This window comes from Rosenbergiella metrosideri (assembly GCF_022602565.1).
In the GTDB taxonomy this organism is placed as follows: domain Bacteria; phylum Pseudomonadota; class Gammaproteobacteria; order Enterobacterales; family Enterobacteriaceae; genus Rosenbergiella; species Rosenbergiella metrosideri.
Genome location: NZ_JALBCV010000008.1, coordinates 1 through 115,343 on the forward strand (window position 1 = coordinate 1; position 115,343 = coordinate 115,343).

99 protein-coding genes, 4 tRNA genes, 3 pseudogenes, 1 riboswitch and 1 other annotated feature are annotated in these 115,343 nt (G+C 48.3%); of the genes and pseudogenes, 50 read left to right on the top strand and 56 right to left on the bottom strand.

The features are described from left to right. Positions 1-71: 71 nt before the first annotated feature. From MKR94_RS09305 to MKR94_RS09325, 5 genes and pseudogenes are all read right to left on the bottom strand, one after another. Positions 72-680, bottom strand: coding sequence for a hypothetical protein (locus MKR94_RS09305; protein ID WP_241646660.1), 609 nt, complete (start codon positions 678-680; stop codon positions 72-74). 343 nt (positions 681-1,023) lie between these two features. After that, a pseudogene (locus MKR94_RS09310) lies at positions 1,024-2,273 on the bottom strand (integrase domain-containing protein). A 163-nt stretch (positions 2,274-2,436) separates the two neighbouring features. After that, a tRNA-Pro gene (locus MKR94_RS09315) sits at positions 2,437-2,513 on the bottom strand. Positions 2,514-2,584: 71 nt separating this feature from the next. Beyond that, positions 2,585-4,339 (bottom strand): LPS biosynthesis-modulating metalloenzyme YejM, encoded by a 1,755-nt coding sequence (yejM, locus tag MKR94_RS09320; RefSeq protein WP_241646661.1) that lies wholly within the window; start codon positions 4,337-4,339, stop codon positions 2,585-2,587. A gap of 17 nt (positions 4,340-4,356) precedes the next feature. Further along, positions 4,357-4,584, bottom strand: coding sequence for a YejL family protein (locus tag MKR94_RS09325; RefSeq protein ID WP_048912285.1), 228 nt, complete (start codon positions 4,582-4,584; stop codon positions 4,357-4,359). Positions 4,585-4,808: 224 nt separating this feature from the next. Here MKR94_RS09325 and yejK point away from each other — a divergent pair, with 224 nt between their 5' ends. Next, on the top strand, positions 4,809-5,813 hold the full coding sequence (yejK, locus tag MKR94_RS09330) for a nucleoid-associated protein YejK (protein ID WP_241646662.1): 1,005 nt from the start codon (positions 4,809-4,811) through the stop codon (positions 5,811-5,813). Between the two features lie 44 nt (positions 5,814-5,857). Here the strand turns inward: yejK and rplY are convergent, their stop codons facing one another. Then, positions 5,858-6,142 carry a 50S ribosomal protein L25 gene (gene rplY, locus MKR94_RS09335; protein ID WP_048912283.1) on the bottom strand — a complete coding sequence of 95 codons (285 nt, stop codon included), beginning with the start codon at positions 6,140-6,142 and terminating at the stop codon, positions 5,858-5,860. Between the two features lie 121 nt (positions 6,143-6,263). Then, positions 6,264-8,015, bottom strand: coding sequence for a DNA repair helicase RadD (radD, locus tag MKR94_RS09340; protein WP_241646663.1), 1,752 nt, complete (start codon positions 8,013-8,015; stop codon positions 6,264-6,266). 107 nt (positions 8,016-8,122) lie between these two features. Between radD and rsuA the strand changes: the two genes are divergently transcribed. Continuing rightward, a complete protein-coding gene (rsuA, locus tag MKR94_RS09345) occupies positions 8,123-8,848 on the top strand; it encodes a 16S rRNA pseudouridine(516) synthase RsuA (RefSeq protein ID WP_241646664.1) in 726 nt (241 codons plus the stop codon). 72 nt (positions 8,849-8,920) lie between these two features. Here rsuA and mepS read toward each other — a convergent pair whose 3' ends face one another. From mepS to yeiP, 3 genes are all read right to left on the bottom strand, one after another. Next, positions 8,921-9,493, bottom strand: a complete 573-nt coding sequence (gene mepS, locus MKR94_RS09350; protein ID WP_241646665.1) for a bifunctional murein DD-endopeptidase/murein LD-carboxypeptidase — start codon at positions 9,491-9,493, stop codon at positions 8,921-8,923. Positions 9,494-9,816: 323 nt separating this feature from the next. Further along, a complete protein-coding gene (locus MKR94_RS09355; protein ID WP_241646666.1) occupies positions 9,817-10,512 on the bottom strand; it encodes a phosphatase PAP2 family protein in 696 nt (231 codons plus the stop codon). A 19-nt stretch (positions 10,513-10,531) separates the two neighbouring features. Continuing rightward, positions 10,532-11,104: an elongation factor P-like protein YeiP gene (yeiP, locus tag MKR94_RS09360; RefSeq protein WP_241646667.1), complete on the bottom strand. Its 573-nt coding sequence runs from the start codon at positions 11,102-11,104 to the stop codon at positions 10,532-10,534. 197 nt (positions 11,105-11,301) lie between these two features. On the opposite strand from yeiP, the gene MKR94_RS09365 reads away from it, so the two are divergent. From MKR94_RS09365 to fruA, 4 genes are all read left to right on the top strand, one after another. Next, positions 11,302-11,559, top strand: a complete 258-nt coding sequence (locus MKR94_RS09365; RefSeq protein WP_214217270.1) for a YkgJ family cysteine cluster protein — start codon at positions 11,302-11,304, stop codon at positions 11,557-11,559. 135 nt (positions 11,560-11,694) lie between these two features. Then, positions 11,695-12,828, top strand: a complete 1,134-nt coding sequence (gene fruB / locus MKR94_RS09370) for a fused PTS fructose transporter subunit IIA/HPr protein (RefSeq protein WP_241646668.1) — start codon at positions 11,695-11,697, stop codon at positions 12,826-12,828. Beyond that, positions 12,825-13,772, top strand: a complete 948-nt coding sequence (fruK, locus tag MKR94_RS09375) for a 1-phosphofructokinase (RefSeq protein ID WP_241646669.1) — start codon at positions 12,825-12,827, stop codon at positions 13,770-13,772. The genes fruB and fruK overlap by 4 nt, the downstream gene beginning before the upstream one ends. Positions 13,773-13,784: 12 nt before the next feature. Further along, positions 13,785-15,479 carry a PTS fructose transporter subunit IIBC gene (gene fruA, locus MKR94_RS09380; RefSeq protein WP_241646670.1) on the top strand — a complete coding sequence of 565 codons (1,695 nt, stop codon included), beginning with the start codon at positions 13,785-13,787 and terminating at the stop codon, positions 15,477-15,479. 64 nt (positions 15,480-15,543) lie between these two features. Here the strand turns inward: fruA and nfo are convergent, their stop codons facing one another. Further along, complete coding sequence (gene nfo / locus MKR94_RS09385) at positions 15,544-16,383, bottom strand: deoxyribonuclease IV (RefSeq protein WP_241646671.1); 840 nt, start codon at positions 16,381-16,383, stop codon at positions 15,544-15,546. Between the two features lie 151 nt (positions 16,384-16,534). On the opposite strand from nfo, the gene yieE reads away from it, so the two are divergent. Both yieE and MKR94_RS09395 read left to right on the top strand, forming a co-directional pair. Next, complete coding sequence (gene yieE, locus MKR94_RS09390) at positions 16,535-17,410, top strand: DNA-binding transcriptional regulator YeiE (RefSeq protein ID WP_241646672.1); 876 nt, start codon at positions 16,535-16,537, stop codon at positions 17,408-17,410. A gap of 120 nt (positions 17,411-17,530) precedes the next feature. Further along, complete coding sequence (locus MKR94_RS09395; protein ID WP_241646673.1) at positions 17,531-19,015, top strand: amino acid permease; 1,485 nt, start codon at positions 17,531-17,533, stop codon at positions 19,013-19,015. Between the two features lie 33 nt (positions 19,016-19,048). Here MKR94_RS09395 and ptrR read toward each other — a convergent pair whose 3' ends face one another. Continuing rightward, a complete protein-coding gene (ptrR, locus tag MKR94_RS09400) occupies positions 19,049-19,915 on the bottom strand; it encodes a putrescine utilization regulator PtrR (protein ID WP_241646674.1) in 867 nt (288 codons plus the stop codon). A gap of 182 nt (positions 19,916-20,097) precedes the next feature. Here ptrR and folE point away from each other — a divergent pair, with 182 nt between their 5' ends. After that, the gene (gene folE / locus MKR94_RS09405) at positions 20,098-20,763 is read left to right on the top strand and encodes a GTP cyclohydrolase I FolE (protein ID WP_048912270.1); all 666 of its coding nucleotides are present in this window, start codon (positions 20,098-20,100) and stop codon (positions 20,761-20,763) included. A gap of 49 nt (positions 20,764-20,812) precedes the next feature. After that, positions 20,813-21,874 (top strand): annotated as a pseudogene (gene yeiB / locus MKR94_RS09410) (DUF418 domain-containing protein YeiB); the annotation flags it as partial. Here the strand turns inward: yeiB and sanA are convergent. The 4 genes from sanA to metG all read right to left on the bottom strand — a co-directional run bounded on the left by sanA (position 21,798) and on the right by metG (position 27,597). Next, entirely contained in the window at positions 21,798-22,661 is an 864-nt protein-coding gene (gene sanA, locus MKR94_RS09415; protein ID WP_338328019.1) for an outer membrane permeability protein SanA, read from the bottom strand. The pseudogene yeiB and the gene sanA overlap by 77 nt on opposite strands. A 105-nt stretch (positions 22,662-22,766) precedes the next feature. Next, on the bottom strand, positions 22,767-24,464 hold the full coding sequence (locus tag MKR94_RS09420) for an NAD-dependent malic enzyme (RefSeq protein ID WP_241646676.1): 1,698 nt from the start codon (positions 24,462-24,464) through the stop codon (positions 22,767-22,769). Positions 24,465-24,577: 113 nt separating this feature from the next. Continuing rightward, positions 24,578-25,468 (bottom strand): cytidine deaminase, encoded by an 891-nt coding sequence (cdd, locus tag MKR94_RS09425; protein WP_241646677.1) that lies wholly within the window; start codon positions 25,466-25,468, stop codon positions 24,578-24,580. Between the two features lie 65 nt (positions 25,469-25,533). Continuing rightward, the gene (gene metG, locus MKR94_RS09430; RefSeq protein ID WP_241646678.1) at positions 25,534-27,597 is read right to left on the bottom strand and encodes a methionine--tRNA ligase; all 2,064 of its coding nucleotides are present in this window, start codon (positions 27,595-27,597) and stop codon (positions 25,534-25,536) included. 150 nt (positions 27,598-27,747) lie between these two features. Between metG and apbC the strand changes: the two genes are divergently transcribed. The 4 genes from apbC (at position 27,748) to MKR94_RS09450 (ending at position 32,429) form a co-directional block, all read left to right on the top strand. Continuing rightward, positions 27,748-28,878 carry an iron-sulfur cluster carrier protein ApbC gene (apbC, locus tag MKR94_RS09435; protein ID WP_241646679.1) on the top strand — a complete coding sequence of 377 codons (1,131 nt, stop codon included), beginning with the start codon at positions 27,748-27,750 and terminating at the stop codon, positions 28,876-28,878. A 93-nt stretch (positions 28,879-28,971) separates the two neighbouring features. Continuing rightward, positions 28,972-29,535 (top strand): alkyl hydroperoxide reductase subunit C, encoded by a 564-nt coding sequence (ahpC, locus tag MKR94_RS09440; RefSeq protein WP_048912263.1) that lies wholly within the window; start codon positions 28,972-28,974, stop codon positions 29,533-29,535. Between the two features lie 65 nt (positions 29,536-29,600). Then, positions 29,601-31,166 (top strand): alkyl hydroperoxide reductase subunit F, encoded by a 1,566-nt coding sequence (ahpF, locus tag MKR94_RS09445; protein WP_241646680.1) that lies wholly within the window; start codon positions 29,601-29,603, stop codon positions 31,164-31,166. A 117-nt stretch (positions 31,167-31,283) separates the two neighbouring features. After that, positions 31,284-32,429 carry a DUF4056 domain-containing protein gene (locus MKR94_RS09450; protein ID WP_241646681.1) on the top strand — a complete coding sequence of 382 codons (1,146 nt, stop codon included), beginning with the start codon at positions 31,284-31,286 and terminating at the stop codon, positions 32,427-32,429. A gap of 4 nt (positions 32,430-32,433) precedes the next feature. Here the strand turns inward: MKR94_RS09450 and idnO are convergent, their stop codons facing one another. Together idnO and MKR94_RS09460 are read right to left on the bottom strand one after the other, a co-directional pair. After that, entirely contained in the window at positions 32,434-33,198 is a 765-nt protein-coding gene (gene idnO / locus MKR94_RS09455) for a gluconate 5-dehydrogenase (protein WP_241646682.1), read from the bottom strand. Positions 33,199-33,367: 169 nt separating this feature from the next. Next, entirely contained in the window at positions 33,368-34,660 is a 1,293-nt protein-coding gene (locus MKR94_RS09460; RefSeq protein WP_241646683.1) for a D-serine ammonia-lyase, read from the bottom strand. Positions 34,661-34,931: 271 nt separating this feature from the next. Here MKR94_RS09460 and MKR94_RS09465 point away from each other — a divergent pair, with 271 nt between their 5' ends. From MKR94_RS09465 to thiD, 4 genes are all read left to right on the top strand, one after another. After that, complete coding sequence (locus tag MKR94_RS09465) at positions 34,932-35,264, top strand: LysR family transcriptional regulator (RefSeq protein WP_338328022.1); 333 nt, start codon at positions 34,932-34,934, stop codon at positions 35,262-35,264. A gap of 675 nt (positions 35,265-35,939) precedes the next feature. Further along, complete coding sequence (locus MKR94_RS09470; protein WP_241646685.1) at positions 35,940-36,704, top strand: hypothetical protein; 765 nt, start codon at positions 35,940-35,942, stop codon at positions 36,702-36,704. 366 nt (positions 36,705-37,070) lie between these two features. Then, positions 37,071-37,165, top strand: a riboswitch (TPP riboswitch). Between the two features lie 72 nt (positions 37,166-37,237). Beyond that, positions 37,238-37,993: a hydroxyethylthiazole kinase gene (gene thiM, locus MKR94_RS09475; protein ID WP_241646777.1), complete on the top strand. Its 756-nt coding sequence runs from the start codon at positions 37,238-37,240 to the stop codon at positions 37,991-37,993. After that, complete coding sequence (thiD, locus tag MKR94_RS09480; RefSeq protein ID WP_241646686.1) at positions 37,990-38,808, top strand: bifunctional hydroxymethylpyrimidine kinase/phosphomethylpyrimidine kinase; 819 nt, start codon at positions 37,990-37,992, stop codon at positions 38,806-38,808. The genes thiM and thiD overlap by 4 nt, the downstream gene beginning before the upstream one ends. Here the strand turns inward: thiD and yegS are convergent. From yegS to MKR94_RS09500, 4 genes are all read right to left on the bottom strand, one after another. Then, positions 38,797-39,687: a lipid kinase YegS gene (gene yegS, locus MKR94_RS09485; protein WP_241646687.1), complete on the bottom strand. Its 891-nt coding sequence runs from the start codon at positions 39,685-39,687 to the stop codon at positions 38,797-38,799. The genes thiD and yegS overlap by 12 nt on opposite strands. A 33-nt stretch (positions 39,688-39,720) precedes the next feature. Further along, positions 39,721-41,085 carry a prephenate-dependent tRNA uridine(34) hydroxylase TrhP gene (gene trhP, locus MKR94_RS09490; protein WP_241646688.1) on the bottom strand — a complete coding sequence of 455 codons (1,365 nt, stop codon included), beginning with the start codon at positions 41,083-41,085 and terminating at the stop codon, positions 39,721-39,723. A gap of 108 nt (positions 41,086-41,193) precedes the next feature. Beyond that, a complete protein-coding gene (gene yegD, locus MKR94_RS09495; protein ID WP_241646689.1) occupies positions 41,194-42,546 on the bottom strand; it encodes a molecular chaperone in 1,353 nt (450 codons plus the stop codon). Positions 42,547-42,611: 65 nt separating this feature from the next. After that, on the bottom strand, positions 42,612-43,232 hold the full coding sequence (locus MKR94_RS09500) for a phosphatase PAP2 family protein (protein ID WP_241646690.1): 621 nt from the start codon (positions 43,230-43,232) through the stop codon (positions 42,612-42,614). 224 nt (positions 43,233-43,456) lie between these two features. On the opposite strand from MKR94_RS09500, the gene udk reads away from it, so the two are divergent. The 6 genes from udk (at position 43,457) to gndA (ending at position 50,149) form a co-directional block, all read left to right on the top strand. Further along, entirely contained in the window at positions 43,457-44,098 is a 642-nt protein-coding gene (gene udk, locus MKR94_RS09505; RefSeq protein WP_241646691.1) for a uridine kinase, read from the top strand. Positions 44,099-44,130: 32 nt separating this feature from the next. After that, positions 44,131-44,712 (top strand): dCTP deaminase, encoded by a 582-nt coding sequence (gene dcd / locus MKR94_RS09510; protein WP_048912249.1) that lies wholly within the window; start codon positions 44,131-44,133, stop codon positions 44,710-44,712. 21 nt (positions 44,713-44,733) lie between these two features. Further along, positions 44,734-46,554: an outer membrane assembly protein AsmA gene (asmA, locus tag MKR94_RS09515; RefSeq protein ID WP_241646692.1), complete on the top strand. Its 1,821-nt coding sequence runs from the start codon at positions 44,734-44,736 to the stop codon at positions 46,552-46,554. A gap of 91 nt (positions 46,555-46,645) precedes the next feature. Further along, on the top strand, positions 46,646-47,548 hold the full coding sequence (gene galF / locus MKR94_RS09520; RefSeq protein WP_241646693.1) for a UTP--glucose-1-phosphate uridylyltransferase GalF: 903 nt from the start codon (positions 46,646-46,648) through the stop codon (positions 47,546-47,548). 16 nt (positions 47,549-47,564) lie between these two features. Beyond that, positions 47,565-48,581 carry a UDP-glucose 4-epimerase GalE gene (galE, locus tag MKR94_RS09525; protein ID WP_241646694.1) on the top strand — a complete coding sequence of 339 codons (1,017 nt, stop codon included), beginning with the start codon at positions 47,565-47,567 and terminating at the stop codon, positions 48,579-48,581. 161 nt (positions 48,582-48,742) lie between these two features. Continuing rightward, a complete protein-coding gene (gene gndA, locus MKR94_RS09530; protein WP_099824322.1) occupies positions 48,743-50,149 on the top strand; it encodes an NADP-dependent phosphogluconate dehydrogenase in 1,407 nt (468 codons plus the stop codon). A gap of 51 nt (positions 50,150-50,200) precedes the next feature. Here gndA and MKR94_RS09535 read toward each other — a convergent pair whose 3' ends face one another. The 10 genes from MKR94_RS09535 to hisG all read right to left on the bottom strand — a co-directional run bounded on the left by MKR94_RS09535 (position 50,201) and on the right by hisG (position 58,865). Next, positions 50,201-50,893, bottom strand: coding sequence for an ABC transporter ATP-binding protein (locus MKR94_RS09535; RefSeq protein WP_241646695.1), 693 nt, complete (start codon positions 50,891-50,893; stop codon positions 50,201-50,203). A gap of 3 nt (positions 50,894-50,896) precedes the next feature. Continuing rightward, positions 50,897-51,679: an ABC transporter permease gene (locus MKR94_RS09540; protein WP_241646696.1), complete on the bottom strand. Its 783-nt coding sequence runs from the start codon at positions 51,677-51,679 to the stop codon at positions 50,897-50,899. 139 nt (positions 51,680-51,818) lie between these two features. Next, on the bottom strand, positions 51,819-52,433 hold the full coding sequence (hisIE, locus tag MKR94_RS09545) for a bifunctional phosphoribosyl-AMP cyclohydrolase/phosphoribosyl-ATP diphosphatase HisIE (protein ID WP_241646697.1): 615 nt from the start codon (positions 52,431-52,433) through the stop codon (positions 51,819-51,821). Then, positions 52,427-53,203: an imidazole glycerol phosphate synthase subunit HisF gene (gene hisF, locus MKR94_RS09550; RefSeq protein ID WP_241646698.1), complete on the bottom strand. Its 777-nt coding sequence runs from the start codon at positions 53,201-53,203 to the stop codon at positions 52,427-52,429. Before hisF ends, hisIE begins: the two co-directional genes overlap by 7 nt. Then, the gene (hisA, locus tag MKR94_RS09555) at positions 53,185-53,922 is read right to left on the bottom strand and encodes a 1-(5-phosphoribosyl)-5-[(5-phosphoribosylamino)methylideneamino]imidazole-4-carboxamide isomerase (RefSeq protein WP_241646699.1); all 738 of its coding nucleotides are present in this window, start codon (positions 53,920-53,922) and stop codon (positions 53,185-53,187) included. The genes hisF and hisA overlap by 19 nt, the downstream gene beginning before the upstream one ends. Next, a complete protein-coding gene (gene hisH, locus MKR94_RS09560) occupies positions 53,919-54,512 on the bottom strand; it encodes an imidazole glycerol phosphate synthase subunit HisH (protein ID WP_241646700.1) in 594 nt (197 codons plus the stop codon). Before hisH ends, hisA begins: the two co-directional genes overlap by 4 nt. Beyond that, a complete protein-coding gene (hisB, locus tag MKR94_RS09565) occupies positions 54,512-55,579 on the bottom strand; it encodes a bifunctional histidinol-phosphatase/imidazoleglycerol-phosphate dehydratase HisB (protein ID WP_241583134.1) in 1,068 nt (355 codons plus the stop codon). Before hisB ends, hisH begins: the two co-directional genes overlap by 1 nt. After that, on the bottom strand, positions 55,576-56,658 hold the full coding sequence (gene hisC / locus MKR94_RS09570) for a histidinol-phosphate transaminase (RefSeq protein ID WP_241646701.1): 1,083 nt from the start codon (positions 56,656-56,658) through the stop codon (positions 55,576-55,578). Before hisC ends, hisB begins: the two co-directional genes overlap by 4 nt. Then, a complete protein-coding gene (gene hisD, locus MKR94_RS09575) occupies positions 56,655-57,962 on the bottom strand; it encodes a histidinol dehydrogenase (RefSeq protein ID WP_241646702.1) in 1,308 nt (435 codons plus the stop codon). Before hisD ends, hisC begins: the two co-directional genes overlap by 4 nt. A gap of 3 nt (positions 57,963-57,965) precedes the next feature. Beyond that, positions 57,966-58,865: an ATP phosphoribosyltransferase gene (gene hisG / locus MKR94_RS09580; RefSeq protein ID WP_241646703.1), complete on the bottom strand. Its 900-nt coding sequence runs from the start codon at positions 58,863-58,865 to the stop codon at positions 57,966-57,968. A gap of 59 nt (positions 58,866-58,924) precedes the next feature. After that, positions 58,925-59,044: a sequence feature (His leader region), on the bottom strand. A gap of 205 nt (positions 59,045-59,249) precedes the next feature. Here hisG and MKR94_RS09585 point away from each other — a divergent pair. From MKR94_RS09585 to MKR94_RS09600, 4 genes are all read left to right on the top strand, one after another. Beyond that, entirely contained in the window at positions 59,250-60,080 is an 831-nt protein-coding gene (locus MKR94_RS09585; protein WP_241646704.1) for an SDR family oxidoreductase, read from the top strand. Positions 60,081-60,316: 236 nt separating this feature from the next. Continuing rightward, on the top strand, positions 60,317-60,490 hold the full coding sequence (locus tag MKR94_RS09590) for a hypothetical protein (RefSeq protein WP_241646705.1): 174 nt from the start codon (positions 60,317-60,319) through the stop codon (positions 60,488-60,490). Continuing rightward, positions 60,480-61,838, top strand: coding sequence for an APC family permease (locus tag MKR94_RS09595; RefSeq protein ID WP_241646706.1), 1,359 nt, complete (start codon positions 60,480-60,482; stop codon positions 61,836-61,838). Before MKR94_RS09590 ends, MKR94_RS09595 begins: the two co-directional genes overlap by 11 nt. A 120-nt stretch (positions 61,839-61,958) precedes the next feature. Then, a complete protein-coding gene (locus MKR94_RS09600; RefSeq protein ID WP_048912232.1) occupies positions 61,959-62,186 on the top strand; it encodes a YgdI/YgdR family lipoprotein in 228 nt (75 codons plus the stop codon). 45 nt (positions 62,187-62,231) lie between these two features. On the opposite strand, the gene sbcB is transcribed toward MKR94_RS09600, so the two are convergent. Next, positions 62,232-63,662 (bottom strand): exodeoxyribonuclease I, encoded by a 1,431-nt coding sequence (sbcB, locus tag MKR94_RS09605; protein ID WP_241646707.1) that lies wholly within the window; start codon positions 63,660-63,662, stop codon positions 62,232-62,234. A 3,612-nt stretch (positions 63,663-67,274) separates the two neighbouring features. Then, the gene (locus MKR94_RS09615) at positions 67,275-67,931 is read right to left on the bottom strand and encodes a hypothetical protein (protein ID WP_241646708.1); all 657 of its coding nucleotides are present in this window, start codon (positions 67,929-67,931) and stop codon (positions 67,275-67,277) included. Positions 67,932-68,792: 861 nt separating this feature from the next. Between MKR94_RS09615 and dacD the strand changes: the two genes are divergently transcribed. The 8 genes from dacD (at position 68,793) to argE (ending at position 76,150) form a co-directional block, all read left to right on the top strand. Beyond that, entirely contained in the window at positions 68,793-69,962 is a 1,170-nt protein-coding gene (gene dacD, locus MKR94_RS09620; RefSeq protein ID WP_241646709.1) for a serine-type D-Ala-D-Ala carboxypeptidase DacD, read from the top strand. Between the two features lie 103 nt (positions 69,963-70,065). Next, on the top strand, positions 70,066-71,130 hold the full coding sequence (locus MKR94_RS09625; protein WP_241646710.1) for an FUSC family protein: 1,065 nt from the start codon (positions 70,066-70,068) through the stop codon (positions 71,128-71,130). A gap of 59 nt (positions 71,131-71,189) precedes the next feature. Continuing rightward, entirely contained in the window at positions 71,190-71,519 is a 330-nt protein-coding gene (locus MKR94_RS09630; protein WP_048912228.1) for a DUF496 family protein, read from the top strand. 74 nt (positions 71,520-71,593) lie between these two features. Continuing rightward, positions 71,594-72,502 carry a 2-dehydropantoate 2-reductase gene (locus MKR94_RS09635; protein WP_241646711.1) on the top strand — a complete coding sequence of 303 codons (909 nt, stop codon included), beginning with the start codon at positions 71,594-71,596 and terminating at the stop codon, positions 72,500-72,502. A 117-nt stretch (positions 72,503-72,619) separates the two neighbouring features. Beyond that, complete coding sequence (locus MKR94_RS09640; protein ID WP_241646712.1) at positions 72,620-73,876, top strand: flavin-containing monooxygenase; 1,257 nt, start codon at positions 72,620-72,622, stop codon at positions 73,874-73,876. 18 nt (positions 73,877-73,894) lie between these two features. Then, positions 73,895-74,326, top strand: a complete 432-nt coding sequence (locus MKR94_RS09645; RefSeq protein ID WP_241617280.1) for a RidA family protein — start codon at positions 73,895-73,897, stop codon at positions 74,324-74,326. Beyond that, positions 74,323-74,997, top strand: coding sequence for a DUF1028 domain-containing protein (locus tag MKR94_RS09650; RefSeq protein WP_241646713.1), 675 nt, complete (start codon positions 74,323-74,325; stop codon positions 74,995-74,997). Before MKR94_RS09645 ends, MKR94_RS09650 begins: the two co-directional genes overlap by 4 nt. After that, positions 74,990-76,150: an acetylornithine deacetylase gene (gene argE / locus MKR94_RS09655; RefSeq protein ID WP_241646714.1), complete on the top strand. Its 1,161-nt coding sequence runs from the start codon at positions 74,990-74,992 to the stop codon at positions 76,148-76,150. Before MKR94_RS09650 ends, argE begins: the two co-directional genes overlap by 8 nt. On the opposite strand, the gene MKR94_RS09660 is transcribed toward argE, so the two are convergent. Continuing rightward, the gene (locus MKR94_RS09660; protein WP_241646715.1) at positions 76,125-77,054 is read right to left on the bottom strand and encodes a LysR family transcriptional regulator; all 930 of its coding nucleotides are present in this window, start codon (positions 77,052-77,054) and stop codon (positions 76,125-76,127) included. The genes argE and MKR94_RS09660 overlap by 26 nt on opposite strands. Positions 77,055-77,232: 178 nt before the next feature. On the opposite strand from MKR94_RS09660, the gene MKR94_RS09665 reads away from it, so the two are divergent. The 5 genes from MKR94_RS09665 to MKR94_RS09685 all read left to right on the top strand — a co-directional run bounded on the left by MKR94_RS09665 (position 77,233) and on the right by MKR94_RS09685 (position 82,925). Beyond that, positions 77,233-78,750 carry an amino acid ABC transporter permease/ATP-binding protein gene (locus tag MKR94_RS09665; protein ID WP_241646716.1) on the top strand — a complete coding sequence of 506 codons (1,518 nt, stop codon included), beginning with the start codon at positions 77,233-77,235 and terminating at the stop codon, positions 78,748-78,750. A 12-nt stretch (positions 78,751-78,762) separates the two neighbouring features. Beyond that, positions 78,763-79,581 carry an ABC transporter substrate-binding protein gene (locus MKR94_RS09670; RefSeq protein WP_241646717.1) on the top strand — a complete coding sequence of 273 codons (819 nt, stop codon included), beginning with the start codon at positions 78,763-78,765 and terminating at the stop codon, positions 79,579-79,581. Positions 79,582-79,590: 9 nt separating this feature from the next. Next, positions 79,591-80,361 carry a class II aldolase and adducin N-terminal domain-containing protein gene (locus tag MKR94_RS09675; protein ID WP_241646718.1) on the top strand — a complete coding sequence of 257 codons (771 nt, stop codon included), beginning with the start codon at positions 79,591-79,593 and terminating at the stop codon, positions 80,359-80,361. Further along, positions 80,333-81,295, top strand: coding sequence for an NAD(P)-dependent oxidoreductase (locus tag MKR94_RS09680; protein WP_241646719.1), 963 nt, complete (start codon positions 80,333-80,335; stop codon positions 81,293-81,295). The genes MKR94_RS09675 and MKR94_RS09680 overlap by 29 nt, the downstream gene beginning before the upstream one ends. Before the next feature lie 82 nt (positions 81,296-81,377). Continuing rightward, positions 81,378-82,925 (top strand): APC family permease, encoded by a 1,548-nt coding sequence (locus MKR94_RS09685; protein WP_241646720.1) that lies wholly within the window; start codon positions 81,378-81,380, stop codon positions 82,923-82,925. 737 nt (positions 82,926-83,662) lie between these two features. Here the strand turns inward: MKR94_RS09685 and MKR94_RS09690 are convergent. The 5 genes from MKR94_RS09690 to MKR94_RS09710 are packed head-to-tail and all read right to left on the bottom strand — an operon-like array spanning position 83,663 to position 90,215. Then, positions 83,663-85,165 carry an efflux transporter outer membrane subunit gene (locus tag MKR94_RS09690; RefSeq protein ID WP_241646721.1) on the bottom strand — a complete coding sequence of 501 codons (1,503 nt, stop codon included), beginning with the start codon at positions 85,163-85,165 and terminating at the stop codon, positions 83,663-83,665. Between the two features lie 14 nt (positions 85,166-85,179). Next, positions 85,180-86,295 carry an ABC transporter permease gene (locus tag MKR94_RS09695; RefSeq protein WP_241583225.1) on the bottom strand — a complete coding sequence of 372 codons (1,116 nt, stop codon included), beginning with the start codon at positions 86,293-86,295 and terminating at the stop codon, positions 85,180-85,182. A gap of 5 nt (positions 86,296-86,300) precedes the next feature. Then, positions 86,301-87,431, bottom strand: a complete 1,131-nt coding sequence (locus MKR94_RS09700) for an ABC transporter permease (protein ID WP_241646722.1) — start codon at positions 87,429-87,431, stop codon at positions 86,301-86,303. Further along, positions 87,428-89,206, bottom strand: a complete 1,779-nt coding sequence (locus tag MKR94_RS09705; RefSeq protein WP_241607727.1) for an ATP-binding cassette domain-containing protein — start codon at positions 89,204-89,206, stop codon at positions 87,428-87,430. Before MKR94_RS09705 ends, MKR94_RS09700 begins: the two co-directional genes overlap by 4 nt. After that, the gene (locus tag MKR94_RS09710) at positions 89,199-90,215 is read right to left on the bottom strand and encodes an HlyD family secretion protein (RefSeq protein ID WP_241646723.1); all 1,017 of its coding nucleotides are present in this window, start codon (positions 90,213-90,215) and stop codon (positions 89,199-89,201) included. The genes MKR94_RS09705 and MKR94_RS09710 overlap by 8 nt, the downstream gene beginning before the upstream one ends. A 121-nt stretch (positions 90,216-90,336) precedes the next feature. Here MKR94_RS09710 and MKR94_RS09715 point away from each other — a divergent pair, with 121 nt between their 5' ends. Further along, on the top strand, positions 90,337-90,972 hold the full coding sequence (locus MKR94_RS09715; protein WP_241617260.1) for a TetR/AcrR family transcriptional regulator: 636 nt from the start codon (positions 90,337-90,339) through the stop codon (positions 90,970-90,972). A 368-nt stretch (positions 90,973-91,340) separates the two neighbouring features. On the opposite strand, the gene MKR94_RS09720 is transcribed toward MKR94_RS09715, so the two are convergent. From MKR94_RS09720 to MKR94_RS09730, 3 genes are all read right to left on the bottom strand, one after another. Next, a tRNA-Asn gene (locus MKR94_RS09720) sits at positions 91,341-91,416 on the bottom strand. A gap of 127 nt (positions 91,417-91,543) precedes the next feature. Next, the gene (gene fghA, locus MKR94_RS09725; RefSeq protein ID WP_241646778.1) at positions 91,544-92,374 is read right to left on the bottom strand and encodes an S-formylglutathione hydrolase; all 831 of its coding nucleotides are present in this window, start codon (positions 92,372-92,374) and stop codon (positions 91,544-91,546) included. A 24-nt stretch (positions 92,375-92,398) separates the two neighbouring features. Beyond that, positions 92,399-93,508, bottom strand: coding sequence for an S-(hydroxymethyl)glutathione dehydrogenase/class III alcohol dehydrogenase (locus MKR94_RS09730; RefSeq protein WP_241646724.1), 1,110 nt, complete (start codon positions 93,506-93,508; stop codon positions 92,399-92,401). A 307-nt stretch (positions 93,509-93,815) separates the two neighbouring features. Between MKR94_RS09730 and MKR94_RS09735 the strand changes: the two genes are divergently transcribed. Beyond that, complete coding sequence (locus MKR94_RS09735) at positions 93,816-94,106, top strand: MFS transporter (protein ID WP_241646725.1); 291 nt, start codon at positions 93,816-93,818, stop codon at positions 94,104-94,106. A gap of 595 nt (positions 94,107-94,701) precedes the next feature. Here the strand turns inward: MKR94_RS09735 and MKR94_RS09740 are convergent. After that, positions 94,702-94,777 (bottom strand) — tRNA-Asn (locus MKR94_RS09740). A 294-nt stretch (positions 94,778-95,071) separates the two neighbouring features. Between MKR94_RS09740 and MKR94_RS09745 the strand changes: the two are divergent. After that, positions 95,072-95,317, top strand: a pseudogene (locus MKR94_RS09745) (LysR family transcriptional regulator); the annotation flags it as partial. 236 nt (positions 95,318-95,553) lie between these two features. Then, the gene (locus tag MKR94_RS09750; protein ID WP_241646726.1) at positions 95,554-96,849 is read left to right on the top strand and encodes an NCS2 family permease; all 1,296 of its coding nucleotides are present in this window, start codon (positions 95,554-95,556) and stop codon (positions 96,847-96,849) included. A gap of 38 nt (positions 96,850-96,887) precedes the next feature. Here MKR94_RS09750 and MKR94_RS09755 read toward each other — a convergent pair whose 3' ends face one another. Further along, the gene (locus MKR94_RS09755) at positions 96,888-98,333 is read right to left on the bottom strand and encodes an AMP nucleosidase (RefSeq protein ID WP_241646727.1); all 1,446 of its coding nucleotides are present in this window, start codon (positions 98,331-98,333) and stop codon (positions 96,888-96,890) included. A gap of 251 nt (positions 98,334-98,584) precedes the next feature. On the opposite strand from MKR94_RS09755, the gene MKR94_RS09760 reads away from it, so the two are divergent. Together MKR94_RS09760 and MKR94_RS09765 are read left to right on the top strand one after the other, a co-directional pair. Continuing rightward, positions 98,585-99,997: an EmmdR/YeeO family multidrug/toxin efflux MATE transporter gene (locus tag MKR94_RS09760; protein ID WP_241646779.1), complete on the top strand. Its 1,413-nt coding sequence runs from the start codon at positions 98,585-98,587 to the stop codon at positions 99,995-99,997. Between the two features lie 132 nt (positions 99,998-100,129). Next, positions 100,130-101,878 (top strand): sensor domain-containing protein, encoded by a 1,749-nt coding sequence (locus tag MKR94_RS09765; RefSeq protein ID WP_241646728.1) that lies wholly within the window; start codon positions 100,130-100,132, stop codon positions 101,876-101,878. Positions 101,879-101,921: 43 nt separating this feature from the next. Here the strand turns inward: MKR94_RS09765 and MKR94_RS09770 are convergent, their stop codons facing one another. From MKR94_RS09770 to speB, 7 genes are all read right to left on the bottom strand, one after another. Then, positions 101,922-102,755, bottom strand: a complete 834-nt coding sequence (locus MKR94_RS09770; RefSeq protein ID WP_241646729.1) for a glycosyltransferase family 8 protein — start codon at positions 102,753-102,755, stop codon at positions 101,922-101,924. After that, positions 102,752-104,152 carry a D-arabinono-1,4-lactone oxidase gene (locus MKR94_RS09775; RefSeq protein ID WP_241646730.1) on the bottom strand — a complete coding sequence of 467 codons (1,401 nt, stop codon included), beginning with the start codon at positions 104,150-104,152 and terminating at the stop codon, positions 102,752-102,754. Before MKR94_RS09775 ends, MKR94_RS09770 begins: the two co-directional genes overlap by 4 nt. 223 nt (positions 104,153-104,375) lie before the next feature. Next, complete coding sequence (locus MKR94_RS09780) at positions 104,376-105,308, bottom strand: 2-hydroxyacid dehydrogenase (protein ID WP_241646731.1); 933 nt, start codon at positions 105,306-105,308, stop codon at positions 104,376-104,378. A gap of 5 nt (positions 105,309-105,313) precedes the next feature. Further along, entirely contained in the window at positions 105,314-106,042 is a 729-nt protein-coding gene (locus tag MKR94_RS09785) for a class II aldolase/adducin family protein (RefSeq protein WP_241646732.1), read from the bottom strand. Next, positions 106,042-107,565, bottom strand: coding sequence for an amino acid ABC transporter permease/ATP-binding protein (locus MKR94_RS09790; protein WP_241646733.1), 1,524 nt, complete (start codon positions 107,563-107,565; stop codon positions 106,042-106,044). The genes MKR94_RS09785 and MKR94_RS09790 overlap by 1 nt, the downstream gene beginning before the upstream one ends. Before the next feature lie 18 nt (positions 107,566-107,583). Then, positions 107,584-108,384, bottom strand: a complete 801-nt coding sequence (locus MKR94_RS09795) for a transporter substrate-binding domain-containing protein (protein ID WP_241646734.1) — start codon at positions 108,382-108,384, stop codon at positions 107,584-107,586. Positions 108,385-108,579: 195 nt separating this feature from the next. Next, on the bottom strand, positions 108,580-109,539 hold the full coding sequence (speB, locus tag MKR94_RS09800) for an agmatinase (protein WP_241646735.1): 960 nt from the start codon (positions 109,537-109,539) through the stop codon (positions 108,580-108,582). A gap of 112 nt (positions 109,540-109,651) precedes the next feature. Here speB and MKR94_RS09805 point away from each other — a divergent pair, with 112 nt between their 5' ends. Continuing rightward, positions 109,652-110,563, top strand: coding sequence for a LysR family transcriptional regulator (locus MKR94_RS09805; protein ID WP_241646736.1), 912 nt, complete (start codon positions 109,652-109,654; stop codon positions 110,561-110,563). A gap of 75 nt (positions 110,564-110,638) precedes the next feature. Here MKR94_RS09805 and MKR94_RS09810 read toward each other — a convergent pair. The 4 genes from MKR94_RS09810 to shiA all read right to left on the bottom strand — a co-directional run bounded on the left by MKR94_RS09810 (position 110,639) and on the right by shiA (position 113,899). Beyond that, a tRNA-Asn gene (locus MKR94_RS09810) sits at positions 110,639-110,714 on the bottom strand. Positions 110,715-110,879: 165 nt separating this feature from the next. Continuing rightward, positions 110,880-111,749, bottom strand: a complete 870-nt coding sequence (locus tag MKR94_RS09815; protein ID WP_338328020.1) for an EamA family transporter — start codon at positions 111,747-111,749, stop codon at positions 110,880-110,882. 63 nt (positions 111,750-111,812) lie between these two features. Next, positions 111,813-112,469 (bottom strand): RipA family octameric membrane protein, encoded by a 657-nt coding sequence (locus MKR94_RS09820; RefSeq protein ID WP_241646738.1) that lies wholly within the window; start codon positions 112,467-112,469, stop codon positions 111,813-111,815. A 125-nt stretch (positions 112,470-112,594) separates the two neighbouring features. Next, positions 112,595-113,899: a shikimate transporter gene (gene shiA, locus MKR94_RS09825; RefSeq protein WP_241646739.1), complete on the bottom strand. Its 1,305-nt coding sequence runs from the start codon at positions 113,897-113,899 to the stop codon at positions 112,595-112,597. Between the two features lie 180 nt (positions 113,900-114,079). Between shiA and MKR94_RS09830 the strand changes: the two genes are divergently transcribed. Continuing rightward, complete coding sequence (locus MKR94_RS09830) at positions 114,080-114,355, top strand: hypothetical protein (RefSeq protein ID WP_048913252.1); 276 nt, start codon at positions 114,080-114,082, stop codon at positions 114,353-114,355. Positions 114,356-114,378: 23 nt separating this feature from the next. Beyond that, the gene (locus tag MKR94_RS09835; RefSeq protein WP_241646740.1) at positions 114,379-115,332 is read left to right on the top strand and encodes a DUF808 family protein; all 954 of its coding nucleotides are present in this window, start codon (positions 114,379-114,381) and stop codon (positions 115,330-115,332) included. Positions 115,333-115,343 lie beyond the last annotated feature (11 nt).

The following is a 115,343-nucleotide window of genomic DNA, read 5'->3' on the forward strand; positions in this document are numbered from 1 at the left end:
GTCGGTGGAGTTGCATGATAATGTCATTGGGCACTACCTCACGATACAGCACTATCAATAAGTTGGAGTCATTACCAATTATTAGTATCGAAAGCTATGGCAATCTTACTCTTAGGGTTATCGATAAACTTCCTTGGATTATCGAGCATCTCTTCATTTGAGTACATTGTATAGAGCAATGCTTTTATGGATGATGCTTGGCTATTTGTGGTTTTCCTTCCAATTTTCTTATTAGAAGTCGAGTTAGAGCCAGCTTCTGGCTGTCTACTATCAATATCGTTATACATATTAAGCAGCTGTGTTTTGTTTTCTTTGTGATCTTTCAGTTTTGTCATCATTGATAGAGACAGAAATAAGTCTGATTTACTGATTTTAGGGTAGGGTTGTTCGCTCGATCTACTATCCGCTCCTATATAATCCAGCTTTTCATCACTATCTTCTATAATTCTATAAAAGCGCTTTTGCGATCTTAAGTGGAACACTAGCCCTTCATTTTCCTTAACGCTTTTCCAATCGCTCGATATCATATCTAATACTGTACATGCGCCATCTGATTCTATTTCTTCTAGCTCATTAATTGTTAAAGCCCATAATTCGTAAGCTCTCCCATGCAGTACATGACAGTTTGCGTAAGTCCTGAATGATGAGGCCCCATTACTCGGCACAAAGTATGAAGCCATGTTATTTAGGCTTGGTGATATTGAACCTAAAAGCCGATGCTCTTTCGCTTATGATATCTGTAATCTCTTTTTCAATTGCCCCGGATATCCATAAAGACGAGGGAAACCCATTCAACTTGATGCAAATTTCTATAGCTCCAATCACTCCGAGATGGATTATATCATCAGTATCGCAATCCAACTCCTTAGCAGCCCTATCAAGCGAGTAATACTCGCGTTCAAAAAAATGCACAACGTCACCTCTAACGTTAAACCTAAAAAGGAATTGAGTCAGGCGGTAGGTTTGCCGCTTTTCGCCCCGTCAGGCTAGACTCAATCTGTTCCATTACGCCGTCACATATCACTACACGGCTAATTTACTTCTGATACTACTCACGCCATTGGCTAAAGTTGAACCTGTTGCCGCTGCTTCCAGCGTATCAGTCCACCAGCTCATTAGAACCTTTCTTCTTTCAAGGTAGTTACTCCGGTTATAGGCGCGGCGTACTTCGTTCTTTTCCGTGTGGGAAAGTGCTGACTCGATTATATCAGAGTCGAATCCTGCGCTATTGGCTGCGGTACTGAATATCGATCTGAAACCGTGAGCCACCAATACACCACGGAAGCCCATACGTTTTAGGGCAGCGTTTGCCGTCTGACTATTCATCGGCTGCTTAGGGTCTTTCATGCTTGGGAAAACATAGTCACGATGTTTACTAGTCGGCTTCATTTCCTCAAGGATTGCGAGTGCTTGGGGTGGAAGTGGTATTACATGGTCACGGCGCATCTTCATTCGTCCTTCGGGTATCGTCCATGTTTGATCTAGTAGGTCGATTTCATCCCACCTTGCAGAAGATGCCTCAGCGGGGCGGGTCACTGTGAGAAGCTGCCACTCGATTAATAAGCGCGTCTGTCGCTCTATGCTGGCTATTGAAATAGCTCGCATTAGTTCCGGTGGTTTGTCAGGTGTGATAGCTGGCATTGGCTTCTTGGTCGGAACGGGGAAAGCCTTACGAACATTTGCAGCGGTATTTACCTCAATGAGTCCACTGTTTGCTGCATAGTCCATTACTTCGTTCACGCTCTGCAAAACACGTTTCAAAGTTTCCAGATTACCCCTCGCTCTAATCGGCTCCAGCACATTAACGAAAGTTCGGGCGGTGAGTTCTGTTACTGGACGGTCGCCAATATCAGGGAAAAAATATTTTTCCAGTGACCGCCATATATCTTTAATCGTGTTGGGTGCGAGGTTCTGTGCCTTCTTCAATTCGTACCAATCAGCGGCAACGTTTTTAAATGTGTTGCCTGTCCTGAGTTTCTCGGCTTCTTCCTAATGTGTTCGATAGTCCTGCGGGTCGATACCTTTATCTAGCATTGCTCGCGCTTCATCTCTGGCGGCTCTTGCATCCAATAGAGAAAAGGAAGGGTAATTACCAATCGTCATTGTGGTGCGTTTGTTATTGGCTGGCCTGTAATAGCGTAGCTGCCACATTTCACGCCGGACGGTTTAACCAGTAGGACTAGGCCACCTCCATCAAGTAGAGATAGCTCCTTGTCTGTGGTTTTGGTATTTTTCACCTGTGTAGCGGTGAGTGGTACGGTCTTTCTTGGCATCGTAGGACTAGCTCTTTTAGGACTATGCGAAATCTAGTCCTAAAAATTCCGTCTGTAAATGGTGATAACCAATACTACAGACAACAAAAAACCCGCAAACTCAGTGAGAATGCGGGTTCTTGTAGGGTTTCCATCAGTAAACGATACTAACAGAATGTTGATTTGGTCGGCACGAGAGGATTTGAACCTCCGACCCCTGACACCCCATGACAGTGCGCTACCAGGCTGCGCTACGTGCCGACGACTTGAATAATAGTACCGCAGTTTTAGAGAAAATCAACATGTCACTGATCTGACTGGCTTATTAGTAATCAATTTGCAATAAAACGCTTCTCTTCGGTCAGTACTTGCAGGAGTAATCCTAGCTCGGGCGTCTCATCATGTAATCGGCGACCTTTCACATCATAGCTGCTGTACTGACCATTTGTATTCAACACAATAGAGCGTGTCGGCGTGGTAATAATCAGATGATTATTTTCACTGCTGGTGACCCAATTATTGCGCCCTTGCGCGGTGAAGAGATCGCGTCCTTGGGTATAGTCATAACTAGGCGTCGTCACATTTAATAGACGTTGCATAATGGTCGCCATAATGTCCTGATGGTCGGTGAGATAATCAATCGACTGCGCAGGGGTATTCGGCCAATGGATCACCAGTGGCACATGCAATACGCTACGGCGACTTTCTGAAGTGTCGCCAGGTGTTAGCGACAGCCCATGGGTACCGGTAATGACTACAACGGTATTGTTTAACGCTTGAGACTGTTCAAGTTCATTAAAGATGGCAGCAAGCTGTAGATCAGTCGTTGCAGAGTTTTGCTGATAGGTTTGGCTACGTTGACCCTCAGTCGCATTGCTTGTCGTGGCCCCTTGCAGTGACACCCACGAGAACCAAGGTTGTGGCGAGTTTTGTTGTTGGCTATACCAGTTATGCCATTGCTCAACCGTTTGGCTATCGGACTGACGATGCTGTAACGGAATGGTGTAGTCGGTTAACAGGGCTTGGCGATAAAAAGGCTGCTTGAATCCATCGGTTGAGAATAAACCAAATTGATAGTGGCGATTAGCCAGCGTTGTCAGCAAGCTTGAAGGTGTTCTCGAGGCGAGGACTCCTTCTAAATAGGTAGAGGAAATTCCATAAAAAAGTCCGAATAGTCCATTCTCGCTACTCGGCCCGGAACTGTAATGCTGAGTGAAGTTAATATTCTGCTGCGCAAAATTACCCAGTGCAGGGTAGGCCTTGCTGACGGCTTGACTGCTTAAATTATCGATGGTGATAACCAGTAAATTATAACCTGAGGCTTTAGGCGCAAAGGTAATCTCACTTAACGGGTATGCCAGTGACAGCGCATCCGGTTCGCCTTGTTGAATCAGACGACGTTGGTAATCTTCTGAGTCGAGTAGACCATGCTTCTCTAAGAAACGTCGTGCAGTCATAGGGTAAGAGAGCGGTAAATTACTTTTCTGCATGGTAATCGGGCGATAAAAATTCGCATCTGCCCAGATATACATAATGTGACTGGCGAAAAACGTTGCGATAAATAGTACGACAAAAGGTCGAGCATAATGGTGACGATTAAGGCTACGGAGCTTCTGCCAGCTCCATGTTGCGAACAGTAGTTCGGCTAAAAAAATAATCGGGGCGGCAATAAACATCAATTGCCAATCACGTGTCAGTTCACTCTGTTCCGGGTTAACCACCAATTGCCAAACAATAGGGTTCAAATGGAGATGGAAACGTTGGAAGACCGCGCCATCAATCAATAGCAAGGTTAACCCGCAGGTAGCAATAATCGAGGCAATGACACGTAAGAGTCGCTGCGACCGAATAAAAAAGGTGATAGGGAAGAGTATCAGTAGGTAGAGGGCGAAGACGATAAAACTGAAATGACCCAACCAACTGCAATAGGCATAAATACGACCAGCGAGCGACGCTGGCCAATCGTTGATCAATAGGTAACGACTGCCAAGCACCAAGGCCAACAAAATATTAAATAGGGCAAACCAATGCCCCCAGCTAATCATGCTGGAAACTTTTTCGCGATACTGTGGTTGGTGATTGGCCATAAACGTCGTTTTAATGATTAGTGAGCCGAATCTTCGCTGACTGAGGCTTCGAGAGCCGCAGCGAAGGAGCGAGCCAACGCATGGCGCTGAGCAGGTGAAACACTGGAATTAATTAAATTCGTCACCATATTACCGAGCACCATCAACGAGAGATCAGTAGGGGCCTTATCCATTTCAAGGACTTTAGAAAGCTCATCGAGAAGCTTCTCGACGCGGGAATCACTATAACGAGATAACTGTGGCATAGTATTAACTAATATCATTGTAAAAAGTAGCTATTCTACTGTAAAACAGGGTTTATATCTGCAATTTTTCATCAAGATTTACTCAGTAAATGCTGAAAACTGTGTCAATTTATCTGCTCGCCAAGCGTTAATGATCGAAATTCCCACCTTAAGCTTAGCAAATCTCATTGTCAGGTCGAGACCTGCGTGATTCAATAGTGCATCATTCGTTTAGGGAGTTATCTATGAGTCTGGATATTGACCAGATTGTGGTTCATCAGCTAATTAAGCGTGATGAGGACGAGTTATCGCTTATTTTACGTGATTCATTATTGTCGCCAACCCATGAAGTTGAAGTGATGTTGGAAGAGTTACACCGTGTTTATAGCGCAAAGAATAAAGCTTATGGCTTGTTTAATGAAGAGAGTGAATTGCGCGATACGTTACGCGAATGCCGCGGTGGCCAACAAGATTTCCTCGCTTGCACTCGCGCGGCTACCGGTCGCTTACGGGATGAGCTAGCTAAATATCCTTTTGCTGAAGGCGGCATTGTCCTCTTTGCCCAGTACCGATATTTGGCGGTTGAATACCTATTGATTTCCGTTCTAAACAGTCAATCAAGCATGCGTGTTAATGAGGCATTAGAAATTAGCACGACCCACTATCTCGATATTAATCACGCCGATATCGTGGCACGAATCGATTTAACTGAATGGGAAACTCAACCTGATTCAACGCGTTACCTGACTTTCCTACGGGGTCGAGTAGGGCGTAAAGTCTCCGATTTCTTTATGGATTTCTTAGGTGCGAGCCAAGGATTGGATGCTAAGGCGCAAAATAGAACATTATTGCAGGCGGTGGATGACTACTGTGAAGAGGTGAGCCTTGATAAACAATCTCGTCAGGAGTATCGCCAACAGGTTCATCAATATTGCAGTGACCAATTAAAATCAGGTGACGAGATCACCATAACTGAACTGTCACATCAGTTACCAGAAGTAAATGAGCAAAGCTTTGTCGGTTTTACCGAGCAGCAAGGCTACGAATTTGAAGAGAGTTTTCCTGCGGATCGCTCGACATTACGTCAGTTGACCAAATTTTCAGGGAGTGGGGGGGGATTAACGATGAATTTCGATGCGTTATTGCTTAACGAACGTATTTTCTGGGATCCCACGACCGATACGCTCACGATTAAAGGGACGCCCCCTAATCTACGCGACCAATTACAGCGTCGGTTAAAAGAAGAGTAAAAAAAACGCCGCGAAAGCGGCGTTTTTTATTTCGGCTTCGGCAATTACGCGCGAACGAAGTCGATGTGGTGCAGTTTTGGCTTGAACGGGTGACGTTGAACAGCCTGAACTTTGACTTTAGTTTCTTTACCGTCGATAACCAGAGTCAGAACGTCAGTGTAGAATTCTGGCTTGGTTTGCAGGTTGTTAACGAAATCGTGATCTAAAACTACAGATGTAGCAGCTTCATTTCCGCCATAAACGATGGCTGGGAATTTGTTAGCTAAACGCAGACGGCGGCTCGCACCCTTACCCTGCTCTGTACGGACTTGTGCTTCGATAGTGAACATAATTTTTCTCTTAGAGTAATTCCGCTACAGGCGACCCAGCAACGGAAGGATTATTCAATGACGCTTTATTGAGATAAAGCGCGCGGCATTATAGCGGGTAACGGGGGGCAGGGCAAATAATCTAACTCGCGGACGCTGCACGCCGAAATCTGCCTTGGTAATCGAAGACTTTGTGGCGAATTTTCCAAAAGTTTTTTTGGCGATGTGCCACGACAAAATCGGGGTGCCGTAAAAGGGCCTGTTGCGCAATAATATCGCTGGCCGACTGCCATATAAGAGGAACCCCTGGTGCACGACTGTGCAAACGAAGGAACTGTTGTTCAAAGACATGGCGCTGGGCAGGGGAGTGCAGTCGGAAGGTTTCAGGTACCTCCGCACCATCCTCATCCATATAGGTAATACGTAACCACTCACCTTTTGCATCTTGCCCGGTATGAAGTTGCATGCCTGTGCAGCGTAGGACCGTTGCGTCGCGCAGTTTAAGCGCTGCTTTTAACATATCATCAGGATCGACCAGTACGGCGTCACATTGTTGGCAGACTTTGGCTGCAATATCGTTTTCGGCATTACAGTGAGGGCAGGATTTAAAGCGAAAGCGAAAATCACACTGTTGAGGGCTACCAACGACCTCAACTATTCCCTGGCAACGACGGCCAAAGTGTTCGATAACCGTACCATCATCGAGGGCTTTCCCCCAAAAAATATTCGCAAACTGACACTGTGGGCAAAAAACTTGTACAGGCTGATTTTCGCTATCTCCCTGCGGGCTACCAATTTCGGGGAGATAGAGGTCGTAATCATTTCCGGCATAATCAAGGATGGCACAGGCGGTTTTACCGGGATACAGACGCAGTCCACGACCAATGATTTGTTGATAAAGACTGACCGATTCAGTTGGCCTAAGGATAGCGATTAAATCGACATGCGGTGCATCGAATCCAGTAGTTAATACCGCTACATTCACCAAGTAGGTAATCTGTTGTGAAGTAAAGCGCTGTAAAATATCGTCACGCTCAGCGCTGGGGGTCATCCCAGAGACTAACGCGCTTTCAGCAGGTAAGTAACTGAGGATCTCTTGCGCATGGCGCACCGTCGCGGCAAAAATCATGACGCCACGACAGCCGGCAGCATGCTGAATGATTTCGGCAACAATAGAGGGCGTCACACGTTTTTGTTGCGATAAACTTAAATTTAACGCTTTTTCTGGGAAAAGCCCTTGTTGATTAGCGACCAGTGCCGAAAAATCATAACGCAAGATGGGCATATCTAAGCGTTTTGGCTCGACAAGATAGCCATGCTTAATCATATAACGCAGCGGCAGTTCGTAAATACACTTATAAAACAAGGCATCCTCGGTGCCACGTACCATGCCATGATAATGAAAGTGGTATATCCATCCCTTGCCTAACCGAAAGGGCGTGGCGGTCAACCCCAATAGGCGGAGTTGTGGATTACGCTGGGTCAGATAATCGAGGATTTGTTGGTATTGACTTTGGTCGTTGTCACCAATGCGGTGGCATTCATCAACGATTATCAAGGAGAAGGCTGCATCGAATTGGTCGAGATGGCGAGCAACCGACTGAACGCTACCGAACACCACCTTACTCTGACTCTGTTTTTGCGCCAATCCTGCAGAAAAGATATCGGCGTTTAAGCCTAACGCCTGATATTTGGCATGATTCTGCCTCACCAACTCTTTTACATGCGCTAATACGAGAACGCGACCCCGTGCGATACGCGCTAATTCGGCGATCACCAAACTTTTTCCAGCACCAGTGGGTAAAACAATCACCGCGGGGCGTCGTTCTTGGCGGAAATAGTGTACGGCAGCCTCAACGGCTTCTTGTTGATAGGGGCGTAGGGTAAAACTCATCGGTTATGAACTCGATTACAAGCAGGGTTACACACTGACAGTTGGTGTCGCTTCGGGGTATACTAGCATAAATCACTCTATAAACTTCCTAATAGGCTTACAGATCCATGCGACTCGATAAATTTATCTCCCAACAACTCGAAATTAGCCGTGCCATTGCAGGCCGTGAAATTCGAGCACGTAACGTCACAGTCGATGGAGAGGTGGTACGTGAAGCGGCGTTCAAAGTATTGCCAGAACATGAAGTGGCTTATGATGGTAACGTACTGCATCAACAGCATGGCCCCCGCTATTTTATGTTGAACAAGCCTGTTGGCTATGTGTGCGCGACGGAAGATGAGCAGCATCCCACTATTCTCTATTTTATCGAAGAGCCTATGGCATGGAAGTTACATGCAGCAGGGCGACTTGATATCGATACGACCGGTCTGGTGCTATTAACCGATGATGGGCAATGGTCACACCGTATCACTTCGCCACGCCACCACTGCGAAAAAACCTATCATGTCACCTTAGCCGAAGCGGCAGATCCTGCATTAATAACGCGTTTTGCACAGGGGATAATGTTACAAGGTGAATCTGCACCGACCAAACCGGCTACGCTGGAAATTCTGGATAGTAACCAGGCGAGAGTCACGTTGAGTGAAGGGCGTTATCATCAAGTCAAAAGAATGTTTGCCGCATGTGGTAACCACGTGAAAGCGTTACATCGTGAACGTATCGGTGAGATTGCGCTTGATGAAGACTTGGCACCAGGAGAGTATCGCGAGTTAACGCAACAAGAAATTCTGAGTATTAACTTGCCACCAGAGTTACAACAACCACTGGTCTAGATTGCGGAAATAAAAAAAACGCTGCGAAGGACAGCGTTTTTTTTGGCGAACATTTGTCAGACCTTATGAAAATTAACTGTGCGAGTTGCTCAGAACTCGGCGTGCTTCGCGGTAGCGAGCTTTCCAATAATTGTCATTAAGGTTTGAAATCATGACTCCACTGCTTGTTGAAGCATGAACAAAATCGTTGTTACCTAAATAAATACCGACGTGGCGTCCCGTAGAACCCGAGCGGAACAACACTAAATCACCGGGACGAAGCTTACTTTTATTAATGAAACGTCCGGTATCTTGCTGGTCTGCGGTTGAACGAGGCAGCGATAAGCCAAACTGTTCACGGAAAGTGCGTTGCACGAAAGCAGAACAATCGATGCCGCGACGGGACTCACCGCCCATGCGATAACGAACACCTTTCCAACTCGCATATTGATTCATAATTTTCGATTTAATATCAACATTATGAACCAGTTCTTCAAATTGATCTTGAGAAGCTTGAAGTAAAAAACCATTCCGGTTGTTAACGTCATGTTTCTCTAAATTCGCTGTGGTAGTTGGGTGGCTACTACATGCACTTAACAGCGTTGCTAAGGCAATTGCTGGAACAGCCCGCCACAAGTATCTCACAAGTGGTTGAGATTTGACCATATTAAGCAGTTTCCTTCGATGTCCTTACGACAAATACGTCGTTCGCCAATGAACAGATTAAGAGATTATCAGAGATTATCAAGAAGACAATTTATGAATTATATCTAGATGTAAATATCTTTGACACTCATTTAAGCTGAAGCCCCTTATAACAAGGGCTAAGCGTTATTTGAGACTAGCGTAGAAAATGTAAACTGGCGAGAGTTTTTAAGATTTTTTTTGATCTTATTAGGAAAAATATCTGGTAAGCCTATTTTTAATGGAATTCATAGGGAATATCCGGGGGGGATTCCCCCCGGGGAAGGGTAAAATAAGCCGCGTAATTAGTGAACACCGGGTAATTTACGATAGATTTTATCAATCAGAATATCGGTGAGCGGCGTTAATAAACACCAGCTCATCCCCACTAATACAACAGAAAGCGATCCGACTGAAATATCGGTAAACCAGTGAGCCCCCACCATTACGCGCGGTAATGCGAAAACACCCAGAATAATTAGCCCGACAACGAAGGCCTTACGGCCAAAGTAGCGTCCCATAAAGCAGGCATAAATCATAAGCATCATCCCGTGATCCCCGGGAAAGCTGTCAGCTGAACCATCTTTGGTATGGATTCCCGTGAGCAGCCCTGCACGTTGTGCATCAGCAAAGAACAGCGAAGGGCTACTGTGGCTGACGGGAATAAGGTGGCCGAGTTGATTGAGCACCACTGCGGTAATCAGCATAGTGATGCCCAAGGCTAACATCCACATCCGACCTTTATGATCTTTTCGCCGCCAGAAAGAATAAAAATAAGCTGCCATCGCTAGAAACGAAACAATATCGAAGCCACGATAATTGGTGATAGCCACAAATACGGCAAAGGCATGTGATTTCACCATTTCATGGTTAAAACTGTAGAAAATCGATTTATCTAACGAAAACCAGAAACCATGATTCACCGGTAGATACCACGAAAAGAAGAGGCAAAGACCGAGCAAGTTCAATAGGATTATCGCTGAAAAATTAGACTGGCGCATAATCTGCTCCCTGTAAGGATTAATCGGCACGACTCATATAACGACGTTCAGGGATGTGAATCCGGATCTTATCGCCATTACTTAAGTACTCAGGGACTTGAACGGTTAACCCAGTGGAGAGTGCTGCGGCTTTGGTTCGGGCGCTGGCTGACGCGCCTTTGATGCCAGGGACAGTCTCCACAATCACCAAATCCACGGTTTGAGGCAGTTCTAAAGCTAATACTTGATCATCCATCAGTAAGACTTGCATACCCGGCAGACCCGCTTCAGGAATGAAGAGTAGCTCTTCTTCTATTTGCTCACGGTTGAAGCTATAAGGGGTATAGTCTTCATCGTCCATGAATACATATTCATTTCCATCGGTATAGGAAAAACTCACTGCACGGCGATTCAGCTGGATGCTGTCGATAATATCGTCGCCTTTAAAGCGCTCTTCCACTTTTAATCCACTGCGAATATCGGTAAAGCGCATCTTGTATAATGTAGCGGCGCCACGGGCACTAGGACTCTGCACATCGATATCTTTGACTAAAAGTAATTTACCGTTCCAACTTACCGCCATACCGCGTTTTATTTCATTTGCTTTAGGCATTGAAGAGACCTCAAATAGGATGATTACAATAATGCGGGGAAAATACTCGCCCCCGTGGTTGCATACAAGCAAAATAGTGGTGCACTAGGCATCTTTAGCTAAATTTTTCACATTCATTTAGCTGAAATTTATGTTGCATAATAATGATGGCATCCAGATACTCTCTACCATTAACCTTATTTAATAAAAGAGCGTCTATGGAATGCCGTAGCCACTGTGGTGCCTGCTGTATCGCGCCCTCAATCTCTTCACCGATTCCGGGTATGCCTGAGGGCAAGCCAGCCGGAGTTCGCTGTGTGCAATTGGACGATAATAATCTCTGTAAAATCTTTACATCGCCGCTACGTCCAGCCGTGTGTGGAGGGTTACAACCTCATCCTGATATGTGTGCAACGTCACGCGACGAAGCAATGACCTATCTGCTCGAGCTTGACGCGGCGACTGCGCCACACTAGTCCTACTAAGCAAATTCGGCTAACACTGATTTAAATTTTAAAATTGTGCGTTGACTCAAAATTATTAATTTCAATTTTTGATATAAAAAGCGCTAATTTAGTTGCTGAAACGATTCAACCTATGTGAGGAAAATTATGTTCCAGCTCGAAGTTCAGGCGATTCATACTGGCGCCTCAGCCACCAATAAAGAAGATGCAATCCGTCAAGTTGCGGCGGCACTCGCCAATGCGGGCAATGTGGGTGAGGGCTATGTGAGTGGAATGTTAGCGCGTGAGCAGCAGACCTCCACTTATCTGGGTAACGGCATTGCCATCCCTCACGGCACTACGGATACGCGTGATTTAGTGCTTAACACGGGCGTACAGGTTTTCCAATTTCCGCAGGGAATCGAATGGGGTGCTGATCAAACGGCTTATGTTGTTATTGGTATTGCGGCAAAATCCGATGAGCACCTCGCCTTACTCCGTCAGCTAACTCACGTATTAAGCGATGACAGCATTGCTGAGACGATTAAAACAGCCTCCGCCGAAGAGTTGCGTGCTATTTTAATGGGTGAAAAGCAGCCAGCGGAATTTCGATTTGATACCTCATTAATCTCATTAGGGGTCAATACGACTGATCTCATCACTTTGCAAGCATTAAATGCTGGGCGGCTACAAGCTATTCATGCAGTTACCCCGCAATTTGTGGCCAATACATTGGCACAGAAACCATTGCACCTTGGACAAGGTATCTGGTTACAAGATTGTGCAGAAGGTAACCTGTTCAGCGCTGTCGCAGTGAGTCGACCGTCCTCAACGGTAACGCTCGAGTCTGGGGAAGCGCTTTCATTATTAATCACCAGTTCCACGGCCGATGAACAGCCACTGACGGTTATCCGTTACCTCACACAATTGATCAATAATAATCAAACCTCTGCATTGTCCAGTGCTGATGCCGCGGGTGTCCTGGCGCTGTTAACCAGCGAAGTGAGCCTGGGCGACGATACCGTCACCGAAGAGTTTGTGATTAAGAATGAACATGGCTTGCATGCCCGTCCAGGCACTGCGCTGGTCACGGTGATTAAACAGTACGACTGTGATGTTAGCGTAATTAACCTTGATGGTAGCGGTAAGCCAGCTAATGGCCGTAGTTTAATGAAAGTTGTCGCCTTAGGCGTGAAGAAAGGCCATCGGTTACGCTTCACCACCAGTGGTCCACAAGCTGCTGAAGCAATGAAAGCTATCGGCGAGGCGATCGCCAGTGGATTGGGGGAGGGCGCAGAATGAGCCGCCGTGTTGCCACTATCTCCTTAAATCCCGCCTACGATCTGGTTGGTTTTACGCCTGAGATCGAGCGTGGTGAGGTCAATTTGGTTGAGACTACCGGCCTGCATGCTGCGGGCAAAGGGATCAACGTTGCTAAAGTCTTAAAAAATCTTGGGGTAGACGTCACGGTAGGTGGATTGCTAGGGCGTGAGAACCAAGAGGGCTTCGACCAGTTATTCGCTGAGTTAGGCCTACATAATCGTTTTCAGGTCATTGATGGCCGTACGCGTATCAATATCAAAGTGACTGAAGCAGGTGGCGATGTCACCGACCTCAACTTTTCCGGCTTCAACGTCAGCGAAGAAAATTGGCAGCATTTCAAGCAAGATTCGCTCAATTGGCTTGGCGACTTCGATATGGTCTGCGTGAGCGGAAGCTTACCTCAAGGGATTGCTCTTGATGAGTTTACCGACTGGATGAAAGCGCTTCGTCAACAATGTCCATGTTTGGTCTTCGACAGTAGCCGTGCAGCGCTGGATGCAGGATTACTGGCAGGCCCTTGGTTAGTTAAGCCTAATCGTCGGGAATTAGAAATGTGGGCGGGTCGCTCACTGCCTGAACTCAGCGATATTATTGCGGCCGCCCATCAACTGCGTGAGCAAGGGATTAGTCACGTTGTGGTTTCCCTCGGAGCAGAAGGGGCGTTATGGGTTAACGCCTCCGGAGCATGGCTGGCAAAACCCCCGGCGTGTGAAATCGTCAGCACGGTAGGCGCAGGTGACTCCATGGTGGGCGGACTGATTTACGGCTTACTGATGGGTGAAACCAGCGAACATACGTTAAGGTTAGCGACAGCGGTTGCGGCACTGGCAGTGAGCCAAAGCAACGTTGGCATTACGGACCGCTCAGCCCTCGCGGCGATGATGGCTCGTGTCGAATTACACTCCGTTACCGAACAGCAGTAGAGGAAAGTAGAGATGAAAATAGCATTAATCCCCGATGCATCGTTGGGCTTAGCGTCGGCACAGCTGGTTAAACAAGCCTTCGAAAAGGCGATCAGTGAGCAGTACGAGTATTCATTAGCTACGGTAGCTGAAGCAGAAACCGTGATTGTTGCAGGGGATCCTGCAGCGGCCGCTTCTCACTTAGCCGGTAAACAGGTCGCGGCCACAGAGAGTCAATCACTGTTGACCGACGCGAAAACCGCCATTGGACAAGCATTAGCCAATGCGACGACTTGGCAAGCCCCCGCGGTTGCCTCAACACCCTCAGCGGCCTCGACGTCTGCGGTGAAAAAAATCGTTGCCGTCACTGCCTGCCCAACGGGTGTGGCGCATACCTTTATGGCGGCTGAAGCGATAGAAGCGGAAGCGAAAAAGCGCGGGTGGCCTGTTCGCGTCGAAACCCGTGGTTCTGTCGGTGCCGGTAATCCGATTACTCCAGAAGAAGTGGCTGATGCCGATATTGTCTTCATCGCTGCCGATATTGATGTCGATTTGGCGAAGTTTGCCGGAAAACCGATGTATCGGACATCCACCGGTCTTGCCCTGAAAAAGACTGCGCAAGAGTTCGATAAAGCGCTGAATGAGGCAAAGCCTTATCATTCAGCCAATGGCTCGGCGCAGGCTGCATCCGGTACTGCGGGGGATAAAAAAAAGAAATCCGGCGCTTATCGTCACTTGCTTACCGGTGTCTCATTCATGTTGCCTATGGTGGTCGCGGGTGGACTGTGTATCGCATTGTCTTTCGCTTTCGGTATTAACGCCTTTAAAGAACAGGGCACTCTTGCAGCCGCCTTGATGCAAATTGGTGGAACCACGGCGTTTGCCTTGATGGTTCCCGTGTTGGCCGGCTACATTGCCTTCTCTATCGCTGACCGCCCAGGCTTAACCCCAGGTCTGATTGGCGGTATGTTAGCCTCGACGTTAAGCGCAGGTTTCCTCGGCGGTATCATTGCTGGATTTATCGCCGGCTACACTGCAAAACTGATTAGCGGGAAGTTGAAGCTGCCGCAAAGCATGGAAGCGCTAAAACCCATCTTGATTATTCCGTTGGTGGCAAGTTTAGTGACTGGTCTGCTGATGATCTACGTAGTGGGTAAGCCTGTTGCCTTTATCATGGAATCATTAACCCATTGGTTAGGGACCATGGGCACAGCAAACGCAGTCTTACTGGGTGCGGTGCTTGGGGCGATGCAATGTAGTGATATGGGTGGCCCGATAAATAAGGTCGCTTATGCCTTTGGTGTCGGCTTATTAAGTTCTTCTACCTACGGTCCGATGGCAGCCATTATGGCGGCAGGTATGGTCCCGCCTCTAGCAATGGGCTTAGCGACCTTGGTTGCCCGTCGTAAATTTGCCAAAGCGCAACAAGAGGGGGGTAAAGCCGCTATCGTCCTCGGATTGTGTTATATCACCGAGGGAGTTATTCCGTTTGCAGCGCGAGATCCCCTACGGGTATTACCCTGCTGTATCGTGGGCGGTGCGCTGACCGGCGCTATTGCCATGGCAATTGGTTCTAAACTGATGGCACCTCATGGCGGGATCTTCGTGTTCTTAATTCCTGGTGCGATTACTCCGGTACTAGGCTATATCGGTGCCATTTTAGCGGGTGTGATTGTCGCGGGTATTGCTTACGCTATTATCAAGCGTCCTGAGCCAATCACCGCCTAAGACGACGGTATCAACGAAAAAGGCCGTTCCCTTTAGGGTGCGGCCTTTTTTATTGCACTCACGATTATTGCTGGGCTTTGAGCCAGGCGATCTCTTCTGCCCAAATATCCTGATTGATCGTTTCTAAGATAAGCGGAATATGATCAAAACGTGGGTCTTGCATTAACCATTTAAAGGGAGTGTAACCAATATTGCCTTCGCCAAGGCTGTCGTGGCGGTCGACGCGGCTATTAAATTGGCTTTTCGCATCATTTAAATGCATTCCTCGTAGGTACTGAAAACCGACGATGCGTTCAAAAGCGTTAAACGTCTTTTCGCACTCGTCTACAGTGCGTAGGTCGTAGCCTGCCGCAAAGGCGTGACAGGTATCGATACAGACCCCCACCCGCGATTTATCCTCGACATGATGGATAATCTCCGCCAGATGCTCGAATTCGAAGCCAAGATTACTGCCTTGCCCTGCGGTATTTTCGATAACCGCCGTCACGCCAGAGGTTTTATCTAGAGCAATGTTAATCGATTCGGCAATACGTTTTAGGCATTCATCGGTCGAGATTTGCTGAAGATGGCTACCCGGATGGAAATTAAGCAAGGCGATTCCCAAAGATGCTGCACGTTCTAACTCATCAATAAAGGCGGCGCGCGATTTCTCCAAGGCTTCAGCCACGGGATGGCCGAGGTTAATTAAGTAGCTATCGTGTGGCAGAATCTGTTGTGGCCCATAGCCATAGTCACTGCAAGCCTGACGGAAGAGATCGATAGTCGATTGCGACAGTGGCGGGGCCTTCCACTGACGCTGATTTTTGGTGAATAGCGCAAAAGCTGTTGCGCCAATATCATGTGCTCGCGTTACCGCATTAAAGACACCGCCTGCGGCACTGACATGCGCTCCAATATATTTCATTATTTATCCCTGACATGAAAAGTCGAGTGGTGTGTGCATAAATCATAAATTCGTTCATGATTCTATTATTAATCAGTAAAACTGGTAAACTGTTTACTTTAACCGGTTATGTTAAAGCTTATCACAATAGCAAAAGTCAGGGATTTACCCTATGCATATTACGCTACGCCAACTCGCTGTTTTTACAGAAGTTATCAAAAGTGGCTCGACCACTCATGCTGCGCAAGTTCTTGCGCTGTCTCAATCAGCAGTGAGTGCCTCGTTAACCGATTTAGAGGGTCAACTGGGTGTACAATTATTCGATCGTGCCGGTAAGCGTTTGATCATTAATGAGCATGGTCGACTACTCTATCCTCGGGCCATGGCGTTGTTAGATCATGCCAATGATATTGAACTGTTATTTAAACAAGGACAGGGTGCATTATCGCTTGCCGCGAGCAGTACCATTGGTAATTACCTGTTACCCGCAGTGATTGCGGATTATCGTCGCGATTTACCCGATGCCCGATTAGAGCTTACGGTGGGAAACAGCCAAGAAGTAATTGACGCTGTTGCGCACTTCAATGCCGATATTGGGTTAATTGAAGGACCTTGTCACCAGCACGATATCGTCAGCCAGCCGTGGTTACAAGATGAACTGGTTATTTTTGCTGCACCGGGTGCGGCAATCTTTAAACAGCCCATTACGCTTGAGGCGTTAGCCAATTCGCCTTGGATTCTGCGTGAGCAAGGTTCAGGAACACGCGCACTGGTCGACCACCTGCTACTCAGCAAGCTTAGCCACTATCATGTGACGATGGAATTAGGCAATTCTGAGGCGATCAAACATGCTGTACGTTACGGTATGGGGTTAAGCTGCCTTTCACGGCGTGTCATTGCCGACCTATTAGACAGTGGTTTACTGCGTGAAGTGCATGCACCACTCCCTACGATGACCCGTACCCTTTATTTGATTCAACACCAACAAAAGCAGCGCTCCCGGGCGATAGAACGTTTCTTAACCTACTGCCATCAAGTGGTTGAATAGGGTGAGGCTAATGATCGTCGCGTGATTATGAAGGTAACTTATAACAGTAAAGATAGTGCAACGCGACTGCACTGCTCTTGTTACAATCGCGCACAATTTTAGCCAGGTGAGTTTTATCCTATGAATTCGAGTTCTTCTCAAACGGGCGCGTCGGGCTTAAAACGCTCGCTCAAAGCCCGTCACCTGACAATGATTGCGATTGGCGGTTCGATTGGAACCGGGTTATTCGTCGCGTCAGGTGCCAGTATTTCTCAAGCCGGACCCGGTGGCGCGTTATTGTCGTATGCAGTAATTGGTTTGATGGTGTACTTTTTAATGACCAGCTTAGGTGAGCTCGCGGCGTACATGCCGGTATCGGGATCGTTCTCCACCTATGGTTCGCAGTATGTTGATGAAGGCTTTGGTTTTGCCCTTGGCTGGAACTATTGGTACAACTGGGCCGTAACCATCGCCGTCGATTTGGTGGCCGCACAGTTAGTGATGGGTTATTGGTTTCCCGATGTGCCGGGCTGGATCTGGAGTGCGTCTTTCCTCGCGGTTATCTTCCTATTAAACGTCATCTCAGTGAAAGGCTTTGGTGAAGCAGAATATTGGTTCTCCTTAATCAAGGTGATCACTGTCGTGATTTTTATCGCGGTAGGGGTCTTGATGATTGTGGGGATCTTACACGGCGCAGAACACGCAGGGATTAAAAACTGGCAGTTAGGCGAAGCGCCTTTTGTCGGCGGATTCCCGGCGATGATTGGTGTGGCGATGATTGTCGGCTTCTCATTCCAAGGCACTGAGCTGATTGGTATCGCAGCGGGCGAGTCAGAAAATCCAGAGAAAAATATTCCCCGTGCGGTACGTCAAGTATTCTGGCGTATCTTACTGTTTTATGTCTTCGCCATTTTAGTAATTAGCTTGATTTTACCTTATACCGACCCGCGTTTATTACGTAATGATGTGGGCGATATTAGTGTCAGTCCTTTCACCCTAGTGTTTCAAAATGCAGGGCTATTATCCGCTGCGGCGGTGATGAATGCTGTGATCTTAACGGCCGTCCTATCGGCGGGTAATTCCGGTATGTATGCCTCGACACGTATGCTCTATACCTTGGCAACCGAAGGTAAAGCCCCGAAGATTTTTGCGGTATTGACCAAAAATGGTGTACCCCGCAATGCCTTGATTGTGACCACTGTGATCGCGGGTCTGTGTTTCCTCTCCTCACGGTTCGGTAACCAAACGGTTTATCTATGGTTATTGAATACTTCAGGGATGACCGGATTTATCGCATGGCTGGGGATTGCTATCAGCCATTATCGTTTTCGTAAAGGTTATATCGCTCAAGGTTATGATCTGAATGATTTACCTTATCGCTCCGGCTTTTTCCCGTTAGGGCCGATGTTTGCCTTTGGTCTCTGTCTGATTATTACCTTAGGCCAAAACTATCAGGCATTCCTCGCGGATAAGATCGATTGGTATGGCGTGGCGGCGACCTATATCGGTATCCCGCTGTTCTTATTGATCTGGCTGGGCTATCGCATCGTTCGTGGCGGACACATCATCCGCTATCAAGAGATGCACTTTCCACGCTTTAAAGCAGGGAAACGCCTCGACAGCTAATCCCAAGGGCCAGGGCGCGCAATGCCCCTGGCCTTAGTCAGGATAGATTTCCGCCATCAATGCGCTTAATGCCCTGACATTAGGTGACTCCCCCTCATGACGCCATATCAATCCAGTATGTAAATGACTAATATTGTCAGGGAGCTGATGAACGGCGACCCGCGTATGGTCGGTCAGCTTATTCAATAATGAATGCGGGATCACCGCAAGCCCAGCCCCTCCGGCAACGCAGGCTAACATGGCATGATAAGACTGAATTTCCATAATAGGCCCTGGCGTGACGCCCGCTTGTGCGAACCAATGTTCTAGACGATGACGGTAAGAACAGCTACTGCGAAAGGCGAAAAAAGTCTCTCCTATCACATCTTGTGCCACGGTGACCGGTGGATGAGCTGGGTTAGTGATTAAGACTAGGCGATCGCGATAATGGTGACCACATATGAGATCGGGACGCGGTGAGGGCTGATCGGTTAAGGCTACGGCTAACTTTCCCTTAACGACCCGATCGAGGATTTCGCCAGAGGTTCCGGTTACCAAGGAAAGCTGCACGGCCGGATAGCGTTGATGGTAAGCAGAGAGCAATGCCGGTAAGCGAGTGGCTGCAACACTCTCTAAACTGCCGAGCGTTAAAGTCCCTGAAGGCTCAGCGGAGCGCGAAAGCTGCAAAGCCTCTTCACTCAATTGCAGGATTTTACGGGCATAGTGTAAAAATTCATGGCCGATTGGCGAGAGCCTTAACCGCTGTTTTTCACGAATAAACAGCGCGTTACCGACGTCCTCTTCAAGCTGTTTAAGACGAGTGGTGAGGTTAGAGGGCACACGGTGTAACTGTTCTGCTGCCTTAACTATCGAACCGCATTCCGCCACCGCACAAAACATTTTTAACTGAACAAGATCCATTATGTCGCCTTGAGTGTCGATCAAGTCTCTAGTGTAGGAGCAGTTGCCGTGGGACTCAAGCCGTAGGTAAATGCGAACAAATGCTGTAAGGGCTGGATTAACCGCGCAGACTGCTTCACAATATGCAAAAGATTACCCGTACCGATATTAACGGGTGTAACACCTGCTGGAGAATTAAGACGATGTCCGAATTAAGTCAGGAAGCGATGCTGGTCCATGATGCATTGCTGGCTCGCGGGCTTGAAACCCCCCTCAATGCGCCGGTAAATAGTCAAGACAGCCAACAACGTAAGCAAAAAATAGCGGAACATATGCGTGAAGTGATGTTGCTGCTTAATCTTGACCTCACCGATGACAGTTTAATGGAAACCCCTAATCGCTTGGCGAAAATGTACGTCGATGAGATTTTCTCTGGCTTGGATTATGCCAACTTCCCGAAGATTACCGTTATCGAAAACAAGATGAATGTTGATGAGATGGTTACCGTGCGTGATATTACGCTGACCAGTACCTGTGAACATCACTTTGTGACCATAGACGGTAAAGCGACAGTGGCCTATATCCCGAAAGATAAAGTGATTGGGCTATCGAAAATCAACCGTATTGTGCAATTCTTCGCCGAGCGCCCGCAAGTACAAGAACGCTTAACACAGCAGGTTCTGGTGGCGCTCCAAACTTTATTGGGTACCAACAATGTGGCAGTCTGCATTGATGCGGTCCATTACTGTGTGAAGGCGCGGGGGGTAAAAGATGCCACCAGCGCCACGACCACGACGTCGTTAGGTGGGTTATTTAAATCCAGCCAAAATACGCGTCAAGAGTTCTTGCGCACCATTCGTAATAACTAATCCTGCCGCGGCCAGGCACCTTCCTGGCCGAATTGAGACGCTCACACTTATGCCTCGTTACCCTCAACTCGATTGTCTGCGAGGTATCGCAATACTGGGTATTCTACTTCTGAATATCGTTAGCTTTGCACTGCCTTCTGCAGCCTATTTAAATCCCGCATGGCAAGGGCCCCCCTCCGACACCGATACCGTAGTATGGGGGATATTAGAACTGTTTGCGGAGATGAAGTTTCTCTCACTGCTCGGTCTATTATTTGGTGCTGGGATTATCTTTCAACTGCCGCGTGGTCTGCCGTGGATCACTCACCGATTGCTCTGGTTAGTCGTCTTTGGCGTGTTACACGGTATCCTGCTGTGGCAGGGAGATATTCTGTTGTCATGGGGCCTCACCGGCTTAGTAGTCTATCGCGTGATTGCTTACAGCGATCGGGGTGAAAACTTACTGCGCACAGGGGTGGTCTTCTATCTGTTTGGCGTCGGCTTATTGGCGGGATATGCACTGGTTTCCGGTCACCAGCCAGGCAGTGATTGGCTACCACAACCCGCTGATATTGCGGCTGAACGTACTGTTGCACTAAAGGGTGGCTGGTTAGCCATCCATGATCGCCTCGAACAATTTGATGGACGCTTGTTAGCCTTAGTCACCCAGTATGGTTGGGAATTGGCAGGCCTAATGATGATTGGCGCAGCATTAACACGTCAGGGCTGGCTGCAGGGGCAGCGCCCGGTCAGTCATTACCGCCGCTGTTATCGTTATTTATTGCCAATCGGCTTTATGCTGACGGCGATGAGTGTCTCGTTACAGTATGCGACAGGCTGGGACTTCCGCTGGAGTGGCTTTTGGTTACAGATCCCTCTTGAGCTGGGTACGCCGTTCATTGCAGTGGGCTATATTGCACTGCTCCATGCCCACTGGCAGCGCCTTTCGGGATGGCGACTGACCTCGCTGCTGATACAGGTAGGCCGAATGGCGTTGAGTAATTACCTGCTACAGACGCTAGTGTGTACGACAATATTTTCGGTATTAGGCTACTTTATGGCATTGACTCGGAGTCAGTTGTTGGCGGTGGTGCCTCTGGTTTGGTTGCTGAATCTGGCGTTTTCTTACTGCTGGCTGCGTTACTTCCGTCAGGGGCCTCTAGAGTGGTGTTGGCGTCGACTGACACGCTGGACGGCAGGTGTTTAGCTTGCTGATTCTCTAGCTCGACCAGCTGCTCTGGTGTCACGGCTGGGTAGGTCGGGCCGTGTTTTGGTAACTCCGCACGACTCGGAATGGGCACCATTGGGCCGAGAAAATGCGGTTCGCTATTAAATAGATACAGATCGGCCAAGGCGGCGAGACGCGCGCCGACTTCTCGAATACGAATGCTCAAAATATTTTTAGGAGAAGGCACGGCAAAACATTGGGCTTGGATGCCTTGCTGTAAGGCAATAAATAGCGCACGTTCACAGTGAAAGCGCTGGGTGATGATAATAAAATCATTGGTATCGAAGACCTTGCGGGTTCTAACGATAGAGTCCAAGGTACGAAAGCCCGCATAATCGAGGACAATATCGCTTGGTCGTACGCCATTTTTAATTAGATCACGGCGCATGGTGCGCGGCTCGTTATAGCTTTGCAGCGCATTATCACCGCTCAGTAAGAGATAGGAGACCTTGCCGCTGTTGTATGCATTAAGCGCACCTTGGATACGGTAGAGGTAATATTGATTAGGTTCACCGCCGCGATAATATTTGGAAGTGCCTAATACGACGCCAACTTGACGTTTAGGCAGTTGGGAGACGGTATCGTAAATGTAAGGCGCTGTTTTCCAGCTGATCCATTGGTCCAGCCCAATCGCTGTTAAGCCCAGCAGCATTACTAGCGCGAATAGACCGATAAGCAGTCGCTTTATCATACCGTGCAAAATCCTTTGAATATCTCTGTTCGTAGGGTACTTGAGCGGGCGGGATCAGGCAAGGAGATCAAGGTAAGCCAATATAATGACTTACCTTTAGTACTATTAAATGGAGGCTCGGCGATATTGCCGATAATGCGGTTTCCAGAAATTGGCCTCGATGGCTTCCTTAATCTGCTCCTCGCTACAGTGTGTTGCCACACCGTCTTGCTGTGCGGCTAAGGCGACTTTCACGGCAATATGCTTGGACACCGACTGAATCTCGGTAATCGGTGGCAGGATGGGGCCTTCACCCTGTTGAGCTTTCGGTGAACAATCGGCCAGCGCTCGACAGGCACTGAGTAACATATTTTCCGTCACGCGTTTGGCGCCGCTGGCAATCACGCCTAATCCAATACCGGGAAAAATATAGGCGTTATTACATTGTGCGATAGCAACCTTCTCACCTTGCCAAGTAACTGTACCAAAAGGACTACCAGTCGCGACTAAGGCCTTGCCCTCGGTCCAGGTAAAGATGTCAGTAGGGGTCGCTTCGGCCCGAGAGGTCGGGTTAGACAGCGGCATCACAATTGGCGTGTCGCAGTGTTTGACCATCTCACGAATGATCTCTTCAGTGAATAATCCCGGTTGTCCTGACACCCCAATAAGAATTGAAGGGTGGGCATTATGTACTACATCGAACAAAGAGTAGTCGTCATTATCACTTTGCCAATCGCTCAGTGCGGAGGAAGATTGGCTTAAACGTTGTTGGAAGTCGAGCAGGTTGGTCAGCTTATCGGTCAGTAAGCCATAGCGATCGACCATAAAGACACGCGCTCGTGCCTCTTTTTCAGAAAGTCCTTCGTGTTGCATCTCTTTGATGATTTGTTCAGCGATCCCACATCCGGCCGAACCAGCCCCCAAGAACGCAACACGTTGGTCTGACAGCTTGGTGCCTGCGGCGCGGCTAGCAGCGACGAGGGTGCCAACGGCGACGGCTGCGGTACCTTGAATATCATCATTGAAGCAGCATAGCTCATCTTGATAACGTTCTAATAGTGGCATGGCATTCTTCTGCGCAAAGTCCTCGAATTGCAACAGAACGTTGGGCCAGCGGCGCTTCACTGCCGAAATAAAATCTGCAACGAAACTCTCATATTCTTCGCCGGTGATCCGCTGATGACGCCATCCCATATACAACGGGTCGTTTAACAGTTGCTGATTATTGGTGCCGACATCGAGAACGATTGGCAGGGTATACGCGGGGCTGATCCCCCCACAGGCCGTATAGAGCGACAGTTTGCCGATCGGTATTCCCATCCCGCCGATACCTAAGTCACCCAGCCCTAAGATGCGTTCACCGTCGGTGACAACAATGACTTTAACATTCTGTTTGGTGGCGTTTTGCAACATATCTTCAATATGATCGCGTTGTGGATAGGAGATAAAGACGCCACGCGCGCGACGATAAATCTCAGAGAAGTGTTCACAGGCGCTGCCCACGGTTGGGGTGTAGATAATCGGCATCATCTCTTCAAGATGATCGTCGATTAAGCGGTAAAACAGCGTCTCGTTGGTATCTTGGATATTGCGCAGGAAAACGTGCTTATCGTTATCGTTACGAAATGCATTGAACTGCTGCCAAGCCCGCTCGGCTTGTTCATCGATGGTTTCGACGTTATCCGGTAATAAGCCATTAAGGTTAAAAGCAGTGCGTTCGTCTTGGCTAAAGGCACTGCCTTTATTCAGTAACGGAAATTCTAATAAAATAGGACCCGCGTAAGGGATATAGAGGGGACGTTCGCTTTCATACTCCAATTCCATGCTTTGCTCCGTAATGGGGTGAGTGTGCGGCGTAATATCCTCTAACTATAGTCCCCTCGGCCGAGCTTTTCCGCGCATTGAGTCACTTTCTTACCAAATTTAACCGAACGTTATCACTTCATTGCTACCGTCACCGTTTCTAACGAATAGCCTCCCAAGGACGTCAGAATAGCAGCGCTGGCCGACTGTTGAGAGAGTGAGGCATCGCTGACTTCAACCAGCACGGCACGGGTAATGGCGTTAACTGAGTCGCCCTGTAACTGCATCATAATCAGTGCGCTTTGAAGTGGAGGCAGGCTCGGATTGAAGGCGGCATTTTCGGCGTAGCGGCCCGTCACCCAGTGACCGTCATCGATTTGTAACGCGATGCCGCTGTAAGCGTGCGTATAGGGGGCATAGCTCTGGCTCGCCGCGTCGACTGCAGCCTGAATCAGTGGGTCAGACTGTGCAGCGAACGAATGCCGCTGCGGGTCGAACAGGGTATCCGTAATGCCTAAGTCTTTTGGTCCGAAAGCGTTTGGAAGATAATCGTGCAAGGTTTGCGGGGCGTGACCGGGTAAATAGATCGTCAGCTGTTGCGCGCTATTCAGCTCATTCATAAATTGGCGGCAATGACCACAAGGAGTGTAGTTGACCGTGACGGCGGTTAACTGGGGTTCATTACACATCCAAGCATGGTTAATGGCACTTTGTTCGGCATGGATGGTTTGCTGTATGGGCGCAGAGGCGAACTCCATATTAGCGCCAAGATACCAGCGTCCACTGATCCCCTGCGCAATCGCACCGACCTTAAAATGAGAGAGCGGGGTGATGGCATAACTTGCGGCAAGTGGCAGCAAGGCGAGTGCTAAGTCCGCAGCGGATAGACCGCTAGCCTGTTGCAATGCGCTTACCTCTTCGGCGCTGAAACTGGCTTTGAAGGTATCGGCCATAACATAGGGGCGTAAAGCGTGAGCGAGGTCAGGTGTGCAGTCTTGGAGGGCATTAAGTAAGCTATCGTTCATGATAGTTTTCTCGTTTTATAAAGGAAAAAAAACCGGGCATTGCCCGGCTTAAGTATCGTCAACGCTTAGCGTACTGGCATACCTGGCGTTGCACCACTGTCGGCAGACAGAATAAACAGATCAGCTCCTCCTTGGCCTGCAGACAGTACCATCCCTTCCGAGACGCCAAAGCGCATTTTACGCGGTGCGAGGTTAGCGACGATAATGGTCAAGCGTCCGACGAGCACTGACGGGTCAGGATACGCGGCACGAATCCCCGAGAAGATCTGACGTTTTTCCCCACCGACATCCAGCATCAGGCGCAGTAATTTATCGGAGCCTTCGACCAGTTCAGCCACTTCGATTAGCGCCACGCGCATATCAACCTTGGCAAAATCATCGATAGTGATTGGGCCAGAAGCGGCTTCCTCGGTAGCCACTGGCACCGCGGCTTTTTTCTCCGCTTTTTTCGCTGCCTTCGGTGCTGGAGCGGCGGCCTCGGCATCCTGTTTCGAGGCTTCGATCAAGGCGTCAACTTTTGCCATCTCAATCCGTTGATACAGTGCTTTAAACGGCGCAACACGATGACCAAGTAGCGGTTGAGCGACGGAATCCCAAGTTAACGTACTTTGTAAAAAGGCTTCAGCACGTTCGCTTAATGCAGGCAGTACCGGTTTTAACCATGTCATTAATACTCGGAACAGGTGGATACCCATCGAGCAGATCGCTTGCAGTTTCGCATCGCTATCTTCTTGTTTTGCCACAACCCAAGGCGCTTGCTCATCAACATAGCGGTTCGCTTCGTCGGCCAAGGCCATGATTTCGCGAATAGCACGGCTGAACTCGCGGCTTTCCCACGCTTCGCCAATTGAGGTTGAGGCCTCAACGAAACGTTGATATAGCGCAGGGTCGTCAAGCGCTGCGGCTAACTGACCGTCGAAACGCTTCGTGATAAATCCGGCGTTGCGTGATGCAAGGTTCACCACTTTATTGACCACATCGGCATTTACCCGCTGGACGTAATCTTCTAAATTTAGATCGATATCGTCGATACGAGAAGAGAGCTTGGCGGCATAGTAATAACGTAAGCTGTCCGCATCCAGATGTTCCAACCAAGTACTCGCCTTAATGAAGGTACCACGTGATTTAGACATCTTCGCGCCGTTCACCGTCACGTAACCGTGAACGAACAGGTTGGTCGGTTTACGATGATCGCTGCCTTCGAGCATGGCTGGCCAGAATAAGCTGTGGAAGTAGACAATATCTTTACCGATAAAGTGGTAAAGCTCAGTCGTCGAGTCTTTGTTCCAATACTCATCAAAATCGATATCGGAACGCTTATTACAGAGATTACGGAACGACCCCATATAGCCGATAGGCGCATCAAGCCAGACGTAGAAATATTTTCCTGGTGCATCCGGAATTTCGAAACCGAAGTAGGGCGCGTCGCGGGAAATATCCCACTGCTGTAAGCCCGTTTCGAACCATTCTTGCATTTTATTCGCCACTTGCTCTTGCAGGGCACCCGACCGTGTCCAGGCTTTCAGCATTTCAGAGAACGAAGGCAGGTCGAAGAAAAAATGCTCAGAATCGCGCATCACTGGGGTTGCGCCAGACACCACAGATTTCGGTTCGATCAGCTCCGTCGGGCTATAAGTCGCACTGCAGACTTCGCAGTTGTCGCCATACTGATCGACGGCTTTACATTTTGGACAGGTCCCTTTTACAAAACGGTCGGGTAAAAACATCCCTTTTTCTGGATCGTAAAGCTGAGAGATGGTGCGATTCTTAATTAAACCATTATTTTTCAGTCGACCATAGATCAGCTCAGACAGCTGGCGATTCTCTTCGCAATGCGTCGAGTGATAGTTATCGTAGCTAATGTTGAAACCTGCGAAATCGCGCTGATGCTCGGCACTCATTTCTGCGATCATCGCTTCAGGTGTTATGCCCAGTTGTTGGGCTTTCAACATGATTGGGGTGCCATGCGCATCATCGGCACAGATAAACCAGGCAGTGTTGCCACGCATTCGCTGATACCTTACCCATATATCCGCTTGGATATGCTCTAGCATATGCCCAAGGTGGATTGAACCGTTGGCGTAAGGCAGGGCACAGGTGACCAGTAATTTTTTTGTGGCTTGAGTCATAATTTGCGTAGCTTTCTGTAGATGATCAAAAGGAATAATGAATGGTAACTGAAGGCCCCGACAAGGTAAACGGTTAACGTCAACTAACAGCAAGGACGATAAGAATCTGATAAGATTAGCCGATGCGTTACCATCTTATTTGCTTAACTGATGTCTTCTAGGAGCGATGCCATGTCTTTTGCCCCCTCATCCCCGCAGTCCTCTGATTTGCGCGACACCGTTAACCCGCTTCTTGCTCAGTTTTCGCATCCCACCTTACGCCAAACGCTGGTCGACCTTCAGGCGCTACAGCATGCCGTGCGACTGGATCACACCCTGCATATTGAATTACAGCTACCGTTCGCGTGGCCGCAGGGATTTAAGGCACTGCAAGCTTGGGCGACCCCGTTACTACAAGACGCGACGGGCGCTAGCGAAGTGGATTGGCACCTTGGCTACAGTATTGCCACGCTGCAGCGGGTTAAGCAATTGCCTGGCGCGAAGGGCGTGAAGAATATTATTGCCGTCAGTTCGGGCAAAGGCGGGGTCGGCAAGTCGAGTACCGCACTGAATGTCGCGCTAGCACTTGCCGATCATGGTATTCGCGTCGGGGTGCTCGATGCCGATATCTACGGCCCTTCACTCCCGCAAATGTTGGGGACCGCAGACCAACGTCCGTCCTCGCCCGATGGTAAGCATATGGCGCCTATCATGAGTTACGGCCTGGCGACTAACTCTATTGGTTATCTGGTCACAGACGATAATGCGATGATCTGGCGTGGCCCCATGGCCAGTAAGGCGTTACTACAGCTACTCAACGAGACGCTCTGGCCCGATCTCGATTATTTGGTGGTGGATATGCCGCCGGGAACCGGCGATATTCAGCTCACGTTAGCGCAAAATATTCCGGTGACCGGTGCGGTGGTAGTGACCACTCCGCAAGATGTCGCCTTGCTCGATGCGCGAAAAGGGGTGGTGATGTTCAATAAAGTCGATGTACCGGTATTGGGGATTGTCGAAAATATGAGCGTACATATCTGTCAAGCTTGCGGCCATCACGAGGCGATATTCGGTCACGAAGGCGCAAAAGCGCTCAGTGACGACTATAACGTGCCGGTGCTCGGAAAAGTGCCTTTGCATATTCAATTGCGGGAAGATTTGGATGCAGGCATACCAACCGTGGCGAAGGACCCGGCGGGAACCTTTAGCGAATTATATCGCGAGATTGCTGAGAACATTGCGACGCAGCTTTACTGGCAAGGCAATGTTATTCCTGAAGATATTTCGATTAGAGTCCTTTGATAGGTATCACTGATTAAACCAATACGCAGGAGTGATTGGCCTTAGCGAGTGGGCTGCCTTAAGGTAGCCCTAACATTCTAGCGGAGGCCAATCATGTCCATTATCAATACCAAAATCAAACCCTTTAGCAATACGGCTTTTAAAGCAGGCCAATTTATTGAACTGACCGAGAAAGACGTTGAAGGTAAATGGAGTGTATTCTTCTTCTATCCTGCCGACTTTACTTTCGTTTGTCCTACCGAGCTGGGTGACGTTGCGGACCATTACGATGAATTCCAAAAACTTGGTGTGGATATCTACTCAGTCTCCACCGATACCCACTTCACCCACAAAGCGTGGCACGGTAGTTCCGAGACCATCGGTAAAATCAACTATGCAATGATTGGTGACCCGACCGGTACGCTGACACGTAACTTCGATATTATGCGTGAAGCGCAAGGCCTTGCCGACCGCGGCACCTTTATCGTTGATCCAGAAGGGATTATCCAAGCTGTGGAAATCACCGCAGAAGGGATTGGCCGTGACGCGTCAGATCTGCTGCGTAAAGTGAAAGCGGCACAGTATGTGGCGACTCACCCTGGTGAAGTCTGCCCAGCGAAATGGAAAGAGGGTGAGGCGACCTTAGCGCCTTCTCTTGACTTAGTCGGTAAAATCTAAGCAACGCTGAGCAGTACTCTGTTACGGGCGCAATTGCGCCCGTTTTGATATCCGGGGAGAGCATAATGTTAGAAACTCAATTACAAACACAATTAAAAAGCTATTTAGAAAAACTGACTCAACCTGTCGACTTAGTGGCCTCCCTAGACCACTCTGCCGCCTCGACGGACATTCGCCAGTTGCTGACGCAGATCGCGGGATTATCAGATAAGGTAAGCTTTATCGAGGAAAACCGACCCGATGTGCGTCAGCCCTCTTTTTTAATTACGCCGCAAGGTCAGCGACATGGCCCGCGTTTTGCCGGTTCACCCTTAGGGCATGAATTTACCTCCCTTGTGCTGGCACTGTTACAGACCGGTGGGCACCCGTCGAAAGAGAGTCAGGCGCTGCTGGAACAAATTAAAGCCTTACCCGACGAATTACATTTCGAGACCTACTATTCGCTGTCCTGTCACAACTGTCCAGACGTCGTCCAAGCGCTAAATTTACTGTCGATTCTGAATCCACGTATTCACCATACCGCTATCGACGGCGGGCAATTTCAACAAGAGATTGCTGACCGCAACATCATGGGCGTGCCCGCCGTTTTACTGAACGGCGAAAGCTTCGGTCATGGTCGTATGACATTAGCCGAAATCGTCAATAAAGTGGACAGTGGTGCCGCTGCGCGTCAAGCCGCCACGTTATCTGAACAGGCCCCTTACGAGGTATTAATCGTCGGGAGTGGTCCTGCAGGGGCTGCTGCCGCAATCTATACCGCCCGAAAAGGGGTTCGGACCGGACTGGTGGGTGAGCGTTTCGGGGGGCAGGTGCTTGATACAGTTGATATTGAAAACTATATCTCCGTACCTAAAACTGAAGGCAGTCACTTAGCGACCGCGCTACGCACCCATGTGCAAGATTATCAGGTCGATATTATTGAAGCCCAACAAGCCAGCCAGCTTATTCCTGCCCGCGAGCAGGGTGGACTTCACCAGCTCAACACTGCTAGCGGTGCGACGTTACTCGCTAAAAGTATCATTGTGGCGACCGGTGCACGCTGGCGGAATATGGGGGTTCCTGGCGAGGAAACTTACCGTACACGCGGGGTAACCTATTGTCCTCACTGTGATGGCCCGTTGTTTAAAGGTAAACGTGTTGCCGTTGTTGGAGGAGGAAACTCCGGTGTCGAGGCAGCCATCGATCTGGCAGGGCTGGTCGAGCATGTCACCTTACTAGAATTTGCGGACTCACTGAAGGCTGACCAGGTGCTGCAAGCTAAGCTACGCAGTCTGCCTAATGTTGAGATTATCGTCAATGCGCACACGCAAGAGGTGTTGGGCGACGGTCAACAGGTGACCGGATTGGTATGGAAAGATCGCCAAACGGCCCAACTCAATACGTTGGCACTGGCTGGAATTTTCGTACAAATTGGCTTACTGCCCAATACAGGATGGTTAGAAGGCGTTATCGACCGTAACCCTATGGGGGAAATTATTGTCGATTCGCGTGGTGCGACCAACCAACCGGGCATTTTCGCCGCTGGGGATTGTACCACCGTCCCGTACAAACAAATTATCATTGCCACTGGCGAAGGCGCGAAAGCAGCCTTAAGTTCCTTCGATTATCTGATCCGGTCTAAACCGCTGTAACAGCAATGCGCGATTGCTTGAGCCCGATCGGGTTTAAGCAATTTTCAGAAATTACCAGCATGACAACTCTCCACTTTTCGCGTTAACTGTAGGCAAAATAGTTAATGGAAAAGTAAAATGTTCCCCTTCAGGCGCTGCCGTTCTTCTTTGTTAATTGCGCTCACGCTCTCCTTACTCCCCAGTGCGTGGGCGCTCAAACCGCCACTCGATTTGGCAACCCAACCTGAACAAAAAGCCTTGGTGGTAAGCCAACTGCCCGTGCTACAAAAGCCCGAAGGGCTTCGACCTTGCTGTGCGTTTGGCCATGATTTGCGAGTGGAACTGAAAGGCACACCGGTACCCTTTTATCGGTTGGATAATATCGTTGAAAGCCATCGGTTAGGGACTCATCGCTATAATGATAGCTTTGTCCGTGGACTGACTAGTATGGTTGGGGGCGGCAGTGAAAAAAATGGTATTATCTATACCACGCAAAGCGGATTTATCGATACCGCACATGTGCGAGACAGTATGGATATGACCTACTGGATTGCCAGTCAGTTATTGCAGCATCAGGGGAGTGCCTTTCGTGTCAGCTTAAGCAATGAACTCGCTCGCCGAGATATCGTCATCCGGACTTATCAAGTGCCGAGCGATCCGCAGCAAGCCTTCAGTGTTGTAGTGTGGACCGCTGCACGGGTGGCCTTCGATCTCGCCGCTTGGCATGAGATCGCGCAATGGTATGGGTTCGAATCGGTGCCTGGTTTCTCCGAAGGCGTCTCTGCGTTTTCGCCAGAAGATCTCTATTCTAACCTCTTGGGCGTTCGTTTAGCCGCCTCGCTGCTATTGCAGGGAGAGGGCAGTGAGATCAAAGACTATAATTCCCATGCGACTGAGATCATTACGCAAGCCCTTGATCAATTGGGGGCAGTGCCAAAAAACGTTACGGCACAATATTTTGACCGGCTAGACGGGCAGTGGTGGGATAGCCAGCGCCGAGTGCCGAATAAATGGTTGGTCCGCCACCGTAATTACCTGACCCAAAATGCACGACAGCCTAGCATCCTTCCCGGTGAGCCAGGGGCAAATCATGCATTGGCTTTACCTGAAAAAGTGGCAGGAATAACCTTAGATGACGTGGCCGCACTGGAATTGATACCGATCAAGGCATCCAAACAGTTGCCTACTTTTCATGAGAAGCTTACCCGCGCGGATTTTCAGCGGTTAGCAGAGCAGGCTGAGATCGAGGATGCCCGACAGCGGCCTGCGCTTAACGCCAAATGATAAATCAAACCGCGACGCGCATTCCGCCATCAACGAACAGCAGATGACCATTCACAAAGTCGGACGCTTTTGACGAGAGGAACACCGCGGCACCGATCAACTCTTCGGGATTCCCCCAGCGGGCGGCTGGGGTACGTTTGGTTAACCAATCGGTGAAGGCTTTATCGTCAACTAAGGCCTGAGTCATCTCCGTCGCGAAATAGCCGGGAGCGATGCCATTAACCTGAATATTATAGCGCGCGAGCTCCACACACATTCCTCGTGTCAGCATAGTGACCGCGCCCTTAGAGGCGGCATAAGGGGTGATGGTATCGCGCCCCAGTTCGCTCTGCATCGAGCCAATATTGATAATTTTTCCGGCTTGACGCTTGGCCATATAACGCGCGACCGTTTGTGACACTAAAAAGACGGCGGTTTGGTTTACCGCTATCACATCGTTCCAATCTTGTTCGGCGAATTCAAGAAAAGGGCGACGGCGTTGAATCCCAGCATTATTGATTAGGATATCGATTTGCCCCAGAGTCGATTCAATGTGCTCAATGGCCTCAACCACTTTTTGTGAATCCGTCACATCGAAGGCCACTGCATGAGCGGTATGGCCCAATGCACGGAGTTTGGCTGCCGCGCTCTCGGCTCCTGCCTGCTGTGTGGCGTTGATGATGACTTCCGCACCCGCTTCCGCTAACCCTTTTGCCATAAGAAAGCCAATCCCACGCCCTGAACCGGTGATCAGTGCGCGTTTATCTGTTAGCGAGAAGAGTTGGCTCATGCAAGTTTTCCTTATTCATCATTAAGTAAAAGTTAAGTGAGGCTTATTTAGCGAAATTAGTGTCGCTGTTAATGTGATATATATCACTCTTTTTCTATTTTACAAATTGATGATACGCAAAGCGTGCGCTGGGTAAGCTTTCTCGAGCACGATTACGGAAAACATTCGGTTAAGGCAGGTTCCCCATTTCAAGATAGCGCTGCATCTCCGCCTGCGGCACCATACTGCCTCCCGTGGCCCAGACCAGATGCGTCGCATGGCTAAGTCTCGACGCCTCGTTACCTATCCATAATGGGCCTTGCATACCGGCTAAGGCCGAAGGCTCGAGTTGAATATTTTCGCTGTGATGGAGCAGCAGTTGTAAGTCTGAGAGCCGTTGATCGCTTAGTGTATAACAGCCATCGATCAGCGATGCCATCGCCCGTCCGACAAATCCTGATGCACGACCGACCGCCAAACCATCGGCAATGGTATGGTTATCAAGTCCAATATCCTGAACCGAGATAGCCTCGTGGTAGCCGGTACTTAGCCCTAACAGCATACAGGGAGAGTGTGTCGGCTCAGCAAAATAACAGCGTACGGCATCGCCAAAGGCAAGTTTAAGCCCAAAGGCTACCCCTCCCGGCCCGCCACCTACACCACAGGGTAGATATACACAGAGTGGATGCTGCGGATCGACGGAAATTCCCAGTTCCGCTAATTGCGCGGGTAGACGCAAACCCGCGACGGCATATCCGAGGAATAGGGTAGAGGAATGTTCATCATCGATAAAAAAGCAGTGGGGATCGTTTGCCGCCGTTTGTCGGCCCTGTTCCACGGCGACGCTATAATCATTTTGGTGTTCGATAACCGTTACTTGGTGGTCTCTCAGTCGCTGTTTTTTCCACTCTCGGGCATCGGATGACATATGCACAATTACTTGAAAGCCTAATGTCGCACCCATTATCCCAATCGATAATCCAAGATTCCCTGTCGAGCCGACCGCAATTTTATAGCGACCAAACAATTGCCGGAAGTAGGGGGTGAGCAGCTGGCGGTAATCGTCCTGTTCGCTAAACTCTCCTGACGCCAGCGCCAGTTTTTCTGCCAACATCAGCACTTCGTAAATCCCTCCCCGAGCTTTAATCGAACCGGAGATCGGTAGGTGACTATCTTTCTTTAGCCAGAGTTTACCGTGTAAGGGGCCTTGTTGTGCTAAAGCGTGCTGCATGGCGGGGATGTCGACAATTTCTGATTCGATAATTCCGCCACGCGCGCGGCTTTCGGGAAAGGCTTCGGCGATCAAGGGCGCAAAGCGCTGCAGGCGCTCGGCCGCATCCTGAACGTCCGTTAAGGTGAATCCCACGCGCGTTAACCCCTCACTGGCAGGGAGGCAGTGTGGATTCGGCCAAAATAAAGGGGTCTTGGTCGAGAGTTGCTGAACAATCTTATTGTTATTAAGCGCGGGAAATTTATCCGTCATAGTTTTATCCACTTAGTCTATACCCAGAATTAATAGGGCGTGATCACTCACCGTTAAGCGGCAGCATACTGTTGCAACCGATACGCTGACAAGTGATCGCTTTTCAGCTTGGGCTGAGGGCACATCATGTGAACCTGTTGTGAATTTATTGCATTATGCCTGCCTAGAGCGTGGGTCATAGCAAACCGAGGCGTTAATGATGAGGGTAATATTCTAAACAGTTTTCAAGCAGGGCAGCTTAACCGCTTACAAACCTTCACCAAAAGGTTCTATTGCCTTAGCCGCACGAATACTCTGCTTAACAGCCAGCGCCGTCAGCCACCGTATCCGCCATTTGGAGCGAGAGCTCAATATACCGCTCTTTATGCGTCTGCACCGTAAAATCATTTTACCGGCCGAGGGGGCACGTCTCTTTCAGAAAATCACGCTCTCTTTCGATTTACTGAGTAAAGAGCTGCTCGATCTTAAGCATCAAGGCGTCGTCGGTCGGTTAAACCTTTATAGTCGGCCCTCATTTGCTCAGGCATGGCTTGCCCCCCGATTAGCGGATTTTTTAGATCGTTATCCCGGTATCGACGTCTGCCTCTCAACGGGCAATGATTAGATCCAACTGAACGAGCTTGGGGTAGATATTGCCATCAACATCGGTCATCTTAGCCTGCCGGGACTTACCTGTACGCCGTTGATGAACGAATCCATCACGCCGGTCTGCTCATCTCTATTGTGATCAGATGGCGTTAGCCGTTACCACCGTATTTCATCATGGTGGCGTTACCATGGGGCGAATGCGGTTGCTTGAAGAGAAACTTCAGTCTGGCAGCTTGGTGGCACCCTTTCCCGATAAAATCTTGGCCCCTATGGCTATGCGTTATATACGCAGCAGGGCACCCATTAGCCTAAAGTCCAACTGTTTATGGCGTGGATAGCTGAGCAGGCGGGGGAGTAGGAAATAACGGTCGTAACGCCCGACTTATCGCCGCCAACTAAGTTATTCGGGTGTTTCTTGTCATACATCACTCTTCAGTAATACTTTTCTTGCAGCGACACATAACTTCTCTTAAGCTGCCAAATTATAGAAAAACGCTTTCTCTTCGCCTTGGAGTGCTGAGGTTATCAGGCTGAGAAATACCCGTAATTTATGAGTTGTGGTACCGATTTATAAATTTAGGATTCGATAACTATTCTAAAGTTATCCCCTGACTGCCTTCGCAGAAGGAATCTAAAAACATTCTTGGCATAATTCAATAACGATAAGTTAAGTTATAAGATGGTATCTACTATGGAAAAAGTAAAATTGAGAAATATTAACGGATTATTACTAAGTACTTTTGGATGTATTTTGTTAAGTGCTTGCGCAAATACCCCTTCACCGCCAAGAACCAAGATTGTCGATACAAGAACAATAGATTTTGATAATTCTTCTAGAATTACTGTACTCACGCAGAATGCTATAAACGGTGACGTGGTTGAGGATACTGATAACACATTAAATGTTGTCTCTAAAACAGATACCGCAACACTTGTAGGTTTAAAAACGTTACAGATTGCAGCTACGCTGCTTGGCGGTGGAAGTTCCAATACTGATGGATTTAGCAAAGAACAGTTAAAAGGTAACTTTATTCCTAGTGTTAAAAATAAAACAATGGATTATTTGAACCCTGAGCTGGATACAATGCTAAAAGGTATGAACACCTACACAGGAAAGGAGGCTAAAGTTACCGTTCAACCTTACAAGTTTAAGCTTATCTATGAAAGTTTAGCAAACAATAATTATGAATTTAAGTATTCAACCACAATAAGCGTCGGGGACTTTTACCAAGTTTGCTCAAGCAGTGATCTACTCTCCTCTGAGCGAATTAAGCCGATTGATGAATGGGAGAAAAATAATTACGAGCTAACCCAAGTAACCACTAGAAAAATCATAAAAAATTGCTTTGAAAAAATCAATCAAGCGGAAAATAAAGCAAAGCTACAAAATGCTTTATTAAAATCCACACTCAACGACCATAAAGAAAACATGCTCAACGTAAGTACTTCCGGTTAACGCTAAAACATATCTGTTGATGACTTGACATAAAAAAAGAGCTTTTATGTAGTGGTAGGCGCTTAGATTAACACGTAGAAACCTTTTTTATGAGACTTGGCGCAATTCCTCGCCTACTGATATTGATTCTGTCTTCGACACCAGAAAGCGGTGGATGACGCCAATTCATTATTCTGAATGTTTGGCTAAAATATAATTTTCCAGAGGTTTTATCTGCACTCTAGGCGCTATTTGAGTGGTATTGATGAAGGCAGAGGGTAAGGGTTGAGTGGTAAGTGAGAAAATAGGCGAAGTAGCATTACCTCGCTGACGCACTTGCGACGCAAAGCAATTTCCTCTACTCTGCCAAATCTAAGAAGATACAATCTTCATGACTCGGGGTGCCTACTTACTCAGGCTGAGAAATACCCGTATTACCTGAACTGGATAATGCCAGCGTAGGAAAGTCACTCGCCTCATTAGGGGCTGTCTTTCTACCGCCGGTGGGAGACAATATGCCCACAGATACCGTTATATCCGAGCTTGATGCAGCGATGGCCCAACAGGCTATCGCTCAGCTTGCCGACCATCCGCCGCTTATTCACTGTATCACTAACACTGTTGTGCAGAACTTCACCGCCAATCTATTGCTTGCGGCTGGGGCGATACCGGCAATTATTATCGACCCGAGTGAATGCCAAGAATTTGCATCAATCGCCGATGGGCTGTTAGTGAATGTCGGTACCCTGCACCACGAACACTGTCCCACTTATTACCATGCCGCGGAAAATGCTAACCGTTTTGCTAAGCCATGGGTACTGGATCCGGTGGCTGTCGGCGGTTTGACCCTGCGGACTGAATTTTGTCGCAAACTGCTGTCATTGAATCCGAGTGTGATTCGCGGTAACGCTTCAGAAATCAGCGTATTAGCGGGTGAAACGACTGGCGGACGAGGACCTGAAACGCAACTGAGGGCCGAGCAAGCACTCGATGCCGCGCGAAAACTGGCGAAGACGATTGAGGGCATCGTCGTGGTCACCGGAGAAGTGGACCTGATCACTGATGGTGAGAAAACCCTTAAGGTCTCGGGAGGTTCAGTGTTAGCCACTCGGGTGACGGGGACCGGTTGTGCGTTGTCGGCACTTTGTGCGGCCTTCGCCTCGCTAGCGGGCGATAGGCTGAGCAACGTGGCGAGTGCATGTTGGATGCTCTCTCGTGCGGCAGAATTCGCTGCGCGGCAGGCCGCGGGGCCCGGAACCTTCGCGCTGCATTTACTCGATGGTCTTGCCCAGCAGCGGGAGGCGAAATGAGTCCCTATAATATTTTAACCATTGCCGGAACCGACCCCTCGGGTGGTGCGGGTATCCATGCCGATTTAAAAACCTTTAGTGCATTGGGGGGTTATGGTGCGAGTGTCATCACTGCCTTAGTTGCGCAAAACACCTGCGGTGTGCAAGGTATATTCCCTATTACTGCCGAGTTTGTCCGCCAGCAATTAGACTCGGTCTTGACCGATCTGGATATTGCCAGCGTGAAAATGGGGATGTTACATCACCAAGGTATTACCGAGCAGGTGGCCGCAGGCTTGCAGCACTCATCAATTCCTTGGCGGGTCTTGGATACAGTGATGCTGGCAAAAAGTGGCGATCCCTTGTTAGATCCTGAAGCGATACGCTGCCTGCGTGAGGTCCTGATCCCCGAGGTGTCGATCATTACCCCGAATATTCCTGAGGCTGCCGCGTTACTCGATTGTCAACCTGCCGAAAATGAGGCACAGATGCGTGAGCAGGGCGAAAAACTGCTTACCTTAGGTTGTGAAGCAGTGTTGATGAAAGGCGGTCATCTACAGACGGTTGAAAGCCCTGATTGGCTAATAACGACCACCGGTGAGCAGCGTTTTAGCCAACCAAGAATTGCGACTCATAATACCCATGGAACAGGCTGTACATTGTCGGCTGCACTGGCGGCCCTACGCCCGCATTTTACGGACTGGGCGCAGACGACTTGGCAAGCAAAACAGTGGTTGCAAGGGGCGATTGCTCATGCCGATGAGTTAAATGTTGGACAGGGCCATGGCCCCGTCCACCATTTTTACCAACAGTGGCCCGTCAGTTTACCCCAATAGGCCACAGATAGCGGGCAGACGAAAACGGATCGCTTCACCTAAGACTTTAAAGTGGAAGTGCGTGCCACTTTGCGGTTCGCCATCCAAGTTAAAGGTCATGGTATGTTCGCTGGTCAGGGTAAATTCACTGGCGCGTTGGTTGATGATATTAGGATTTTCATCATCACGGGTCAGTGAGTGTAGCAGGGAAGGGAACAGCTCCTGCGCTGTGATGACGGTCAAGGCCAGCTGTTGATCGTTGATCAAGGCCGTTGGACAGAGTCGCTGCCCACCGCCTGCCATGCGGCCATTACCTACCGCAATCACCAAGGCATCGCCTTGCCATTGCCATTGTTCACTGGCAAGGGTGCAGTGATCTGGCTTCAAACGGTCCATCCGTAACAGTCCATGCAGGAAATAGGATGCCCCGCCAAGGGCCGACTTCAATTTTTCTGGCGTCTCGGTGGTAATTCGCGTTCCAAAACCGCCCGTCGCCATATTGATAAAATAGTGCTGTTGATTGACACAGGCAAGGTCGATAGGCTGCGCCGTGGCGGTCAGCGCTAACCTTAAGGCTGCTTCAATCTCCTGTGGTATGCCGATACTGGTGGCAAAGTCGTTTGCTGTGCCCAACGGTAATACTGCCAGGGGTGGACGTTGGGCCGCCGAGAAACGCATAAGGCTATTGACTGCCTCGTTCAAGCTACCATCGCCGCCGCCGATAATCAGGGTTGAACACTTAGCTTCAATGGCCTCGGTGATAAAACGGTGACAGTCACCAAACTCCCAGGTCACTCTGACTTCTAGGCGTCTTCCTTCCTCCCGTAGGAGAGTGACAGCGTCACGAATAGTCGGGTCACTGGCTTTTTTGCCGTGTAAAATCAGAAACGCTGAACCCATGTTTTATCCCTTCACTTAATAACATTGGCTCCTTTATACCATACCTGCGCCTTGAGTGTTGCAATGGGGCGCTTGGGTGGTCTGCCCCTTTTCCAAATGGCGAACGAGTAGCGCGTAGCCAAGCTCGGTATTGGCGGGGATTGGGATCCACACGCGGTAACCATCACCTGGGGCCACGGTGATGGGCCTACGCTGTTTATCGTGCAGGGTATCGAGAATAAATGAGAAATTACCGCTGGGGGTCATCACTTCTAGGTGGTCACCACACTGGAATTTATTTTTAACAATCACCTCGGCGAAGCCTTGGTCTTGGGCTTGACTGAATTCGCCGACAAATTGCTGCCGATCAGAAACAGAGTACCCCTGCTGAATATTTTGATAGCTATCATGGGTATGGCGGCGTAAAAATCCTTCGGTATACCCGCGGTGGGCTAATCCCTCCAAGGTGGTAAGTAACGAGGGATCGAAAGGTTTTCCGGCTTGTGCATCATCAATGGCCTTACGATAGACTTGTGCGGTGCGGGCGCAGTAGTAGAAAGACTTGGTTCGTCCTTCAATCTTTAATGAGTGGATGCCCATTTCGACTAAGCGGGGAACGTGCTCTACGGCCCGTAAGTCCTTGGAATTCATGATATAGGTGCCATGCTCGTCCTCGGTCGCACTCATCGGTTCGTCAGGACGCATTTTATCCGTCAATAATAGCGCTTGCGCGGTGGTGGGCCCAAGACCAAGCGTTGGAGCGGCGGCTTTACTCTCTACTATATGGCCAAGATCGTCCTGCTGAGCGGGGGTAACCTTATAGTCCCAACGACAGGCATTGGTGCAGGTTCCCTGATTGGGGTCGCGTTTGTTGAGATAGCCTGAAAGTAAACAGCGGCCAGAGTAGGCCATACAGAGCGCACCATGTACGAAAACTTCGAGTTCCATCTCGGGGACTTGCTGGCGGATCTCACTGATCTCTTCCAATGACAGTTCCCGTGACAGGATAACGCGACGAATGCCTTGTGTTTGCCAAAACTTAACGGTAGCCCAATTTACCGCATTGGCTTGAACAGAAAGGTGGAGGGGAAGGCTAGGGAAATGTTCACGCACCAGCATGATCAGCCCAGGATCAGACATAATGAGTGCATCGGGTTGTAGGGCAACAATCGGCGTTAGGTCGCGGATAAAAGTCTTGAGCTTAGCGTTATGCGGCGCAATATTACTGACAACATAGAATTTCTTACCGAGCTGGTGGGCCTCTTGGATCCCTATGGCGAGATTCTCAAGCGTGAATTCATTATTTCTGACGCGCAGACTGTAGCGCGGTTGTCCCGCATAAACGGCATCAGCGCCATAGGCAAAGGCATAGCGCATATTTTTCAACGAACCCGCAGGAGAGAGTAATTCTGTTGTCATGATCAACCCCATACTAAAGCAGGGTTAATGGTAACCCTGTAAAAAGTAGGGGATTGTACGACCCGTCCTGTAGTCCAACAACTGTTAACTTTTATTGAATTGATCTGACTACGCAAAAAGCGTATTAGCCCAGCGTGTTAGCCCCAAGGTTACCGACCCAAAATCATCCCCTTGGACAATTTGAGTCTCGGGCAGAAGTTGCTCCAACGCTTGACGTAACAGCGGTGACCGCGCGCTGCCGCCCGTTAAGTAAATGACTTCAGGTTGGACGGTAGCTTGCTGCATCACCTCCACCACTTGCTGTAGCATTTTCTGTAAGGGGGCATCGATCGCTTCCCGCAAGGTTTGCGCAGAAAGGCGCAGTTCCAATGCCGTATCGAGGTAGCTTAAATCACAGTGGGTTTCAGACTGTTCGGAGAGGTCAATTTTCGCTTGCTCAGCGCTGCGAACCAACTGATAGCTTTGCTTTTCTTGCCACAAGGTCAGTAGACGGGTCACCAGCTCGGGCTGTTGCGCATCTTTGACCATTTGTTGAAGTTGCTTACCGCCACTGGCACTGTAAAAGTCGCCTTGAGCCATCACATCATTAATGGCGATGGCGTTCCACCAAGGTAGCATCGGTAACGCTTTGCCGGTGCGTGAAGGGCTGCCTGCACCTAACAGCGGCATCAGCTGTTTATAGGCCAGCATAATGTCTAGGTCATTTCCCCCCACCCGACAGCCACTGTGCGCCAGTAAGCTTTCGCTACGCTCAGCTTTAAGCCGCCATTCGGGGCCCATCAGCAGCAGTGAGCAGTCGGTGGTTCCCCCGCCGATATCGACGACCAGAACACGTGTTTCGCGGGTGAGCCGAGATTCATACTCTAAGCCTGCTGCCACCGGCTCAAACTGAAATTCTACTTCGCGAAATCCTGCCCGTAATGCTGCGCGACGCAAAATACCGACCGCTTGCTGATTCGCCTCTTCACCGCCAGTGCCTTGGAAGTTAACTGGGCGTCCAATAACGGCTTGCTCAATTGGTGTTTGGGTGTGCAGCTCTGCTTGCTGACGGATATGCAACATCATGGCGCAGACGACGTCATCAAAAAATGCGATTTGTTGCGGCTTGAGTCCCTTAGCGCCGAGGAACGATTTGGGTGATTTCACAAACCAAACGTCTTGTGGATCGGCGATATAGTGGTTCAGCGCAGATAAGCCAAATTGCACACTTTGCGCAGAGACGGGCAGATCTTCATCACGATTGGCCCGCAAGGCTTGCTGTAAAAGTGCGGTCTCTTCGGCGGTGTGATAACTGATACCGTGATGACGATATAACCATTCACTGACTGCTGAACGAAGAGGGGCGCTCATCATTGAGGGGAGTAATTTTTCTGACCCTGCAAGCGGCAGCTGTTGAAATCGCCCCTCTCGTTCAACGGCTACCGAACAGTTTGCTGTACCATAATCGAAACCAATTACCATGCTGCACCCCTTCAATAAAAGGGGCGCACTTTAACGGGTTACAGCGCAAAGTCAATCGTTAACGCTCATCGCCCCAAGGAGAGGAGTTGCTGCCGTGTATGAGGCTGTTCCATTCCGGCAAGTTTTGCTGCCAGCGTACCGAGGAAAAGTTGGGTTGTGGCGGGCTTTCCCTGCAACACCAAAAACAGTGGTAGGGCAACAATGAGCAGTAATTCGATCCGGTTTATCGGTTTAAACGCCACTTTCCGCTGCATAGCCAAGAAGAATAGGCTGCAACAACAGCCTAATAAAAAGCCGCAGATCACTTCGCTCGGCGAGTGGGCATGCAGTACAAGACGAGAATAGGCGATGGTCAGGGCAAAAAGGTAACCGAGGACTACCCAGAGCAGCGGGCGTTTAAACGAAAATCCACGGGCGATAAACCAAAAAAAGATCGGCCAAAACGTTGTGGACATCGTGGTATGACCGCTAAAGCCGGTAAAGTTATAGCGCGCACTACCAATAAGAAATCCTAGAAATAAGAATTTAGAGATGCTGACCACTAACCCTGCAGTGCCAAAACTGGTCAACCAGTAGAATGCTGGTGCCAATCTCGACGTGTTATAGAATAGGGCAAATGCCAAGACAACAGCACTCGGTAACAGCAGCATGCTATCGCCAAAATAGGTCAACAATTGCCAGTGCATAAATCCTCTGAAGGTGACAGGGATTGGCTGCCAGTCAGCCAATTCAGCGCGCTAGTGTATCCAACCACGACCAAAAAAACAGTGTTAAACTCTTAAAAGTACGTCCTTTTTGCTAGCATCACTGCCGTGAAACCCTTATAATCGCCGGCGTTTATCCTCCCATTTTGCTAGAGTGCTTGCGGCACTACGCGGGTATTTCGGCTTCAGTTTCAGGTTGTAAAATAATGACTGACCAGTCTCATCAATGTGTGATTATCGGAATTGCGGGCGCATCCGCATCTGGAAAAAGTTTAATTGCGAGTACGTTGTATCGTGAAATTCGTGATCAAGTGGGCGATGAACATATCGGTGTTATCCCAGAAGATTGTTACTATCGTGACCAAAGCCATCTCACGATGGAAGAGCGTATCAAGACCAATTATGACCATCCCAACGCGATGGACCATGATTTACTCTTGAATCAGCTGCAAGCCCTTAAATCAGGTCAGTCGATTGAACTCCCGCTGTACAGCTATTCCGAACACACCCGCATGGAAAAAACCCAAACGTTAAAACCCAAAAAAGTGATTATCCTTGAAGGGATTCTACTGTTGACCGATGCGCGACTGCGTAACGAATTAAACTTCTCCATTTTTGTCGACACACCGTTAGATATCTGTTTAATGCGTCGGATGAAACGCGATGTCAACGAACGGGGACGCTCAATGGATTCGGTGATGAGTCAATACCAAAAAACTGTCCGCCCAATGTTCCTGCAGTTTATCGAACCGTCCAAACAATACGCCGACATCATCGTGCCTCGCGGCGGAAAAAATCGTATTGCGATCGATATTTTAAAAGCTAAGATTAATCAATTCTTTGAATAAGTTTTTATGCGATATTTTATTAGGGAATCACTATGAGATTATGTGACCGAGACATTGAAGCATGGATGGATGAAGGGAAACTTTGCATCGATCCCCGCCCGCCTGTTGAGCGGATTAATGGTGCCACGGTCGACGTACGCCTCGGGAATGGCTTTCGGACCTTTCGCGGACATACGGCGGCATATATCGATTTAAGTGGCCCTAAAGATGCGGTAAGCGCCTCGCTTGAACGTGTGATGAGCGAAGAAATCGTCTTAAAAGATGATGAGGCGTTCTTTTTACATCCTGGCGAGCTGGCGTTGGCCGTGACCTATGAATCAGTCACCTTACCAAATGATTTGGTTGGCTGGTTAGATGGTCGTTCATCCTTAGCCCGTCTAGGATTAATGGTTCATGTCACCGCACATCGCATCGATCCCGGTTGGAAAGGACGAATTGTGTTAGAATTCTTTAACTCGGGTAAGCTGCCATTGGCTTTACGTCCAGGGATGTTAATCGGAGCATTGAGTTTTGAACCTTTATCCGGACCTGCCGCGCGGCCTTATAATAGCCGTCAAGATGCTAAATACCGTGACCAACAGAGCGCGGTCGCTAGCCGAATCGATAAAGATTAATTTCGCTTAAAGGGAGATGGCATGAGAAAGCTGATAACCACCTTCGCCATTCTCATTGCGGTGCTGGTCGCAGGAATGACGGCTTTAGTTCTGTTGGTGAATCCGAATGATTTTGAACATTATATGGTTCAACAGGTTAAAAAGCGCAGTGGTTATCAACTCACGCTGAAAGGTGATTTGCGCTGGCATGTGTGGCCAAGACTGAGCATCTTAAGTGGGCCGATTGTGCTTACCGCGCCGGGAGCTTCACAACCAGCGGTAACGGCTGACAACATGCGTTTAGATGTTGAGCTTCTCCCTTTACTCTCCCACCAGTTACACATCAGTAAAGTCTTAGTCATGCATGCGGTGATTCAAGCCACACCGGATGCAGCCGCCAAAATGCCCCCCGCAGGACCGATCGCGCCAGATGATAATAGTTCTTTCGCCCCCTCTTTGGGCCAGTGGTCTTTAGATATTGCAGATCTGTCGGTGGCGAATAGTTTACTGATATGGCAAGACCCACAAGGTGAACAACTCAATTTCCGTAATGTCGATCTGAGTTTGCATCAAGACAGTTCGCGGGTTGGACGCTATTACCTAAGTACAGCTTTAACGCGAAACCAGCAGACATTCTCAATTGATTTCGAAGGACAGATGGATGCGCGCCATTATCCCTATAAATTGGCTTTTTCGGTCGATCGTGGCAGTTATCAGTTACAAGGCGTCTCTTTACCCGAGCAGGGTGTGAAGGGAGAAACGACCTTTAGCGCCCAGTGGTCACCGATGAGCAATACTTTCGACCTCAACGACTTTAGTTTGCATGCAAACGACAGCGATTTTACTGGCGAAGCCAGCGGTGTATTAGCGCCTGCCTTACAGCTTAACCTTAATTTACATTCACAGAACGCTAATTTTGACCAGTTGTTATTATCTGGCGAGTCGCAAGTCTCGCAGCAAGTCGCTGCGCAGACCAATAGTCCAGAGCGTGTCGACGTGCAAACTCGCGCTCGTACCCCTGTGGTCGTCGAAAAAAATAATCGCGGCTTTATTGACTGGTTGAATCAAAGTGAGATTGCTAGTCAACTTACGGCTGATCAAGCCACTTGGCATGGGGTGACTGTCAAGGGGTTAAGATTGAATGCGCATAATGCGATGGGCATGATGAGCTTGAATACGCTCTCCGGTAAGGTGGATGATGGCCATTTCACGATTCAAGGTAAAGTGGATTTCCGACCTGAATTAGCTACCGTCGACCTACACACCGATTTACAGCATATTCCTTTGCAAGTTGTGCAGCCATTATTGCAAATACCGCCGGTACTACGTGGGGACGTGTCGTTACAAGGTGACTTTACCGGACAAGGGCTACGCGGTAGGGATATCCTGACCCAATGGCAAGGCCGCTCGACCATCGATCTTATTGGTCTCGACATTCCGCAAATGAATGTGCAACAAATGGTGATTGATGCCGTTACGCGTGCCAGTAACCGCGTCAACTCAGATCCGACTCTTCATCCGGTTATTCCTGATATGCGGGGTAATTTTAGCTTAGGGAATGGCACGCTACAGTTGACGCGTTTGGAAGGCGAGAATGCCCAAGTCTCATTGAATGCGTCGGGTGAGATTAATTTCCAACAGTATCAGCTCGATATCACCTTTAACCTCTTAACACGTGGCTGGAAAGGCGACCCCGGCATGATTGCCTTACTGGCGAATCAACCAATCCCGTTACGTTTTTATGGTCCTTGGAATCACTTGCAATATTCGCTATCAGTCGATAGGTTATTGAAAAATAATCTTAAGAGTCGATTACAGCAGTGGCTCAAAGATAACGATAAGGCTAAACATCCCTCATCGTGATAGGGCAGGGAGAGTTTCAGACTCTCCCTATGCTTTGAAGGTTTAGGCTCATCGATACTATCGTGCACGCACCCCAACCAGTGGATGAGATATGAAAAATTTGAAAGCGGTTATTCCTGTTGCTGGCCTCGGTATGCATATGTTGCCGGCAACGAAAGCGATTCCAAAAGAGATGTTACCCATCGTTGATAAGCCGATGATCCAGTATATCATTGATGAATGTGTTACCGCGGGGATTAAAGAGATTGTCTTAGTCACTCATGCCTCTAAAAATGCGGTGGAAAACCATTTCGATACCACTTACGAGCTTGAGGCACTCCTCGAGCAGCGGGTGAAACGCCAACTTCTCAGTGAAGTAAAAAATATCTGCCCCCCTGGTGTGACCATAATGAATGTGCGCCAACCGCAGCCGCTAGGCCTCGGTAATGCGATTCTTTGTGCTAAGCCGATCGTCGGCGATAATCCATTCGTCGTGGTATTGCCTGATGTGATCCTCGATAATCAAAGTGCCGATCCATTACGCTATAACTTGGCGGCGATGTTGTCGCGTTTTGCTGAAACCGGGCGTTCACAAGTCCTCTGTCAGACGCTGCCCCGCGAAGAACTTGCAGAATACTCAGTGATCACCACCGAACAGCCTTTAGAGTCCGCAGGTGACACCTGCCGTATCGTTGATTTTATTGAAAAACCTACCCATGTTGAAAATCTACCGGAAACCTCGCAACTCGCGGCAGTCGGTCGTTATGTACTTTCTGAAAAAATCTGGGCGTATCTAGAAGATACGCAGCCAGGTGCTTGGGGCCGAATCCAATTAACGGATGCTATTGCCGCCCTTAATCAAGTTGAAGCCGTGGAAGCCAGTGAGCTTCATGGTATTAGCTACGACTGCGGGCGTAAGCTCGGGTATATGCAAGCTTTCGTTGCCTATGGATTACGCCATCCACAATCCGGGCAAGCTTTCAGAGATTCGATCAAAACACTTCTTAACTCTTAATTTAGGCTAATCAATCATGGCAATTTTAGTGACAGGTGGTGCAGGGTATATTGGATCGCACACCGTGTTAGCCCTGCTGCAACGGGGTGATGACGTCGTTATATTGGATAATTTATGCAATGCCTCGCAAGAAGCGCTGGCACGGGTGGCTAAGATAACCGGACGTCAAGCGGCGTTTGTTGAGGGCGATATCCGTGATAGAGCCTGCTTACAGTCGTTATTCGCTGCGCATCGTATCACCGATGTCATCCACTTCGCTGCCTTAAAAGCGGTGGGGGAATCGACGCGGATGCCGTTAGAATATTATGAAAATAACGTGTCCGGTACCTTAGTATTACTCGAAGAGATGCGCCGTGCAGGGATTTGGAACTTTATTTTTAGCTCCTCGGCAACTGTCTACGGTGCGGATGCGCCAGTACCTTATGTTGAAACGACGCCGATAGGGGGAACTACCAGCCCTTATGGCACATCTAAGCTAATGATTGAATTGGTCTTGCAAGACTTTGCCAAAGCCGAGCCGCAATTTAATACTATTGCTTTGCGTTACTTCAACCCAGTGGGTGCGCATGAGTCGGGCGAAATCGGCGAAGATCCTTCAGGGATCCCGAATAATTTACTGCCGTATATCGCTCAGGTAGCGATCGGTAAGTTACCGCAGCTAGGCGTCTTTGGTGGCGATTACCCTACGCCTGATGGCACTTGTCAACGCGATTATATTCACGTGATGGACCTTGCAGAAGGTCATTTAAAAGCGTTGGATTACTTACAACAGACTCAAGGATATCGCGCTTATAATCTTGGTGCGGGCAAAGGCTACTCGGTATTAGAGATGATCCGAGCGTTTGAGCAGGCCTCGGGCTGCACAATTCCGTTTGAGATCAAGCCTCGCCGTGCTGGCGACCTTGCCGCATTCTGGGCAGACCCTGCCTTGGCTGCGAAAGAATTAAACTGGAGCGTCTCGCGTGGTATCGATGAAATGATGGTCGACACTTGGCGCTGGCAGAAAAAAAATCCCCATGGATATCGTCAATAAGTGTAATTAATAAGCATCTGACCGGGGGGACTTGATCAAACGTGCGTTAAGCATAGATTTCCCGGTCAGGTTTTTATATAACTTATAGGACAAGGTACGTGCTAACAAACCTAGAACATAACGTTCACATAGGTAAGCTTTCTACCAGACAGGAGAATGTAATGTCTAAGCAGCAAATTGGTGTTGTCGGAATGGCAGTAATGGGCCGTAATCTCGCGCTAAATATTGAAAGCCGTGGCTATACTGTCTCAATCTTCAACCGTTCACGTGAAAAGACGGATGAAGTGATTGCAGAAAACCCAGGAAAAAAACTCGCGCCGTTCTACAGCGTTGAAGAGTTTGTCGAGTCCTTAGAAAAACCTCGCCGTATCCTGTTAATGGTGCAAGCGGGTGAAGCGACAGATAAGACGATTGCCTCACTCACCCCACACCTTGATAAAGGTGATATTTTGATCGACGGTGGTAACACTTTCTACAAAGATACCATTCGTCGTAACAAAGAGCTGTCTGACCAAGGCTTTAACTTCATCGGTACCGGTGTTTCCGGCGGTGAAGAAGGTGCATTAAAAGGCCCTTCAATCATGCCTGGCGGTCAGAAAGAAGCTTACGAATTAGTGGCACCGATTTTTGACAAAATCGCAGCACGTGCAGAAGGCGAAGCCTGTGTGACCTATATCGGTCCAGATGGTGCGGGTCACTATGTGAAAATGGTTCACAACGGTATTGAATACGGCGATATGCAGCTGATTGCAGAAGCTTACTCCGTACTGAAAGGTTCTTTAGGTCTGTCTAATGAAGAATTAGCGAAAACCTTTAGCGAGTGGAACCAAGGTGAGCTGAGTAGCTACCTAATCGATATCACTAAAGATATTTTCACTAAGAAAGATGATACCGGTAACTACTTGGTTGATGTCATCCTTGATGAAGCGGCGAACAAAGGTACTGGTAAGTGGACCAGCCAAAGCTCACTGGACCTTGGTGAGCCATTATCGCTGATCACTGAGTCAGTATTTGCACGTTACCTTTCTTCACTGAAATCACAACGTGTTGCCGCTTCTAAAGTCCTGACTGGACCAAAAGTTGCTGCATTTAACGGTGATAAAGCAGAATTTATCGAGAAAGTCCGCCGCGCACTCTACTTAGGTAAAATCGTCTCTTACGCACAAGGTTTCTCTCAACTCCGTGCCGCATCAGATCAATATAGCTGGGATCTGAACTATGGCGAATTAGCGAAAATTTTCCGTGCGGGTTGTATCATCCGTGCACAGTTCCTGCAAAAAATCACTGATGCTTATGCAGAGAACCCAGAGATCGCGAACTTACTGCTGGCACCATACTTCAAAAACATCGCTGATGAATATCAACAAGCGTTGCGCGATGTGGTGAGCTACGCCGTACAGAATGGTATCCCAATGCCAACCTTCTCTGCAGCGATTGCTTACTACGATAGCTACCGCTCAGAAGTTCTGCCTGCGAACCTGATTCAGGCTCAACGTGACTACTTCGGCGCGCACACTTATAAGCGTACTGATAAAGAAGGTGTTTTCCACACTGAGTGGTTAGACTAAGTCTTAAGTTGAACTTCCTCGCAAGCCAGTGACCACGTCACTGGCTTTTTTTTAGCTGGCGATTCGTCCTTTTACTAAATGCAGGTGTCGGTTAGCGAAACGCGCGGCTAAATGCGTATCATGGGTGGCAATAACAAGAATTGCGGCCTGTTGGATAAATTGTTGTAAGCGGTGCTCGACTTTATCTTTAAACAGCGCATCCCCCACACTGATCCATTCATCCATCAGCAGTATCTCCGGCGGCTGTGCTGTGCAGATGGCGAAGGCTAAGCGTAACACCATGCCACTGGAATAGGTACGCACCGGCAGATAGATAAACTCCTCAAGTTCACTGAAGGCTATCACGTCCTCAATCAGGCTAGGGAGTTGCTGCTTGGGTATCCCCATAAGTAAGCTTCTGAGTTTAATATTCTCAATCCCGGTCAATTCGGGTTCCATTCCCATCGTCGCATCCAATAATGAACTTATTCGACCACAGGTCTTGATATGTCCGGCACTGGGACTGTAAACGCCGGCCAATGCACGCAGTAGGGTGGTTTTACCTGAACCATTATGGCCGAGTAGTGCTAAGCGATCCCCCTCATCTAACCTAAAGCTAATATCGTTCAAGGCATTCACGGTCATCGTGCGACCTACCTGACCTAACCGCCCGCCTGCCACACTGAGCAGTGAGCGCTTTAAGGATCGTTGTTGGGCGTTATAAATTGGAAATTGAATAGTAAGGTGCTGACAATCGATATACATGGATCATATCCAATAAGCGATACGCTTACGCGTGTGGGAAATAAGGGTTATAGCAACCAAGGCGGCCGTGAGGGCGAACAGAGTAGTCAGCAGCCACTCCAGTAAAGCAGGACAGTGACCTAAGGTGGTGCCGCGTAGCAGTTCAATAAAATGCGTAAAAGGATTAAGTCGAGCGAAATATTGCTGCTTCGCCGAGAGGAGTGATAATTGCCAAATAATCGGGGTAACAAAAAACAGCAGTGTCATCACACTGGTAATGATCGGTGCAATATCACGGTAGCGGGTGCAAATAATGGCCGCAATGAATCCGATGCTACTTAAAAATATCAGGGTAATCAGTAGTGCGGGGAGCAGTAAAAGCATACTCCAAGACCAGTCAGGGGGGTAAATAAGCATCACGATAGGGACGACCGATAGGTTATGTAACAGGATAATCAGTTGCCGCCATGTGACGCGTAAAATATAAAGTGGGAAAGGTAAGGGAATTTGACGGATAAAATGGGCGGCATCATTGAATGCCGTACTGCTCTCGTTAATCACGCCAGTGCAGAGCGACCAGAAAATTAATCCTAGACAGAGGTGCGGTAAAAAATCCTGCAAACTGAGCTTAAATAGGCTGCCATAAAGCGGTCCCATGGCCAACAATGTGGTGGCCATACTGAGGGTAATCCAGAATGGCCCTAAGATTGAGCGACGATAGCGATTCAGTACGTCGTTCCAGGCTAAAGTTCGCCACAATGAGAAAAGCGTAAAGCTGTGTTTAATTTCAGCGCTAAGAGAATCCATTCACCGTCTCCAAAGGGGAAAAAGGGCGTTAGTATGCAGAGTATTACAGGCGAGTGTGAATAAGATTTATACGGCGAGAGGGGTTATTAATGGAGGTATTAACATAAATGGGCGGCATAGCGCCACCCATCGGTCAGTGTTATGCCTGATGACGCTGACGGAGATTAGCAATAATCGAACTGAGATCAAGATCTTGATCCTGCAATAACACGATCAAGTGATAAAGCAGGTCTGATGCTTCATTGGTTAACTCCTCACGGTCATTGACGGTGGCAGCCAATGCAGTCTCAACCCCTTCTTCGCCAACCTTCTGGGCAATACGCTTAGTGCCGCTGGCATATAAGCTGGCGGTGTAAGAACTACTCGGATCAGCCGATTTACGACTGGATAGCAGTTGTTCCAGTTGCCATAAGAAGTGCCAATCGGTGGCAGCAGGAGAGAAACAACTCGACGTGCCGGTGTGACAGGTTGGGCCATGAGGTAAGGCTAAAACTAATAAACTATCGCGATCGCAGTCAGCCGTGATCTGCTTTACCGTAAGAAAGTGTCCAGAGGATTCGCCCTTGGTCCATAGACGCTGCTTACTGCGCGACCAGAACGTCACGTTGCCGCTTTGCTGGGTCGCGGCGAGAGCCTCTTGATTCATATAACCGAGCATCAAAACTTCCCCGGACACCGCATGTTGAATAATTGCTGGGATCAGGTTATCGGTTTTTTGCCAATCGAGGGCGGCGATTGCTTCAGGCGTTAACATAGACGAACCTCTATCTGATTATCTTTTAGGAACTGCTTAAGTTTACCAATATTAATGAGTTGCTTATGGAATACTGAAGCCGCTAGGGCACCATCGACATTCGCTTGGGTGAAGGCATCAAGAAAGTGCTGTTCGGTTCCGGCACCTCCCGAGGCAATTAGCGGCACGTGACAGATTTGGCGAATTTGAGCCAATTGGGTCAAGTCGTAGCCTTGGCGTACACCGTCTTGGTTCATCATATTCAACACAATTTCGCCGGCACCGCGCTGTTGTACCTCTTTGACCCATTCCGCAGTTTGCCACGAGGTATTACGAGTCCGAGCCTCATCCCCTGTAAATTGCTTAACTTGATAAGTGCCTGATGTCTCGTCAAACCACGTATCAATACCTACAACCACGCACTGCACACCGAAGCGGTCAGCGAGTCGAGTAATCAACTCAGGATCCGCGAGAGCAGGGGAGTTAATCGAAATTTTATCTGCCCCGAAAGAGAGGATTTCGCCTGCTTCTTCTACCGATTTAATACCGCCGGCCACACAGAAAGGAATATCGATTACTTCAGCCACCCGCGCGACCCAGCTTTTATCCACGATACGGCCCGCGGAGGAGGCGGTAATATCATAAAAAACCAGCTCATCTGCGCCTTCTGCCGCATAACGTGCCGCAAGTGGCACAATGTCACCGATCACTTCATGGTCACGGAACTGTACCCCTTTCACCACTTGGCCATCGCGCACATCAAGGCAGGGAATTATCCGTTTTGCCAGCATGAAATTGCCTCCGAGACAGTAAATTTATCTTCTAACAATGCGCGACCCACAATAACACCTTGCACACCGCTGGTCCGCAGTGCCGCTATATCTTCCAGCGAACCGATACCGCCTGAAGACTGGAAGGCGATCGCTGGCCAGGTCGCGGTAATTTCTTGGTAAAGTTCGACATTCGAGCCAGCGAGGGTGCCATCGCGCGAAATATCGGTACAGAGTACGTGACGCAGGCCATAGGGCTCGTAATCGGCAATCACCTGCTCTAATGTCACGCCAGACGCTTCTTGCCAGCCGCTAATGGCCACTTCTTTACGCTGATGATCATCGATGCGAATATCCAAGGCAAGTACGATAGCCTCTGGCCCAAATTCCTCGAACCAAGCCTTAACCATTTCAGGCTGACGAATCGCGGTCGAACCGACTACGACGCGACTTGCACCGGCTTGTAGTAACGCCACAACGTCGTCACGTTGACGAATGCCGCCACCGACTTGGACAGGCACCGAGACGCCTGCCAGCAGTTCGGATAATAGATTTATCTGTCGCGCGGCCGGATCTTTTGCACCGGTCAAATCGACAAGGTGCAGCACTTCCGCGCCTTGTTGCTGATAAGATTGCAGACGCGGAAGGGGCTCACGGCCATAATCTCGCTGCTGTCCATAATCGCCCTGATGTAAACGGACGACTGCGCCTTCGATGAGGTCTAACGCTGGGATAATCATGACATCTCCAAAAAGTTTTTCAGCAGCTGTGCGCCGGCAGCACCAGAGCGCTCGGGATGGAACTGAACGCCATAAAAATTATCGCGTTGAACCGCGGCGGAGAACGCCTCGCCATATTGGCACTGGGCGATGGTGAATTCGTTAACCGGCATCGCGTAGCTGTGCACAAAGTAGAAATAGGCGTCTTTATCGATATCGCGAAAGAGTGGATTGCCCGCTTGCGCCGTAACTTGGTTCCAGCCCATATGCGGGGTTGGCAGTTCTCCGGTCTCTAGGGCGCGCACCTCTTCCGGAATTAATCCTAAGGTTTTAATCTCGCCGCGCTCTTTACTGTGACTGCCGAGAATTTGCATGCCTAAGCAAATACCCAAGACGGGCTGCGTACAGCGAGTGATCAGCGCGATCAAATCACGCTCTTCAAGCTGTCGCATCGCCGCACTGGCAGTGCCGACACCGGGGAGTAACAGTTTATCTGCCGACAGTACCAAGTGTTTGTCCCGACTGACGGTCGGCTGATAGCCTAAACGCTGTACGGCCCATTTGACTGACGACAAATTGGCACAGCCTGTATCAAGGATAACAACGTCCATTACAGCACCCCTTTTGAGCTTGGCAAGGTGTTGCCTTCAACGCGTATCGCTTGACGCAACGTACGACCAAAGGCTTTAAACAGGCTTTCTACTCGGTGGTGGTCGTTTTTACCTTTAGTCTTTAAATGTAAGGTCGCAGCCATGGTATAGGAGAGTGAGCGGAAAAAGTGCTCGATCATCTCGGTGCTAAGGTCACCGACATGCTGGTGAGTGAACTCAGCCTTATACTCCAGCCACGGTCGGCCTGAAATATCCAGCGCGCAGCGTGCAAGGCATTCGTCCATCGGTAAGGTAAAACCGAAGCGTCCAATCCCGCGCTTATCGCCCAAGGCTTTAAGCAGTGCTTCGCCCAAGGCTAATCCTGTATCCTCAACCGTGTGGTGGTCATCGATATGCAGATCGCCTTTCGCTTGGATAGCTAAGCGAAGGCCGCCGTGGGTGGCGATTTGATCGAGCATATGGTCGAAGAAACCAATCCCGGTTGAAATTTTGTTTTCGCCTTCACGGTCTAACCACACTTCTACCGTAATTTGCGTCTCGTGCGTATTACGCACCACTTTGGCATAACGGTCTTTACGGCATAGACGTTTGGCAATGGTTGGCCAAGTCTCCCCGTCTGCGCCGTAGCGGATCCCTTCAATGCCCATATTTTCGGCTAAGGTAATATCGGTCGCTCGGTCACCAATTACGTAACTCTGTGCTTTATCGAGCTGACCTTCTTGCAGCCATTTTTCGACCAGTTGCGTTTTCGGTTTACGACATGCACAGTTATCAGCCGGTAGGTGAGGGCAAATTAGCACCTGCGAAAATTGAATCCCTTGTGAGGCAAATATCTGCATCATCAAGTTATGCGGCGGATCGAAATCCGCTTGGGGAAAACTGTCTGTGCCCAATCCGTCTTGGTTAGTGATCATCACTAACTCATAGCCCGCCTTTTGTAAGTCAAGCAGCGCAGGGATCACCCCTGATTCGAAGGCTAACTTATCAAGACGGTCAACTTGAAAATCGAGAGGCGGTTCGCTGATCAGTGTCCCATCACGGTCAATAAATAGGGTTTTAGTGGTCATGAGCGTGCTCCCTTCGGACCAAATTGTGTTAAGGCTTGATAAAGTGATTCCATTTCAGCTTCAGTACCAATGGATACCCGCAGACATCCACCGAGAAGTAGGTTTTTATTTTGGTCTCGTAGGATAATGCCTTGATCCCATAACCCTTTAAAAACGGCCGGGGAATCGTGGAAGCGAATCAGGAAATAGTTAGTATCGCTAAGGAAAGCTTGCTCGACGCAAGGTAATTCAGCAAGACGAGGGATAAAGTTATCGCGTATCGTATTAAGTTCCGCGACACGATCGCGCATTGCGGTCAGCCCCTCATCACTCAAGGCTTGACTGGCGATATCGGCAACCGGTGTTGAAAGAGGATAGGGGGCAATCACCTTCAACAAGGTTTGAATCACCTCGGATTGTGCCAAGGTAAAACCACAACGCAAGCCTGCTAAGGCAAAGGCCTTAGATAAGGTGCGTAGCACCACTAAGTGTGGGAATTGCTGCATCCAACTGACGACAGAGGCTTGCGGGCAGAACTCAATATAGGCCTCATCGACCACCACTAACGCCTTTCCAGCGGTCGCCGTCAAGACTTGGCGAATATCCTCTGCATTGAGTAAGTTACCGGTGGGATTGTTGGGGCTACAGATATAGACAATCTTCACCGAGTCCAATTGCTGTAAGACGGCGGGGACATCGAGTTGCCATGCCTCAGTAAGCCGCTGTGTCTTAGCCTGTACGCCATAGGTTTCGGCACTAACGCTATACATCCCGTAGGTCGGTGGGCAATAGAGAACGGTATCTTGCCCGGGTTCACAGTAGGCGCGGATCAGCAGTTCGATGGCTTCATCGGCCCCCCGGCTTACCAGTACATTGTCCGAACTCAGTCCTGCGTACTTGGCATAGCGGCTGACAACCTCGCGAGGTTGGCATTCAGGGTAACGATTTAAGGTTTGTTGCGTCAGCGCAAAACTGACCGGCGTTGGGTATTCATTAGCGTTCAGCCAAACGTCACCACAGCCTCCTAAGCGACGCGCAGATTGATAAGGCGTCAAGTCTATTACATTTTTGCGGACAAGCTGACTAAGTTGGTCACTCATGAAGACTCCTTAAGCGCCTTAACGCGAAGCGTCACCGCATTCTTGTGCGCATCTAAACGTTCTGCCGCGGCCAATATTTCGATTGTCTCGGCAAGGGAAAGAAACCCTTGCGGGGTTAATTCTTGAAGCGTCATCCGTTTTTGGAAATCGGCCAGCCCTAAGCTGGAATAGGTCGCGGTATAGCCATAGGTCGGCAACACATGGTTAGTGCCTGAGGCATAGTCGCCCGCAGACTCCGGTGACCAATCACCGAGGAATACCGACCCCGCACTACTAATACTGTCGACCCAGTCACGCGGCGATCTAACCTGTAAAATAAGGTGTTCAGGACCATATTGATTAGAGATAGCGATACATTCCGCTAAATCACGGGTAACGATGATCTGGCTGGAGGCTAACGCTTGCGCGGCGGTCTCCGAGCGTGGCAGTTGCGCTAATTGTTGCTCAACTTCTGCGACCACCTGTTGCGCAATCTGTTGATCAGGCGTCAGTAAAATAACTTGAGAGTCGGGGCCATGTTCTGCTTGTGAAAGAAGATCAGCCGCCACGAAAGCCGGTGTCGCACCACTGTCGGCGATAACTAACACTTCTGACGGGCCTGCGGGCATATCGATTGCTGCACCGGATAGGTGTTGGCTTACTTGGCGTTTTGCCTCGGTCACCCAAGCATTACCCGGCCCAAAAATCTTATCAACGCAGGCCAGTGTCTCGGTACCAAAGGCCATCGCAGCAATCGCCTGAGCCCCACCAATCTGATAGATTTCTTCGATACCACAGAGTTTAGCGGCATAGAGGATCTCATCGGCAATTGGCGGCGGCGAACAGAGCACCCGCCGAGCACAACCGGCAATCTTCGCGGGTGTCGCCAACATTAATACGGTGGAAAACAGTGGTGCGCTGCCCCCTGGGATATAAAGACCTACGGCTTGGATAGGACGTGTCACTTGTTGGCAACGGATACCCGGTTGCGTTTCGATATCGACCCCCACCAATTGCTGTGCTTGGTGAAAGGTCTCGATATTCTCACGCGCCACCGCCATGGCTTGCTTAAGCGCAGGACTCACACGCTCGCAGGCCTGTTCGACTTGCGTAGGCGTGACCGCAAATTGTTCTATTTCACAGCGATCAAACTGTTGGCTGAAGCGACGCAATGCTGCGTCACCTTCTTCACTGACTTGCGTCAAGATCTGTTCGACGGTTTGACGAATGTTATGTGCCGCCGCCACCGCAGGGCGCTGTAACATTTTTTGCTGCTCGGCGGGCGATAGGGTCGCCCAAGTAACGATAGGATTAAGCATACTCATCGGTTACTCCATCATTTTCTCAATGGGGAGGACTAATATGGAGCTCGCGCCGAGTGCCTTCAGTTTTTCCATTGTTTCCCAGAATAACGTTTCACTGCTCACCATGTGCAGGGCAAGACGCGATTGGTCACCAGCCAATGGCAGAACGGTCGGACGCTCAGCACCGGGTAACAGATCGATGATTTGCTCAAGTTTCTCACTTGGCGCATGCATCATAATGTACTTCGACTCGCGTGCCTGAATAACGCCTTGAATACGGGTCATCAGTCGGTCGACCAGGGCTTGTTTATCTCCAGAGAGTTCGCCGGCGCGTTGGATCAGTACGGCTTTAGAACGATAAATAACATCGACTTCACGGAGTCCATTGGCCTCAAGGGTCGCACCGGTTGAGACCAAGTCACAGATAGCATCGCTCAGCCCCGCACGTGGCGCGACTTCGACTGAACCGTTAAGTAAACAAGATTTGAAGGTCAGGCCTTTCGAGTCAAAATACTTCTTTAATAAGTGTGGATAAGAGGTGGCAATGCGTTTGGTGTCCAAGCACTCAGGGCCGGTGTAGACACTGTCGGCAGGCATGGCAAGAGAAAGGCGGCAACCGCCAAAATCTAAACGACGTAAAATCGAGAGTTGAGGATCTTCCCCTTGCGCGCGACGGGTCAACACTTCTTCCTCCAGTACGTTCTCACCGATAATGCCTAAATCAACCACACCATCCATGACGAGTCCTGGAATATCGTCATCACGGACACGTAGAATATCGATAGGCATATTCTCGGCGAAAGCGATCAGACGCTGTTGTTGTAAATTGATTTTTATTCCACAGCGGGTGAGCAGTTCGCGAGATTCATCACTCAAACGGCCTGATTTCTGCATTGCAATTCGTAAACGCGTGTTATCCAACATTACACCAATCCTCTTGATTTACTTTTCTGTCTGTCATTGTGTTGTATTTATTATGGGCATTAAAAAAGCCCTCGGAAGAGTGATCTTCCGAGGGCTTTATACGTTCAAACCAGAGGAAGACCTAATCGTCTTCCAGCCGCCATCGCCTGAAAGACTAGTCAGGATGATGATGGTGATGATGGCGAGTTTGAACAAAATTCATAATTTTCTTATCCAAAGATTGGAAAAAAGTGATGTCATTTAACCTAGCCGAGTTGATTGACCTTGGCAACCGTTTTTTCGTCCATAAGGTGAATTTTTTTACACCAAACTCAGATAACTTTACTGGTGGGTGGAGGAGAGTCGCGGTAACCTTGAACCATGACTTTTGACGGTGAGACCGGTATGAAAAAAATAGCGATTATTGGATTAGGGTGGTTAGGGATGCCTTTGGCCTTGGCGCTCAGCCAGCGTGGCTACGATGTGCAAGGGTCGAAAACGTCTGAAGATGGTGTTCTTGCCGCCCGACGCTGCGGAATTTCTGCGGTGAAATTGATCACCACGCCCGATATTGAGTGTGATTTCGAAGAGCTAGAACAATTGATGTCGGTCGATACGCTTATTATTACTTTACCCGCATCACGCAGCGGTGATGGGGGTGAACACTATGTGAATGCTGTCCAAAACCTCGTCGATAGCGCTATAGCAAATGGTGTGAAGCGGGTGGTCTTTACCAGTTCGACTTCAGTCTATGGCGATCAGCAAGGTGAGATAGTTGAAGCCAGTCCACTCCTGCCAGTCACCCCCGCAGGGAAACGCCTGGTCGCGCTAGAGCAATGGCTGCACCAGTTACCGGGTATTGAGGTGGACATTCTGCGGCTATCCGGTTTAGTGGGTCCGGACCGTCACCCAGGTCGTTTTTTAGCGGGTAAAAAACAGTTAACGCAAGGGAATCATCCCGTTAACCTCGTCCATCTTGACGATGTGATCGAGGCGATAATACTGCTTCTCGCCTCGCCGCAGTCAGGCACAACCTTCAATCTCTCAGCACACCAGCACCCAAGACGTGATGAGTTCTACCCCTTTGTCGCTAAGCAGTTGGGAGCTGAGCCGCCAACCTTTGAGGCGATCGAACCTCAAGCGCCTGCTGGAAAGTGGGTGAACGGCGAAGCCATTTGCCGCAGCTTAGGGTTCCACTACCGTTATAGCGATCCCTTCACAATGCCACTTGGTTAAATGGTCTAAAGCCGATAAAGAAAATTCTGAGGTTTTACTCTGAAAGGCTTGTTTTAAAAGCTGGATTTAGGCACAATGCGCGGCCTGCAAAATTCGCGATAACCGACGTAAACTGTTTTAATTAACCGTGCGTCGGTTATTTTTTTGCAGTAAAACTTACTAGTAGTGTTCAATTGGTCGGCCTACGTCGGCTTAGTCACCCTTTCACGCTTGAGCGTATGTTTAGAGGAAAAGTAATGGGGCCATCAACTATTATGCAAGTAGCAGCAGCTGCTCGCTTTCGCGATGACTACGGCGCTAAGGCTACTTCACAGCCTATCAATGTCATTCCTTCTCTCCCTTCGCGGAGTTTCCCTGTGGTGCAGTCCATGTCGATTGCGGCTATAGGGGGGCAACACCATGCAGACTAATGCATCTCCAGCACAATCTCGTGCCAGCTTAAAGAAAACACTGACGCTCTTTCCGGTCGTTATGATTGGCTTAGCCTATATGCAGCCAATGACCTTGTTTGATACGTTCGGTATTGTTACGAATTTAACGGGTGGGCACGTTGCTACGGCTTATGCCTTCGCCCTGATTGCGATTCTGTTCACTGCGCTGAGTTATGGAAAACTGGTTCATCGGTTCCCTTCAGCGGGTTCTGCATATACTTATGCGCAGAAATCGATTTGCCCTCATGTTGGTTTCATGGTCGGCTGGTCGTCGCTGCTTGATTATCTGTTTATGCCGATGATCAATATTTTGCTGGCTAAAAGCTATTTTGAGTCGCTGATCCCGGGGATCCCTTCGTGGATTTTCGTCGTGCTATTAGTAGGCTTTATGACCCTGACTAACCTTAAAGGTATTCGTACGGTCGCTAACTTTAACGGTCTGATTGTTGTGTTACAGATCTTGGTGATGTTAGTGGTAGTTGGTATGGTTATATATGGCGTCGCGCATGGCACAGGCGAGGGGACATTAGTTAGCAGTAAGCCATTCTGGACCGAGAATTCGCAGGTGGTGCCGATGATAACCGGTGCGACGATACTCTGTTTCTCCTTCTTAGGCTTTGATGGCATCAGTTCATTATCCGAAGAGACGAAAGATGCTAAGCGTGTAATTCCTAGAGCGATTTTCCTTACCGCGCTGGTTGGTGGATTACTCTTTATTGCGGTCTCTTACTTCTTACAACTCTATTTCCCTGATGTCAGCCACTTTAAAGATCCTGACTCTTCACAACCGGAAATCATGCTGTATGTGGCAGGGAAAACCTTCCAATTCGGTATCCTGATTTTCTCTTGTGTGACGGTTCTTGCGTCAGGTATGGCGGCGCATGCAGGGGTTTCACGACTGATGTATGTGATGGGACGCGACGGTGTTTTCCCTAAACGCTTCTTTGGCTACATTAGCCCGAAATTCCATACTCCGGTGTTCAACGTCTTATTAGTTGGCGCTATTGCTCTGTTAGCGATTAATTTTGACTTAGTAACGGCCACTGCGTTGATTAACTTCGGTGCATTGGTTGCGTTCACCTTCGTTAACTTATCAGTAATTTCGCAATACTGGATCCGTGAGAAACTGCGTCGCACCTTGAAGGATAATATCCGCTTCCTGATCCTACCCTTATGTGGGGCAATAACGGTCGGTGCGCTGTGGGTTAACTTAGAGAAAAGCTCGATGGAACTGGGCTTAATCTGGGCAGCAATCGGTATTATCTATCTGGCGATTGTGACCAAAGGCTTCCGTCTACCTGTTCCGCAGTATGACGAAGAACGTTAAGCCTTAGTACTTAGGTAAAACCGACCTCTTGAGGTCGGTTTTTTTTTGTCTCCTGCAAAATTCAAAATAGGGTCTATACTTAAGACGAAGCGATAAATTACATATCTCAAGGAGTGTCATATGAAGAAGTTGATTATCCCTGCTGTAGCAATGATTGCTGTTTGTGCATTATCGGGTTGTACACGTACCAGCTACGCAATCCATACTGTTGATGGGCGCACGATAGTCAGCGACGGTAAGCCAAAAGAAACGGATGCCGGCCTAGTGGGCTACACCGATGCAAACGGTGTGAAACAACAAATTAATAAGAGCGAAGTTAAAGTGGTTTCAGAGATTCCAAATAAGTAATTTCGCCTCTTTGATTGAAAAAGCCTGCTTAGCAGGCTTTTTTTTTTAACTCAATAACTCTTGGGCATAACGGGCCAAGGCCTGTAATAAGGCGACTTTATCTGGGGACTCTTGGTGTTCTTGCAGTAACACTGTCAGTTGTTCGAAATAGTCATTGACCTTTTCCGGCGTCAGCACTGAGCGTCGGTGTTCCATCCAGCGTTGCTGTTCCATTTCATCTAATGTGCCAGGGTAATTCCTTGCACGAAAACGAAACAGAAGCTCGTCGATACGTTTATCGCTCCAGCGTAAATCCATCGCTGGTAAATGCTGAGGATGGCTCTGACGAATAACGTCCATCGTCTGTTTGTCCGCTGCAGAGAAAAAGCCATCATAAAGTTGATTATCGACATCTTGGTTTGCCGGAAAAGGGGCTTTATCTGCGAATAAGGCGACCACTTTTTCACGGATCTCTGGATGTTGGCGCAATAGTGCAAGATTATCTAAGCAAGTTTGACGATCAATCCCTAAACGCTCAGCATCTTCGGGCCGTAGTACACTGGCAGGGGCTAAGACCGGGCATTTATTGATATGCACTAGCTTTAACGGAATAGGCGTATCGCTGCCGCGTTCTTCTTTAGTCTGATAGAGCTTTTCCCGTAAGACATCGCTGCTCAGGGCAATAAGCGGTGCAACCTCACCGGCTAAGTCAACGGTAATCACTGCATTCTTGTTCTCTGGGTGCCAAGCGAGGGGCACAATCCAACTGGTATTGCCGCGGGCTGCACCAAACATCCCGGACACGTGTACCAAAGGCTTCATTTGCGGAATATCGATTAAGCTGGTCAGACGATGTTTATTACGATGGGTAAACAGAAAATCGAATAACTTTGGCTGTTTTTCTTTCACCAGTTGTGCCATGGCAATCGTGGCATAGACATCTGACATCGCGTCATGCGCCTGGGTATGGGTAATACCATTCGCTTTGGTGAGATGCTCAAGCTTGAAACTAGGAAGTCCTTGCTCGTTTTCCGGCCATACAATCCCCTCAGGACGCAATGCATAACACGCCCGCATCACATCCAAGAGGTCCCAGCGCGAATTCCCCTCTTGCCAGCTCCAACCATAGGGATCGTGAAAGTTACGGTAAAAAAGATGACGGGTGACCTCATCATCGAAACGTATGTTGTTGTAGCCGACGATACAGGTGTGTGGCTCGCTGAACAGATGATGGATACGTTGGGTAAATGCCGCCTCTGTCATGCCCTTTTGTTGCGCTTCTTGTGGCGTGATATGCGTAATCAATACCGCCTCTGGTTGGGGCAGATAATCATCCGCCAACTTACAATAAAAAACTTCTGGCTCGCCGATCACGGTAAAAGCACTATCTGTACGCACGCCAGCAAACTGTGCGGGTCTATCTAAGGCAGGATGTTTACCAAAGGTTTCATAATCATGGAAGAGGAAGGTAGGCTGTACTGTATCGTTGTTTTTCATACATTATCGTCACTATTTGTAGTTTATTGTACAGTTAAATCAGGGGCTTAACGTACATATTTGTAGTCTTGCTTACACTATTGTGGTTGTTTGTACACTGTAATCTAGGTTTGTACAGGCCATGTTGCGTACGCATTTGATACATAATTTTATTTTAGTGCGTACATGATATAAAAATAGTAATCAGCGACGTTAAACTTAGAAAACGTCTTGGCAAACGTTATACCGGTCCGACAGAATTCACTACTGTCGAGGCTCTCGGTGCACGAGTTTCTTTCTAAGGAGTTATTACCTTTCAATACCGTTATCGGCGTAAAGGTTCGGCTCGACGTACTGCTAAGGGTCGCTGCCTTTTAATACCACTTTGACCAGCGCGAATCATAGTAACAGAGTTCAGGGGGCTTTACTTCGCTGGAGTATTCCCTAAAACATCACTTCATAAAGAAGAGGCTAGGTCAGTCGCATTAAAAAATTACCTGGGTACTGGCATGATAACGATATTACGATGTCACTTCGCCCTAAGACTCAGCAATTAGAACAGTCTACTGTTAGTAAAATAATGGATGGCCAATTTCTTTACAGTTAACTTGACCAGATACCCTATCCACAAGGCAGTGGGCGACCGAGTTCTTACTCATACTGAGTTAGCAAAAGTGTGGATTGGAATTGAAAGAAGCAGGGCTGCTACGTCCTACAAGTTTCTTCATCAAATACTCATCTTATCAGGCGCGAGAATAGCCGAGTTGCCATTGGCTGTTAAAGGTGATTTTAACCTGGAGGATGGAGTGTGGACGGTTTCGGCAGCAGAATGGGTGATACCATTCGCCGACCAATTTTCCCACAGGTTGAGCCATTACTCGAAAAAAACATTAACCCAGAGAGAGAACCTTTTCCTCCCACAGCACTACTCGATTCTCTCTCATTTCGGTAAGGGTTCGCATAAACTCCCTTTACCGATGACATTGAATCTGTAACGGGCAAATAAATTATCAATTTGTGGGTAACCAATGCCTTTTTTAATCATCGATTGAAAATCAATTATATACTTACCCTATTTGCCTAGAGTTCTGATGCCTTGCTAGCGCCATCAGTATAAAAAGGCTCATTTATTATTTATCATATAATGGTCTAATTAGGCTGTATGCGTGTTATTCGAGACTTCATTCTCATTACAGGAACATCACCATTGCTACTCGGAAACTACTTTTTTAACCAGTGGTTGGAGCGGATGTCTTATGTCAGTAGGAGAAGGGTATGGATAACTTAATTTTCGCATCGTGCCGTTATAACCGTCTCAGTATGTTTTAATCGCTGAATCAAGTAACAGCTTAGCCTGAGATTCGGGATTGCTGGCGTCATAGCTGCGATGGATGTAATTGCTCTTCTGCGTGTTAGGGTTGAACACATCGTTTTTTACAAATGAGGCAACTCGCTGATTAGCGAGAGTCAAGTCCTTACCTTTTGGCGAACCTTTCTTCCCAAGTCGTAAAACTGTTGTAAAAATTTCTCCAATGAATTTTGGGTATCGGTAATCAAACTCCGAGTTTTAATATCATGATTATCTGCTGCAAATTGTAAAGCTATCCGACTGAGGTATGCCTTCATGTATGACTACAGCTATTGCTGGCCTGTTCGCCTGCTCTGCCGGGTGCTGGATGTTCTTCCTAGAGGCTCTTACACTTAGAATCACACGGACTGGAGACAGTTATGTGTGTCGCGATAACTACCATGATAATAGAGTTGTTGGAGGCTTTTCTGGTTGTTTAAACGCGAGAGGATAAAGAAACAGCTCTGTAGGGTGCGGGAAGAAGCCCGTAGCAATTATTTTTATTACATCAAATTATTGGCAACAGTAAAAGTGTTGGCAAGGTTCGATTGATCAGATATCACCAACAGAATATGAAAATCAATATTACAAACGGTTCAGAGATGTCTACATTACACGTAGCGATTCAATAGTGTGTTCTTGCGGCGACAACAGCAAGAATTACGTGTTTCAGTACTGCCGTCAAGTGAGTTCGGTTAATATTTAATAGATTCCCCGTTATTAACTTTGATAAGTGGCGATTGGTGGTAAAAAACCAATTTCGAGTGGTTCTAGTGATGGGGGTTGGTTGGATAATAACCTTTTTAAGAGAAGTTGATATTTCGTTTACTGTATTGAGAGGTGACTTGTTAACTTTGCAGCAAGTCTGTGGCCTGCGCCGGTAGCCGCCAACTAGTTTTCTGTTTAAATTTATCGTTAACGGTGATCTGTCATAATGATCTAAAAAATTAAGATTACCGAGTCATCTCTGGATCTATAATAAGTATCTTGCCAATAAAATTAGTTTATTATTTCTTTTTTGCATAAAAGAGGGATTTCCTGCTATCTTCCTACCTCTATTAAAAAAGGCCTTAGACGTAGAATGTAAGGTAATTGAAGAGATCATTGTCTTTACCTAACACAAAGTGCAATGATGCAGTCTCTATTTTAATAGAATAATAACAACCGTGATCCTCGTTACAACTCCCGGGGAAAAACTCAGTATTTCTATTAATCAAATTATTTCAGCAGCCAGTCATGGTACTAAATCAATTCTTACCATCAGTAATGCGCGAGACAAAATTATCGTTAAAGAATCATTTCCAGTAATAATGGAGTTAATTAAGCAAGCTCAGTTGAATACTAGCCTAGCTAAATGAATTTTTACTGCACCGTCTAGCGTTATGGAAGTGCTGTAAGAACCACTTTATTCTCCATGATCTTTTCAACGAGTTTACAGCCAGAGACTTAACCCCCATCTCGTTAGTAGCTCTCCAATTTTACCGGGCATATGAGTTCAATAAAAGTATTTACTCAAACTGTAGCCGGTATCTTCCTTCCTCTATCGTTAGTAGATATTTAATTAATTTAATTAATTTAATTTTTATAGAGAATCACAGTTTAGAAAGCATTATCTTTTAAATGTAAAATAAAAACCATCAAATGTTAATCAAAGGTCACTAAAAAATAACGTTTATCTGAAAAAACTCTATGAAAAAATTATAGAAAAATGACTACTATTACCCATTTAGCTTCTGTTTAGGTTGCTTTAATAACTTGTGGTGAAGATAAATCGGTGATGTGACAACAATAAGATGATTAAGCAGTATCAAAGGTGAAAACTCAAGTGTAGTGGTCGGTGATATAAGCTACGCCAAAAGCCATGGTAAAAAGTGTATGATTTGTACGAACGAAAAACAGTAACGATAAAATCATTATTATCAATAGGTTGAAGGAGGTGATTGCTAAAATATCCCATATGAGACTTCTCGCTGCGCTTTATACCGGCCATTACTCATCAGCAGCATGATGTTCACCTTTTGCGAAGTAATATAATGCTTATCCAGTTGAACGTTATTCTTTTTTAAAGGACTGCAACACCCTCCTCTTGAAAGTGGTACCAAAAGATTAGCTTCTTACCGCGATACCCTTCTCAACAACATCATATTTTTTGAATTCATTGAAGGAAGAAGAGGGGAAGTAAATCCTGAGACCCTTGAGTGTCGTGTAGAGTGGTATTATGTAATCCATTGGCTTTGTAAAGAGGGCGATAAGGTATTTATTGCATCTTAAAAGGTTACTGGGGCCTATAATTTATCGAGGTATTTATAAAAGAAATCTTCAACGGGGATATCGATGACCTGTATTTTTCTTTTTAAAAGCCCTTGAAAAATCCGATCGAGAATATTGACGGCAAGTTTTTGAAGTTCGAGTACATTAATCAGGGTATAAACATTATCCGTTTTGATTGGGTAACAGCCATCCCAAGCTAGAGTAGGAGGAGTGATGGCTTCATTTTGGCTGTTACTGTATTTAAATACGGCTAAGGTCATATCATTTGCGACATCACAGTTCGCAAGACCACCGTCTTTTTGTAAGCACTTCGTTAAGGTGTAGAGTAATTTGGCTTGGGTCGGTGTCAGCGACGTAAAATTAAGAAGGAAGTTGACGAAAATGTTAGTCGAACGGGATGCTCTGAGGGTATAGATACTGCAGAGTTCGTTAATTAGCGATATCACCGTGATCAACATGATAAAGTTTTTATCTTTAGAAGGTGAGGTAACCAAGAGGATCTCGTGGAGTCCATAAAGCCTTGAGTTGACTGAACAGTCTTGAAGTTTAATTGAAGGACTCTGGGTGTTAAGATGAATATAAGCCAATTCATGCAGGTTAAGCTCTTTGAGATTTTTTGCTGCGAGGTATTTATTGCGTTCAATAGTATTTTTTAGATGGAAAAAACTCATAGCTCACATGCCCTCTATATAAATCCGTTAGCGGGTAAATAAAAAAACAATAATTATCGATAAACGTCGGTCAATTTTCGTGATCTGAACGCTGCATCCACTCGTCGAATAGTTACGTGAAATGAGTATATTATAGCGTAGAAAATTTAAACTAACTCATTGCTTGAAAAAAATAAATAATATTTAGAGTGTATTTTTACCAATGAAGCCTTAAGAGAAAATAATTTCCATTCATAAACCGTCAAACAGACTAGTTGAATTAAACCGCTATATCAACTCTATCAGTGATTTAGAGTAAATTCGTATTTTATTGATCATTAAATAATCAATATTTACTTCGTAAAGCTAATTATCACATAAGGTATAAAAAAAGGCCGAAACTCGGCCTTGGTTATTTTTTAAATGTCTTTTTACGGGTAAGGACTTCTGTAAAATACGAAATCCCCAACCAAATTGCGATAATCCCTAGGATAATTCCAAAGACTAATAATAGTACGTTACTCATTTAAAACCCTTCTTGTTGTTCGGTAAGTGTAGGGTGAACATCACAAACAAGAAAGTGCATTAATCCTATTTATCGTACTGAGACTAGCCTAAGGGTGATGTCAATCAGTCGAGGCGTGGATATCCATTTTATGTGCTGCTTGTGGTAGCAGTCTATTGTGTGAATGGAGGGAGAGGGACGACTGTATCCAGAATAGACATGATAATGAGCGGAGTGGTGAGAAAAGTAAGCGTTGTGGTTGAAATCTACTCAACCTAGGAATTATTCACAAATTCTCACAATTAACAGGTGATAGATGGTTAAAAATACCGTAAAAAGGCCAACTATTCGTACAGTTAAGATATCCGAGGATTATTTTGAAAAGGCGCGCCACGTTAGTTGTTACTTCTTTAGTTTTCTATGCTGCGCATGCATTTGCGCAAGATGATGCATTACCTTTCTCGTTAGCGCCGCCTTCTATCGATGCTGCCTCATGGGTTCTGATGGATGCTAAAACTGGGCAAATTCTCACCGCGGGTAATCCCGATGAGCAACGCAATCCGGCTAGCCTGACAAAACTGATGACGGGGTATGTGGTGGATCGCGCAATCGACCAAAAACGTATCACCCGTGATGATAAAGTGACCGTAGGCCAAGACGCTTGGGGCGCCGGTAATCCAGTGTTTAAAGGTTCATCGCTGATGTTTCTAAAACCGGGTGATGTTTTAACCGTTCGGGATCTCAGCCGGGGGGTGATCATTGATTCGGGTAACGATGCCTGTGTGGCCTTGGCTGATTATGTCGCAGGTAGCCAAGAAAACTTTGTTGGCTTAATGAACCAATATGTCGCGAAGCTAGGTTTAAACAATACGCATTTCGAAACCGTACATGGCTTAGATGCGCCGGGACAGCACTCCACTGCACGTGATTTAGCTATTCTCTCTAAAGCCATCATCGATGGTGAGCCTGATTTTTATCAGATGTATAGCGAGAAAACATTAACATGGAACGGTATCACACAAAATAACCGTAACGGTTTGTTGTGGGATAATAGCTTGCATGTCGATGGGCTAAAAACGGGTCATACTGAAACGGCAGGCTTTAATATTATTGCCTCAAACGTGGTCGGTAATCATCGTCTGATAGCAGTCATTATGGGCGGTAAAAGCTCGAAGGGACGTGAAGAGCAGGCACGTAAACTATTAGTTTGGGGACAGAATAATTTTGACACCGTGCAGTTGTTCCACGCAGGCCGAGCGATTGGTAACGAAAATGTGTGGTACGGCAATCCTCATACTGTTGCAGTAGGGAGTGATAAAGACCTTTATCTCTCGCTACCTAAAAATGAGATCAATAACGTCAAAGCGAAATATATCATTGACAAAAAAGAGCTCGAAGCGCCGCTTGCGGCCAATCAGCCGATTGGTCAAATCAAGGTTATGGATAAAGATCATGAACTCGCCAGCTACCCATTGGTTGCGCTACAACCTGTGGCCGAAGCGGGGATCTTCACTCGTGCTATTGATTACATCAAACGGAAATTCTAGCGCTAATAGCCTCGTTCGCGAGGCTTTTTTACTTTTATGGTTAAAAAATGCGAGAAGTCAGGGTACACTGCCTACCATTATCTTCTAACACTTAGCGCGAGCTGTGAAAACCGATAAACCCCTCTCAAAACTCGAATATTGGCTCTATCGACATTATCGTTGGGTGCATGGTGTCCGTATTGCCATCGCGTTCTTAGCCTCCTTCATGCTCATCCGGATACTGAATATTCCCGAAGGAAGTTGGCCCTTAATTACCTTGGTGGTCGTGATTGGACCTATTTCTACTTGGGGCAATGTCTTTCCGCGAGCGATTCAGCGGATTATTGGTACAGTGATCGGATCAATATCCGGGCTGATCGCGCTTAAACTTGAAATGATCTCGCTGCCTCTTATGTTAGGCTGGTGCGGCATTGTTATGTTCTTCTGCGGTTATCTGACCTTGGGTAAACGCCCCTATATGGCACTATTGATAGGGATTACCCTAGGTGTGGTGGTCGGCGCGCCTGCGGGCGATTTCCTCACTGCGCTGTGGCGCGGCGGTGATGTCGTATTCGGTTGCTTACTCTCGATTTTTTTTACGGGAATCTTTACGCAGCGCGCTTACGTTTTCTGGCGCTTACGGTTGGCCGATGCATTGGTGGATAGTCGTAAAATCTATCACACCGGTTTATCGTCTAATCTTCTGGAAAAACCGCGTCTCAATAAGCCGTTGCAGAAGCTCTTGACGTCACTGATTAAAATGCGAAGCCTCCTGGAGCCGGCTTGTAAAGAAACACGGATTCCGCGGTCGGTGTTTGAGGGTATCCAGACCATCCAGCGCAATATGGTGAACACCATGGAGATGCAAATTAATGCATGGTGGTCTTCCCGTGAGAGCCATCTTTTATTACTGAATGCGCCGACGCTACGTCGTACTCAGGCCACGACAGAGCAAATGCTGGACGCGTTAGCCGAGATGCTGCGTAATGGTGTCAGTGAAAGTGACCAGCTGGCTTCTAGTAGTGCAGCGATGGACGAAATTACCGGTGAGCTGACCGAACTGCTCGCGCAAGCGGAACATGCCAAGGCAGAGTTAACCCCGGTGTATGGCTATGTCTGGCTAAGTCTTGAATTAACGAAACAATTAGAAAGAATGCGAGAGCTGATACGGTTAGCGCTACGGCGATAAACGGCTGTCGAATCCGAAAATCTATCCCCTGCAGAGCAGGTTCAACTAAAGGTGTTGTCATGGAAAATGCAAAACAGTCATTCCAGGATGTACTTGAGTTTGTAAGAATGTTTCGTCGTAAAAATAAGCTACAGCGTGAAATTACGGATAATGAGAAAAAAGTCCGTGATAATCAGAAACGTGTATTACTGCTCGACAACCTTAGCGAATATATCAAACCGGGAATGAGCGTCGAAGCGATACAAGAAATTATTGCCAGCATGCGCAGCGATTATGAAGATCGGGTTGATGAGTACATCATCAAGAATGCCGAGCTTTCCAAAGAGCGACGCGATCTGTCGAAAAAACTTAAAGTGCTCGGCGAGAGCAAAGCGCACGAAACAAAATAGAGCAAGGGCCTGATGATTCAGGCCTTTTTTTTCGCTCAACGTTAAACGGTCATGCTGATAACGGGATTAACACGATGAAAATTTTAGTGGTGGGCGCGGGCGCAACAGGCGGATATTTTGGCGCAAGGTTAGCGCAAGCCGGGCACGAGGTAGCATTCTTAGTGCGTGAAGGACGCGCTCAACAGCTGGCCGAAGAGGGATTGGTGATCAAAGGCTTTAATGATTCCTTTCGCCTGACGCCTCCTACTCTCACAGCAGAGACACTGAAGGATAATACATGGCAACTGATTATCCTCGCCGTCAAACACCCTCATCTGACACAGGTTATCGAACAGATCCGTCCTGCGGTCGGCGTCAAGACCTTTATTCTGCCGTTACTTAATGGCATGGATCATATCACCGCTTTGCAGCACCATTATGGTGATCGCGTTCTCGGCGGTTTATGTCAGATCTATGCGACGCTCAATAGCAAAAATGAGATTGAGCAGTTAACACCGCTACACCGAATCAGTTTTGGTGCCTTGTCCCCCGCGCAGCAGCAAGGAGTGATGACGCTCGCTAATGAACTCGACGGGGTGGGCTTTACCCTGCAAGAAAGTCAGGATATAGCCAGTGAGATGTGGGAAAAATATCTCTTTCTGAGTACGCTTGGCGCGGTCACCTGTTTGGCCCGGGCAGATACTCAACGGATTCTGTCGACCTCTGGGGGGGCACAGTATATTACGACGCTCTTTAATGAAGTGTTAACCATTATTGAAGCTGCAGGCTATCAGCCACGGCCCCAGGTCGTAGATCACCTGCTGACAACCTTACTGAATAGTCAGACGCCGCTTGTCTCTTCACTTTATCGAGATGTAATGGCGGGTAATGTTTCTGAAAGCGCTGCAATTATTGGGGTATTAGTCGAACGGGCTGCTGTAACCCAACAATCGATACCGGTTTTACAAGCGTGTTGGGTTCAGTTGCAGTTGGTAAAGGGTTGAGCGTAGCGCATCAAGTCATAGTTAATTTATCGTCAATCAGTAGTTTTATACTATTTTATTTACCTCATCCCAATGCCTATTCTGAGCGGCTACACGACGAATGAAGAGGCAGTGAGGATGAGTGATCACAAGGTCGATACTGTTGTTATTGGTGCGGGGCAAGCGGGTATTGCAATAAGCCGGCACTTGACCGAGAAGGGTATTTCCCATCGTGTGCTGGAAAAAAATCGTATTGCTGAAGCCTGGCGTACGGGGCGTTGGGATTCATTGGTTGCCAATGGACCGGCGTGGCATGACCGTTTCCCCGATCTTGACTTCGCTGGCTATACAGCCAATCAGTTTGTTGCGAAAGAGGATGTTGCAAACTATTTTGAAGAGTACGTGACTCAGTTCCAACTCCCTGTCGAATGCGGTGTTGAGGTGACACGAGTCACTAAAAAAGACAGACAATCTGGCTTTATAGTTGAAACCTCTACCGGACTTATAGATGCCAACAATGTCGTTGTGGCCACTGGTCCTTTTCATCATCCGGTTATTCCCTCCTTTGCGACGTCATTCAGCGCTATTCAGCCTATGCACTCTGCACAGTATTACAATCCGCAACAGCTAGCCCCAGGCGCGGTATTGGTGGTGGGTGCAGGATCTTCTGGTGTACAAATCGCCGATGAAATTCAACGTTCAGGGCGACAAGTTTACCTCTCTGTGGGCCCACACGACCGCCCCCCTCGTCGCTATCGAGGCCAAGATTTCTGTTGGTGGTTAGGGGTGTTGGGGTTGTGGGATGCCACGGAACATGCACCGGGTAAAAGCCACGTCACGATTGCTGTCAGCGGCGCGAGAGGGGGCGAGACTATCGACTTTAGACGTTTAGCACAACAAGGTATTATTTTGACGGGCATGACGGAAGCTTTCAATGCTAAGGGCGTGACCTTCAAAGCCGACTTGCTCGATAATATCAAGAATGGCGATGAGAGTTATCTCGCTCTGTTGGATGCAGCCGATGCGTGGGTTGAGCGGAATGGGGCAGACTTCCCCGAAGAGCCCTCAGCGCGCGAGCGCGTGGAAGATGCGGAATGCCTACAATCGCCCTTAACAAGTCTGGATCTGGTCGCTGCGGGAGTGGGAACGATTATCTGGGCGACAGGCTATACCACCGATTATCGCTGGTTAGAGGTAGATGTCATCGATGAACAGGGCAAACCTCGCCAGCAACGGGGCGTCTCTTGCGAACGTGGCCTTTATTTCCTTGGCCTGCCTTGGCAATCGCGTCGAGGTTCCTCATTTATCTGGGGCGTTTGGCATGACGCGAAATATATCGCTGACCAAATAGCCATCCAACATAATTATCTGTCTCATATTACCCCCACAGCCTAACGCGATAAGGAGTCTTCTATGGTATCGCCAACGCATACGCGCATCAGAATGTTTAACACCAAAGAGACTTATCCTAATCAATCTTTGGATAATGATTTATGTCAGGCGGTGAAAGCAGGGAATACCGTTTATGTCAGAGGGCAGGTGGGAACAGACTTCCACGGCAATTTGGTTGGGCTAGGGGATCCTGCCGCCCAAGCAGAACAAGCGATGAAAAATGTGAAAACCTTGCTTGAAGAAGCCGGTTCTGACCTCAGCCATATTGTGAAAACGACGACCTATATTACCGATCCCCGTTTTAGAGAACCGGTCTATCGCGAGGTAGGTAAATGGCTTAAGGGCGTCTTTCCAATTTCAACAGGATTAGTCGTCAGTGGATTAGCCCAGGCCGAATGGTTAATGGAAATCGATATTATTGCGGTAATTCCAGAGAGTGAGGAGAAGTCATGACCATCTCGATTAGTGGGTACTGTCCGAAGACAGGTCAGCTCGGTATTGCTATCAGCTCCTCGAGTATTGCTGTTGGACAGCGCTGTCCTTGGATTTACCCAAAAATTGGTGCGGTGTCTTCTCAAAATGTGACGTTACCCTCGTTAGGGCCCACGGTGCTTGAGGCACTTAAGCAAGGTAAGAGTGCGGAACAGGCGCTTGCGACAGTGATTGACCAAGAACCTTATCGTGACTTTCGGCAGGTCACCGTCATTGATTCTTCGGGGCACAGTGCCGTTTGGAGTGGGGCGAAGACCTTAGGAGTGTGGTATAGCAGTCAAGGGGAAGCCTGTATTGCAGCGGGAAATATGCTGGCGAACTCCCAAGTGACCGATGTTGCCATACGCGCCTTTATGCAGCAGGACGGTGAGCTGGGTGAACGGTTACTTAGCGCTTTGGAAGCTGCGATCAAGGCCGGTGGCGAGGCGGGACCGGTGCATTCAGCGGCGCTTAAGGTATACGGTGACCAGTCATGGCCGCTTACCGACCTTCGTGTCGATTGGTCTGACAGTGACCCTACCGTTGCATTACGTCAACTTTGGCAGCAGTGGCAGCCTCAGCAACAAGATTATTTACAACGCGCACTGGATCCACGATGTGCTCCTCGCTATGGAGTTCCGGGTAATGAGTGACCGTCTACAACGCACGCTTCAACGGCTTAACGACTTGGTGAGTTTTGATACGACCAGTCGAGAGAGTAATTTAGCGCTTATTGACTATGTGCAAGATTATCTTAGCAAACAAGGTTTCGATGCTGAGGTTCTCTATAATGCGCAAAAAACCAAAGCAAATTTAGTGGTCTGCATAGGGCCCCGCGTAGCGGGAGGGATCCTACTCTCTGGGCATACGGATGTCGTGCCTATCGATGGCCAGCACTGGAATTATCCGCCTTTTTCTCTCACCCTTGAAGATGAACGTTGTTATGGGCGCGGCACCACAGATATGAAAGGATTTGTGGCCTGTTGCCTCGCGATAATAAGTGAGATCGATCCTCAACAGCTGAAAAAACCCCTGTGGCTAGGGTTGAGCTACGACGAAGAGGTAGGTTGCCTGGGAGTCCATGAATTACTCAATTATCTTGCTGCCCAGCCGGTTAAACCAGAACTCTGTCTCGTCGGCGAGCCAACCAGTATGCGTCCAGTTAATGGACACAAGGGGAAAGTTGCCCTGCGCTGTCAGGTGAAGGGTAAAGAGTGCCACTCTGCGTACACTCCGCAAGGGGTCAATGCGATTCAGTATGCTGCGCGTTTAATTCATTTTATTCTTGAACAAGAAAAGCAACTGATAGAAAAGGGTGACCTACGCTTTGATCCCCCTTTTAGTACGCTTCATGTTGGGACAATATCAGGCGGTGAAGCGCTGAATATCGTTCCTAATTTCTGTCAGTTTGATATGGAATTACGCTACTTACCGCAACAATCACCCAGTGAAGTGGTCGACGGCCTTAAAACCTATGCGCAACATCAGCTTGTACCCGCTATGCGCGAAATAAGTGCAGACTGTGACATTTCTTTCAAAACGTTAGCCGCCTATCCAGGGTTGTATCTCGATGAAATGACGCCTTGGTTACAACAGTTATTAACGTGGACAGACTCCTCTACTGCGCACACCGTATCATTCGGGACTGAAGGTGGCCTTTACCAAGCCTCGGGAATAACGTCCATTATTTGTGGCCCAGGCAGTATGGCGCAAGGCCACAAGCCTGATGAGTATATCGAGAAAGACCAATTAAGGCAGTGTCTCAAGCTGCTCGAACGTATTATTTGCCATCTTTATGAGAAATAGCATCAGAATTCAGATGTTCTGCACAATATTGCTTAAAAAGTTCCGCTGGCATAGTCAGCGGATTTTGTTTTAGCCAAGCGGTGACTAATCCCGAGCCTTCCACCACATCCTTCAATTTGAGTGTCACCAATTTTTGGCCATCGTAGGTGGTATCGCCCTGAGGTCGCGTAACGAGAAATGCGAAACCAAAGCCCTGTCCAACCATTCCCCTCACCATTTCTATCGACGGTGAACTGAAAAGAATATTCGGTTCGAGGCCCGCTTGGGTAAATAGACTAACAAAGTAGTGCCGGCTGGGTATAACGTCTAATAAAATCATTGGCAAAGGTGCGAGTTCGGCCAAGCTCAAAGACTCTTTCTTAGCGAAGGGATGGTTGGCCGGTAGTAGTACATAGGGGGGTTGTGGTGCGAGTAAAGGCATCGTCTCAATCGCCACATCAAGGTGATGTTGATAGAGCAGCACTAGGTCAAAATTCCCCGCCATCAACCCTTTGACCAGCTCATCTTGTTCCCCATCGCGAACCGTGACCTCGACCCCCGGGTAGCAGTCTTTAAACCCACGCAGTAACTTCGGTAAAATTAGCGGGGCCACGGTCTCAAAACAGCCAATTTCAATCTTACCTGATACGACATTGTTATCCGCCAGTGCATTTTGCTCAAATTCGTGAGCGGTTCTGATCAGCTTTAGTGCTTTATGATAAAACCTTGCCCCAGAAGGGGTCAGTGAAACGCCTTGAGCATGGTGGCGAATAAATAATGTTATGCCAAAACTCTCCTCCAACCCTTTAATGGCTGTAGAAATAGAGGGTTGTGCAATGAATAATTGACGAGACGCTTTAGCTACACTGCCACACTCGACGGTGGTAATAAAATACTTAAGTTGGCGTAATGTATAGTTTGCCATGGCTTTCCCTCAAATTGAGAGCTATGAAGCATGTCGTATCATGTAAGCATAGTTTTTTTATCTTTTGAATGAATAAATTTAATAATTTACCTTCCTAGCTAATGGTCTGAAGATTGCAGAACTCACACAGTGTTTCATGTAGGTGCGGGCTCGTATCTACCGATTAAGGGAATCAACTATGAGTTTTGATTGGAGTTATTTTTTTAGTTTATTCAAAGATAAAGATTTCTGGGCAGCAACCTGGACAGTGGTGAGTCTGAGTATATCGGCTTGGGTAATCAGCATTGTTGTAGGGTTTCTGCTTGCCTTGGCACGTCAACAAAAACATTGGCTTCCGCAAACCTTCGCCCGCAGTTATATCTGGTTCTTTCGCAGCTTACCGTTATTGGTGCTACTGATCTTTGTGTATAACTTACCTCAAGCACTCCCTTCGACCTCTATCATTCTCAGTAATCCCTATTGGTCAGGGCTGATTGCCTTGGTACTGAGCGAAAGTGCGTACATTGCTGAGATTCACCGCGGTGGATTGCTATCCATTCCGAAAGGGCAATACGAAGCAGGCAAAGCGTTAGGCCTACGCTATGCCGTACTGCAATATAAAATCATTATCCCCCAGGCAATACGTGTCGCCTTACCTGCACTGGCTAATGAATTTATTTCCATCGTGAAATTAACGTCACTGGTCTCCGTCGTGTCATTAACGGAGATCTTATTGGTAGGGCAGCGTCTATATACCGAAAATTTCTTGGTGATGGAAACGATGTGTGCCGTTGCTATCTACTACATTTTGGTCGTCACCGTTTTTGATACGGCGCTTAAGCGTTTCGAAGCCTGGTTAGACTTATCTAAGCGAATTCGTCGCCCAGCAGTCGATCCCACTTTATACGCGCTAGCGACTACGCCAGTGATCTCTGAGGACTCATCGACCACCGCTTTACACTATGCATTGGAAGCCAAGGATTTACATAAAGCGTTCAATAATATCGAGGTACTGGGAAGAGTGAATTTGGCGGTCAAGCCCGGTGAAGTTATCTCAATTATTGGTCCTTCGGGGTCAGGAAAAACGACCTTTATTCGTCTACTCAATGGTATGGATAAGGTGGATAGCGGCGAGGTTTGGTTGAACGACCAGTCCTTTATTAAGCTTCAACGCAACGGACCCGGTAAAGAAACGTTTTATGAAAATACGGCGCTGAGTCAACAAATCGGCATGGTCTTCCAAGGCTTTAATCTTTTCCCACATCTGACTGTATTGGAGAATTTGTTGCTGGCCCCCACTTGGCACAAGTTAGGTGATGCCTCACAACGTAAACACAATGCGGCGATGATTTTACACAAGGTCGGCATGCTCGACCATGCCAATAAGTATCCTCACCAACTATCAGGGGGGCAGCAACAACGGGTTGCTATCGCCCGTGCCTTAATGATGAAGCCCCGCATCATGCTATTTGATGAACCCACCTCCGCGTTAGATCCTGAGAAAGTCGCAGAAGTGCTGCAGGTGATCGAGCAACTGGCACGAGAGGGGATCACGATGTTGATCGTGACTCATGAGATGAAGTTTGCCTTCAGTATTTCTGACCGAGTGGTGTTTATGGAGCAGGGACGTATTGTTTGTGATGACTCACCGGAAAGGTTACGTCAGGGCGATAATCCTCGTATAAAGCAGTTTTTAAAAGATATTTCTTTCGACTAAAAGGTGATGATCATGAAAAAAACAGCAATTGTTACATTATGCAGTGCAGTCGCTTTATTTAATACGGTCAATGCTCAGGCTGACTTTTTACAGCCAACTAAGATTATTGCGGGATCAGACGTTACCTTCGCACCCTACGAATATATGAGTGAAGGAAAACCGGCAGGCTTCGATATCGAAATGTTATCGGGCATTGCCAAGCAGTTAACTCGACAAGTCGTGACAGTTGACACCCGCTTTCCAAATCTTATTCCAGGATTACGGGGTAAACGTTTCGATGTGACCAACTCGGCAATGTACATCACACCTGAACGGTTGAAAGTGATTGATATGATCCCTTATCTCAAAACCGGCCAGCAAATATTAGCCCTAGCGAACTCTAGCTATCAACCCAAGACACCCGATGAATTTTGCGGACATAAGATTGGTACTATGGCCGGTTCTTCTTTTCTACAACATTTACAGCAATTTTCTGACGATCACTGCGTAAAGCAAGGCAAGCCGCCGATAAAAATCAGTGAGTTCCCAACTGATCCGCAAACGACACAAGCTTTGCTTTCTCATGCCATTGATGCACAGATTACAGATGTCGCGGTGGCTCAATCAGCGGTTAACAAATTATCCGGTAAAGTCCGCGTGAGTTCTAAGCAATTACTTTACCCAGTATTGATGGGCATAGGGGTAAGAAAGGATGAACCTGAAGTGAAGGCGGCAATTACCCAAGGATTGGCCAAATTCCGTCAAACGGCGGAGTACCGTCAACTGTTCGAGCGTTACCATTTTACCGCGCCAAGCGACCAAGAGATCCAAGCGTTAACAGCCACCGAGTAAGAGGTCGATATGACAGAGCATGAATTACAACTGCGCATCGATTTAGCAGCATGTTTCAGATTGGTTGCTGAGTTAGGGATGCATGAGGCCGTGGCGAATCATTTTAGTGCAGCGGTCTCTCCCGAAGGCAATACTTTTTTAATCAATCCTAAATGGGTTCATTTTTCACAAATTACTGCGGAAAATTTACTATTACTTGACGCAAATAACCCCCAGGACGCACTGCGCGAAGATGTTGATGCGACAGCGTGGGCAATACATGGTCAAATTCATCGTCGTCGCCCGGATATCCGGGCGGTTCTTCACCTACATCCTATCTATACTACGACGATCGCCTGTCTTGAAGACCCTCGTATTTTACCGATTGACCAAACAACTGCGCGGTATTTCAATCGTATTGCGTTTGATGAACAGTATGGCGGAATGGCAGAGACGGAAGCAGAAGGTGCACGTTTGGTGGGCTTACTGGGTAACCACCAGCGATTATTGATGGGTAATCATGGGGTGATGGTCACAGCGAAAACGATTGGCGAAGCCTTCGACGATATCTATACCCTAGAGCGTGCCTGTACTTTCTTAGTTAAGGCTTACAGTACTGGTCGTCCATTACGGATCTTGTCCGATGAGGTGGCAGAGAAAACGGCACAGGGTTGGGAGGCAATCACTGATTTTTCACAGGCGCATTTTGAGCAAATGAAAAAAATCTTATTAGCGCGTGAGTCTCTTCACCAGAATAACGAGGGAGCTATCGATGTCACTGAGAGCCGTTTTACTCGATGAGGATCAGCTTATTGCAGACAAGGAGGATAGAGAGCGATTGGTGCAGGCATTTACGCACTGTGAACGTTTTGCCTCATCCACTCCGCCGCAATGTACCACACGACTTCGTTTCGCCGAGGTGGTAATCACTAACGGCACCCCCTTGACGCGTGAGCAGCTCTCTCAGGCTAAGCATTTACGATTGATTTTGATCGGTGGGACGGGCTACGAGTATGTTGACCACCAAGCGGCCAGCGAACTTGGTATAGCGATCTATAATTGCCGAGAATACGGCATCGATAGTATTGCGCAACATACTTTTGCATTGATGCTCGCATTAACTAACAGTATCCCTCAATTTCAACGAACGGTGCGGAGTCAGCAGTGGCAACAAGCAGGTACTTTTTGCCTATTAAGCGAACCCATTAGCGAATTAAAAGATAAAACGTTGGCTATTATTGGCTGTGGGGCGGTAGGGCAGCGTGTGCAAGCCCTTGCACAGGCATTTGGTATGACAGTCAAGCTCGCCGAACTTCCTGGCCGCCCTCTTCGGTCAGGAAGAACCCCCTTAGACGAGTTACTTCCTATGGCCGACATCGTAAGTCTGCATTGTCCGCTTACCGAGCAGACTCACACACTTTTCACCGCAGAACGGTTAGCCTTGATGAAGCGTAGTGCTTTTCTTATCAATACGGCGCGTGGGGCGATTGTTGATGAGCAAGCCTTAGCCGAAGCTTTGGCTAAAGGAAAACTTGCAGGTGCCGGAATTGACGTGTTTTGTGACGAGCCTCCTTGCTCCTCACATCCTTTGCTTGCCGAGGCATTAGGCACTAAAGTCATTGCAACTCCGCATGTCGCCTGGGGAAGCGCGCAGGCTAGAAAAAAAATGGTGCATCAAATGGTTGAAAACTTCCGCCATTTTACTGAAGGCAATAGGTTGCGAAGAGTTATTTAACTTTCCATTCACTTAAGTTGGCATAGAATCTGCTTTACCCCTGACGTAGGTCACAATAAAAACAAGACAGGGGTAAATGTTTATGGCAAAGGGTGAATTGAAAAAAAGACTCAGCTTAGTCGACTTATCATTACTCGGCATCGGGTCGATGATCGGTTCGGGATGGCTGTATGCAGCATTAAATAGTTCAGGTTATGCAGGTGGCAATACGGGGTGGGCCTGGACCTTAGGCGCTATTATCGTGTTGTTAATTGGGTTAGTGTCGGCCGAACTTTCTGCGGCCATCCCTCGCGCAGGGGGATTTGTACGGTATCCCAATTATTCCCACGGTAATATCGTCGGTTTTGTGATTGGGGTCAGTTCATTATTAGCCTACACCAGTACAGCGGGTGTGGAAGTCGAGGCCGTCAGGCAATACGCCCTCTACTGGTGGCCAGCACTAGGCCATAGCGACGGTAACCCAACAACGCTGGGGTTTGCGGTACAGATTGGTCTGCTGGTGATCTTCTTCCTTCTAAACTATTGGAGTGTCAGCGTTTTTGGCCGGGTGAACACGATTATCACAACCTTTAAGTTTATCGTGCCGCTGATTACCATCGTTACGCTACTGCTCTATTATAACTCTGCCAACTTACAGGTCCCGCCTGCGCCTCCTGGCGGTGCACACGGTGTCTTTACTTCGCTGACTGGTGCAGGGATCGTCTTCGCCTACTTAGGGTTTCGGCAAGCGGTCGATTTCGCCAGTGAGGCAAAAAATCCGCAACGCAACGTGCCTATCGCTATCTGTATCGCCATTGCGGTCAGCTTTGTTATCTACCTCGCCTTGCAATATGCATTTATGGGCGCGGTGCCAAGTGATGTGCTCTCTGCGCACGGCTGGGCGGGATTGAAAGCGATTTTCCAATCGCCTTATGCCGATCTGGCACGTAGCTTAGGGCTGATGTGGTTAATCAATCTTATTTTGGTCGATGCCGTTATCTCTCCTGCAGGCACTGGTAATATCTATCTGGCGAGTGCGGCGCGGGTTCTTTTTGCCCTCGCACGTAACGGACATCTGTGGAAAAGTGCAGGTGAGGTAGATGAAAAGTCAGGTGTACCGCGTGGTGCATTATGGTTAGCGTTAATCTTATCGATTGCGTGGACCTTACCTTCGGAATTCCAAGTCTGGGGAGGACTGATCGGTGCGGTCACCTCTGCCACGGTCTTTACCTATATGCCCGGGCCGGTAACCTTAGCCGCGTTTCGTACCCATCTGCCAGGCTTACATCGACCTTTCCGTTTACCAATGGCGGCGATTTTAAGCCCGCTCTCTTTTGTCGCCAGCACACTCTTAATCTACTGGAGTGGTTGGTCGGTGAACGAAATCCTGATCCCGATCTTTATCGTGGCATGGGTAGGTTATGCACTGTTAAGCAGAAAGAGTCCAACTTATCAGCAGGATATCGCCTGTAGTTGGTGGCTATTAGCCTATTATATTGCGATGTTAATTTTATCTAAAATCGGTACTTTCGACGGGCTTAATCTGCTCAGTACTCCGATGGATATGATTATTGTCACCATCGTTGCGCTGATCTGCTATTACTGGGGAGCCAAAACCAGTATCGCGAAACCGGTTATTGCCGAAGAGTGATAATTTATTAGCCTCGGAGCGCCTACGCTCCGGGGTGATTTTATCACTCCCTCAGTGAACAGTGTTGTCGCGCTCATCGAAAATGCTTTGCTACACAGGGATAATGATGGTAAGCCGCTTCTCGACGTTCAATCTCGCCGTCAAGCCGCTCAGTCTCGATGCGCCGACGAGCATCTTTAGCGGTACAACGGTATGTATTAAGGCTATCAAGGTCAACGTCCCGTTTTCGTCACCGTATAAACGAAACCCATAATTGGAACCAACTCGCCATTTATACACGCCTTTCACGGCAATGCGGTCACTCTCGATGGCCCCGCATTCTTATAAAAGTCGACAATCGAGCTTCTTTTCTTCGCATTATAAATTCGACATGACGATGCTATTACATCGTCAAAGAGTAAGCTCGGGTAACTTGACTCACTTCTCGACGCACCTAACCCTATACTTTAGGTATTATTGATACCCACTAACAGGAGCAGAGGGGCCATAATCTTCACTGCCATAAATAAGTGCTTGAAAGAAAAAAGGCGCCGTAAGTTCTTACTGCTATGAAATAATGCCGAGTGAGGTCAGTAAAATAGGAAGAGCCCCAGTAAACTGCCACCTCGCAAGAGTGATAAGAAACAGTCATTAGGTTATTGTAACGTGTCGCAGAGTGAGCGGGGCTAAGCCCCGCTGTATCACGCCATTCTCTATGGCGCGAAAAACTTAGAAAGCATTAGGGGGGGGATACTTCTCTATATGGACTCGCTTGGCACATTCCCCAATGCCCGATTGACGGCTACAAAGGCTTGCATGACATCACGTTGTGCATTGGCTAAGTCGATTCGAGCTTGGATATCGCTGCGTTGGCTGTCAATCACATCGATAAAATCTGTCGCCCCCCCTTGGTAGCGTGCCTGTGCTAAGGCATAGGCTTGGGCTGCGCTGGCAGCTCGCTGGCGTTGATGTTGTAAAGTTTGTTGTGCAGCAGCATAGCGACTCAGTGCATCGTCGATTTCTTGCCAAGCAGTGAGTACGGTCTTATGGAACGCCACAGCGGCTTGTTGTTGATCCACTTCACGTAAGACTATCGTGGATTTACGCCGTCCATAATCGAACAGGGGTAAATCTATATGTGGGCCAATTGACCAGGTCCGACTGGCCCACTCTGAAAAATCACTACTGTTATAGGTGTCTAACCCAAAACTCCCGGTTAACGTGATCCGAGGATAGAGCTCGGCTTTAGCAACACCGATGCGGGCCGTTGCCGCATGTAGCTTAGCTTCAGCGGCTTGGATATCAGGGCGTTGGCGAATAGTGTCTGACGATAAGCCAACGGATAACGTTGGGAGAGCGAGTGGATGCACTGTATCCCTGCGAGCCATAAGCATTTCATGTAACGATCCCGGATGCTCACCGACTAACAGGAGAATTTGGTTAGTTGCCTGAGCCTCCTGCTGTCGTAAATTGATTAATTTAGCTTGCGCGACAGATTCATCAGCTTGCTGCAAGGCTTGCGACCGGTAATCCAATTGCCCATAGCGCGTTTTAACGGCGATGAGTCGCAGTCTTTCGCTTGTCGCCTGTTGATCTTGGTACGCTAAATCGATCTGTTGTTGAATATTTCTAAGTGTAGAATATTGCGTGATCAGGTCACTGATAATACTTAGCTGCGCGGTTTTCAACATTGCCTGCTGTGCGGCCAGATCAGCCTTAGCGGCTTCAACGGAACGACGAACATGTCCCCAAAAATCAATTTCCCACGAAGCATTCACACCAATTTGGTAACTGGTGTAAGGTGAGGCGAGTAACCCAACGTATTCATCAGGTTCCTGCACCAAAGAACGTATTGCACGCGTCGAGGAGCCATTTTCACTAATTTGCTGACGGATTATCTGACCGGTGGCATCAACTTGGGGCGCTAACTGCGACGCCGTCACCCCAGCTTGCGCCTGAGCACTTAAAAAGTGCAACGCCGCCGTTTGCAGGTCGGGGTTGGCATTCAGTGCAAGAATAACGAGTTGATTTAATACTGGGTCTTGGTAATTTTTCCACCAGTCCCCACTGTTGTGATCTCCAGTGGTAGCAGGTCCTTGTAGGGAAGGATCACCACTGTGCCAAGATGCCCCACGTGGCGGACCAGCTAAAGTGGGGGAATGAAACTCTGGTCCGACGGTGCACCCACAGAGCGAGAGGGCTACCAGTGACGGTAGGACAGTCAGTTTACTATAATGGGTGATTAGTTTTAGGGATTTCATGAAAGCACCTAGTCTCAATAAAGACGATTACGAAACAACCAAGCAGCTAGCGGAAGCGTAATCGCTGCCATAACGAGCATTGGAATAAAATTGAAGGCTATATCGTAGAAATCAGCCCCTTCGAGATACACTCGCCGTACAAGATCAATCGCAAACCTAAGCGGATTAGCGTAGGTCATTATGTTGAGGATTTCTGGCATGGTTTCAATTGGGCTTAAGAGGCCTGAGAGCAGCATCAGTGGCATCATGACCAAGAAGGTATAAAGCATGGCTTGCTGCATATTGAGTGCCACGGCAGAGAGCGAGAGGCCAATCCCCACAGCGGCGATGTTAAAGCATAACAGACCGAAATAGAGCAGTAACAATGAGCCGTGCATGGGGATGCGGAACCAATAGAGGATAATCAGTAAGATAATGGTGGACTGTAATAAGCCAATTAATATTGAAGGAATAGCCTTACCCAATAGGAGTTGCATTGGGGTATAGGGTGTGACGAGTAATTGATCGAAAGTACCTTGTTCTCTTTCCCGTGCGACGGACAGTGCCGCCAACATCAAGGTTTGTAACATACTTAGCGAAGCGATGAGTGAAGGCATCATCCCCCACTGTGAATCTAAATTTGGGTTATACCAAGCGCGCGTTTCCAACACCGGAATATCGCTGTGCCCCCCTCGGTCTTGATTATAACGACTGACCACTGTACTGACATAATTGGCTGCAGCACTGGCTGTTGATGAATTTCGTCCATCTAGGATAACTTGTACGGGTGCGGTACTATTATGATTGAGCTTAGAGGCAAAATCAGAAGGAATCACTATCACCAACAATGCGTGATCAGTGTCGATGGCCTGCGAAACTTGTGACGAGCTTGTTAGTGTCGAAATACGGTGGAACACCCCGGTTCCATCGAGATGAGTGATCAGCTGCGTTGAAGCTTCACTCTGGCTTTGATCCAGTAGCGCATAACTTACGTTATTCACATCGGTATTCGCCGCATAACCAAAAAGCAAAGCTTGCAGTAGAGGAGGGGCAAACAAGATAACTCTATTGGCGGGTTCTTTTAATATCGCTAAGATCTCTTTGTGGATTAAAAATCCCACACGTCTTAGCCAAATCATAACCGTATGCATCGGTGCTACCTCAGCTTTTTACGTAGAGAAAAACAGGATGCACTGATCAAGACCAGCGCATAGCCCAGCAGAATTCCACATTCTTTGAAAAATTGTGGCCAATCGTCACCGGCAAGGAATAGCGCTTTAATAAGCGACATAAAATGAGTTGCCGGAAGGAGTTGGCTAATTACTTGTATGGCAACCGGTAAGTTGCGGATATCAAATACAAAGCCGGAAAGCATCATCGCAGGCATAAAACTGGCTATCAGTGCCACTTGACTGGCCAAGAACTGACCGGGTGCATAGCCTGAAATGGTTAATCCTAAGGAGAGGGAAACCACTAGATAGAGTAGGGAGGCTAAGGTTATCGCGATCAGTGAGCCACGAATTGGGACTGCAAATAAGAAGTGTGAGGTTAGCAAACATACAAGAAGATCGATGCATCCAATGACCATATAAGGTGCTAACTTGGCCAAGACCAGTTCGATAGGGCGCACCGGTGTGACAAAAATGGCTTCTAATGTGCCACGCTCCCTTTCACGCGCTATTAATAAGCCTGTTAGAAAAGCCCCGATTAGCGTGAGGATTAGCACAACCAATCCAGGAACGATAAACCATGTGCTATTTCCTGATTCGTTAAACCATAAACGTTGGTCAATGGAAACAGTTCCCATGCGGGCTTGTCCCCCGCCTAGGCGGTCCACCTTAATGGCTGAAGCGGTCGCAATTGCGCCCGACACGTAGGCTTGGATTGAAGAGGCGACACTTGTTTCGGCCCCGTTTGTAATGAGTTGAAGTTGTCCATTACCACGACTTTGTTGGCGAGCAAAATCGGGAGGAATACGTAAAATTGCATCAGTTTCGTTATGCCGTAATGCTTGGACCGCTGCGGCCATAGAAGAGTATTCTGTGGGAACTACATAGGTACTCCCTTGAAGTCCTGAGAGTAGGGTATTAACCTGAGGTGTTCGTTGTTCCATCACGATTGCGACTCTGCCATTCGGTAAGTCAAATGAAAGCCCATAACCAAAAAGCAAGATCAGTAAGAGAGGCAGCAACAAACCAACAGCGAGGTTGCTTTTATCCCGCAACAACTGATGAGTTTCTTTACGTATCAGTGTCGTCAGCCGTCGACCAAATGAAGATTGGCTCATTTGTGGCCTCCTGTCGTTGTGGTGCGTGCGTTCTCTACGATGGCGATAAAGGCGCTGTTCATGTCTGCCGAGTGGTCGAGACCTGCTTGCTGTCGCACTGCGTGGGGCGTTCCTAATGCGAGCATTTTTCCTGCATCTTGAATAGCAATGCGATCGCAGTATTCGGCTTCTTCCATAAAGTGCGTGGTAACAATGACCGTGATGCCTTTATCTGCTAATTCACTGATGGTGTACCAAAACGCGCGCCGCGCCAGCGGATCGATACCACTGGTGGGTTCGTCGAGAAATACGATATCCGGTTCATGCAGTAAGGCAGCAGCCATGGAAAGGCGTTGTTTGAAGCCACCGGGCAACTCGCCGCTTTTAGCGTCCGCCGTTAAGTCGAACTGGCCAAGGGATTTTTCCACCTGACGGTGTAATTTTTTACCGCTTAATCCATAAGCGCCGCCGAAAAAAGTCAGATTCTCTTTCACGGTCAAATTACCATAGAGCGCAAATTTTTGAGAAACGTAACCGATACGTGCACGGGCTTCGGCGCGAGCAGTGCGTAAGTTCATGCCAGCAACTTGGAGCTGGCCTTGGGTTGCGGGAAGTAACCCACAGAGCATGCGAAAGGTTGTTGTCTTGCCCGCGCCATTAGGCCCTAGTAGACCAAATATTTCACCTCGGCGCACCTCAAAAGAGGTACTGGCGACAGCGGTAAAATCACCAAATTTCCGCACCAGGTCGCGCACAATAATCGCAGGGGCTTCATCGTCCTGTTCAGTAAGGGGTTTGGTGCCTCCTCCCACTTTTGTTAAGGTAGTGGCGGGAGCGACACCTTTCCGTTGTGCTTGATGGAGCATTAGCATAAAAGCATCTTCAAACACGGGTTCTCGACAGGCGAGTTTGGCCCCTGCAGGCACTATGTCATCAGGGGGATGTGGCGCGTCGGGAAGTGTGATAAAGCGTACTTTGTCGCCCTGAGGAACGGCATCGGTAATTCGCTCCGTGTTTTCTAATAGCGAGGCTTGCAACGTGCGTGCTCGCGTGCCTAAAGGGGGGGTAACTTCCCAAGTTAATCCGCGCGCTTGCTCAGTCAGAGATGAGGGCGTTCCCTGCGCCAATACCTTCCCTTGATAGATGACATTGACGTGTGCGCAACGCTCAGCCTCATCCATATAAGACGTGCTAATCAACACACTGAGTTGTTCATCATTAACGAGTTGCGTAATGATTTCCCATAGATCTCTTCGCGAAAGTGGATCAACCCCTACACTCGGTTCGTCAAGGAGGAGGAGGTCGGGGGAACGCACCAATGTGCAGGCTAAGCCCAGCTTTTGTTTCATCCCACCTGATAATTGTCCCGCTGGACGGTGGATAAAGCGTGCCAGATCGGTAATATCAAGTAAGCGTTTGAGACGAATTTCCCGTTCTTCGGGTTTTACTCCGTGCAGGTCAGCATATAGATTGAGGTTTTCGCCTACACTGAGATCTTCATATAGACCGAAGCGTTGCGGCATATAACTGATGCGGTTTTGAACGGCTTGAGGATTTTTTACGACATCGGTATCGAGTACAGTGAGTGATCCAGCACTCGGGGTATACAAGCCCGCAATCAGTCGTTGCAACGTACTTTTTCCTGCGCCGTCAGGGCCAACCAGTGCAGTCAATACGCCTGCTTTAATCCGCAGATCCAATCCGTCTAACGCATTGACTTCAGGCATATTGCGCATTTTGCTCGGAAAGGTCATCACTAGCCCAGTGGCAATCACCACATCGTTTAGCTTATTCATGGGGGGCCGCAGTTTGGTTGGCAGTATCAATAGTCACTGTTGCCGGCTGACCCATTCTCAACAGGTTATTTGAATCCTCTACGCGGACACGTACCTCATAAACTAGGTGGGTACGGAGTTCCTCTGTTTGGACCGATTTGGGAGTAAATTCGGCCACAGATGAAATATAGCTGATAGTGCCTTGTACGGGACGATTGGGAAAAGAATCCGTCGTAATATTAGCTTTCATACCTTCTTGTATACGGCCCAAGTCCGTTTCGTTTAACCACACACAGACCCACTTCGGACTAGCCAAGGCTAAAGAGAAAACGCTTTGTTGGGGGGATGTCATGTCACCCGGCTCTGCCAGCCGAGCGCGAATCACCGCGTCCACGGGAGAATGAAGTTCGCCTTGAGAACGCTGATAGTTGATAAGATCTAGACCCGCTTTTAGCGCATCGCGCTGAGCTATAGAGGCTTGACGTTGTTCCGCTCGTGCACCTTCCATCACCAAACTAAGGTGGGCTTGACGTTCTTTGACCTGTGCGCTCGCCACAAGAAGACTACTGGTGGCTGCTTCACGGTCCTGTTGACTGACCCCTTTATTTTGCGTCGCGTCAGCAATAGCGCGAAGACGGCGAATCTCGAGTTGAGCCTTACGCTGCTCTGCTTGGGCCGATGCGAGCTCGGCCTGAGCTTGGGCTAGCTCGGCTGGACGTGCGCCTCTTTGTTGTTCTTGTAACGTTTGTTGTTGTGCAGCGAGTTGAGCGGCAGCTTGTCGTGACTGTATATCAAGGGCTTGGGTATCAAGGCGACCCAAAAGTTGTCCAGCTTTAACGCGATCGCCTTCCTGCACCAAAAGTGTATCGATACGCCCAGAGGCATTGAACGCTAAGGAGACTTGGCGAATATCGACATTGCCGTAAAGCGTGATAATTTGTGGGTTATCGGTTGATCGTTGAAACCACCAGCCGGTGAATGCTGCGATAACCAGTAAGGCAATGACACCTGGTACGATAATTTTTTTCATTAAGATGACCCGCAGTAAGAAGTATTCTCCATAGTTTAAATTAAAAATGAATTTAAATTTAAGAAGAGTCAACTCAATTTTGGTATGATATTCGAAAGTTTTTTTGAGTGAAGGCCTAGCCATGAGTAGAACACGCCGGAGTGATGGGGCTGCAACCCGTACTAAGTTATTGAATTGCGCTGGGGAATTAATTGCGCAACAAGGCTTTGCTCATACGACGAACAAAGAAATTGCGCAGTTTGCAGGCGTGGATTTAGCATCCATCAATTACCACTTTGGGGGAAGGGAGAGGTTATATCTTGCTGTACTCTCCGAGGCCCATCGTCACTTCATTGATGCTAATGACCTCAACACGCTCATTAACAATGACCAATCGCCTCATGATCGTTTCGAAAGTTTCATCGATATGATTGTTGACAAAATGCAAGCAATCTCCGGTTGGTACAGTCAAGTATTGTTTAGAGAAATATTCTCACCGTCAGTGCAGTTAGCTGAGTTTATTAGAATAGAAGGAATGGCGAAAATTCTCTGCGTGCGGACGATCATCTGTCAAGCAGTGGGATTGTCCGAAGACGACCCGCGAGTGCCACTGTGTATGCTTAATGTGGTAGCCCCTTGCTTAATGCTGATGGTGGCAGGCGGTAAAGTCCCAGGACCTATTGGTGTGATTGCAGGGATGGATAAAAAAGTGTTATCGCAGCATTTAAAAACTTTTGCATTGGCGGGCTTTAAGGCAATCAATCCACCAGACAGGTGAATGATTTGATAAGCAGGGGATATGCCTTGCGTACAGTGGGAAGTTGGGCGTGTAGGTGACGGAATGCGGAGACAAAAGTTCTCGGTTAATGAGACGAATCGAGTACTCGAACTACGATATGGATCCCTGTATGTCTACCATTTGTGACACTTAAGCGGGGTATACCTCAACGCTTTTTTGCGTGGAACTGGGATTCAGCGATAAATCTATCGTCAGAGATCATTTGACGTACAGTCTAGAAACAAAAAAATCTTACACGGAGGGTGGGCGGTGAGAAACTGTACAGGTGTGGATGATAAGATCATCAATCTGGATACGCCCCCATTAAGACGATATGGAGAAAGTGCTGAATGGGGGCGTTAGGAATTTGGCTCCTCTGACTGGACTCGAACCAGTGACATACGGATTAACAGTCCGCCGTTCTACCGACTGAACTACAGAGGAATTGCTTGGTGCGTAATGTACGGTTTGCCGACAGGCTTGTCAAAACAAATATTGCCGAGAGTCGTCTGTTTGCCGTTTTTATCAGCAGAGTGATGAATAACTCAACACTCTGCTTTCGGAATAGCCCTTACGCCATTAACGCGTTCGCGTGGAAGCGGAGATGTTCCTCAATAAAAGTGCTAATGAAGTAGTAACTATGATCGTAATCCGGATGGTAACGGAACGTGACGGGTAGCGCTTTCTCCTGACAAGCAGCTTCTAGCAACTCGGTAGTGAGTTGTTGGGGATAGAAGGGGTCGGCAAGCCCTTGGTCGATTAAGGTCATAGGGAGCGAATGCCCTTGCTCGACCAACGACAGGCTATCCCACTGCTGCCACTGAGTGGTGTCACTCCCCAAATAAGCGGTGAATGCCTTTTGTCCCCACTTAACTTGGCTAGGGGCGACGATAGGCGCAAAAGCCGAGACGCTGTCAAAACGGCCCGGGTTATTGAGTGCGACCATTAAGGCACCGTGCCCGCCCATCGAATGACCGGCGATTGCTTGTCGACCGTTACTGGGAAAGTGAGTGGCGATAAGTGCAGGTATCTCTTTGCTGAGATAATCAAACATCGCGTAATGGCTAGCCCAAGGCTGTTGCGTCGCGTTGAGATAGAATCCAGCTCCTTGACCGATGTCCCAAGCGTCATCATCCGCCACCTGTTCGCCCCGCGGGCTGGTATCGATCGCCACGACCATCATACCAAGCTCGGCGGCATAACGCTGAAAACCGGCTTTGGTAATAAGGTTTTGCTCTGAACAGGTTAGACCTGATAGCCAATACAGAACGGGAACTGACTGATGCGCAGCTTGCGGTGGCAGATACACCGCAAACTTCATCTCACAGTGTAGGGTCTCGGAGCTGTGTTGCCATACCTCCTGCCACCCGCCAAAACTCGCATGCCGTTCGATACGGGTCAATGAATCGGTAGCCATCTCTTCCCCTTAAAAACGAATAACGGTACGGATAGATTTACCTTCGTGCATTAAATCAAAGGCCTGATTAATCTCATCCAAAGTCAGGGTATGAGTAACAAAAGGCGCAAGGTCTATCTTACCTACCATGGCTTGCTTAACCATATCGGGTAATTGACTACGTCCTTTCACGCCACCGAAGGCTGAGCCTTTCCAGCTTCGTCCAGTGACTAACTGGAAGGGACGCGTGGAGATCTCTTTTCCCGCACCCGCCACACCGATGATGATGGACTGTCCCCAGCCGCGGTGGGCACTCTCTAATGCTTGGCGCATTACATCGACATTACCGATACATTCAAAGGTATGGTCGATACCCCATTTATTTTTCTCTAACAGAACATCTTTGATCGATTTATCGTGGTCTTTAGGGTTAATACACTCCGTCGCCCCAAATTGGGTCGCTAAAGCAAATTTTCCGGGATTGGTATCGATAGCAATAATTTTACCGGCCTGCGCTTGACGAGCACCTTGAATGACTGCGAGCCCGATGGCGCCTAATCCAAATACCGCGACTGAGTCACCTGGCTGAACTTTAGCGGTATTGTGCACTGCACCAATACCGGTGGTCACCCCACAGCCGAGTAGACAGACTTGCTCATGATTCGCCTCAGGCGTGATTTTAGCTAAAGAGACTTCCGCCACCACAGAATATTCGCTGAAGGTCGAACAGCCCATATAATGGTAGAGAGGCTGGCCTTGATAGGAAAAGCGCGTGGTGCCGTCTGGCATAACACCTTTGCCTTGTGTCTCACGCACTGCCACACAGAGATTGGTTTTGCCTGATCGACAAAATTCGCATTCGCCGCACTCTGCAGTATAGAGCGGAATGACATGGTCGCCGGGTTTTACGCTGGTCACGCCTTCACCCACTTCGATCACAATCCCCGCGCCTTCATGACCCAGAACGACCGGGAATAAACCCTCAGGATCTTCGCCTGATAGCGTGAATGCATCCGTATGGCAGACACCGGTATGAGTGTTCTTAATCAATACTTCGCCTTTCTTTGGCGCTTCAACATCGATCTCGACAATTTTTAAGGGTTGATTGGGAGCAAAAGCGACCGCAGCACGTGATTTCATTTTGGCGTCCTTATTGGCATTAAGCAGGGTAAAAGAGTAAGTGTAGAGGGCGATAGCTCTATTGAGAAGCTAAAATCTTCTTATCCTTAACCTAAGGTGCTATCAATCCCTATCCGCCACAGCTAGGGTGGGTAAATCCCTTATTATTTGAGAGGGCGCGAAGGGTAAACAGTGAAAACTGGGTGAAAAGTAGGCGATCAGTCCTCACAACAGATAAGCGCCGTGAAAGCCGATTGAGTCATACATTTTTCGGGTGAAATCACTAGGACTGCTTTTATTGTCTTGTGGAGGGGGGTCACTGATTAGCATGTTATTTTCGGGTCGCCTCGCCGGGCATTTTGGCTGTCGTGCGGTGATCATTGATGGTCTATCTTACCTTTCCCTTTCTAGCGATTGCCAAATCGATAGTGATAATAATCCTGAGTTTAGGTGTCTTCGGGGCTGGGGTAAGGTTAATGGATGTGACAATATCCAGGGGGCGCTTATCGATCAGAAGTCCAGCGAACCGCTTATGCCAGGGTTTTATGGATTATGTAGTCTGTTGGGAATAATGGGGGCGGTGGGCGTATCGGTCTCAGTGGTGGACTGTCAACGATGATGACGTCCTTCGGCGCTTTAACCGTGCTTGTTTTAGTCATGGTATTGGTAGGCACAAATCTGCTCTCTTCAGCAACTTATCCCGAAGCAAAACACCGGCGTTTAGGGTTGGCGTCTACTGATTATGGCTTTGATGTGTATGACATGCTTCCTGGCTGAAAGGGCAATGCTTGCTTGGAGCGGTAGATGGCTCACCTCCGAGCGAAGCCTCACTCTCGCCCCCGCGGGGTGGGGATACGCCGCCTTCGTGCTAGCGATGGCCATTATGCGATTTGTCGGTGATAGACTTCTCTGATGATAAGCTCGAAAACGCCGAAAAAATAGTAGACTACCTCGCGACTTCTTTTTTCGAGAAAGGCGGTGATAATTATCTGGTTGCTAGATACTGGGCAACTTAACCAATGGACAATAAGGCATAGAGCTGTTGAATGGAAGAAAGTGACAATTTTAGTTGAATAGTCAGTGCTTTTCAGGAGGCGACAAAGTGGATATGGGTAAATGATCATCCCAAACCGATGGGCCTGGGATTGTAATTCGACGTGCGATAATTGAATGGAGGTAATAACACTCTGTCTATCGACGGTGAATGAAAAATTTGGCTCCTCTGACTGGACTCGAACCAGTGACATACGGATTAACAGTCCGCCGTTCTACCGACTGAACTACAGAGGAATTGTCCTGAAGACGGGGCAGATAATAGTGTTGTGTTCGGCACTTGTCAAAGCCCTTTTTCCGTTGTTTAGTGCGTTTGCTGGCGAAATAACCAAGCTGGGTAGACTGTGCGCAATCGGGACTGCACTAAAAGGTCTGCCTTTGCTTCACGACAGTGCAAAGCGGTGGCGTAAAGCAGAAATTCTCAGGGAGGCGGGTAGGGAATAGACGGGATTTGCCAGGTTGGCCTGATAATTGCTTGCTAGATTTACTTGCGGCGAGTCTCACGCCACTTATCCTTGGTAGGAGTTAATCATGAATCTAAGACGCTTAAAATATTTTGTGAAAATTGTCGACACAGGTAGCCTAACTCGTGCAAGTGAAGTCCTGCATATCGCACAACCGGCCCTCAGTCAGCAGTTGGCCACCTTAGAAGGCGAGTTGAACCAACAGCTGTTGATCCGTACCAAACGAGGCGTTATTCCGACGGATGCGGGGCAGGTGCTCTACCATCATGCGAAATCGATTTTGAAACAGTGTGAGTTTGCTCGGGTTGCCGTCTCTTCTACACCTTTAATGACGCAAACTGCTTGATCCTCTGCTAATGATCTAGGTCGCCTGCAACTTTCTTGAACAAAGTGATAAAAAACTATTGCTCAGGCGGCCTCCCCCCATTAGGATCCCTCGCCGGAACGAAAACGTTTACGTATTGAGTGCGTTCCACCACCATGAGCACGCGATCAAGCCTAGACACGGCATTGTATTGTGTATAAATGACGATAATTTGAGAAAACAACATGCTCGAAAAGCTCTTTAAATTAAAGGCAAACAACACCAACGTTAAAACAGAAATCATTGCCGGGATTACGACCTTTTTGGCGATGGCCTACATTCTTTTCGTTAACCCCTCTATTCTGGGGCAGACTGGTATGGACAAGGGCGCGGTCTTTGTAGCGACCTGTTTAGCCGCCGCCATTGGCTCAGTATTGATGGGGATGATTGCTAACCTTCCTATTGCTTTAGCACCGGGAATGGGGCTAAACGCCTTCTTCACCTATACCGTCGTGTTACATATGGGGTATCACTGGCAAGTCGCTTTGGGTGCCGTCTTTATCTCCGCTGTACTCTTCTTCTGTCTCTCTATTTTCAAAATTAGGGAGTGGATTATCCGTAGTATCCCCCTCGCACTTCGCTCTGCGATTGCCGCCGGGATTGGGTTATTTCTTGCTATCGTAGCACTAGAAGGTGCGGGGATCGTTGTCGATAACCCAGCGACCCTAGTGGGGATGGGGGACTTAACTAAACCAGGCCCACTTTTAGCGATTGCTGGCTTCTTCCTGATTGTTATCCTTGAAGCGCGTCGGGTTACCGGTGCAATCTTAATTGGTATCCTAGTGGTTACCGCAATTTCCATATTGACCGGGCTTTCGCCTTTTGGTGGCGTGATTTCCTCTCCTCCTTCGCTGGCACCAACCTTCTTACAGTTGGATATTGCCGGGGCCTTTAATGTCGGGCTGGTCAGCGTTATTTTTGCCTTCTTATTTGTCGATGTGTTCGATAACTCCGGAACGCTGATTGGCGTAACGCGTAAAGCAGGACTGACCGATGAGAACGGTAATATTCCTTTGATGGGACGTGCGCTGCTCTCTGATAGCATCGCTGCACTTTTCGGTTCGTTACTCGGAACTTCAACCACCACCAGTTTTGTCGAGTCTAGCGCTGGGGCGGCTGTTGGCGGTCGGACGGGATTGACGGCAATCGTAGTAGGCATTCTGTTCTTACTGTCGCTGTTTTTCTCTCCGTTAGCCGGTAGTGTGCCCGTCTATGCTACGGCACCTGCACTGCTGTTTGTGGCGGTACTGATGGCGTCAGGTTTAGCGGAAATCGATTGGAAGGATATCTCTACGGCTGCACCGGTAACTATTACAGCATTAGCGATGCCATTAACCTATTCAATTGCGAACGGTATTGCGTTCGGGTTTATTAGTTGGACGGTGATTAAGCTCTGTACCGGTAAGTACAAAGAGCTGAATCCCGCGCTAATCGTATTGACTGTATTGTTCGTGATTAAACTGGGTTGGTTAACCACCTAGACGAAAAAAAGCGTTAGGTCGATGACCTAACGCTTTTTTTAACGGAAGGGCGGTTCGACGAAAGTACGTAACTTACGAGAATGCAGTTTATCGCCTTCCGCACGCAGCAGGTCCACCGCACAAATCCCTATCTGCAGATGCTCAGAAATCGCCCCATCGTAGAAACGGTTAGCTTGGCCGGGCAATTTGATCTCGCCATGTAATGGTTTATCAGACACACAGAGCAGTGTGCCGTAAGGGACACGAAAACGATAACCTTGCGCAGCGATAGTGGCACTTTCCATATCCACGGCGATCGCACGGCTTAAGTTGAAGCGTAAGGCTGAGGCTGCGTAACGAAGTTCCCAATTTCGATCATCGGTGGTGACGACGGTCCCCGTTCGTAAGCGCTGCTTGATCGTGGTACTGTCGGTTTCACCAGATAGATGGCGCGTGGCATCGTAGAGTGCGCGTTGGACTTCTGCAATGCTCGGTACCGGAATATCCGCAGGTAACACACTATCTAACACATGGTCATCGCGCAGATAGGCATGCGCTAACACATAATCACCAATTCGCTGACTCTCACGTAACCCACCGCAGTGACCAATCATTAACCAGGCGTGGGGCCGTAAGACGGCAAGGTGGTCGCAGATTGTTTTGGCATTTGAGGGGCCAACACCAATATTAATTAGCGAGATCCCTTGATTATCTTCGGTAATCAGATGCCAAGCGGGCATTTGATGTTTCTTCCACGCGTCTTGACGTAATTCTTGTTCGATATTCTCCGCATTGAGCACATCGCCGCCGGCACAGACTAAGGCGATATAAGGCGAGCTCTGGTCAGCGACTTGCTCTTTACCCCAGCGAATAAACTCATCGACATAGCGAGTATAATTGGTAAACAGAATATAGGGCTGAACGCTCTCTGGCGGGGTACCGGTGTAATGTTTAAGACGTGCAAGCGAAAAATCGACCCGCAAAGCATCGAACTGGCCGAGGGGCAGCTCTTGATCATGCGTCACCAAGCCATCGGATATATCGTCGCCAATATTAGCCAGATCAGTGGTGGGGAAGAAACGGGTAATCGTGGCCATTTGCTGGCGTTCAATCGTCAAAGCCAAACCGTCTAATACGTAAGGGTAGGGGATCTCTACTGCAGACCGGCGAACTTCAAGGGTGAATTGATATTCCTTACTGAGCATCTCTAACTGTTCGGTCAAATAACGACGAAAGAGTGCCGGTTGAGTAATGGTCGCGCTGTAGGTGCCAGCATGGGTGAATCGTCCCCACGCCCGCACGCGCTGGACAGGCGTCTGCTCTCCCTGCCAGTGCAGTATTAGTTCAGGATAGGCAAAAAGACCCGCTTGCCGGGCATCGCTGCTGGGTAATTCGCCTGAGGTAATATAGCGTTCTAATGCCGCTCTTAATGCGGCCACAGCACTCTCATAGTAGGTTTCCAATTGGTCTAACGCTTGTTCGATGGCTAACTGTGGTTGTGACATGATGGTGAACCTCTCTTCATCAGGCGGGCATATAATCAGGTTTACTCTACCCCGTGTTTTTATACACTACAAACAGGACTCAGCATAAACCAGAATTGTATTAAATTTGTTAAATATTATTGAGTTATTAATGGTTAAACACTAAAGTTAATCCATCGCCTGTCGTAATAGATGATCGTTGAGTCTCTCTGTCTTCTCTGTGCGGAAAAAGGATGTGCATTGTGCAGCGTGTTATTCGTCCCCTTGCTCAAATGATTCAACGAACGCCTTGGTACCGTCAACGACGCCGCTACCGAACCCTATTTTGGCGTGAAATAACCCCTTTTGCGGTACCCATCTTTATCGAAAACCTTTGCGTCCTGTTAATGGGGGTATTAAGTACCTTTTTGGTCAGTTGGCTCGGGAAAGCGGCTATGGCCGGGGTGGGGCTTGCTGATAGCTTTAATATGGTGATAATAGCATTTTTCGCGGCGATCGATCTTGGTACTACGGTCGTGGTAGCGTTCAGTTTGGCGCGAGGCGAGAAGGAACGCGCCCGAGCCGCGGCGCGGCAATCTCTCGGGCTAATGACTATCCTGGGCCTTGTACTTGCCATGATTATTGAATGTTTTGGACAAGAGATTATCCAGGTCATTGCCGGCAGCGCCGATCCGGAAGTGAAGGCCATGGCGCTTAACTATCTGCATATCTCAGCGTGGAGCTATCCTGCTGCTGCCATCGCGTTGATAGGCAGTGGGGCATTACGGGGAGCTGGTAATACCAAAGTGCCGATGTTGGTCAATGCGGGGATGAATATTTTAAATATCATCATCAGTTCAATCCTCATTTATGGCTGTTTAGGTTGGAATGGACTCGGTTTTAGTGGGGCAGGGTTAGGGCTAACCCTCTCGCGCTACATCGGGGCATTAGTCATTATTACTCTGTTGGCTAATCGTTTTAGTGGCGCACTCATGATTCCGATTAAGAGTTATTTCTCTCGGTGGAATACACTGATTCTTAAAGAAGTATTGAGTATCGGGGTGCCCGCTAGCGTCGAATCGGTGCTGTTTAATGGCGGTAAACTCCTTACACAAATTTATGTCGCGGGCATGGGCACTAGCGATATTGCCGGAAACTTTATTGCGTTTTCCATCGCTTCGTTAATCAATCTACCCGGCAACGCCTTGGCTTCATCCTCGACGATTGTTACAGGTAAACGCTTAGGGTTAGATCAGGTCTATCAAGCAGAGAAGCAAATACGTCATGTTTTTTGGCTAGCGACCGTGGGACTAACGCTTATCGCGTGGTCAACCATCCCCTTCGCGGGACTGTTGGCGCGTTTCTATACCGCCGACCCTGAAGTGATTAGCGTGGCACAGCATCTATTATGGCTTAACGCCGCTTTTATGCCGATCTGGGCCTGCTCTTGGGTGTTACCGGCAAGCCTGAAAGGGGCGCGAGATGCGCGGTTTGCCATGTATGTTTCGATGTTCAGTATGTGGGGAGCGCGCGTGGTAATGGGCTATGTTCTCGGTATATGGTTAGGCTGGGGCGTGGTCGGCGTATGGCTTGGGATGGTGATGGATTGGGCAGTGCGTGGCATCTGTTTTTGGTGGCGATTGCACAGTGGCACCTGGTTAAATAATTATCGAAAGATGATCCAACGCGCGAATAAATTGATTTAACATGGCCTATAAGACTATTCCTATCGCCATCTGAATTTTTAGGATTATTGTGTAAAGCTGGCGAAAAATAGCACTCTAAGCTTCAGCTGAAATGGTACGGTAAGCGAAAAGTTTTAATTTTTTGAGGAACTAATGACAAAGACTTTACCTTCGGCTATCTCATCGCCTTCGTTTGATGATGGTGCACTTGATAAAGGTCATTTAGAGACTTTGTATGCTTACAAAGCGATGCTTGATGCCAGTATAGATTGTATTAAAATTCTTAGCCCAGACGGGCGAGTAATCAATATGAATCAATCTGGCTGCACCGCCTTGGGGGTGGATCCTCTTTCTGGCTTTGGAATGGAGTGGCTACCGCTGTTGCCGGAAGAAATTAAAAAGCCGGGCAGAAAAGCGCTGCAAAAGGCTCGCTCAGGCGAGAATGCGCAGTTTCTGGGAAAAACCATCAATGAATCAGGCGAAATTACCTTTTGGGATAATCTTCTGACCCCTGTTCACAACGAGCAAGGTGTCGTCAGCAGCATTCTGTGTGTATCGAGAAACGTGACGCAACAGTGCTCGGCGGAGACCAAACTACGTCATCTTAGCGAGTTTGATGAGTTAACCAATATCCCGAATCGCCGTCATTTCCAGTCCTATCTTAACAAAGCGTTGCGTATTGCCAAAGCGACTCATCAATCAGTAACTTTATTACATGCCGATCTTGACCACTTCAAACTGTTAAACGATACCCGTGGAAGCCATTTCGGCGACCATATACTCAAGATTGTCGCCAAGCGGTTGATAAAAAACCTATCGGGCCAAGGGTATGTTGCGCGTCTGTCGGGTGATGAATTTGCCATCATTATCTCTCAAACAATGAGTACTGAGGAAATCACTCAGCTCGCGCAAAATATCATCAATGGCATCGCTAAACCAATCAACCATAATGGCCAATCCGTCCGTCTGTCCATGAGCATCGGTACCGCCACTTGGCCCTATTCGGTCGAAAATAGCGAGATGTTAACGAAAGCAGCGAACGTGGCCCTCAGTGAAATTAAGCAGAACGGTCGCGGTGGCGTGCTCCAGTATCATAGCCAGTTGATGAAGAGCGTAACGCGCATTGCCGAGCAGTTAGAGTTAGCACAATACGCCATCGATCATCATAAAATCGAACCTTATTATCAGCCCAAAGTGAGATTGAAAGATGGAAAGTTAGTGGGCTTGGAAGCGTTACTACGCTGCACCACCCCAACAGGTGAATTAGCTTATCCCGGTGCTATCTGGGCGGCCTTTGAAAACCGGTCACTGGTCGAAAAAATCGGCGAGCAGATGCGTACGCGAGTGTTTGAGGACATCAAAGCTTGGACTGAGAAAGGTCTCACGCTGGTGCCGGTGTCACTGAATGCTTCGCCGGTCGAATTTATGTGGGATGACTACGCCGAAAAATGTTTAGCGCAAATCGCCCACTATGGAATTTCCCCTCGCCTAATCGAAATTGAAATTACTGAGCATATGATTGTCAGCCATGGTGCAGAATTTGTTATTCGCGCGATTAAAGAGCTGAGACAGCAAGGAATACGTATTGCGCTGGATGATTTCGGCACCGGTTACTCAACCCTAAGTAATATTAAAGATTATTCGGTAGATGTCATTAAAGTCGATCGCAGTTTCGTCAGCAGCTTACATCAAGGCCGCGAAGGTAAAGCCATTATCAAGGCGCTTTTGCTCTTGGCAAACTGCCTGGGCATGGACGTCGTAGCGGAAGGGGTGGAAGAGCAAGAGCAGTGTGACACGCTGATTAACGAAGGCTATCTTATCGGACAGGGTTTCTTATTCAGCCCAGCGGTCAGTAAGGCGCAAATCGAAAAACTTCTCGAATCGGAGAGGATCTCTGACTAATTAACAATGGGCTAAGCCATAACGATTAGCCCATCGGTATCTTTTAGCTTTCCGGCTGATATACCTGCCACCACAGTGCATCAAGCGGCGTATCACGATCCTGTTCATCAGCGTTAGGATGACGGGGCTTCTGCCAAGGCTTTTTCAAAATATAGTGAATATTCTTCACCTCACCGAATTTCCATAAGCCTTTATGCTGGAACGGTAGAGTTTTCAGCGCGTTATAGCCGTAAGAAACCGGTGTCCAGCGGTTCTCAAAGACCTCATTCAGCAAGTCTTGTTCTGAAAAGGGATAACGACTCAGATCATTGATCCCTTCTACCTTCTCCACGAGATGATTAGCCATCGCTTCATCCGGTGTTAAGACTAGGAATCCTCCATTTAGGTAGAGATCCAGTGATACTGGCGGCGGTTGTTTTTTCTCTTGCCAAGTATAATGACAGGCTTCCGGTTGCCAGCTAGCAGGATAGCTGGCGATCTGATTAGGATTACAGCGGCAGGCATGACAGGCGGCAATGTGACCCTCGGCAAGAGGTAAGTCAAACAGCTCATCCATATTGCGTACGGCCAACATATCCGCATCGAGAAAGACAATACGACGATAGTCGGTTAAGCCCCAGACACGTAGTTTCGACCATACCTCGCCAAATTGCGCGCAAGCATAGTGTTGGCTCAGCTCCGCTTTAGGGTATAGCGGGGTGATCTCGACCCAACGGCAGCCCTCAGCCGACAATTGATCGCGCACGGCTTGACTGATGGTTGGTGTGACCATCACCACCAACGGCCACTGGCTCTGTTGTTGCGTTAGAGAGCGCTGGAGCGCAATCACCCCGACTAGGTAATCGTCCTGGGTCAGAAGGGTTGCCCATGCGTTCATGCGTGATCTCCTATCAATGGGGGGAACAGTTGCTGTATGTAAGGGTTGCTAAAACGCTGCTGCGGGTCAAGCTGCTGCTTCACCGCAGAAAAATCCTGCCATTTAGGATAGAGGGTTGGCCAGTCATAATGTTGAGGATCATAATATTTCCCCCAATGCGGCCGTCCGCCGTAGGTGGCCAAAATCTTCTCTACCTCTGTGAGGAAGTGTAAGCCATCTTGCGACAGGGAGCCGTCGTCAGCGTAATAGACAACAAAGCCGAAGTAACAGGTGTCCTGTTGATAGGCCGGACTTAACCACGCCTCCGAGGCACCAGTACAACGCAAAATAATCGGATAGTGCATATGCGGTTTGTGCTCCGCATACCATTGCTTAATATGGCGGATAATCGTTGGGGTTTGGGCTAGCGGCACACCGATTTCAACGTTGATCTGCGGTACGGCGATACCGCGGCATAACAGTTGGTAAATATCTCCGGTGATATCAGTGAAATCTTTAAAGCGAGCGACAGTACGAAACTGCTTGCCGCCATGGCCATGAACCTGAGTGTCGGCATGCATCAAAGCTAGAGTTTGGTCGATAGTAGCGTTTAAGCTCTCATCCTGATCAGAAGAGTGCTGTACGACTTGTTGAGCATTATCTTGATAACGTTGCCGCGCTGACGCATCAGCAGGGTCGATATTCCAAACATGCAGCAAGTTATCGTCGACAAACCACCATGCTTTACTGAAAAGATGCTGGTGGTTCCAGTCAATAATATCGGTTTCGAGGCTATCGGCACTGACCGCCGTCTTAACGCAGGTGAAGTAGTTTTCAGGCACCGTGGAAAGCGTGACTTCGGTGATAATCCCTAGGCAGCCTAGATTGACCATCACCGCAGAGAATTCAGCATCCCCACGTTTAAACGTCCGTTTTTCACCATTAGCTAGGATAAGGGTAAAGCTTAGGACTTCGTCAGTGATGGCACTTTGCTGCAGACCTTGGCCATGCGTACCGGTCGCGAGCGCTCCGCCCACGGTTTGTACGGCAATCACACCAGGGGAACAATTCAACATTCGGCCGTTCTGCTGCAGGGTTTTAAACAGCTCTTGTAAAGGCGTCCCTGCGGCAACACTTACGCTGTTTTCATCCATCGCGAGTACACCGCGAAAATGTTTTAAATCCAGCAGGATACCTTCGCTCTGTGGCGAAACCATACGTCCAGGGGATAGGCGACTGCCGATAATTCGGATAGGGCCTGAGGACGCTTTAAGCAGTGCTTGTAAAGCCGCCTCGTCTTTTGGCGTATACAGCTGCTGCTTAGAGCCTAGTTGTGCATTCCGTGCCCAGTTGAAGATCTGCTCTGCAGAAGGTTCATCCGTTGAACGCTGGGGGTAAAGTATTGGGTTCTGTATCACTCTCGCTCCACTCGCTCATTGGTATAAAAATGGTAGTCGTTTAAGCGTAGTCGATTTTCATCAAAAATATGAAATGGATCACTATTCTGTAAGATCTTAGCAAATTTTTTTGGCAGAGGGGCGTTAAAAGCGCGATAAGCGTTTAGTTGGTGAATTAATAAGTCATAGTAGGAGGAGGGAAGCCAGCAGCATGGTCCTGTCGCCGAGACTTCCCACTTAAAAATTAATAGCCGTGATATTTATCGACTTGATTACGCAGCGGACGAAGTTGCTCGACCCGCGCAATGTTATCGATAAGCTGTGAGACAATCACGGAGACTTCAGCGGAAGAGGCCATATGCGGCGTGACGATGACATTAGGATGCGTCCACATTGGGTCATCTGTGGGCAGAGGTTCGATCGGAAAGACGTCGATCACTGCGCCGCCAAGATGCCCGCTGTCTAAGGCCGCTATCACCTCATGATTGATCATGTGGTCACCCCGACCACAATTAATTAACGCTGTACCCTGTGGTAAGCGATTGAATAAGGGGGTTCCTAGAATGCCGCGTGTCTGCGCTGTTAACGGTAAAACATTGATGAGTGCATCTAAATCATGGCAGAAGGCGTCGAGTTGATCATGACCGGCAAAACAGTTTACCCCGGCCAGCGTTTTTTCGCTGCGCGCCCAACCTGATACTGGGTAGCCGAGTAAAGCGAACTGACTGGCAAGGTAACTTCCTATCTCCCCCAGCCCCATTATCCCCACGCGAAATGTATGGCTTGGCCGTTGTGCGTAGAGTTGCCACCGTTTCTGTTGTTGACTACGGATTGCGCGGTCGAAATAGCGCTGAAAATATAACACGCCCCACAGTGCATACTCGAACATTCCGTGGCGAAAATTATCATCCACCACTCGACACAAAGGAATATCACTGGTGAAAAGCGCCTCGGGGAGATGATCGACCCCTGCGGAAGCCGCTTGTACCAGCTTGAGATTGGGGCAATGCGTTAACAGCTCTGGGTGAGGAAACCAGCAACAGGCATAGTGTGCCGCCTGTTCTGACGGGTGTGAAGGTAATATGGCCTCCACCTGAGTATAGTCAGCCAGTGCGCTACAGATCGCTTCTGCTAATTGGGGATCATCACAATCCACCACAACGATTGATTTATTCATAGTCATCAACTTTTATAAGAGTCATCAATTCGGTCGAGTCGGCGTAACCAGGCTTGCCACACGAGCTGACGCTCTTGTTCGACGCCCATCAGCTGTTGGCAGGCATGGTGACTCAATGATTTAGGAATAGTGCGGATGGTATCCAGTGCGGCCAATTGTGCCGCCGCTAGCTGAATTTCACAGGCCCGATTAAGGTAGTACATAATATAAAAAGCATCAGCGATGGTGCGTCCGACGGATAACAGGCCATGGCTTTGTAGGATTAGCGCAATGTTCTCACCTAAAGAGTGTTGGATCCGCGCCCGTTCGTCCAGATCAAAGGATACGCCTTCATAGGGATGGTAACCCACCCGTTGATAAAACTCAGTACTGATCTGATTAAGTTGCAATAACCCTTGTTCACATGCGGCAACCGCCATACCCGGTAAGGTATGCGTATGCATGACACAGTGCGCATCGTCACGTACGCTATGCACGGCGCTGTGAATGGTGAATCCTGCTGAATTGGCGGTGGAGTATCCCGCGACAACGTTACCCTGCATATCGACCACAATCAGGTTGCTTGCGGTCACTTCATCAAACATCATCCCAAAAGGATTAATTAAAAACTGAGGTTCGCCGTCACCGGGTAGCCGCACAGAGAAGTGAGTATAAAGAGTATCTTCCCAACCGAACATCGCTGCCAGTCGGTAGGCGGCAGCCAGTTGTTGGCGTAAGTGTCGTTCCGTTTCCATTAATTCACTCCCATAAATTCACGCAGTCGGGTTAAAGAAGGTTCAGCGCGCTCGTTTACCTTGAGTGTCTGAGGGGCGATATCATTCTGCACCTTGCCGTTCTCCATCATCACAATACGATCCGAAATCGATAAAGCAAAATCCATCTCATGGGTAACGATAAGCATGGTCATGCCTTCGCGGGCTAAAGATTGGATCACTTTGAGTACCTCGCCGACCAGTTCTGGATCGAGTGCCGAGGTGGGTTCATCGAATAGCATAATATCGGGCTTCAGGGCTAGTGCTCGGGCGATAGCGACACGTTGTTGCTGCCCGCCAGAAAGCTGATGAGGGTACTTATCTGCGTGAGCGAGTAAGCCCACCCGATCTAATAAGCGACGTGCACAGCTAACCGAGACAGCTTTATCGAGCAGTTTATGATAGCGCGGGGCTAAGGTGATATTGTCAAGCACCGTACGATGGGGGAATAAGTGGAAATCTTGAAATACCATCCCTATCCGACGTACGCCCGCTCGAACGCGCGCTTTATTTTGTGGCGTCCCGCTGGTTAAATAATCCTCACCAAACAGACTGATGGCGCCACCATCTATCGATTCAAGGGCATTAATAGTACGAATCAATGTAGTTTTCCCTGATCCCGACGGGCCGATGATAGAGATAACTTCGCCTTGCTGAACGGTCAAGTCGATCCCCTTTAACACCTGATGGTGTCCCCAAGACTTACTGATTGCTTGCAGTGATAGGATCGGGGGAGAAGAGGCTGTGGTACGAGACGGTGCGTGCGGGATTTCCGCTGAAAAATTGCTGCGTAGCGTATGGCAGGCCTCATCGCTGAGGGTTTGAGGATTACGACGCTGGAGATCGAGATGCTTCTCGATAATACGAAATAGACCGCTAAAGAGGGTGACGATCAGCACATAGTAGAGCGCGACGGCGAGTAATGTTTCCATTACCAAAAAGTTCTGCGCATACAGTCGCTGACCAGTCAGTAGTAGCTCAGGAAGCGAGACAACGGAGAGAATCGAGCTCAGTTTGATGATAGTAATATATTCGTTGATTAATGTCGGTAAGGCGATACGAAACGCTTGCGGAATTATAATCAGACGTTGAATACCGATAAAGGAAAGACTCAAAGCATGACCCGCCTCCATTTGTCCCTTCGAAACGGAAAGTAATCCGCCGCGATGGATTTCTGCCATATAGGCAGCTTCCGTTAGGGTCATGGCAACCAATCCGGCAATAAATGGCACGCCCAATAAGGATTGGGTTGAGGAAAAAAGCTGCGGGAGGTTATAGATAAAGACCAGTAAGACCATTAGCGGAACGCTGCGAAAAAACCAGATATAAAGTTTGACCGGGAGACTAAGCCAACGCGGGCCCGATAATTTTGCGCAAGCTAAGAAAAACCCCAGTATTAAGCCGAATAACCATGATAATGCACTGACAACGATGACGGTCACACAGGCTTTCCAAAATGCGCCGACGCTGAATAACGATAGAAAATAACCCCAATCAAATTCCATAGTAACTCCTGAGTGATATTAGGGATGACTTGCTAGGTGGTATGTCGACATTATCGCGGTATAGTGACCGTTATTTTTCGTTGCGGTGAGCGCAGCCTGGATAGCACTGGCCAATTGCGGATTGTTTTTAGCGACAAAAATACCCATGGGCAGAGGATAAAGCAGTGTTGTCGAGCTGATAACTAAGCGCCCACGACTCATTTTTACAATCTTCTGCGCGGCAGAATCGATTTCCAGTTGGACGTCGATATTTTTCGAGAGTAAAGCTTGCGAGACTTCCGGTACGGTGGGAAATTCCAAAATCTTAATCGGGGCCAATCCTTGCTTTTGACAATAATTCGCGGATTGCTGCGTTAGATCTTCATTCCAAGCATTACCTTGCTGCAAGCCAACAGTTAGCCCGCATAACTCATTTTCATTGGTAGGCTGATGTTGGCCCCCTTTCCAGCTAATAATAGAGGCACCAGAAAGCATATAAGGCACGGCCAAGGTACGTTGTTGGCGGGCGGGAGTAATATACATTCCAGAGATGACCATATCGTATTTATGCCCCAGCCCAAAGATTAAACTGGTAAATTTAGTATCGATCAATTCGAGACGCACATTCATCTGTTTAGCGATCTGCTGCGCAATATCAGGGTCAATACCTATAATTTGACCATTCACATCAAATGACTCGAAGGGGGGATAGCTGGCTTCAATGCCAACTTTGAGGACACCCGGATTCAGTAAGGCTTGCGCTTGCACACGGGGTAACAGGGCCATTAAAACGGCTATCACACTGAGTAGTGACCGTGAAAATTTCTTAAGTATTGGCATTATTCACCCTCTTTTCTATTATCGCTATTGGCTAAAAATCACCGCCCATTTTGACCGGAATTAATAGCGTCATCCTGATTAGTGAAAAATATGACTGTCAGACTTTTAAAATAAATCATCCGTAATAAACGTTAGGATTAATTAATGATGCTGTTTATTTTCTGTATTGAACGCTTTATTTACGGTTCTCGCGTGTTATGCCTTATTGGGATATTTCACGCCGGGTAAGATACACAGCATTTCATAGAGGAGGTTGGCGGCTAATTGCGCGGTATTACCGCTGACATCGTAAGGCGGAGAAACTTCGACTAAATCCGCGCCGATAATATTAAGACCTCGGCAGCCACGGATAATTTCTAGTGCTTGAATCGAGGTGAGTCCACCGACCTCAGGTGTACCGGTGCCGGGTGCCCAAATTGGGTCTAGACTATCGATATCGTAACTGAGATAAACCGGACCGCTGCCCAGTTGTTGACGCACTTTCGTCATCAGCGGTGTTAGTGATTTATGCCAACACTGCTCAGCCTGTATCAGTCTGAATCCTTGATCGACCCCCCATTGGAAATCCTCTGCAGCATAGCCTTGGGCGCGTTGGCCAATCTGTACCACGCGTTTGAGATCGAGTAACCCTTCTTCCACCGCACGGCGGAACGTGGTCCCATGGGCGATTTTTTCGCCAAACATCTCATCATTGGTATCGGTATGCGCATCAACGTGAATCAACCCGACGGGGCCATGTTTTTTGACCAAGGCTCGCAATATTGGCAGGGTTAAGGTGTGATCACCGCCCAAGGTGAGAGGAATAAGCGGGTAAGCGTTTAAGGCGGTGTAATAGTCTTCAATGATATCGACTGACTTAAGTAAGCTGTAAGTATTGATCGGAACATCGCCAATATCGGCCACAGAAAGTGAGTCAAACGGTGCTGCACCGGTTGCCATATTGTAGGGCCGAATCATTACGGATTCACTGCGGATATGGCGTGGGCCATATCGGGTGCCTGAGCGCTGTGAGGTGCCTATATCCAGAGGGATACCAATAAAGGCTGCGTCAAGACCTTGTAATACCTCGGTAAAGGGTAAGCGCATCATGGTCGCCCGGCCAGCAAAACGCGGCATCTCATTACCACTTTGTGGCTGGTTGAATTGGTTATCCATAAAAATTCCTCTTGGGTAAAGGTGAGCATTGACCTAAGAAATATGCAAAATATTTTTCTAACGTTAAATCGTCTGCTATAAATACTTACTTCATCAAACAGTGAACTAATCAATGATTCCATCGACCCCCCATTCACCGCCTAATCTGCGGCAATTACAGGTGTTTGAAACCGTTGCTCGATTAGAAAGTTATACGCTCGCACAACGCGAATTGGGTATTTCAGCCTCAGCGATCAGTAACGCAATGTCGCAGCTTGAAGATCAACTCGGATTTAGTCTGTGCCAACGTGGGCGAGGGGGCTTTGCGCTAACGGAGAAGGGGCAGCTCTTTTTACAGCAGGCGTTACGGGTACTGGGTGAGTTAGAAGAGTTAGCGCGTCAATCGTCTTTGCTAAAAGGTGATCACAGCGGAACACTTTGTCTTTCTATCCTCGATTCAATCGAAACGGAAACGGCCTTATCCTTACCGAAAGTTTTGCACAGTTTCTGCGATAAATTCCCCAATGTTCATATCAAATTAATTATTCGTACCCCTGAAGAGCAGCTGAATGGTGTGCTCAATAACCAAATTGATCTGGCGATAGGCAGTTACAGTGCGCGCGTTAACAATATTATCAGTGAGCCACTATACCGAGAGCAGCACTGGCTCTATTGCAGCGATCTCCATCCACTTTTTACCGCACGACGGTTAGATAAAGACCCTATCAGCCGATGTTCGTTGGTGACTCGAAGCTATTGGAATAATAATGATTTACGGCGGCGAGGATTCTCGCAAGGCAGTGCGACGGTTGAATCAGTTGATGCACAGTTATTAATGATTTTGTCAGGGAAGTATATTGGTTACCTTCCCGAGCATTACGCATTGCCTTGGGTTCAACAACAACGATTACGCGTGCTGTTACCCAATGAGTTTGGCTTTCAATCCCCGTTCTCAGCTATTTGCAAACGAGGCCGAAGCCATAAGCCTTATTTGATGGAGTTACGGAATTTACTGAAAAGTCACACGGTATCCCAGCCGAAGTAAAGTGAGGGAAACATCTCGGCGAACAATAGAAAGCAAAAAGCCCGCTAAACTTGCGTTAAGCGGGCTTCTTTAATATGGCTCCTCTGACTGGACTCGAACCAGTGACATACGGATTAACAGTCCGCCGTTCTACCGACTGAACTACAGAGGAATTGTCCTGAAGACGGGGCAGATAATAGCGTCTCCCCTCTGGCTTGTCAAAGCGGTTTTTAGCTTGCGGTGACTGACTGCTGATAAAAGAAGCAACAGGCAAGCGTTAGGCATAAAGAGCTAGGGTCGAAGACTAGGGCACCTGACACTTCAGGTGCCCTAAAGGCTAAGCGTGACGCGCCTGGGTACGGGCGGCACCGAGGTAATTAATCCCGACAGCTACCGCGATAAGTGCGCAACCGGCCAGTAAGCGTAATAACGGGACATCACTGCCCCAAAACAGAAGGTTGATCACTAAACCAATAGGGACGTGAAGTTCGTTGAAGATTGCCAGAGCGGTGACACTGACTAGCGTGCTACCTTTCGCCAACCAAAGGCTACCTAAGGCGGTAGCGATTAATCCAAGGTAGACCAGTAATCCCCACTGTAACGGCGTTTGCGGGAGTTGATCGGTATGACCAAAGAATCCAAACAGCAGTGCAGAGATCACTACCGCGCCCAAAAAAAAGTGACCGAATAGTTTGGTCATTGCTAAGTGTGGATGACGGGCCAGTAGCAAGCGGCGACAAATCACTTGTCCTGCGGCGAAAGTGGCATTGGCCAACTGTAAAATCCAGAAGCCACGCCAAAAATCACCGGTTAAACCATGGTAGTGAATTACCATCCCCCCCGATACGGCGAAGGCGGCAGCCAATAAGGTCCAAGGGTTGAACTGACGATCCAGCGCGTTATTGATTAAGCCGATATAGAGCGGCGTTAACGTGGTGAACAGTAACATTTCCGGTACAGTTAATAGGCGAAAGCTTTGATAAGCCAATGCGTAGGTGATCCCAAATTGTAACGCCCCGCATAGCCATAGTCCGGCAATTAATTTTGCCGGGAGTCCGCGCCACGTCATCATTGGCACAAAGACTATTGCCGCGATCAGCGTTCGGATAAATACCGAGAAAAATCCATCAACATGACCGGCAAGAATATGCCCGGTTAGGCTGAATGATGACCCCCATAGGAGGGTGACTGCTAACATATACCACACAATAATTAACCTTTACGAAATGAACACTGACCTAACCCGTGAGAGGTGAAAGGCGATACGCGTTTAGGAAGCCTCAGTCTGCTGGTCTGGCACCGAGGTTTGTGAAGCCTTAAGTAACTGAATATCTAACATCACATAGACCATCGTACTGATAAACAGTGAAATCACACTGCCAATCACGCCGCTGGTGGTAAAGGTGAAAAAGTTATACAGCACCACCCAGGTCACACAAACGAACAGCGCCAAGGCGCTCTGTAGGCCGGTATTAGAGTAATTTTGCGGCCCACAGTTTAAACCTTCAATAAATTGGCTAAGTTGTTGACCCGTGCGAGCCTCTAAGGCACCGATGGTTGTTTGCCAGCTGAGCTGCCGACGGTAGGCCCGACGGGTTGAGAAGAAAAACAGTACCGAGATAAAAAAGCCAGAGAACGAGATGAGAACAGGGATTGACTCAATGGCGTAGCGTAAAGCGGTATGGCTAAAGTCTATCGGTGAGGTCGGTAAGGTGAGTGAGGCCCCCAGCATGATATAGAGGAACATAAAGAGCACCATAAAGGCGCGGGTACGCTTATCCGCTAAGGCTTCCTCGTGACGCTGTTGCGCGCGCGCCGTAGTAAGTAGCGTAGTGAGCTGACGCGCACTCTGCTCATCCAAGGAGGCGTGGGAAACGATAAGGGTATCAATATTTGGCGTAGCAAGTGACTCGGTGTTGGTCGTCATAGTGTTGAATACCTGTCATTAGGTGTGAACTGAATCGGCTCAGTGTATCACGTAGCGAGGTGGCTAAGTGCAGGGTAAACCCGTCATAGTAAGAGAGCAGCATTTACTGCTCTCCCCGTATGTTTTTAGGCCGCAGTGCGAGGGACTTTTTTGACGAAGCAGACGGTTAATACCGAAAGCAGACAGCCCAAGGTTAAATAGAGTGCAACGCCCTGCCAGCTACCTTGAGTTAAGGTGACCAGCCCTGCCGCGATAAAGGGTGTAAATCCGCCGCCGACCACGCTGGCGACTTGATAGCCAACGCCCGCACCGCTGTAACGATAACTCGCCCCGAACATTTCGGTAAACATCGGCTGTTGTACGCAGACCACCATATCGTGAGCAAGATTTGCTAACAGCAGCGAAAATAGGATGATCGGCAGGGTAGCCCCCTGTTCGAGCGCCAAGAAAAAAGGCCATGCACTGACCGCGCCGATCACTGCACCAGTAACGTAAATACGTCTCCGACCAAATCGGTCCGCCAGCCAGGCGAAACAAGGAATGGTCAAGCAGCTGACGGCACCCACCATTAAGCCTATTGACAGGAATAACTCGCGAGGTAACCCAAGATTTTGCGTAGAATAATTAAGCGCAAAAGTGGTGACGATATACATCGTCAGTAATTCACACAAGCGTAAGCCGATAATTAAGAAAAACGCGGCAGGGTGCCGCGTGAGCGCTTCAATCACCGGAAGCCGCGATTTTTTCTCAGTCGAGGCGGTAACCGGCGATTCGTCGAGGCCATTACGTAACCACAGCGTCACTGCAACGAGGATAACACTCAGCAGGAATGGCAGACGCCATCCCCAGCTAGCGAATTGACTTTCGCTGGTTACAGCACTCATTAGGCTAACGGAGCCAGTGGCCAATAGAAGGCCCACGCCATAGCCCATTTGTACGCCGCTGCTGTAGAACGCTTTGCGATGTTGCGGGGCATGTTCGACCGCTAATAATGCTGCGCCGCCCCATTCACCGCCGACAGCAAAACCTTGTATCGCTCTCAACATGACAAGTAAGACTGGTGCCCACCAGCCTAGGGTATCAAAAGAGGGAAGCAGTCCAATCCCGGCGGTTGAGATCCCCATTAACCAGACGGTGATGATCAACATTTTCTTGTGACCTAGGCGATCACCAAAGTGGCCAAATACGATGCCCCCAAGAGGCCGAAACAGAAAGCCTACGCCGAAGGTGGCAAAGGCCACTAAGGTCCCCATCGCCGGACTGATAGCAGGGAAAAATTGATGGTTGAAGACTAAGGCAGCGGTTATGCCATATAATAAGAAATCATACCAATCGACGACTGCTCCGGCGAAGCTTCCCCAAGCTGCGCGTTTAGCTTGAGAAGACGAGGGTGACTGGGCGGGTGTTGAAAGCTTGGTGTTTGCTTGCATAATTATATCTATTATCCACGACGACGCGTTTTTTATTGGCGGACAAATAATACTGAGTTCTCATTGAAAAACAATCGCCTGTTATCGGCTTTACGCACAGTTTTTGCTTGAAAATTGGCAGGATCTTGGGAATTGTGTAAAGCTAATTGAATGATTATCCGGACATTAACGAGGAAAGTTATGCCGAGAATACGTCTCACCGTGACCCGCCTCTACGCCTTAAACGACGAGCGGATGGTGGCGAGTAAAGCCACTGCAAAGATTTATGTTGGGGACGAATGCATCGCGACGGAAGCGATCTCCGGGTTAACCGAAACCCCGGTCTTTAAATATATCCACCATGCTTTTCCGGCGGGAAGACCGATTCGCGTGGAATGGGATACGCCAGGTTTCGCCGACATGACGGCAGTCGAAGAGAATGACTGCCCGTGCTGTCAAGACAGTGCCATCATTTAACGCTACTGATAAGGATACCTATTTTGGCCGGAACAAGTTTATTTGCGCTGTTGGATGATATCTCGACCCTCCTTGACGATGTCTCGGTAATGGGTAAGGTGGCAGCGAAGAAAACCGCTGGTGTGCTGGGGGATGATCTCTCACTGAATGCCCAACAAGTCAGTGGCGTGAAAGCGAATCGCGAACTGCCGGTCGTGTGGGGGGTGGCGAAAGGCTCGTTACTTAATAAAGTGATTTTAGTCCCAATGGCGCTGCTGATTTCTGCGTTTGCGCCTTGGTTAATCACGCCATTATTAATGTTAGGTGGGGCTTATCTCTGCTTTGAAGGCATTGAAAAAGTCCTCGATTGGATTTTTCCTGAAAAAGATAAAAAAAGCCCGGAAGCCCGACAAGCGCGGTTAGCCAAGTTAAGCCAAGAAGACGCAGCGAACTACGAGAAAGATAAAATTAAAGGGGCGGTACGGACCGATTTTATTTTATCGGCTGAAATCGTGACGCTGACGTTGGGCATTGTTTCTGAAGCACCGCTACTGAATCAGATCGTTATTATGGCGGGGATCGCGCTATTGGTAACAGTCGGGGTATACGGGTTAGTGGGTATTATCGTCAAAATCGACGATGCAGGTTATTGGCTGGAAGCGCGTCAAAACGGCTTGGCGAGAGGCCTAGGGAAATTTTTATTGCTGTTGGCACCGAAGTTGATGAAATTTCTCTCTGTAGTCGGCACCCTAGCGATGTTTTTAGTCGGCGGTGGCATCGTCATCCACGGTTGGCCGTTACTGCACCATTGGATCGAGAAGATTACGCATGGCCTGACGCAGGCGCTCCCTTCAGCAATCAGCAGTATTGGTGAGAGCGTGATGACCAATCTCGCCAGCTTAGTGGTGGGAGCCCTATTGGGTGGCGTGGTGCTGATCGTGGTGAAAGCGGTGAGCAAACTGCTGGGCAAGAAACAGTCCGCAGAGCAGTCAAAATAAGTCATCCCCAG

What these genes read in the sequence shown, in the direction of transcription:
- MKR94_RS09305 (WP_241646660.1), bottom strand. Translation starts at nt 680, where the DNA reads ATGGCTTCATACTTTGTGCCGAGTAATGGGGCCTCATCATTCAGGACT.
- yejM (WP_241646661.1), bottom strand. Translation starts at nt 4,339, where the DNA reads ATGGCCAATCACCAACCACAGTATCGCGAAAAAGTTTCCAGCATGATT.
- MKR94_RS09325 (WP_048912285.1), bottom strand. Translation starts at nt 4,584, where the DNA reads ATGCCACAGTTATCTCGTTATAGTGATTCCCGCGTCGAGAAGCTTCTC.
- yejK (WP_241646662.1), top strand. Translation starts at nt 4,809, where the DNA reads ATGAGTCTGGATATTGACCAGATTGTGGTTCATCAGCTAATTAAGCGT.
- rplY (WP_048912283.1), bottom strand. Translation starts at nt 6,142, where the DNA reads ATGTTCACTATCGAAGCACAAGTCCGTACAGAGCAGGGTAAGGGTGCG.
- radD (WP_241646663.1), bottom strand. Translation starts at nt 8,015, where the DNA reads ATGAGTTTTACCCTACGCCCCTATCAACAAGAAGCCGTTGAGGCTGCC.
- rsuA (WP_241646664.1), top strand. Translation starts at nt 8,123, where the DNA reads ATGCGACTCGATAAATTTATCTCCCAACAACTCGAAATTAGCCGTGCC.
- mepS (WP_241646665.1), bottom strand. Translation starts at nt 9,493, where the DNA reads ATGGTCAAATCTCAACCACTTGTGAGATACTTGTGGCGGGCTGTTCCA.
- MKR94_RS09355 (WP_241646666.1), bottom strand. Translation starts at nt 10,512, where the DNA reads ATGCGCCAGTCTAATTTTTCAGCGATAATCCTATTGAACTTGCTCGGT.
- yeiP (WP_241646667.1), bottom strand. Translation starts at nt 11,104, where the DNA reads ATGCCTAAAGCAAATGAAATAAAACGCGGTATGGCGGTAAGTTGGAAC.
- MKR94_RS09365 (WP_214217270.1), top strand. Translation starts at nt 11,302, where the DNA reads ATGGAATGCCGTAGCCACTGTGGTGCCTGCTGTATCGCGCCCTCAATC.
- fruB (WP_241646668.1), top strand. Translation starts at nt 11,695, where the DNA reads ATGTTCCAGCTCGAAGTTCAGGCGATTCATACTGGCGCCTCAGCCACC.
- fruK (WP_241646669.1), top strand. Translation starts at nt 12,825, where the DNA reads ATGAGCCGCCGTGTTGCCACTATCTCCTTAAATCCCGCCTACGATCTG.
- fruA (WP_241646670.1), top strand. Translation starts at nt 13,785, where the DNA reads ATGAAAATAGCATTAATCCCCGATGCATCGTTGGGCTTAGCGTCGGCA.
- nfo (WP_241646671.1), bottom strand. Translation starts at nt 16,383, where the DNA reads ATGAAATATATTGGAGCGCATGTCAGTGCCGCAGGCGGTGTCTTTAAT.
- yieE (WP_241646672.1), top strand. Translation starts at nt 16,535, where the DNA reads ATGCATATTACGCTACGCCAACTCGCTGTTTTTACAGAAGTTATCAAA.
- MKR94_RS09395 (WP_241646673.1), top strand. Translation starts at nt 17,531, where the DNA reads ATGAATTCGAGTTCTTCTCAAACGGGCGCGTCGGGCTTAAAACGCTCG.
- ptrR (WP_241646674.1), bottom strand. Translation starts at nt 19,915, where the DNA reads ATGGATCTTGTTCAGTTAAAAATGTTTTGTGCGGTGGCGGAATGCGGT.
- folE (WP_048912270.1), top strand. Translation starts at nt 20,098, where the DNA reads ATGTCCGAATTAAGTCAGGAAGCGATGCTGGTCCATGATGCATTGCTG.
- sanA (WP_338328019.1), bottom strand. Translation starts at nt 22,661, where the DNA reads ATGATAAAGCGACTGCTTATCGGTCTATTCGCGCTAGTAATGCTGCTG.
- MKR94_RS09420 (WP_241646676.1), bottom strand. Translation starts at nt 24,464, where the DNA reads ATGGAATTGGAGTATGAAAGCGAACGTCCCCTCTATATCCCTTACGCG.
- cdd (WP_241646677.1), bottom strand. Translation starts at nt 25,468, where the DNA reads ATGAACGATAGCTTACTTAATGCCCTCCAAGACTGCACACCTGACCTC.
- metG (WP_241646678.1), bottom strand. Translation starts at nt 27,597, where the DNA reads ATGACTCAAGCCACAAAAAAATTACTGGTCACCTGTGCCCTGCCTTAC.
- apbC (WP_241646679.1), top strand. Translation starts at nt 27,748, where the DNA reads ATGTCTTCTAGGAGCGATGCCATGTCTTTTGCCCCCTCATCCCCGCAG.
- ahpC (WP_048912263.1), top strand. Translation starts at nt 28,972, where the DNA reads ATGTCCATTATCAATACCAAAATCAAACCCTTTAGCAATACGGCTTTT.
- ahpF (WP_241646680.1), top strand. Translation starts at nt 29,601, where the DNA reads ATGTTAGAAACTCAATTACAAACACAATTAAAAAGCTATTTAGAAAAA.
- MKR94_RS09450 (WP_241646681.1), top strand. Translation starts at nt 31,284, where the DNA reads ATGTTCCCCTTCAGGCGCTGCCGTTCTTCTTTGTTAATTGCGCTCACG.
- idnO (WP_241646682.1), bottom strand. Translation starts at nt 33,198, where the DNA reads ATGAGCCAACTCTTCTCGCTAACAGATAAACGCGCACTGATCACCGGT.
- MKR94_RS09460 (WP_241646683.1), bottom strand. Translation starts at nt 34,660, where the DNA reads ATGACGGATAAATTTCCCGCGCTTAATAACAATAAGATTGTTCAGCAA.
- MKR94_RS09470 (WP_241646685.1), top strand. Translation starts at nt 35,940, where the DNA reads ATGGAAAAAGTAAAATTGAGAAATATTAACGGATTATTACTAAGTACT.
- thiM (WP_241646777.1), top strand. Translation starts at nt 37,238, where the DNA reads ATGGCCCAACAGGCTATCGCTCAGCTTGCCGACCATCCGCCGCTTATT.
- thiD (WP_241646686.1), top strand. Translation starts at nt 37,990, where the DNA reads ATGAGTCCCTATAATATTTTAACCATTGCCGGAACCGACCCCTCGGGT.
- yegS (WP_241646687.1), bottom strand. Translation starts at nt 39,687, where the DNA reads ATGGGTTCAGCGTTTCTGATTTTACACGGCAAAAAAGCCAGTGACCCG.
- trhP (WP_241646688.1), bottom strand. Translation starts at nt 41,085, where the DNA reads ATGACAACAGAATTACTCTCTCCTGCGGGTTCGTTGAAAAATATGCGC.
- yegD (WP_241646689.1), bottom strand. Translation starts at nt 42,546, where the DNA reads ATGGTAATTGGTTTCGATTATGGTACAGCAAACTGTTCGGTAGCCGTT.
- MKR94_RS09500 (WP_241646690.1), bottom strand. Translation starts at nt 43,232, where the DNA reads ATGCACTGGCAATTGTTGACCTATTTTGGCGATAGCATGCTGCTGTTA.
- udk (WP_241646691.1), top strand. Translation starts at nt 43,457, where the DNA reads ATGACTGACCAGTCTCATCAATGTGTGATTATCGGAATTGCGGGCGCA.
- dcd (WP_048912249.1), top strand. Translation starts at nt 44,131, where the DNA reads ATGAGATTATGTGACCGAGACATTGAAGCATGGATGGATGAAGGGAAA.
- asmA (WP_241646692.1), top strand. Translation starts at nt 44,734, where the DNA reads ATGAGAAAGCTGATAACCACCTTCGCCATTCTCATTGCGGTGCTGGTC.
- galF (WP_241646693.1), top strand. Translation starts at nt 46,646, where the DNA reads ATGAAAAATTTGAAAGCGGTTATTCCTGTTGCTGGCCTCGGTATGCAT.
- galE (WP_241646694.1), top strand. Translation starts at nt 47,565, where the DNA reads ATGGCAATTTTAGTGACAGGTGGTGCAGGGTATATTGGATCGCACACC.
- gndA (WP_099824322.1), top strand. Translation starts at nt 48,743, where the DNA reads ATGTCTAAGCAGCAAATTGGTGTTGTCGGAATGGCAGTAATGGGCCGT.
- MKR94_RS09535 (WP_241646695.1), bottom strand. Translation starts at nt 50,893, where the DNA reads ATGTATATCGATTGTCAGCACCTTACTATTCAATTTCCAATTTATAAC.
- MKR94_RS09540 (WP_241646696.1), bottom strand. Translation starts at nt 51,679, where the DNA reads ATGGATTCTCTTAGCGCTGAAATTAAACACAGCTTTACGCTTTTCTCA.
- hisIE (WP_241646697.1), bottom strand. Translation starts at nt 52,433, where the DNA reads ATGTTAACGCCTGAAGCAATCGCCGCCCTCGATTGGCAAAAAACCGAT.
- hisF (WP_241646698.1), bottom strand. Translation starts at nt 53,203, where the DNA reads ATGCTGGCAAAACGGATAATTCCCTGCCTTGATGTGCGCGATGGCCAA.
- hisA (WP_241646699.1), bottom strand. Translation starts at nt 53,922, where the DNA reads ATGATTATCCCAGCGTTAGACCTCATCGAAGGCGCAGTCGTCCGTTTA.
- hisH (WP_241646700.1), bottom strand. Translation starts at nt 54,512, where the DNA reads ATGGACGTTGTTATCCTTGATACAGGCTGTGCCAATTTGTCGTCAGTC.
- hisB (WP_241583134.1), bottom strand. Translation starts at nt 55,579, where the DNA reads ATGACCACTAAAACCCTATTTATTGACCGTGATGGGACACTGATCAGC.
- hisC (WP_241646701.1), bottom strand. Translation starts at nt 56,658, where the DNA reads ATGAGTGACCAACTTAGTCAGCTTGTCCGCAAAAATGTAATAGACTTG.
- hisD (WP_241646702.1), bottom strand. Translation starts at nt 57,962, where the DNA reads ATGAGTATGCTTAATCCTATCGTTACTTGGGCGACCCTATCGCCCGCC.
- hisG (WP_241646703.1), bottom strand. Translation starts at nt 58,865, where the DNA reads ATGTTGGATAACACGCGTTTACGAATTGCAATGCAGAAATCAGGCCGT.
- MKR94_RS09585 (WP_241646704.1), top strand. Translation starts at nt 59,250, where the DNA reads ATGAAAAAAATAGCGATTATTGGATTAGGGTGGTTAGGGATGCCTTTG.
- MKR94_RS09590 (WP_241646705.1), top strand. Translation starts at nt 60,317, where the DNA reads ATGGGGCCATCAACTATTATGCAAGTAGCAGCAGCTGCTCGCTTTCGC.
- MKR94_RS09595 (WP_241646706.1), top strand. Translation starts at nt 60,480, where the DNA reads ATGCAGACTAATGCATCTCCAGCACAATCTCGTGCCAGCTTAAAGAAA.
- MKR94_RS09600 (WP_048912232.1), top strand. Translation starts at nt 61,959, where the DNA reads ATGAAGAAGTTGATTATCCCTGCTGTAGCAATGATTGCTGTTTGTGCA.
- sbcB (WP_241646707.1), bottom strand. Translation starts at nt 63,662, where the DNA reads ATGAAAAACAACGATACAGTACAGCCTACCTTCCTCTTCCATGATTAT.
- MKR94_RS09615 (WP_241646708.1), bottom strand. Translation starts at nt 67,931, where the DNA reads ATGAGTTTTTTCCATCTAAAAAATACTATTGAACGCAATAAATACCTC.
- MKR94_RS09630 (WP_048912228.1), top strand. Translation starts at nt 71,190, where the DNA reads ATGGAAAATGCAAAACAGTCATTCCAGGATGTACTTGAGTTTGTAAGA.
- MKR94_RS09635 (WP_241646711.1), top strand. Translation starts at nt 71,594, where the DNA reads ATGAAAATTTTAGTGGTGGGCGCGGGCGCAACAGGCGGATATTTTGGC.
- MKR94_RS09640 (WP_241646712.1), top strand. Translation starts at nt 72,620, where the DNA reads ATGAGTGATCACAAGGTCGATACTGTTGTTATTGGTGCGGGGCAAGCG.
- MKR94_RS09645 (WP_241617280.1), top strand. Translation starts at nt 73,895, where the DNA reads ATGGTATCGCCAACGCATACGCGCATCAGAATGTTTAACACCAAAGAG.
- MKR94_RS09650 (WP_241646713.1), top strand. Translation starts at nt 74,323, where the DNA reads ATGACCATCTCGATTAGTGGGTACTGTCCGAAGACAGGTCAGCTCGGT.
- argE (WP_241646714.1), top strand. Translation starts at nt 74,990, where the DNA reads ATGAGTGACCGTCTACAACGCACGCTTCAACGGCTTAACGACTTGGTG.
- MKR94_RS09660 (WP_241646715.1), bottom strand. Translation starts at nt 77,054, where the DNA reads ATGGCAAACTATACATTACGCCAACTTAAGTATTTTATTACCACCGTC.
- MKR94_RS09665 (WP_241646716.1), top strand. Translation starts at nt 77,233, where the DNA reads ATGAGTTTTGATTGGAGTTATTTTTTTAGTTTATTCAAAGATAAAGAT.
- MKR94_RS09670 (WP_241646717.1), top strand. Translation starts at nt 78,763, where the DNA reads ATGAAAAAAACAGCAATTGTTACATTATGCAGTGCAGTCGCTTTATTT.
- MKR94_RS09675 (WP_241646718.1), top strand. Translation starts at nt 79,591, where the DNA reads ATGACAGAGCATGAATTACAACTGCGCATCGATTTAGCAGCATGTTTC.
- MKR94_RS09680 (WP_241646719.1), top strand. Translation starts at nt 80,333, where the DNA reads ATGTCACTGAGAGCCGTTTTACTCGATGAGGATCAGCTTATTGCAGAC.
- MKR94_RS09685 (WP_241646720.1), top strand. Translation starts at nt 81,378, where the DNA reads ATGGCAAAGGGTGAATTGAAAAAAAGACTCAGCTTAGTCGACTTATCA.
- MKR94_RS09690 (WP_241646721.1), bottom strand. Translation starts at nt 85,165, where the DNA reads ATGAAATCCCTAAAACTAATCACCCATTATAGTAAACTGACTGTCCTA.
- MKR94_RS09695 (WP_241583225.1), bottom strand. Translation starts at nt 86,295, where the DNA reads ATGCATACGGTTATGATTTGGCTAAGACGTGTGGGATTTTTAATCCAC.
- MKR94_RS09700 (WP_241646722.1), bottom strand. Translation starts at nt 87,431, where the DNA reads ATGAGCCAATCTTCATTTGGTCGACGGCTGACGACACTGATACGTAAA.
- MKR94_RS09705 (WP_241607727.1), bottom strand. Translation starts at nt 89,206, where the DNA reads ATGAATAAGCTAAACGATGTGGTGATTGCCACTGGGCTAGTGATGACC.
- MKR94_RS09710 (WP_241646723.1), bottom strand. Translation starts at nt 90,215, where the DNA reads ATGAAAAAAATTATCGTACCAGGTGTCATTGCCTTACTGGTTATCGCA.
- MKR94_RS09715 (WP_241617260.1), top strand. Translation starts at nt 90,337, where the DNA reads ATGAGTAGAACACGCCGGAGTGATGGGGCTGCAACCCGTACTAAGTTA.
- MKR94_RS09730 (WP_241646724.1), bottom strand. Translation starts at nt 93,508, where the DNA reads ATGAAATCACGTGCTGCGGTCGCTTTTGCTCCCAATCAACCCTTAAAA.
- MKR94_RS09735 (WP_241646725.1), top strand. Translation starts at nt 93,816, where the DNA reads ATGTTATTTTCGGGTCGCCTCGCCGGGCATTTTGGCTGTCGTGCGGTG.
- MKR94_RS09750 (WP_241646726.1), top strand. Translation starts at nt 95,554, where the DNA reads ATGCTCGAAAAGCTCTTTAAATTAAAGGCAAACAACACCAACGTTAAA.
- MKR94_RS09755 (WP_241646727.1), bottom strand. Translation starts at nt 98,333, where the DNA reads ATGTCACAACCACAGTTAGCCATCGAACAAGCGTTAGACCAATTGGAA.
- MKR94_RS09760 (WP_241646779.1), top strand. Translation starts at nt 98,585, where the DNA reads ATGATTCAACGAACGCCTTGGTACCGTCAACGACGCCGCTACCGAACC.
- MKR94_RS09765 (WP_241646728.1), top strand. Translation starts at nt 100,130, where the DNA reads ATGACAAAGACTTTACCTTCGGCTATCTCATCGCCTTCGTTTGATGAT.
- MKR94_RS09770 (WP_241646729.1), bottom strand. Translation starts at nt 102,755, where the DNA reads ATGAACGCATGGGCAACCCTTCTGACCCAGGACGATTACCTAGTCGGG.
- MKR94_RS09780 (WP_241646731.1), bottom strand. Translation starts at nt 105,308, where the DNA reads ATGAATAAATCAATCGTTGTGGTGGATTGTGATGATCCCCAATTAGCA.
- MKR94_RS09785 (WP_241646732.1), bottom strand. Translation starts at nt 106,042, where the DNA reads ATGGAAACGGAACGACACTTACGCCAACAACTGGCTGCCGCCTACCGA.
- MKR94_RS09790 (WP_241646733.1), bottom strand. Translation starts at nt 107,565, where the DNA reads ATGGAATTTGATTGGGGTTATTTTCTATCGTTATTCAGCGTCGGCGCA.
- MKR94_RS09795 (WP_241646734.1), bottom strand. Translation starts at nt 108,384, where the DNA reads ATGCCAATACTTAAGAAATTTTCACGGTCACTACTCAGTGTGATAGCC.
- speB (WP_241646735.1), bottom strand. Translation starts at nt 109,539, where the DNA reads ATGGATAACCAATTCAACCAGCCACAAAGTGGTAATGAGATGCCGCGT.
- MKR94_RS09805 (WP_241646736.1), top strand. Translation starts at nt 109,652, where the DNA reads ATGATTCCATCGACCCCCCATTCACCGCCTAATCTGCGGCAATTACAG.
- MKR94_RS09820 (WP_241646738.1), bottom strand. Translation starts at nt 112,469, where the DNA reads ATGACGACCAACACCGAGTCACTTGCTACGCCAAATATTGATACCCTT.
- shiA (WP_241646739.1), bottom strand. Translation starts at nt 113,899, where the DNA reads ATGCAAGCAAACACCAAGCTTTCAACACCCGCCCAGTCACCCTCGTCT.
- MKR94_RS09830 (WP_048913252.1), top strand. Translation starts at nt 114,080, where the DNA reads ATGCCGAGAATACGTCTCACCGTGACCCGCCTCTACGCCTTAAACGAC.